Origin of the sequence: Pigmentiphaga sp. GD03639, assembly GCF_029845405.1 — a bacterium.
In the GTDB taxonomy this organism is placed as follows: domain Bacteria; phylum Pseudomonadota; class Gammaproteobacteria; order Burkholderiales; family Burkholderiaceae_B; genus Pigmentiphaga; species Pigmentiphaga daeguensis.
The window spans coordinates 1-92,544 of the sequence record NZ_JAOCLR010000025.1; the positions used below are offsets into that span (position 1 = coordinate 1).

At 69.1% G+C, this 92,544-nt stretch carries 92 protein-coding genes and 1 pseudogene; 50 read left to right on the top strand and 43 right to left on the bottom strand.

The features are described 5' to 3' along the window. Nucleotides 1–329: 329 nt before the first annotated feature. Genes N5K27_RS21680 through N5K27_RS21715 form a run of 8 tightly spaced genes read left to right on the top strand, consistent with a single transcriptional unit; the run spans nt 330 to nt 7,186 of the window. Nucleotides 330–1,190 (top strand): branched-chain amino acid ABC transporter permease, encoded by an 861-nt coding sequence (locus N5K27_RS21680; RefSeq protein WP_087838901.1) that lies wholly within the window; start codon nt 330–332, stop codon nt 1,188–1,190. Then, entirely contained in the window at nt 1,187–2,152 is a 966-nt protein-coding gene (locus N5K27_RS21685) for a branched-chain amino acid ABC transporter permease (RefSeq protein ID WP_087838902.1), read from the top strand. The genes N5K27_RS21680 and N5K27_RS21685 overlap by 4 nt, the downstream gene beginning before the upstream one ends. Beyond that, the gene (locus tag N5K27_RS21690; RefSeq protein ID WP_087838903.1) at nt 2,149–2,916 is read left to right on the top strand and encodes an ABC transporter ATP-binding protein; all 768 of its coding nucleotides are present in this window, start codon (nt 2,149–2,151) and stop codon (nt 2,914–2,916) included. The genes N5K27_RS21685 and N5K27_RS21690 overlap by 4 nt, the downstream gene beginning before the upstream one ends. Further along, nucleotides 2,909–3,628 (top strand): ABC transporter ATP-binding protein, encoded by a 720-nt coding sequence (locus N5K27_RS21695; protein ID WP_087838904.1) that lies wholly within the window; start codon nt 2,909–2,911, stop codon nt 3,626–3,628. The genes N5K27_RS21690 and N5K27_RS21695 overlap by 8 nt, the downstream gene beginning before the upstream one ends. Nucleotides 3,629–3,682: 54 nt before the next feature. Then, nucleotides 3,683–4,843, top strand: coding sequence for an ABC transporter substrate-binding protein (locus N5K27_RS21700; protein WP_087838905.1), 1,161 nt, complete (start codon nt 3,683–3,685; stop codon nt 4,841–4,843). Between the two features lie 11 nt (nt 4,844–4,854). Then, nucleotides 4,855–6,270, top strand: a complete 1,416-nt coding sequence (locus N5K27_RS21705; protein ID WP_279818714.1) for an amidase family protein — start codon at nt 4,855–4,857, stop codon at nt 6,268–6,270. Further along, nucleotides 6,263–6,667: a RidA family protein gene (locus N5K27_RS21710; RefSeq protein WP_132979697.1), complete on the top strand. Its 405-nt coding sequence runs from the start codon at nt 6,263–6,265 to the stop codon at nt 6,665–6,667. Before N5K27_RS21705 ends, N5K27_RS21710 begins: the two co-directional genes overlap by 8 nt. A gap of 9 nt (nt 6,668–6,676) precedes the next feature. Continuing rightward, the gene (locus N5K27_RS21715) at nt 6,677–7,186 is read left to right on the top strand and encodes a cupin domain-containing protein (protein WP_087838908.1); all 510 of its coding nucleotides are present in this window, start codon (nt 6,677–6,679) and stop codon (nt 7,184–7,186) included. A 74-nt stretch (nt 7,187–7,260) separates the two neighbouring features. On the opposite strand, the gene N5K27_RS21720 is transcribed toward N5K27_RS21715, so the two are convergent. The 6 genes from N5K27_RS21720 to N5K27_RS21745 all read right to left on the bottom strand — a co-directional run bounded on the left by N5K27_RS21720 (nt 7,261) and on the right by N5K27_RS21745 (nt 13,348). Further along, on the bottom strand, nt 7,261–8,241 hold the full coding sequence (locus N5K27_RS21720) for a tripartite tricarboxylate transporter substrate binding protein (protein WP_279818722.1): 981 nt from the start codon (nt 8,239–8,241) through the stop codon (nt 7,261–7,263). Nucleotides 8,242–8,259: 18 nt separating this feature from the next. Next, nucleotides 8,260–9,900, bottom strand: a complete 1,641-nt coding sequence (locus N5K27_RS21725; protein WP_279818726.1) for an FAD-dependent oxidoreductase — start codon at nt 9,898–9,900, stop codon at nt 8,260–8,262. Nucleotides 9,901–10,043: 143 nt separating this feature from the next. Then, nucleotides 10,044–10,535: a RidA family protein gene (locus N5K27_RS21730; RefSeq protein WP_279818729.1), complete on the bottom strand. Its 492-nt coding sequence runs from the start codon at nt 10,533–10,535 to the stop codon at nt 10,044–10,046. 8 nt (nt 10,536–10,543) lie between these two features. Then, the gene (locus N5K27_RS21735; RefSeq protein WP_279818733.1) at nt 10,544–11,179 is read right to left on the bottom strand and encodes a nuclear transport factor 2 family protein; all 636 of its coding nucleotides are present in this window, start codon (nt 11,177–11,179) and stop codon (nt 10,544–10,546) included. A gap of 58 nt (nt 11,180–11,237) precedes the next feature. Next, the gene (locus N5K27_RS21740; protein WP_279818737.1) at nt 11,238–12,341 is read right to left on the bottom strand and encodes an amidohydrolase family protein; all 1,104 of its coding nucleotides are present in this window, start codon (nt 12,339–12,341) and stop codon (nt 11,238–11,240) included. A gap of 173 nt (nt 12,342–12,514) precedes the next feature. Continuing rightward, complete coding sequence (locus tag N5K27_RS21745; protein ID WP_087838910.1) at nt 12,515–13,348, bottom strand: IclR family transcriptional regulator; 834 nt, start codon at nt 13,346–13,348, stop codon at nt 12,515–12,517. Between the two features lie 184 nt (nt 13,349–13,532). Here N5K27_RS21745 and N5K27_RS21750 point away from each other — a divergent pair, with 184 nt between their 5' ends. From N5K27_RS21750 to N5K27_RS21780, 7 genes are all read left to right on the top strand, one after another. Beyond that, complete coding sequence (locus tag N5K27_RS21750) at nt 13,533–14,507, top strand: tripartite tricarboxylate transporter substrate binding protein (protein WP_279818741.1); 975 nt, start codon at nt 13,533–13,535, stop codon at nt 14,505–14,507. A gap of 144 nt (nt 14,508–14,651) precedes the next feature. Beyond that, nucleotides 14,652–14,789, top strand: a complete 138-nt coding sequence (locus N5K27_RS21755; protein WP_279818744.1) for a hypothetical protein — start codon at nt 14,652–14,654, stop codon at nt 14,787–14,789. Nucleotides 14,790–14,824: 35 nt separating this feature from the next. Further along, entirely contained in the window at nt 14,825–15,580 is a 756-nt protein-coding gene (locus N5K27_RS21760; protein WP_087839104.1) for an Asp/Glu racemase, read from the top strand. A gap of 10 nt (nt 15,581–15,590) precedes the next feature. Then, nucleotides 15,591–16,226: an isochorismatase family protein gene (locus N5K27_RS21765; RefSeq protein WP_132979695.1), complete on the top strand. Its 636-nt coding sequence runs from the start codon at nt 15,591–15,593 to the stop codon at nt 16,224–16,226. After that, on the top strand, nt 16,217–17,269 hold the full coding sequence (locus tag N5K27_RS21770; RefSeq protein ID WP_087838913.1) for a 2,5-dihydroxypyridine 5,6-dioxygenase: 1,053 nt from the start codon (nt 16,217–16,219) through the stop codon (nt 17,267–17,269). The genes N5K27_RS21765 and N5K27_RS21770 overlap by 10 nt, the downstream gene beginning before the upstream one ends. Before the next feature lie 33 nt (nt 17,270–17,302). Beyond that, nucleotides 17,303–18,700 carry an amidase gene (locus tag N5K27_RS21775; protein ID WP_087838914.1) on the top strand — a complete coding sequence of 466 codons (1,398 nt, stop codon included), beginning with the start codon at nt 17,303–17,305 and terminating at the stop codon, nt 18,698–18,700. A 70-nt stretch (nt 18,701–18,770) separates the two neighbouring features. Next, complete coding sequence (locus tag N5K27_RS21780) at nt 18,771–19,298, top strand: AAA family ATPase (protein WP_087839105.1); 528 nt, start codon at nt 18,771–18,773, stop codon at nt 19,296–19,298. On the opposite strand, the gene N5K27_RS21785 is transcribed toward N5K27_RS21780, so the two are convergent. Both N5K27_RS21785 and N5K27_RS21790 read right to left on the bottom strand, forming a co-directional pair. Next, nucleotides 19,261–20,526 carry an FAD-dependent monooxygenase gene (locus tag N5K27_RS21785; protein WP_165963136.1) on the bottom strand — a complete coding sequence of 422 codons (1,266 nt, stop codon included), beginning with the start codon at nt 20,524–20,526 and terminating at the stop codon, nt 19,261–19,263. The two genes, N5K27_RS21780 and N5K27_RS21785, sit on opposite strands and share 38 nt — an antisense overlap. 212 nt (nt 20,527–20,738) lie before the next feature. Beyond that, nucleotides 20,739–22,172, bottom strand: coding sequence for a DEAD/DEAH box helicase (locus tag N5K27_RS21790; RefSeq protein WP_165963156.1), 1,434 nt, complete (start codon nt 22,170–22,172; stop codon nt 20,739–20,741). A gap of 425 nt (nt 22,173–22,597) precedes the next feature. Here N5K27_RS21790 and N5K27_RS21795 point away from each other — a divergent pair, with 425 nt between their 5' ends. The 5 genes from N5K27_RS21795 to N5K27_RS21815 all read left to right on the top strand — a co-directional run bounded on the left by N5K27_RS21795 (nt 22,598) and on the right by N5K27_RS21815 (nt 27,463). Then, nucleotides 22,598–23,134, top strand: coding sequence for a cupin domain-containing protein (locus tag N5K27_RS21795; protein ID WP_087838916.1), 537 nt, complete (start codon nt 22,598–22,600; stop codon nt 23,132–23,134). 340 nt (nt 23,135–23,474) lie between these two features. Then, nucleotides 23,475–24,368, top strand: coding sequence for an alpha/beta hydrolase (locus N5K27_RS21800; protein WP_279818750.1), 894 nt, complete (start codon nt 23,475–23,477; stop codon nt 24,366–24,368). A gap of 2 nt (nt 24,369–24,370) precedes the next feature. Continuing rightward, nucleotides 24,371–25,171: an IclR family transcriptional regulator gene (locus N5K27_RS21805; RefSeq protein WP_087838918.1), complete on the top strand. Its 801-nt coding sequence runs from the start codon at nt 24,371–24,373 to the stop codon at nt 25,169–25,171. 28 nt (nt 25,172–25,199) lie between these two features. Further along, nucleotides 25,200–26,006: an aspartate dehydrogenase gene (locus N5K27_RS21810; protein WP_132979694.1), complete on the top strand. Its 807-nt coding sequence runs from the start codon at nt 25,200–25,202 to the stop codon at nt 26,004–26,006. 452 nt (nt 26,007–26,458) lie between these two features. Next, a complete protein-coding gene (locus N5K27_RS21815) occupies nt 26,459–27,463 on the top strand; it encodes a tripartite tricarboxylate transporter substrate binding protein (protein ID WP_087838920.1) in 1,005 nt (334 codons plus the stop codon). On the opposite strand, the gene N5K27_RS21820 is transcribed toward N5K27_RS21815, so the two are convergent. Continuing rightward, nucleotides 27,450–28,715 (bottom strand): citrate synthase family protein, encoded by a 1,266-nt coding sequence (locus N5K27_RS21820; protein ID WP_279818758.1) that lies wholly within the window; start codon nt 28,713–28,715, stop codon nt 27,450–27,452. The genes N5K27_RS21815 and N5K27_RS21820 overlap by 14 nt on opposite strands. Before the next feature lie 83 nt (nt 28,716–28,798). Between N5K27_RS21820 and N5K27_RS21825 the strand changes: the two genes are divergently transcribed. After that, nucleotides 28,799–29,890 carry a citrate synthase/methylcitrate synthase gene (locus N5K27_RS21825; RefSeq protein WP_279818762.1) on the top strand — a complete coding sequence of 364 codons (1,092 nt, stop codon included), beginning with the start codon at nt 28,799–28,801 and terminating at the stop codon, nt 29,888–29,890. Between the two features lie 184 nt (nt 29,891–30,074). Further along, nucleotides 30,075–31,313 carry a polyamine aminopropyltransferase gene (gene speE, locus N5K27_RS21830; protein WP_132979693.1) on the top strand — a complete coding sequence of 413 codons (1,239 nt, stop codon included), beginning with the start codon at nt 30,075–30,077 and terminating at the stop codon, nt 31,311–31,313. Between the two features lie 18 nt (nt 31,314–31,331). Here the strand turns inward: speE and N5K27_RS21835 are convergent, their stop codons facing one another. The 4 genes from N5K27_RS21835 to N5K27_RS21850 form a co-directional block, all read right to left on the bottom strand. Then, nucleotides 31,332–32,306, bottom strand: coding sequence for a tripartite tricarboxylate transporter substrate-binding protein (locus N5K27_RS21835; RefSeq protein WP_279818765.1), 975 nt, complete (start codon nt 32,304–32,306; stop codon nt 31,332–31,334). Beyond that, nucleotides 32,303–33,073: a hypothetical protein gene (locus N5K27_RS21840; RefSeq protein ID WP_132979691.1), complete on the bottom strand. Its 771-nt coding sequence runs from the start codon at nt 33,071–33,073 to the stop codon at nt 32,303–32,305. Before N5K27_RS21840 ends, N5K27_RS21835 begins: the two co-directional genes overlap by 4 nt. Nucleotides 33,074–33,168: 95 nt before the next feature. After that, a complete protein-coding gene (locus N5K27_RS21845; protein ID WP_087838926.1) occupies nt 33,169–33,513 on the bottom strand; it encodes a MarR family winged helix-turn-helix transcriptional regulator in 345 nt (114 codons plus the stop codon). A gap of 151 nt (nt 33,514–33,664) precedes the next feature. Then, nucleotides 33,665–34,609: a LysR family transcriptional regulator gene (locus N5K27_RS21850; RefSeq protein WP_243724502.1), complete on the bottom strand. Its 945-nt coding sequence runs from the start codon at nt 34,607–34,609 to the stop codon at nt 33,665–33,667. Nucleotides 34,610–34,705: 96 nt separating this feature from the next. Here N5K27_RS21850 and N5K27_RS21855 point away from each other — a divergent pair, with 96 nt between their 5' ends. The 4 genes from N5K27_RS21855 to N5K27_RS21870 are packed head-to-tail and all read left to right on the top strand — an operon-like array spanning nt 34,706 to nt 37,903. Further along, nucleotides 34,706–35,344 carry an HAD-IA family hydrolase gene (locus N5K27_RS21855; protein ID WP_087838927.1) on the top strand — a complete coding sequence of 213 codons (639 nt, stop codon included), beginning with the start codon at nt 34,706–34,708 and terminating at the stop codon, nt 35,342–35,344. 42 nt (nt 35,345–35,386) lie between these two features. Next, nucleotides 35,387–36,364 (top strand): tripartite tricarboxylate transporter substrate-binding protein, encoded by a 978-nt coding sequence (locus tag N5K27_RS21860; RefSeq protein WP_279818772.1) that lies wholly within the window; start codon nt 35,387–35,389, stop codon nt 36,362–36,364. A gap of 13 nt (nt 36,365–36,377) precedes the next feature. Next, nucleotides 36,378–37,511: a DSD1 family PLP-dependent enzyme gene (locus N5K27_RS21865; protein ID WP_087838929.1), complete on the top strand. Its 1,134-nt coding sequence runs from the start codon at nt 36,378–36,380 to the stop codon at nt 37,509–37,511. Further along, nucleotides 37,511–37,903 (top strand): RidA family protein, encoded by a 393-nt coding sequence (locus tag N5K27_RS21870; protein ID WP_087838930.1) that lies wholly within the window; start codon nt 37,511–37,513, stop codon nt 37,901–37,903. Before N5K27_RS21865 ends, N5K27_RS21870 begins: the two co-directional genes overlap by 1 nt. Before the next feature lie 7 nt (nt 37,904–37,910). Here the strand turns inward: N5K27_RS21870 and N5K27_RS21875 are convergent, their stop codons facing one another. From N5K27_RS21875 to N5K27_RS21895, 5 genes are read right to left on the bottom strand one after another with little or no spacing between them, the layout of a single operon-like run. Next, nucleotides 37,911–38,900, bottom strand: a complete 990-nt coding sequence (locus N5K27_RS21875; RefSeq protein ID WP_279818775.1) for a tripartite tricarboxylate transporter substrate binding protein — start codon at nt 38,898–38,900, stop codon at nt 37,911–37,913. A 53-nt stretch (nt 38,901–38,953) separates the two neighbouring features. Continuing rightward, complete coding sequence (locus N5K27_RS21880) at nt 38,954–40,057, bottom strand: cupin domain-containing protein (protein WP_165963134.1); 1,104 nt, start codon at nt 40,055–40,057, stop codon at nt 38,954–38,956. A gap of 40 nt (nt 40,058–40,097) precedes the next feature. Continuing rightward, a complete protein-coding gene (locus tag N5K27_RS21885) occupies nt 40,098–40,829 on the bottom strand; it encodes a hypothetical protein (protein WP_279818777.1) in 732 nt (243 codons plus the stop codon). Nucleotides 40,830–40,885: 56 nt separating this feature from the next. Beyond that, nucleotides 40,886–41,836, bottom strand: coding sequence for a LysR family transcriptional regulator (locus tag N5K27_RS21890; RefSeq protein ID WP_132979685.1), 951 nt, complete (start codon nt 41,834–41,836; stop codon nt 40,886–40,888). A 40-nt stretch (nt 41,837–41,876) separates the two neighbouring features. After that, entirely contained in the window at nt 41,877–42,785 is a 909-nt protein-coding gene (locus N5K27_RS21895; RefSeq protein WP_279818780.1) for a LysR family transcriptional regulator, read from the bottom strand. 97 nt (nt 42,786–42,882) lie between these two features. On the opposite strand from N5K27_RS21895, the gene N5K27_RS21900 reads away from it, so the two are divergent. After that, a complete protein-coding gene (locus N5K27_RS21900; protein ID WP_279818784.1) occupies nt 42,883–44,097 on the top strand; it encodes an MFS transporter in 1,215 nt (404 codons plus the stop codon). Further along, nucleotides 44,094–44,840 carry an SDR family oxidoreductase gene (locus N5K27_RS21905; RefSeq protein ID WP_279818785.1) on the top strand — a complete coding sequence of 249 codons (747 nt, stop codon included), beginning with the start codon at nt 44,094–44,096 and terminating at the stop codon, nt 44,838–44,840. Before N5K27_RS21900 ends, N5K27_RS21905 begins: the two co-directional genes overlap by 4 nt. On the opposite strand, the gene N5K27_RS21910 is transcribed toward N5K27_RS21905, so the two are convergent. Further along, nucleotides 44,798–45,787, bottom strand: coding sequence for an alpha/beta fold hydrolase (locus N5K27_RS21910; RefSeq protein ID WP_279818787.1), 990 nt, complete (start codon nt 45,785–45,787; stop codon nt 44,798–44,800). The genes N5K27_RS21905 and N5K27_RS21910 overlap by 43 nt on opposite strands. 77 nt (nt 45,788–45,864) lie before the next feature. Then, a complete protein-coding gene (locus N5K27_RS21915; protein ID WP_279818791.1) occupies nt 45,865–47,133 on the bottom strand; it encodes an amidase in 1,269 nt (422 codons plus the stop codon). Between the two features lie 63 nt (nt 47,134–47,196). Here N5K27_RS21915 and N5K27_RS21920 point away from each other — a divergent pair, with 63 nt between their 5' ends. Further along, on the top strand, nt 47,197–48,111 hold the full coding sequence (locus N5K27_RS21920) for a LysR family transcriptional regulator (RefSeq protein WP_176400732.1): 915 nt from the start codon (nt 47,197–47,199) through the stop codon (nt 48,109–48,111). Nucleotides 48,112–48,123: 12 nt separating this feature from the next. Here N5K27_RS21920 and N5K27_RS21925 read toward each other — a convergent pair whose 3' ends face one another. Beyond that, entirely contained in the window at nt 48,124–49,107 is a 984-nt protein-coding gene (locus tag N5K27_RS21925) for a tripartite tricarboxylate transporter substrate binding protein (RefSeq protein WP_279818794.1), read from the bottom strand. Nucleotides 49,108–49,233: 126 nt separating this feature from the next. Continuing rightward, complete coding sequence (locus N5K27_RS21930) at nt 49,234–50,157, bottom strand: LysR family transcriptional regulator (protein WP_279818797.1); 924 nt, start codon at nt 50,155–50,157, stop codon at nt 49,234–49,236. Between the two features lie 131 nt (nt 50,158–50,288). On the opposite strand from N5K27_RS21930, the gene N5K27_RS21935 reads away from it, so the two are divergent. From N5K27_RS21935 to N5K27_RS21975, 9 genes are all read left to right on the top strand, one after another. Next, nucleotides 50,289–50,894 carry an NAD(P)H-dependent oxidoreductase gene (locus N5K27_RS21935; protein ID WP_087838943.1) on the top strand — a complete coding sequence of 202 codons (606 nt, stop codon included), beginning with the start codon at nt 50,289–50,291 and terminating at the stop codon, nt 50,892–50,894. 19 nt (nt 50,895–50,913) lie between these two features. After that, nucleotides 50,914–52,083 carry an ABC transporter substrate-binding protein gene (locus tag N5K27_RS21940; RefSeq protein ID WP_087838944.1) on the top strand — a complete coding sequence of 390 codons (1,170 nt, stop codon included), beginning with the start codon at nt 50,914–50,916 and terminating at the stop codon, nt 52,081–52,083. Between the two features lie 18 nt (nt 52,084–52,101). Beyond that, nucleotides 52,102–52,986 (top strand): branched-chain amino acid ABC transporter permease, encoded by an 885-nt coding sequence (locus tag N5K27_RS21945; protein WP_279818803.1) that lies wholly within the window; start codon nt 52,102–52,104, stop codon nt 52,984–52,986. Beyond that, a complete protein-coding gene (locus N5K27_RS21950; protein ID WP_279818806.1) occupies nt 52,983–53,978 on the top strand; it encodes a branched-chain amino acid ABC transporter permease in 996 nt (331 codons plus the stop codon). Before N5K27_RS21945 ends, N5K27_RS21950 begins: the two co-directional genes overlap by 4 nt. Continuing rightward, nucleotides 53,975–54,757, top strand: a complete 783-nt coding sequence (locus N5K27_RS21955; protein ID WP_279818809.1) for an ABC transporter ATP-binding protein — start codon at nt 53,975–53,977, stop codon at nt 54,755–54,757. Before N5K27_RS21950 ends, N5K27_RS21955 begins: the two co-directional genes overlap by 4 nt. Further along, nucleotides 54,750–55,475 (top strand): ABC transporter ATP-binding protein, encoded by a 726-nt coding sequence (locus N5K27_RS21960; protein WP_087838948.1) that lies wholly within the window; start codon nt 54,750–54,752, stop codon nt 55,473–55,475. Before N5K27_RS21955 ends, N5K27_RS21960 begins: the two co-directional genes overlap by 8 nt. A gap of 37 nt (nt 55,476–55,512) precedes the next feature. After that, nucleotides 55,513–56,040 (top strand): VOC family protein, encoded by a 528-nt coding sequence (locus N5K27_RS21965; protein WP_279818812.1) that lies wholly within the window; start codon nt 55,513–55,515, stop codon nt 56,038–56,040. 22 nt (nt 56,041–56,062) lie between these two features. Continuing rightward, on the top strand, nt 56,063–57,241 hold the full coding sequence (locus N5K27_RS21970; RefSeq protein WP_279818815.1) for an alpha/beta hydrolase: 1,179 nt from the start codon (nt 56,063–56,065) through the stop codon (nt 57,239–57,241). Between the two features lie 163 nt (nt 57,242–57,404). Beyond that, a complete protein-coding gene (locus N5K27_RS21975; RefSeq protein ID WP_279818819.1) occupies nt 57,405–58,532 on the top strand; it encodes a porin in 1,128 nt (375 codons plus the stop codon). A gap of 43 nt (nt 58,533–58,575) precedes the next feature. Here N5K27_RS21975 and N5K27_RS21980 read toward each other — a convergent pair whose 3' ends face one another. Both N5K27_RS21980 and N5K27_RS21985 read right to left on the bottom strand, forming a co-directional pair. Continuing rightward, on the bottom strand, nt 58,576–59,559 hold the full coding sequence (locus N5K27_RS21980; protein WP_279818820.1) for a tripartite tricarboxylate transporter substrate binding protein: 984 nt from the start codon (nt 59,557–59,559) through the stop codon (nt 58,576–58,578). Nucleotides 59,560–59,589: 30 nt separating this feature from the next. Further along, nucleotides 59,590–60,348 (bottom strand): alpha/beta hydrolase, encoded by a 759-nt coding sequence (locus N5K27_RS21985; RefSeq protein WP_279818823.1) that lies wholly within the window; start codon nt 60,346–60,348, stop codon nt 59,590–59,592. Nucleotides 60,349–60,423: 75 nt separating this feature from the next. On the opposite strand from N5K27_RS21985, the gene N5K27_RS21990 reads away from it, so the two are divergent. Next, complete coding sequence (locus N5K27_RS21990; protein ID WP_279818826.1) at nt 60,424–61,335, top strand: LysR family transcriptional regulator; 912 nt, start codon at nt 60,424–60,426, stop codon at nt 61,333–61,335. A gap of 6 nt (nt 61,336–61,341) precedes the next feature. On the opposite strand, the gene N5K27_RS21995 is transcribed toward N5K27_RS21990, so the two are convergent. From N5K27_RS21995 to N5K27_RS22020, 6 genes are all read right to left on the bottom strand, one after another. Then, complete coding sequence (locus N5K27_RS21995; RefSeq protein WP_279818829.1) at nt 61,342–62,385, bottom strand: LacI family DNA-binding transcriptional regulator; 1,044 nt, start codon at nt 62,383–62,385, stop codon at nt 61,342–61,344. An 82-nt stretch (nt 62,386–62,467) separates the two neighbouring features. Next, nucleotides 62,468–63,481: a tripartite tricarboxylate transporter substrate binding protein gene (locus tag N5K27_RS22000; protein ID WP_279818832.1), complete on the bottom strand. Its 1,014-nt coding sequence runs from the start codon at nt 63,479–63,481 to the stop codon at nt 62,468–62,470. 40 nt (nt 63,482–63,521) lie between these two features. Next, entirely contained in the window at nt 63,522–64,025 is a 504-nt protein-coding gene (locus N5K27_RS22005; RefSeq protein WP_176400733.1) for a 3-isopropylmalate dehydratase small subunit, read from the bottom strand. Next, complete coding sequence (locus N5K27_RS22010; RefSeq protein WP_279818837.1) at nt 64,022–65,281, bottom strand: 3-isopropylmalate dehydratase large subunit; 1,260 nt, start codon at nt 65,279–65,281, stop codon at nt 64,022–64,024. The genes N5K27_RS22005 and N5K27_RS22010 overlap by 4 nt, the downstream gene beginning before the upstream one ends. Before the next feature lie 19 nt (nt 65,282–65,300). Continuing rightward, nucleotides 65,301–66,221 carry a 2-dehydropantoate 2-reductase gene (locus tag N5K27_RS22015; RefSeq protein WP_279818839.1) on the bottom strand — a complete coding sequence of 307 codons (921 nt, stop codon included), beginning with the start codon at nt 66,219–66,221 and terminating at the stop codon, nt 65,301–65,303. A gap of 11 nt (nt 66,222–66,232) precedes the next feature. Continuing rightward, the gene (locus N5K27_RS22020) at nt 66,233–67,399 is read right to left on the bottom strand and encodes an enolase C-terminal domain-like protein (RefSeq protein ID WP_279818879.1); all 1,167 of its coding nucleotides are present in this window, start codon (nt 67,397–67,399) and stop codon (nt 66,233–66,235) included. 194 nt (nt 67,400–67,593) lie between these two features. Here N5K27_RS22020 and pcaB point away from each other — a divergent pair, with 194 nt between their 5' ends. Together pcaB and pcaD are read left to right on the top strand one after the other, a co-directional pair. Next, a complete protein-coding gene (gene pcaB / locus N5K27_RS22025) occupies nt 67,594–68,955 on the top strand; it encodes a 3-carboxy-cis,cis-muconate cycloisomerase (protein ID WP_279818842.1) in 1,362 nt (453 codons plus the stop codon). 3 nt (nt 68,956–68,958) lie between these two features. Next, on the top strand, nt 68,959–70,125 hold the full coding sequence (gene pcaD, locus N5K27_RS22030; RefSeq protein ID WP_087838956.1) for a 3-oxoadipate enol-lactonase: 1,167 nt from the start codon (nt 68,959–68,961) through the stop codon (nt 70,123–70,125). 170 nt (nt 70,126–70,295) lie between these two features. Here the strand turns inward: pcaD and N5K27_RS22035 are convergent, their stop codons facing one another. From N5K27_RS22035 to N5K27_RS22045, 3 genes are all read right to left on the bottom strand, one after another. Beyond that, nucleotides 70,296–72,155 (bottom strand): PhoX family phosphatase, encoded by a 1,860-nt coding sequence (locus N5K27_RS22035; protein ID WP_279818845.1) that lies wholly within the window; start codon nt 72,153–72,155, stop codon nt 70,296–70,298. A gap of 142 nt (nt 72,156–72,297) precedes the next feature. Beyond that, on the bottom strand, nt 72,298–73,071 hold the full coding sequence (locus N5K27_RS22040) for a citryl-CoA lyase (RefSeq protein ID WP_279818846.1): 774 nt from the start codon (nt 73,069–73,071) through the stop codon (nt 72,298–72,300). Nucleotides 73,072–73,129: 58 nt separating this feature from the next. Continuing rightward, a complete protein-coding gene (locus N5K27_RS22045) occupies nt 73,130–74,722 on the bottom strand; it encodes an AMP-binding protein (protein ID WP_279818849.1) in 1,593 nt (530 codons plus the stop codon). Between the two features lie 147 nt (nt 74,723–74,869). On the opposite strand from N5K27_RS22045, the gene N5K27_RS22050 reads away from it, so the two are divergent. The 4 genes and pseudogenes from N5K27_RS22050 (at nt 74,870) to N5K27_RS22065 (ending at nt 79,377) form a co-directional block, all read left to right on the top strand. Continuing rightward, the gene (locus N5K27_RS22050; protein ID WP_087838960.1) at nt 74,870–75,844 is read left to right on the top strand and encodes a tripartite tricarboxylate transporter substrate binding protein; all 975 of its coding nucleotides are present in this window, start codon (nt 74,870–74,872) and stop codon (nt 75,842–75,844) included. 38 nt (nt 75,845–75,882) lie between these two features. Next, the gene (locus N5K27_RS22055; RefSeq protein ID WP_243724499.1) at nt 75,883–76,611 is read left to right on the top strand and encodes a GntR family transcriptional regulator; all 729 of its coding nucleotides are present in this window, start codon (nt 75,883–75,885) and stop codon (nt 76,609–76,611) included. Between the two features lie 351 nt (nt 76,612–76,962). Beyond that, a pseudogene (locus tag N5K27_RS22060) lies at nt 76,963–78,219 on the top strand (malic enzyme-like NAD(P)-binding protein); the annotation flags it as partial. Nucleotides 78,220–78,411: 192 nt separating this feature from the next. Further along, nucleotides 78,412–79,377 (top strand): D-2-hydroxyacid dehydrogenase, encoded by a 966-nt coding sequence (locus tag N5K27_RS22065; protein ID WP_087838963.1) that lies wholly within the window; start codon nt 78,412–78,414, stop codon nt 79,375–79,377. Nucleotides 79,378–79,736: 359 nt separating this feature from the next. Here the strand turns inward: N5K27_RS22065 and queC are convergent, their stop codons facing one another. The 3 genes from queC to N5K27_RS22080 form a co-directional block, all read right to left on the bottom strand. Continuing rightward, nucleotides 79,737–80,447: a 7-cyano-7-deazaguanine synthase QueC gene (queC, locus tag N5K27_RS22070; RefSeq protein WP_087838965.1), complete on the bottom strand. Its 711-nt coding sequence runs from the start codon at nt 80,445–80,447 to the stop codon at nt 79,737–79,739. Continuing rightward, entirely contained in the window at nt 80,447–80,608 is a 162-nt protein-coding gene (locus tag N5K27_RS22075) for a DUF6726 family protein (RefSeq protein ID WP_165963132.1), read from the bottom strand. Before N5K27_RS22075 ends, queC begins: the two co-directional genes overlap by 1 nt. Nucleotides 80,609–80,705: 97 nt before the next feature. Further along, nucleotides 80,706–81,938, bottom strand: coding sequence for an MFS transporter (locus N5K27_RS22080; RefSeq protein WP_087838966.1), 1,233 nt, complete (start codon nt 81,936–81,938; stop codon nt 80,706–80,708). 107 nt (nt 81,939–82,045) lie between these two features. Here N5K27_RS22080 and N5K27_RS22085 point away from each other — a divergent pair, with 107 nt between their 5' ends. Further along, complete coding sequence (locus N5K27_RS22085) at nt 82,046–82,825, top strand: helix-turn-helix transcriptional regulator (protein WP_132979676.1); 780 nt, start codon at nt 82,046–82,048, stop codon at nt 82,823–82,825. Between the two features lie 12 nt (nt 82,826–82,837). Here the strand turns inward: N5K27_RS22085 and N5K27_RS22090 are convergent, their stop codons facing one another. Genes N5K27_RS22090 through N5K27_RS22100 form a run of 3 tightly spaced genes read right to left on the bottom strand, consistent with a single transcriptional unit; the run spans nt 82,838 to nt 85,502 of the window. After that, nucleotides 82,838–83,569, bottom strand: coding sequence for an alpha/beta fold hydrolase (locus tag N5K27_RS22090; RefSeq protein WP_279818861.1), 732 nt, complete (start codon nt 83,567–83,569; stop codon nt 82,838–82,840). A 2-nt stretch (nt 83,570–83,571) separates the two neighbouring features. Further along, the gene (locus tag N5K27_RS22095; protein ID WP_279818864.1) at nt 83,572–84,552 is read right to left on the bottom strand and encodes a tripartite tricarboxylate transporter substrate binding protein; all 981 of its coding nucleotides are present in this window, start codon (nt 84,550–84,552) and stop codon (nt 83,572–83,574) included. A gap of 56 nt (nt 84,553–84,608) precedes the next feature. Then, nucleotides 84,609–85,502 (bottom strand): MBL fold metallo-hydrolase, encoded by an 894-nt coding sequence (locus N5K27_RS22100; protein WP_087838969.1) that lies wholly within the window; start codon nt 85,500–85,502, stop codon nt 84,609–84,611. A 102-nt stretch (nt 85,503–85,604) separates the two neighbouring features. Here N5K27_RS22100 and N5K27_RS22105 point away from each other — a divergent pair, with 102 nt between their 5' ends. The 4 genes from N5K27_RS22105 to N5K27_RS22120 all read left to right on the top strand — a co-directional run bounded on the left by N5K27_RS22105 (nt 85,605) and on the right by N5K27_RS22120 (nt 88,904). Then, nucleotides 85,605–86,573 carry a LysR substrate-binding domain-containing protein gene (locus N5K27_RS22105; RefSeq protein WP_087838970.1) on the top strand — a complete coding sequence of 323 codons (969 nt, stop codon included), beginning with the start codon at nt 85,605–85,607 and terminating at the stop codon, nt 86,571–86,573. A 137-nt stretch (nt 86,574–86,710) separates the two neighbouring features. After that, entirely contained in the window at nt 86,711–87,520 is an 810-nt protein-coding gene (locus N5K27_RS22110) for a class III extradiol ring-cleavage dioxygenase (RefSeq protein WP_279818869.1), read from the top strand. A gap of 87 nt (nt 87,521–87,607) precedes the next feature. Further along, complete coding sequence (locus tag N5K27_RS22115) at nt 87,608–88,015, top strand: DoxX family protein (protein WP_132979673.1); 408 nt, start codon at nt 87,608–87,610, stop codon at nt 88,013–88,015. 4 nt (nt 88,016–88,019) lie between these two features. Then, on the top strand, nt 88,020–88,904 hold the full coding sequence (locus N5K27_RS22120) for a LysR family transcriptional regulator (RefSeq protein WP_087838973.1): 885 nt from the start codon (nt 88,020–88,022) through the stop codon (nt 88,902–88,904). An 8-nt stretch (nt 88,905–88,912) separates the two neighbouring features. On the opposite strand, the gene N5K27_RS22125 is transcribed toward N5K27_RS22120, so the two are convergent. The 4 genes from N5K27_RS22125 to N5K27_RS22140 form a co-directional block, all read right to left on the bottom strand. Next, nucleotides 88,913–90,022 (bottom strand): alcohol dehydrogenase catalytic domain-containing protein, encoded by a 1,110-nt coding sequence (locus N5K27_RS22125; protein WP_132979672.1) that lies wholly within the window; start codon nt 90,020–90,022, stop codon nt 88,913–88,915. 17 nt (nt 90,023–90,039) lie between these two features. Then, nucleotides 90,040–91,020 (bottom strand): hypothetical protein, encoded by a 981-nt coding sequence (locus N5K27_RS22130; RefSeq protein WP_279818874.1) that lies wholly within the window; start codon nt 91,018–91,020, stop codon nt 90,040–90,042. Between the two features lie 35 nt (nt 91,021–91,055). Then, nucleotides 91,056–92,024 carry a TAXI family TRAP transporter solute-binding subunit gene (locus N5K27_RS22135; protein ID WP_087838976.1) on the bottom strand — a complete coding sequence of 323 codons (969 nt, stop codon included), beginning with the start codon at nt 92,022–92,024 and terminating at the stop codon, nt 91,056–91,058. A gap of 10 nt (nt 92,025–92,034) precedes the next feature. Beyond that, the coding region (locus N5K27_RS22140) for a tripartite tricarboxylate transporter substrate-binding protein (protein ID WP_279818877.1) at nt 92,035–92,544 on the bottom strand (510 nt) is incomplete at its 5' end.

The following is a 92,544-nucleotide window of genomic DNA, read 5'->3' on the forward strand; positions in this document are numbered from 1 at the left end:
CTGTACAACGTCGAGTTCTCGCATCTCGACGCGGTCAAGGACCCCGGCAAGGCCAAGTAAACGCAGCACGCGCCCGGTCCGCCCGCTTCGGCGGGCCGGCATAAGTTTTTTAGACCGGTGAAAAAGCATACGCGGCTGGATCGGCCGCGGCCGGGCGCGGACAATAGCAACACCGCCCAGAAGGACCCTGCATGAAGCCGTCTTGCCGGTCTGCCATGGTCCCTGCGGCGGAGCGATCTGCAGGAGATCATGGACTGTCCTAACCGCATTCCGCGGCCCGCCTTCGTCCGGGCCGCCATCTTCCCCCCGCACGTCACCTGGAAGCACACATGGGCATCGTAATCTTCGACGGCCTGGCCTACGGCATGTTGCTGTTCCTGATCGGAGTCGGCCTGTCGATCACCATGGGGTTGATGAACTTCGTCAACCTCGCCCATGGCGCCTTCGCCATGGTGGGCGGCTACGTGGCCGCGCTGGCCATGAGCCGCCTGCAGGTACCGTTCGTCGCCAGCCTGGCACTGGCCTTCATCAGCGCGGCCGTGGTGGGCGCGCTGCTGGAGTTCGTCTTCTTCCGCCGGCTGTACCGCGCGCATCCGCTGGACCACGTGCTGCTGTCCATCGGCATCGTGTTCGTGTTCGTGGCGGGCGGCACCTACCTGTTCGGTCCCACCATGCAGCCCTTCACCGCGCCCGAATGGCTGCGCGGCCAGATCTCGCTGCTGGGCATGGACGTGGGCGCCTACCGGCTGTTCCTGATCGTCGTGGGTTTTGCCGTGCTGGCGGCGCTGCTGCTGCTCATCAACAAGACGCGCTACGGCGCCATGGTGCGCGCGGCGGTGGACAACCAGCGCGTGGCCGCGGGCCTGGGCGTGCGGGTGGACCGGCTGTTCTTCCTGACTTTCTCGTTCGGCTGCGGCCTGGCGGGGCTGGGCGGCGCGCTGGGCCTGGGCATGCTGGGGCTGGATCCGTCCTTCCCGCTGAAATACATGATCTATTTCCTGATCGTGGTCTGCGTGGGCGGGGCCGGCACCATCGTCGGTCCCTTCGTCGCAGCCGTGCTGGTGGGCATCGTCGACGTGGGCGGCAAATACTACATGCCCGAACTCGGCGCCTTCCTGATCTACGTGTTCATGGTGGTCGTATTACTCGTACGCCCCCACGGCCTGATCCCCAAGAAGGGGCTCGTATGACCAAACTCAATCTGAATCCGCGCCAGATCGTGGCGCTGGAAGTGGTGTTCTGGCTGGCGCTGGCCTCGACCTACTTTCTCTTGCCCGAGAAGCTGGTCCTGATCACGCAGATCATGATCACCGGCCTGTTCGCGATCGCGCTGGACATCGCCCTGGGCTACGCCGGCATCCTGACGGTGGGCCATGCGGCGTTCTTCGGCATCGGCGCGTACCTGGCGGGCCTGCTGGCCAAGTACGGCTGGGGCGAACCGTTCTCCGGGCTGCTGCTGGCGCTGGCGGTGTGCGCGGTGCTGGGCTATCTGCTCAGCTACCTGATCGTGCGCGGCAGCGACCTGACGCGGCTGATGATCACCATAGGCGTGTGCGTGCTGTTCTTCGAGCTGGCCAACCGCCTGACCCCCATCACCGGCGGCGCCGACGGCCTGCAGGGCGTGGACATGTGGCCGGTGCTGGGCCAGTTCCGCTTCGACCTCTGGGGCAAGACGGCCTTCATCTACACCTTCTGCATCGTGCTGCTGATGTTCCTGGCGGTGCGCCTGATGCTCAAATCGCCCTTCGGGCTGGTGCTGCGGGGCATCCACGACAACCGGCGGCGCATGCTGGCCATCGGCTCGCCGGTGGATTCGCGCCTGCGCCTGGCCTATTGCTTCTCGGCCGCCATCGCCGGCGTGGCCGGCGCGCTGCTGGCGCAGACCACGCAGTTCGTCGGGCTGGAGATGCTCAGCTTCAACCGCTCGGCCGAAATCCTCATCATCCTCATCCTGGGCGGCACCGGGCGTCTGTACGGCGGCCTGATCGGCGCCCTGCTGTACATGACCGTGCATGATTTCTTCTCCGACTTCGATCCGAAGTTCTGGATGTTCTGGCTGGGCATCTTCCTGATCCTAGTGGTCATGATCGGCCGTGGCGGCGTGCTGGGCGTGCTGTCCAAGGCCTTCAAGGTAAGGGAGCAACGCCCATGACGACCGCGACCCTCGCGACGCCCGCGCTGCGCACCCGGAACCTGACCAAGCGCTTCGGCGGCTTCACCGCCGTCAACGGCGTGACGCTGGACATCGCGCCCGGCTCGCGCCAGGCGCTGATCGGCCCGAACGGCGCCGGCAAGACCACGCTGATCAACCTGTTGACCGGCATCCTGCGCCCGACCGAAGGGCGCATCAGCCTGGACGATGACGACATCACCCACCTGCCGGCGGACAAGCGTGTGCACCGCGGGCTGGTGCGCACCTTCCAGATCAACACGCTGTTCCCGCGCCTGACGCCGCTGCAGGCGGCCTCGCTGGCCATCTCCGAGCGCGAGGCGCTGGGCAAGGTCTGGTGGCGCACGCTGCGCAGCTGCTCGTGGGTGGCCGACGAAGCGCACGCGCTGCTCAAGCAGTTCAACCTGGCCCAGTACGCCCACGTCGACACCGCCGAGCTGCCCTACGGCAAGCAGCGCCTGCTGGAGATCGTGCTGGCGCTGGCCGCCCAGCCTCGCATCCTGCTGCTGGACGAGCCGGCCGCCGGCGTGCCCGAGGACGAAAGCGGCGAGTTGTTCGAGGTGATCGCCGGGCTGCCCAGGGAAATGACGGTGCTCTTCATCGAGCACGACATGGACCTGGTGTTCCGCTTCGCCCAGCGCATCTCGGTGCTGGTGGCGGGCGCCGTCCTGGTGGAAGGCACGCCCGCGGAAATCGCCGCCGACCCGCAGGTGCGGGCGGCCTACCTGGGGAATTCGCGTGTCTGATTTCCTGCAAATCGAAAACCTCACGGCCGGCTACAACGACGCGGTCGTGCTCAGCGACCTGTCGGTCGCGATCGAACGCGGCCAGAGCCTGGCCATCCTCGGGCGCAACGGCGTGGGCAAGACCACGCTGCTCGAGACGCTGATGGGCAACACCACGGTCAAGCGCGGCCGCATACGGTGGCTGGGCGAGGACATCACCCGCCTGCGCCCGGCCGACCGCGCGCGCCGGGGCATAGGCTGGGTGCCGCAGGAGCGCGAGGTGTTCCCGTCGCTGACCGTGCGCGAGAACCTGGAAGTCATCGCGCGCGGCACGCACTGGACGCTCGAGCGCGTGTACGGGCTCTTTCCGCGCCTGCGCGAGCGCGCCGGCAACTACGGCGGGCAGCTCTCGGGCGGCGAACAGCAAATGCTGGCCATCGGCCGCGCGCTGATGACCAACCCGCAGTTGCTGCTGCTGGACGAGCCCATGGAGGGCCTGGCTCCCATCATCGTCGAGGAGCTGTCCGAGGCGGTGCGCCGCATGTGCGCCGACGAAGGCCTGACCGCCATCATCGTCGAGCAGCATCCGGTCCTTGCGCTGTCCATGTCGCAGCACGCCATCGTGCTCGAGCGCGGGGTGGTGGCCTATGCCGGCGGCAGCGCCGAGCTGGCCGCCGACACGCAACTGCTGGACCAACTGCTGGGTGTCGGCAAGCGCGCCGCGGTTTCCTGATTCGAATCTCCGGCGCAGTCGGTGCCGGCTCTCACGGCAAGGAGTCGTCTGATCATGAAAGGTAGACAAGCGGGATTGCGCTGCGGGCTGGCCGCGGGCGCGTTGATGGCGGCCGCCTGCGCGCAGGCGCAGGGCGTCGTGAAGGTGGGCTTCATCGGCGAAATGTCGGGTCCGTTCGCCGAGTTCGGAAAGCAGATGGAAACGGGCGTGCAGCTCTACCTGAAAGAGCATGGCGACACCGTGGCCGGCAAGAAGGTCGTGGTCATCGTCAAGGACGTGGGCGGCCCCAACCCCGAGCTGGCCAAGCGCCACGCGCAGGAACTGGTGGTGCGCGACAAGGTGGACTTCATCGCCGGCTTCGCGTTCTCGCCCAACGCGCTGGCGGTGGCGCCGCTGGCCACCGAGGCCAAGAAACCCATGGTCATCATGAACGCCGCCTCGGGCAGCCTGCCGTCCACCTCGCCCTACATCGTGCGCACCTCGTTCTCGCTGCCCGCCATCGTGCCTCCCATCTCGCAATGGATGATCAAGCAGGGCTACAAGACGACGTACTCGATGGTGGCCGACTACTCGCCCGGGCACGAGGTCGAGGCGGCCTTCATGGATTCGTACAAGAAGGCCGGCGGCACGGTGGTGGGTTCGGTGCGCACGCCGCTCAGCACCATGGACTTCTCGGCCTACATGCAGAAGATCAAGGACCTGAAGCCGTCCGCGGTCTTCGCCTTCGTGAACGGGGCCGACGTGGCGCAATCCTTCATGCGCGAGTACCGCGCCCGCAACCTGGCCGAGGGCGGCATCGCCATGGTAGGCACGGGCGACATCACCGACGAACCCACCATCGATTCGATGGGCGACACGCCGCTGGGCGTGGTCACCGGCTATCCGTATTCCATGGACCACGACTCGCCGCTGAACAAGAAGTTCGTGCAGGCCTTCAAGGCCGCGCGCGGGCAGCAGGCCCGCCCCAACATCATGGCGGTGGCCGGCTACGACGGCATGGCGCTGATCTACGAGGCCCTGCGCAAGACCCAGGGCAAGACCGACGGCGACGCGCTGATCGCCGCGATGAAGGGCGTGAAGCTGGAAAGCCCGCGCGGCCCGATCGAGATCGACGCGGCCACGCGCGACATCAAGCAGCGCGTCTACATGCGCAAGGTGCAAAGGGTCGACGGCCGGCTGGCCAACGTCGAATTCGAGACCATCGAACCCCGATAGGAGGCTCGCCCATGTCCGCAGCGGACTCCGCCTGGCTGTCGAAGACGGCGGCCGAACTGCACGAGGCCTATCGCGCCCGCGCGCTGTCGCCGCTCGACCTGGCCACGGCGCTGATGGACGCGGTGGCCGACGATGCGCGGGAGCTGAACGCCTTCTGCCTACTGGACCGCGACGCCGCGCTGCAAGCCGCCGAGGCCTCCGCCCGGCGCTGGCGTAGCGGCACGCCCATCGGCCCGCTGGACGGCGTGCCCGTGTCGATCAAGGACCTGGTCGACGTGGCCGGCTGGCCCACGCGGCGCGGTTCGGCCATCACGGCCGGCGCGCCGCCCGCCGCCGCGGACGCGCCCAGCGTGGCGCTGCTGCGCCAGGGCGGAGCGGTGCTGTTCGGCAAGACCACCACCACCGAGTTCGGCTGGCTGGCCGACTCCGAGTCGCCCTATACGGGCATCACGCGCAACCCGCTGGCGCCGGACCGCAGCGCCGGCGGCTCGAGCATGGGCGCGGCGGCGCACGTGGCCAAGGGCTGGGGGCCGCTGGCGCTGGGCAGCGACGCCGGGGGCTCGATCCGCATCCCCGCCTCGTACTGCGGACTGGTCGGGCTCAAGCCCACCTTCGGCGCCATTCCGTCGGGGCCGCGCCTGAGCGCCTTCGCCGAGTACGCGCACCTGGGCCCCATCGCCCGCACGGTGGCCGATTGCCGGCTGGCGCTGCAGGTCATGGGCCGGCCGCACCCGCTGGACCCCCATTCGCTGTATGCGCGCGCGCAAGAGCTGCCGCCGCGCCGGCCCGCCATCGGCTACCTGACCGACGCCGGCCCCGATACGGGGCTGGATCCCCGGGTCGAATCAGCCGTCGAGGAACTGGCGCAGCGGCTGGGCCGCAGGGGCCATTCCGTCGTGCGCCTGCGCATGGACTGGATGTCGCTGGCCGAGAACGCCTGGGCCCTGTGGGAGAACCGCCTCTACGAGTCCTTCGTCGATGCCGCCCCTGGCCAGCGCGCCCAGCTCGACCCGCGCCTGCAACAGCTGTGCGAACGCGGCGCCGCGCACGGCGCCGAACGCCTGGCCCGGGCGCGGACGCAGTTGCGCGACGTGGCAACCCAGCTCACGCTGGCCTTCGCCGACGTCGACCTGCTGCTGACCCCCGCCAGCCCGGCCGGCGCGCCGCGGGTGGGCGCGCTGTGCGCCGACGATCATCCGCTGCGCGACCACATCCGCCAGACCTTCAACTGGCAACTGGCGAACCCCTATACCTTCCCGTTCAACCTGAGCCAGCAGCCGGCCCTGTCCATGCCGCTGACCACCGACGCCGGCGGCCTGCCCGTCGGCTTGCAGATCGTCGGCCGCAAGTATCGCGACGACGATGTGCTCGACTTCGCGCAAATGCTGGAGTCCACTCATCTTTTCCAGGAGTCCGAACATGCCTAAGATAATCGTGCAGTCCGCGCAGGCCCCCGTCACCGGGTTCACCGACAAGAGCACCCCCTCGCCGCTGGCCCAGGGCATCCGGGCGGGCGACTTCCTCTACGTCTCGGGCCAGGGCCCGCTGGACCCGGTTACCAAGGAAGTCGTGTCCGACGACATCCGCGAGCAGACGCGGCGCACCTTGCAGAACCTGATGGCGGTGCTGGAGGCAGGCGGCGCCACCGCGGCCAACATCGTCAACATGCGGGTATGCCTGCGCGACGTGGCGGATTTCCCCGCGTTCAACGAGGAATTCCGCGCGTTCATGGGCGGCGAGAAGGTCACCCGCACCTGCATAGGCGGCACGCCGCACCGCCCGGGCGTACGCGTCGAGATCGACTGCGTCGCCTACTTCGGCTGAGGAGGTCCTATGTTCAAGATGCCCATCGTCGACCTGATGAAGCAGGGCGACGAGCTGGCCGCCAGCGGCAAGCGGGTGGCCGTGCTCTGGCAGGAACCCGAGTCCCTCGTGTTCCTGGCCCGCGGACGCGAGTACCGCAGCGAGTTCCACATCAACCCCAGCGACGAGATGATGTACATGGTCAAGGGGCAGATGAACCTGCACTACCGCACGCCCGACGGCAAGGAAGAGATCGCCGTGCTGCCGCAGGGATCGGTCATCTACACGCCGGCGGGCATCCCGCACTCGCCGCGCTTCCCGCCCGACGCCTACCTGCTGGTGCAGGAACGCAAGCGCAAGCCGGAGGAGATCGACCGCTTCCAGTGGTTCTGCCCCAGTTGCGACACGCTGCTGCACGAGGAATCCTGCCACGTCGCGGACTACAAGGCCGACCCCGTGTCCAAGGCCTACCAGCGCTTCTTCGACAGCGAGGAATTCCGCACCTGCAAGTCCTGCGGGACGGTGATGCCCAAGCCCTGAGCCGGACCTTTTTTATTGCCCCCCTGGGGTGCAGCGCCGCCGCGATGCGGCAAGCGTGGTGGCTTTTTCCACCGTCAGTCGGGCTTGACCCCCGCCGCCTTGATGATGTCGCGCCAGCGCGCGGTCTCGGCGGCGATGAAATCGCCGAACGCGCGCCCGGTCAGGGCCTTGCCTTCGCCGCCTATCCCGGCCATGCGCTCCTTGAACTCGGGCATCCGGGTCACCGCTTCCAGCTCGCGCTCCAGCCTGGCCACCGCCTCCGGCGGTGTGCCGGCGCGGGCCAGCACGCCGAACCAGCCGCCGGCGACGAAATCGGGCACGCCGGCCTCGGCCATGGTCGGCACTTCGGGCAGCATGGGCGAGCGCTCGGCGCTGGTCACCGCCAGCGCGCGCAGGGATCCGTCCTTGATCCGCGGCGCGACCGCCGCCACGGCCGAGGGCATCATCTCGATCTGCCCGCCCAGGAGATCGGTCACCGCCGGACTGCCGCCCTTGTAGGGCACGTGCACGATGTCCAGGCCGAACCGGGCCTTGAGCATCTCGCCGATCAGGTGGACGTTGGTGCCCGTGCCGGGCGAACCGAAGTGGTAGCGCCCGGGCTGGGACTTCGCCAGCTTCACGAACTCCATCAGGGTCCTGGCCTGCACCTGGGGGTTGACCACGAACACCGAGGGAATCCGCGTGACCAGCGCGATGGGGGTGAAATCGCGGACCGCGGGCGTGCTCTGGCCCGGCGTCAGGTTCTCGGCGATGCCGAAGGACTCGGCCGTCCCCAGCAGCAGGGTGTAGCCGTCCGGCGCGGCCTGCGCCGCGGCGGCCACGCCTATCGCGCCCCCGGCCCCGCCGCGGTTTTCCACCACCACGGTCTGCCCCAATTTCTGCCCCAGATACTGGGCCACCACCCGCCCCACCTGGTCGCTGGCGCCCCCGGGCGGGAACGGCACGATCAGCCGGACAGGGCGATCGGGATAGACGGCCCACGCCTGCGCGCCCGCCAGCACCCCGGCGGCGGCAAGCATCCACGGCGCAAGGCGCCGGATCGGCTTTGGACTCATGAATGTCTCCTTCCGCGCTTATCGGGACGCATCGGCACGCGGGGCGGCGCCGCGCACGACATCGATCACGGCATCCGCATCAGCCGGCGCGGCATCGCCGCGCCAGGCGCAGTGGCCATCGGGCCGCACCAGCACCAGCCGGCGCTCGTACAGTTCGGCCACCCGGGGCAAGGCAATGTCCACGACTTCCAGCGGCACCCCGCGCCGGCGGGCCGCCTCGACCAGCGGCGCGGGGTCGGGCGGCTCCGCCCCCAGGCGCACCAGCACGAAGCCCCGGCCGAACAGATCGAGCGTGGAACGGCCATCGTCCAGCCAGGCATGCGGCGCGCGATGCCCCGGCCGGGTGGTCGGCGTGTAGTAGCGGGGATGGTCAGGCGGCGCAGACGTGCCGTCCGACACGCAGATGGGCGAATCCTCGTAGCGGTAGCCCAGATGGATGCCCAGCGTCTCCCATTCGGTGTGCGTGGCCTCGGCGATGGCGGCGCCGACCTGCGCGCGCTGCGCCTCGCCGCGCGCGGAGTCTTCCAGCAGCTCCGAAGCGTCCTCGACCGACTTCAGCGCGAAGTAATTGTGCGCGGACGCGTTGACGTTGCGCTCGCCCACCGGCAGGCGCTCGACCTCGTAGCTGTCCAGCAGGCTGCCCCCGCCCCAGCCGCGCAGCATGGCCTCCAGCTTCCAGCCCAGGTCCACGACGTCGCCCATGCCGGTGTTCATGCCGAAGCCGCCCGTGGGCGACATGGTGTGCGCGGCATCGCCGGCGATCAGCACGCGGCGGTCGCCGTAGCGCGTCGCGGTCAACTGGCTGCGGCGCCACGGCAGGGCCGAGATCACCTCGAACGGCACGTCGTCGCGGCCGATGCCGCGGCGCACCCAGGCCTGGGCATCGCGGCAGACCTGCTCGACCTGCGCCTCGTTGCTGACCACCGTCATGCGCCACAGCTCGCGGCCGTCCATGGCGCTGATGTTGCCCCAGAAGCCCTCGGCGCCGAAGAACAGATAGCGTTCGGCCTCGCCCTTGTCATGGCTGCGGGTCAGGGCCGGCGAACGGAAGAACAGCGCCGCCGAATGATCCAGCGCCCGCGTGCCCGCCATTTCTATGCCCAGCGCGCGGCGCACGCTGCTGCCCGCGCCGTCGCACGCCACCAGGTAGCGCGCGCGCAGCGTCGTGCGCTGCCCGGTCTTCAGGTCCGTCACCTCGGCCCGGACGCCGTCGGCGTCCTGCTCGAAACCTTCCAGCCGGTGCCAGTAGCGCAGGTCCAGCGACGGATACTCGGTCGCGCAGCGGGTCAGCAGCGGGTCGAACCACAGCTGCGGACAGCGCCACTTCTTCTCGGGGCTCTCGCCGGGCGGCGCGTCGTCGCGCAGGCTGGGATACTCGTGGCGGGCCAGGAAGTGGCCCGTCATGCTGGTGCAGAACACCATGTCCAGCCGGTAGTCGGGATTGAACGGCGTCTCGCGCACGCGCTGCGCGATGCCCCAGCGGCGGCAGAACTCCATGGTCCTGACGCCCACGGCGCCCAGCTTGGGCGTGCTGATGGAGCCGTCGCGCTGTTCCAGCAGCGTGCACGGAATGCCGCGCCAGGATAGATCCAGCGCCAGTCCCAGCCCGACCGGGCCGGCGCCGACGATCAGCACCGGAATGTCGTCCGCCTGTGTCATCTCCAGATGTCCCCTCTATGGTGGTCGGCCGCTTCGTTCCGGAGAATGGAAGAAGCGATATGTGGGGGACTATATGCCTGGGGCCCCGGTCCGCAGCCGGGATTTCTGCCTGATGGAAACGACTTGGCGTCCGTCCCGGCCAGCTACTTCGGCAGGCAGGGCGAGGCCGGCGAGCATTTGTCGTCCAGCACCGCCACGGCCTGGATCTCGATCTGCATGCCCGGCACCGCCAGGGCCGAGACCGTGATCTGCGCGCTGGCCGGGAAGCGTCGATCAGGAAACATCTCGCTGCGCACCTTGGCGAAGGTGGCGCCATTGCGCACGTCGGTCATGTACACCGTCATGGTGACGATGTCCTTCAGGCTCCCGCCCGCGCGCTTCAAGGTCTGGTCGATCAGCGCGAACACCGTGCGCGCCTGCGCCTCGAAGTCGCCCTTGATGTCTCGGCCCTGCAGGTCGGTGGTGGCCGTTTCGCCCGCCAGCCAGACGATGCGCCCGCCCTCGGTCACGACCGCGGGGGAATACGAGCGGCCCTGCGTGCGTTCGCCCTGCGGCATGTGGTCGGCCGCCTGCGCGGCCCCCCAGGCCAACAGCGACAACGCGCATGCCGCCCCCAGCTTCGATACGGCATTCATGGATGCGCTCATTGGAAGTTGAACAACTTGTATGACGGATCGTCCTTGCCCAGGCGATCCCCCAGCGTGCTATAGCGGGTCTTCAGCTCGGACGCGGGGAAGACCTCGATACGCCGAAAGTCCGTGACCGACTGGCGGGAGTCGATGGCCCATCTGCCGTTGCGGCGCGACCAGCGATCCAGATAACGCGAATGCATCCAGCGCTCCTCGATCTGGTCTTTCTCGACGGCGACCACCAGGGTCGCGGTGCCGGTGGTTTCGCTGACCGCCTTGTCGCCCCGCACCTCGATCAGCATGTTGGTCATGCGGTGGTTGTTGGACAGCATGGATTTATGCGCATCGAGCAACCAATCGACGAACGCGGCCCAGGAATCGAAGCGCATCTTGCCGAACTGCACCGTGCCGTTGGCGTGCCCCAGCGACAGCAGGATGTCGCGGTCCAGCAGGTCCAGACCGCGCGGGTAGCGATACAGCACCTCGGCAATGGCCTGCTTGCTGAGCAGTTGCTCCAGGGCCTCGGACTGCGAAGGCGGCGTCGCGGCGCGAGCCGGCGCGCTGCCCATGGCGGCGCCGACCACGGCAGCCAGGCCCGCTCCGGCGGTAAGAAGCTGGCGCCGCAGCGGCGCGTTCGGTGCTTGCTGCATGAGTCTCTCCTGACAGATGGGAAGGGTGTCCCCGGCCCCGGCCGGGAACGGGGAAGCCTCAGCCCGCGGGCCTGCCGGCGGTCGCCAGACCGGGCACGATGCGCAGCGCGTTGCCGCGTTCGACGGCCTCGAGTTCGGCCTCGGTGAACATGCCGAGGTCGCGGATCTCCTTGACCGCGCGTCCCGCCGACCGGTAGGGGAAATCGCTGCCCATCAGGATCTGCGAGGCCGGCACCAGCTGGCGCAGCGCCGCCATCGCGGGCGGATTCAGGATGGCGGCCGTGTCGTAGTGCAGGCGCCGGAATTCGTCCATGGCGCGGGTCGGCCAGCGCGGCGCGGTGGGCGAGCCCGCGAACAGCGCGTCGATGCGGCTGGCGAAGCTGGGCAGCGACCCGCCGCCGTGCGACAGGATGAAGCGGATGTCCGGGCAGCGCGACAGCACACCGTTGATGTAGAGGCTGGCGGCACAGCGTGTCGTGTCGGTCGGGTACTCCAGCGACACCTTGGTCTCGGGCACCAGGTTGCCGCAGCAATTGGCGGCCGTGGGGTGGAAGTAGACCGTGGCCTTGCGCCGGTTCAATTCCTCGAACACCGGGAAGAACGCCGGATCGCCGGCCCAGCGGTCGCCGTAGCTGGTCAGCAGGCCCACGCCGTTGAGCTTGAGCTCGTCCAGCGCATGGGCGATCTCGCGCAGGCTGCCCTCCACGTCGGGCAGCGGCACGGCCGCGAACATGCCGAACCGGCCGGGATGATCGGCGATCATCTTCGCGCCGTATTCGTTGCACTCGCGCGCCAGGCGCCGGCCCTGCGCCACGTCGCCGAAGAACACGCCCGGCGTGGAAATCGACACGATGGCCGTGGCCACGCCCTGCCTGTCCATGTCGTCCAGCGACTTGCGCGGCGACCACTTGTCGAACATGTCCGTGGGCGCGCCGGGCGACGAATCGACCACGCCGTCGCGCGCGGCCGCCAGGTAGGCGGGCGGAAAGATGTGATGGTGCGTATCGATGCGATGAGGGGCGGCGCCCTGCGCACCGGCGCGGCCCGACAACGCCAGGCATCCGGCGCACAGCGAGGCGTAGCCCGCCAGTCCCTTCAGCGCGCGCCGGCGGCCCGGCTGCGCAAGCGTCGGCGCGGCGACTGCATGGTGGTCGGTCGGCATTGCCCGGTTCCTCGTTCGGTCATCGACGGGCGCATCTTATGCCGCGGCTCCACGCGTGTCGCATTGCAAATAATCATGGATCTATGAGCAAAAACGGGGGCGGAAAAACGCGGGCGCGAGCGCGTCCGGGCGTCGCGGACGAACGACGGCGACGCGTGGCGACAAGGGGGGAATCAGCCGCGGAACTTCAGGCCCTGGCGAATCTGCGCGGCCAGTTCGGCCAGCCGGGGGCCGACGTGTTCCACCAGGCGCTGGCGATCGACCACATAGGAAGAACCGCCCAGGATCAGGGCCATGGGCGGGTTGCCGTCGTTCAGTTCCAGCGGCACGCCCACGGCGTTGATTTCCTTTTCCCAGTCGCCCAGGGACAGCGTGAAACCACGCGCCTGGTAATCCTTCAGCCCTTCCTGGATGCCCTTCAGGATCCTGGGCCACTGCGCGCCGTAACGGACCTTCTCGGCGGCGAACAGCTTGTCGCGCTCGCCGCGGTCCATGACCGCGATCAAAGCGCGGCCCATGGCGGTCGTCACCAGGGGAGTACGCGATCCCGATTGCACGCTCATGATCAGCGCGCCGGAACCGCGCGTATGTTCCAGGTACACCGCGTCGGCCTCGTCCCGGTAGCCCAGGGCGCAGCACAGGTTCAATTCTTCGGACACCCGCTCCATCAACGGCTTGGCGACCTGCCGGATGTAGGATCCGGCCATCGCCCAATACCCGAGCGCCAACGCCGACGTGCCCAGTTCGTAGCGGCCGGTCTGCGGCGAACAGGCCAGGTAGCCCAGGCGGGTCAGGGTATAGGTCAGGCGCGACACCGTGGGCTTGGTCAGGCCCGTGCGCTCGGCCAGCTCCTGGTTGCCCAGCGACGTATCGCCCTGGGTGAAGGCCTTGAGGATGCTCAGCCCCCGGGCCAGCGCGGTCACGAATTGCCTGCCCGGATCCTCGTCGGCATCCGGCTCGGCAAATGGCACCGGGCTGATCGCCCTCGATTGGGAAGTTCCTCTCATCCGAGCTGCTCGCAAACTTCGTTGACACGCGCAAAAGTTGTTGGGTAGGATACCCCAAAAGTTTGCGAAACTTAGTTTCGCATTGCGAACCTCAAAGGAGACTAGGCCGCCCACGGCCTGGAATGCACAACCGTCCCGCGGGCAGGGGAGCCGCGGGCTTCGTCACGACAATGAAGGGTCGAGCATGAATGTCAAAGCTGTCTTGAAGGCCGCCATCGGGGCCATCGCGCTGGCAACCAGCCTGGGCGCCCACGCCGAATGGCCGGAACGCCCCATCACCCTGGTCGTGCCGTGGCCGCCGGGCGGCGGCGTGGATGCGGCCGCGCGCGTGGCCGGTCCCATGCTGGCCAAGCAGCTCGGCCAGCAGGTCGTCGTGGTCAACCGGCCCGGCGCCACCGGCAGCATAGGCGCGGAGTCCGTCGCCAAGGCCGAGCCCGACGGCTACACCTTGCTGTGGAGCTCCCTGACCAGCCATGCGATCTACGCCTCGCTGTACGAACGCTCCACGCCCTTCGACCTGGAGAAAAGCTTCACGCCGGTCTCGGTGTTCGGCAGCATTCCGTTCGTGATCGTGGTCAATCCCGGCGTCAAGGCGAACTCCGTCCAGGAACTCGTCGCGCTGGCCAAGGCCAGGCCGGGCGCGCTGACCTTCGCCTCCAGCGGCAATGGCTCGGTGCAGCATCTGGCCGGGGAAATGTTCAAGCGCGCGGCGGGCGTGGACCTGCTGCATGTCCCGTACAAGGGCATCTCGCCGTCGCTGCTCGACCTGGTGGGCGGCCAGGTGAACATGAGCATCGAAAGCCTGGCGGCCACGCTGCCCCACATCCGCAACCAGAAGCTGCGCGCGCTGGCTGTCGCCTCGCCCGAGCGCATCAGTCTCCTGCCCGACGTGCCGACCGCCGCCGAGGCCGGCCTCAAGGGCTACGACGTCAGCGCCAAGCTGTTCGCGCTGGCGCCCGCCGGCACGCCCGCATCCGTCATCGACAAGCTCGACCGCGCCTTCAAGCAGGTCTTCTCCGACAAGGCGGTGCAGGAACCGCTGCTGGCCCAGTCCATCATCACGCGCTATGCGTCGCCGGCTGAATCGGCCAAGCTCATCCACGATGAACTGGCCACCTTCAAGACCGTCATCCGCGAAGCCAACATCCGCCCCGAGTGACCGCCAAGATCCGCTACCTTCCCGAGCAGACCGATCCGGCGCGCCTGTACAAGCTGGTGGCCGGCCTGGTCGTGCCCCGGCCCATCGCGCCGCAGCTACACCCTGGTCCTGGGCGAGGCCGTCGCCATCCACGTGGATCCCGGCGTGGTCGCCCCGGAAGGCCGCATCGGCATGGCCGCATTGCGCGGCGTGGGGCGGCTGGCCGGCCGCGAATACTGCCGGCTGGGCGATGCCTTCCGCCTGGAACACGATTCGTTCAACCGCTACGGACGGCGGCCATGACCGCGTCCCAAGCCCACCATGGAAACTTCATCGACATGAGCAAGCCGGTGTACCGCATCGGACAGATCGTCCCCAGTTCCAACACCACCATGGAGACCGAGGTGCCGGCCATGTTCCGCGCGCGCGAGACCGTGGCCCCGGAACGCTTCACCTTCCATTCCAGCCGGATGAGAATGATGAAGGTCAACAAGGAGGAACTGGCCGCCATGGACGCGCAGGCCGACCGCTGTGCGGCCGAGCTCAGCGACGCCGCCGTCGACGTCATCGGCTATGCCTGCCTGGTCGCCATCATGTCCATGGGCAAGGGCTACCATCGGGTTTCCGAAGAAAAGCTGACGCGCATCGCCGCGGCGGGCCATCCCGATACGCGGGTCGTGACCAGCGCCGGCGCGCTGCTCAACGGCATCCGGGCGATCGGTGCCCGCAAGGTGTCCGTCGTCACGCCCTACATGAAGCCGCTGACCCAGCTCGTGGTGGACTACATCGAATCCGAAGGCATCGAGGTGCTGGACGCGATCTCGCTGGAGATCGACGACAACCGCGCCGTCGGCAACCGCGACCCGCTGGCCCTGGTGGAAATCGCCGACAGGCTCGATGTCCGGGGCGCCGATGCCATCGTACTGTCGGCTTGCGTGCAGATGCCGTCGCTGGCCGCGATCCCGGAGGTCGAGGCTCGCCGCGGCCTGCCGGTCCTGTCGGCCGCGGTGGCCACGACCTACACCATGCTGCAGCGCCTGGACCTGCCCCGACATGTCCCGCGGGCCGGCGCGCTGCTCAACGGCTCCTATTAGGGCGAGAACGATGAACGACACCGCCGCGGCGGTCTATCGCAAACAGGGCTTGGGCGCCCGCAGCGGCTGGGGCCGGAAGCCGGCCCTGGTCGTGGTCGATTTCGTCAACGGTTTCAACGATCCCGACGTGCTGGGCGGCGGCAATATCCCGGACGCCATCGCGGCCACGGTCACGCTGCTGGCCGCCGCCCGGCGCGCGAAGCTGCCCGTGGCATTCACCCGCATCGTCTACGCCCCGGGCGCCGACAGCGTCTTCTGCATGAAGATACCGGCCCTGGCCTCGCTGCACGAGGAGAACCCGCAAAGCCACGTCGTCCCGCAGCTGGCAGTCCGGCCCGAGGATGCCGTCATCCGCAAGACTCAGCCGTCGGCCTTCTTCGGCACCGACCTGGCGGGATGGCTGATCCGGCGCGGCGTGGACACCGTGCTGGTGGCCGGCAGCACCACTAGCGGCTGCGTGCGCGCCACCGTGGTGGATGCGATGAGCTTCAACTTCCGCCCCGTGGTGGTGGCCGACTGCGTCGGCGACCGCGCGCTGGCCCCGCACGACGCCAGTCTCTTCGACATCGGCCAGAAGTACGGCGAGGTGCAATCCCTGGCCGAGGTGCTGGCCACGCTCGACACCCTGGAGGCCCCATGCCACTGAGTCCTTCGCAACTGACCCGCTGCTGGACGGAAGTCCTGGAGCTCTCGAAACTGGCCCCCGGCGAGAACGTGCTGATCCTGACCTCGCAGAACTCCGACCCGCGCGTGGTCGATGCCGCCGCCCGGGCGGCCGCCGCGCTGCAGGCGCGGGTGGTCAAGCTGGACATCGCGCCCAACTGGGATACCTGCGAAGTGGGCGCCGATCCCACCGTGGTCAGCGGCGCCTCGCCCATCGACGACGACCCCATGGCGCTGGCCGCGATGAAGGCGGCCGACCTGGTCATCGACACCGTATTCCTGCTGTTCACGCCGGGCCAGCGCGCGGTGCTGGAGTCCGGCACCCGCATGCTGCTGGCCTACGAACCCCCGGAAGTCCTCGCGCGCGTGATGCCGTCGCCGGACGACCGGCGCCGCGTGCTGGCCGCGCGCGACGCCTATGCGCGGGGACGCCGGATCACCGTCACCTCCGCGGCGGGCACGCGGCTGACGGCGTCCATCGGCGCCTATCCGATCACGGCGGAGTACGGCTACGTGGATAGCCCCGGCCGCTGGGACCACTGGCCCAGCGGCTTCGTCGCCCGCCTGCCCGACGACGGCACGGCCGAGGGCGTGGTCGTGCTGGCGCCCGGCGACATCATCCTGCCGTTCAAGAACTACGTGCAGTCACCCATCACCCTCGAGATCGAGCGCGGAACCATCGTGCGCATCTCGGGCGGGCTGGATGCCGAATTCCTGGACACCTACCTGCGCGGCTTCGACGATCCCGACGCCTACGCCGTATCGCACCTGGGCTGGGGCCTGCAGCCCAAGGCCCGCTGGACCTCGCTCGGGCTGTACGACAAGGCGGCCACCATCGGCATGGAAGCCCGGTCGTTCTACGGCAACTTCCTGTTTTCCACCGGCCCCGGCGGCAGCCGCCGCACCAAGGCGCACCTGGACATTCCCATGCGCAAATGCTCGTTCCACGTCGATGGCCAACCCATGGTCGTGGACGGCGACGTCGTGGCCCCCGACCAGCGCGTCGACGGCGCGCGGCCGCAGTAGCGTGCCATCGACCAACCCAGGATTTCCCACAGCATGCCAGACCTGCCGTTCCTATCCCTAGCGCAACTTGCCCGCTCCTTCGAACGCAAGGAAATATCCCCGGTCGAGGCGCTCGAGGCGCAACTCGACCGCATCGCCGCGCTGAACGAACGCATCAACGCGTTCACGATCCTGGATGAAGACCGCGCCCGCGCGGCGGCACGCGCCAGCGAGGCGCGATGGCTGCGCGGGGCGCCGCTCGGGCCGCTGGACGGAGCACCCTTCACCGCCAAGGACAACCTGATGGTGGCCGGGCTGCCCCATCGGCGCGGCTCGCGCGCGATGCCCGCCGATCCCGTGCCGGACACCGCGCCCGCGGTACTGCGCTGCCAGGAAGGCGGCGCGGTGCTGCTGGGCCTGACCACCATGCCGGAACTGGGCGCGGGCCCCGTCACCATCAGCCCACTCACCGGCGCCACCACCAACCCCTGGGACACGAGCAAGCAGGCCGGCGGCTCCTCGGGCGGCGGCGCGGCCTCGGTGTCGGCCGGCTTCTGCCCCTTCGCGCTGGGTTCCGACGCGGGCGGATCGCTGCGCATCCCCGCGGCCCTGACCGGCGTGGTTGGCTTCAAGGCCACTGGCGGCCTGGTACCCATGTATCCGCCCAACGTGGCCGGCGGCCTGTCCTGCGTCGGCCCGCTGGCCCGCAACGTGCGGGACACCGCCACGGTGCTGGACATCATCGCCCGGCCCGACGCGCGGGACGCCATGGCGCTGCCTTGGCGGCCCGACAGCCTGGGCGGAAATCTCGAACAGGGCGTGCGCGGCAAGCGCGTCGCCCTCAGCCTGACCCTGGGCTACGCTCCCCGGGTCGATCCCGAGATCGCCGGGGCCTTCCGGCAGGCGGGGCAACGCCTGGCGGCGCTCGGCGCCATCGTCGAGGAAGCCGATCCTGACATCGACAACCCTATCGACGACTACCTGGTCCTGCTGCAGGCGGGATACCGGTACGCGCTGCAGCACATGCCGGCGGAGCGGCGCGCGCTGCTGTCGCCCGTCATGGCGGGCATCCTGGAGGACGGCGCCGGCCTGGCGCTGGAGGACTACATGGGCGCGCAAGCGCGCTGCCAGGACCTGGCACGGCGTCTGCACGCCTTTCACCAGCGCTTCGACCTGCTGCTGACGCCCACCGTCGCGGCCCCCGCCTTCGACGCGAACCTGAGCTATCCGAAGGAATTCGAGGAATTTCCCAACCGGCGCGCCTGGACGCCCTACACCTCGCTGTTCAACCTGACGCAGCAGCCCGCCATCAGCATCCCGATGGGACTGACCGCCGCCGGCCTGCCCATGGGCCTGCACATCGCCGCACCGCGGGGCCACGATGCCCAGGTATTGCAAGCGGCGCACGCGCTGGAGGCGGTGTTGGGATTCGAGGCACGCCCGCCGATCTGATCTCCGCCGGACTGGCCAGTGCGCACGCCATCGAATAAAAAGGTGCCTGGATGTGAAGGACACCTTTTTCATGAAGCTTGCGAGCCTGGGGCCGCGCATCTGCATCGTCGGGCCCTCCAACAGCGGGAAGTCCACGCTGGCCGAGGCGATCGCCCGCAAATGCGCCCTGGAGCCGGTCCACCTCGACCGGCTCTACCACCTGCCCCACACTGACTGGGAACCCCGCCCCACGCAGGAATTCACCGCCCTGCACGACGCGGCCATCGCAGGCGAGCGCTGGGTCATGGACGGCAACTATTCCAGCTGCATGCCGCAGCGCCTGCGGCGCGCCACCGGCGTGATCCTGCTGGACATCTCCACGCCGCTGAGCCTGCTGCGCTACCTGCGCCGGACCTGGTTCGAGCGCGACCGTCGCGGCGCCCTGGACGGCGGCCGCGACAGCGTCAAGTGGGCGATGATCCACCATATCGCCGTGGTCACGCCGCGCAACCGCCGACGCTATGTCGAGATGATCGAAGGGCTCGACCTGCCCACGGTGATGCTGCCGTCGGCGGCGGCGATCAGGCGATGCTATCGGCGGTGGGAGCTGGCACGCTAGCGGACACGGTGCCCAGCTTCGCGGCCACGGCCTCCCGACAATCGTAGCTGTACAGCCAGTCGACCCGGCGCCATTTCTCCTGGCTGTTGGTCAGAGCGGCCCAGCGGAACTTCAGGTTGCGCATGAACTTCTTCAGCGGATCGGTCTGGTGGAACATGCGACCCGCCTCGCGCGAGCCCAGTTGCACGCGCGCCGTGCGCGCGGTGCGCAGCTCCTCGTAGGCCTTGAGCGCGGCGGCCGGATCGTGCGGCAGCCCGGCCAGGCACAGCGCCAGCACAAGGCCGTCCTCGATACTTTGCGAACCGCCCTGCGACAGGAAAGGCACCATGGGATGGGCCGCGTCGCCCAGCAGCGTCACCCGGCCCCGGGTCCACACCGGCCAGGGATCGCGGTCGTACAGCGCCCACTTGAACACCTCGTCGGTCGCCTCGATCAGGCCACGCACGATGGGGTGCCAGCCTTCGAACTCCTTCAGCACCTCGGCCTTGTCGCCGCGCGCCGACCACGATTCGAGCCGCCATTCCCCCGCCGGCACGATACCTATCCAATTGATGCGCCGGCCCGCCGACACGTAGTAGTTCACGAAGTGCCGGTGCGGCCCCCACCAGGCGTTGACGTTCTTCTCGATGCCCAGGTGGCGGGCGCGGTCCGCATCCGCCATGCCCCGCCAGGCAAGCAGCCCGGTGAAGCGCGGATCCTGCCCTTCCAGCAACTGGCCGCGCACGACCGAGTGCACGCCGTCGGCCCCGACCAGCACGTCGCCTTCCACGGTCTCGCCCGACTCCAGCACCACGCGCACACCCGCCGCGTCCTGCGCATACGTCTTGACGCGCTGCGCCAGCCGCACGTTCTCGCGCCCGTACGCATCGATCAAGGCATTGTGCAGATCGGCGCGGTGCACATGGTAGTAGGGCGCGCCGTAGCGCTGCGCGCACTCCGGCCCCAGCGGGAAATCGCGGATGGTACGGCCGCTGGCCCAGTCGCGCGACCGGGTGGCAAGCGGCGCCACCGCCACGGCTTCCAGCGCCGGGGCGATGCCCAGGTCGTGCAGGACCTTGACGGCATTGGGGCCGAGCTGGATGCCCGCGCCGACCTCCTTCAGCACCGCTGTCTGTTCCAGCACCTCGACGTGGCGAAAGCCCAGTTTCCTGAGAGCCAGGGCCGTCGTCAGCCCTCCTATGCCCGCGCCGGCAATCAGGATGCGCGGTTGGTCGTATGAGGCTTTCATGCGTGCTGTTTCTCGCTGTAGGACATGGGGTGATGACCGGATATGATATGTTCGCATTGCGAAACTAAGTTTCGCAAATAGTGTACGAGCGTAGCCAAGCGGCGTCAACGCGGGAAGAGCCGATACGGAACGCGGACGAAATGAAAGCGGAGAGAAGAAAACGATGGCCCGCGCCGCCGAACCGCGCAGGCAGTCCGGCGGCGCGGGGAGACTCAGCCCTGGGGCTTGGGCGTGAAGAGGGCGGGGCGACGGGCGCCGCCGTTGCGGGCTTCGCCGGCGGGGCGCGCCGCGCCCTGGGAAGCCGGCGCGGCATGGCGCGGCTGGGCTGGCCGGGCCTGGCTGGGTTGGGACGCGGCCGGCCGGCTGGCCGGGCCTTGCCCGCGCGCGGCGCCCTGTCCACGGCCACTCCCGGACGGCTGGCGGCCGCCTGAACCATGTGCTGACTGTCCACGACCGCCGTCACGCGGCGCGCCCTGGCGTCCCTGGCCTTGGCGCGGCGCATGCGAGCGCGGCGGGCGTTCGGCGCGCTCGTCGCGATCGGGCGCCGACACGGTGAAGGCGGGCAGGGGCTCTCGATCGATCTTGCGCTTGATCAGCTTCTCGATGTCGGCCAGCAGCTTGCCTTCCTCGCCGTCGACCAGGGACACCGCCGCGCCCGTCGCACCCGCGCGGCCGGTGCGGCCGATGCGGTGCACGTAGTCCTCGGGCACGTTGGGCAGTTCGAAATTCACCACCTGCGGCAGTTGGTCGATGTCCAGGCCGCGCGCCGCGATGTCGGTCGCCACCAGCACTTCCACCGAGCCGTCCTTGAATCCGGCCAGCGCCTTGGTGCGGGCGGACTGGCTCTTGTTGCCATGGATGGCGGCGGCGGGAACGCCGTCCTTGACCAGTTTCTCGGCCAGGCGATTGGCGCCGTGCTTGGTGCGCGTGAACACCAGCACCTGCTTCCAGCCGTTGCTACGCACCAGGTGGCTGAGCAGGTCGCGCTTCTGTTCCTTCTGCACCAGCAGCACCGACTGACGCACCAGCTCGGACGCGGTGTTGCGCCGCGCGACCGAGACCTCGCCCGGATCGTTCAGCACGCCCTTGGCGAGCGCGCGGATGTCATCGGAGAAGGTGGCCGAGAACAACAGGTTCTGGCGCTTGGCCGGCAGCAGCGCGAGGATCTTGCGGATGTCGCGGATGAAGCCCATGTCCAGCATGCGGTCGGCTTCGTCCAGCACCAGGATCTCGACGCCGGACAGGTCCAGCGTCTTCTGGCCCACGTGGTCCAGCAGGCGGCCGGGGGTGGCGACCAGGATGTCCACCGGCTTCTTCAGCGCGCTGATCTGCGGATTGATGTTCACGCCGCCGAACATCACCATGGATTTAAGCGGCAGGTACTTGCCGTAGATCTGGACGGATTCCTCGACCTGCGCGGTCAGTTCGCGCGTGGGCGTCAGGATCAGGCAGCGCGGCCGGCCCGGGCGCATCTGCGCGGGCCGGTTCGACGACAGCAGGTGCAGCAGGGGCAGGGTGAAGCCCGCGGTCTTGCCGGTGCCGGTCTGCGCGGCGGCCAGCAGGTCGCCGCCCTTGAGCACCTGGGGAATGGCCTGGGCCTGGATGGGGGTGGGATGGGTATAGCCGGCATCGGCGATGGCGCGCATCAGCGGCTCGGCCAGGCCGAGGTCGGCAAACGAAATATCGGAAGTAATCAAGACAACTCCAGCGACGGCCCGTCGCTCAAGCTGAGTGACTCCAATCGAGGCTGACGTACGTATTAACTGGGGATAGGCCGGCCGGAAAACGGCTGTCCGGGTGGAGCCCGGAAGACATGGCGCGTGGCGCCTGGCCGGATGCACGCCTGGATTGGAGCCAGGCGCGAGCCGCGATTGTACCCGGTAATGGCGACCTAGTGTTTACCCTAGTGACGATTTCACCAAGAGGGCGTATATTTACCCTTGTTTCACTATTAAATCCGCGTTTTAAATATAAAACGCGTGGCAGTGACAGCGAACACACCGCGGCGGGCCCTCCCGGACCCGCCTCCACCCGCTCTCGCGGCGCCTAGCCGCCCATGCAGGAGTACACCATGACGGATATGTCCGAACAACAGCAAGTCGCCCGCAGCTGGGACCGCCCCGAAGGCGCTGACTTCGAGACCTGGATGAACTCGCGCGTCGCGCGGTTCTCGACCCGTAAGTACGACTGGGATGCCCTGAAGTTCCAGGCCGACTTCGATCCCAAGTACCGCCGTGCGCAAATGCGCTATGTCGGCACGGGCGGCACCGGCGTCGCCGCCGATTCGAACACCGTGCCTTCCGAGCACTTCACGTTCTCGACCATGGTGATCCCGGCCGGCCACGAAGGCCCCCCGCACCTGCACACCGACGTCGAGGAAATCTTCTTCGTCATCCGTGGCAAGCTCAAGGTGATCCTGGAGAAGGACGGCGAGCGCTTCGAAACCATCCTGACCGACCGCGACCTGGTGTCGGTTCCCCCGGGCGTGTACCGCGAGGAAATCAACATCGGCGACGAAGACGCCCTGATGTGTGTGATGCTGGGCGCCAAGAAGCCCATCACCCCGACCTACCCGCCCGAGCACCCGCTGGCGAAGATCAAACGGTAATAGGTCCCCCCCTACGCGCTTACGCGCGCCCCCCAAGGGGGCGATGCGGGTGGACCGGCGGAGCCGGATCCACCGCATCCTGGGTCTAGTACCCATTTCTTGGACTGTGGCACCGTTGCTATCGCTGGCTGCCAGCGGTAGCAACGATGTGGCGTACCAAGAAACAGGTACTAAACCCAGGGCGCCGCGGATCCGGCTTTGCCGGTCCGCCGGCGCCGCCCCTCGAGGGGAGCGGCAATAGGCCGCGTGGGGTGGGCGTTCCCTCCGGTCCGCCAGCGCCGCCCCCTTGAGGGGGCCCGCGTAAGCGGGTACGGGGTGGATTTTTTCTGGATTTAGGACGATGCAGACCGATACGTTGGCGCCGGAACCGTCGCCGGAAACGCTGGAGTTGCTCAATAGCCGTTTCGCCGAAAAATCGGTGCAAACGGCCGGGGGCGTGCAGTGTTATCGCGAGGCGGGCACGCCGGGCGCGGACGGCATGGCCATCGTGCTGTTGCATGGCATCGGCTCGGGCGCGGGCTCGTGGCTGCATGCGGCGCTGAAGTTGGCCGAACGCGCGCGCGTGGTCGCCTGGGACGCTCCGGGCTACGGCAATTCGGCGCGGCTGGCGCCGGCCTCGCCGGGCGCGGAAGACTATGCGGGTCAACTGGACCAGATGCTCGATGCGCTGGGCATCGATCGCTGCGTGCTGGTCGGCCATTCGCTCGGCACGCTCATGGCCACCGCCTATGCGCATGACCTGGGCAAGCAGCGGGTCGCGCGCCTGGTGCTGCTGAGCCCCACGCGCGGCTACGGCAATCCCGCGCTGGCCGAGCGCCAGGAAGCGGTGCGCGCCGAGCGGCTGCGCACGCTGGAACAGGTCGGCATCGCCGGCATGGCGCGCACGCGCCCGGCCAAGATGCTGTCGTCCGAACCCAGCGCCGAGGCCCTGGCCTGGGTCCGCTGGAACATGGAGCGCCTGGATACCGCCGGCTACCGCCAGGCGATCGAGATGCTGTGCAATGCCGACATGGCCGCCTACGCGCCGGCCGCGATGCCGGTCGAGGTCCATTCCGGCGACCAGGACACCGTCACGATCCCGGCCAACTGCCGCGCCATCGCCGAGATGTTCGGCGCGCCCTACGGCTCCATCGCCGTGGCCGGCCACGCCTGCCACATCGAGCGGCCGGAGGCCGTCGCGGCCATACTGGAAGGCGCGCACGCCGCGGCCATCGCCGACGCCACGCCCCGCTGACCATGAACGACGCCGCCATCAGCGAAGACATTCCCGAGCGCTACATCGTCCCGGGCCTGGAGCGAGGCCTGCGGCTGCTCAGCCACTTCAGCCGCCAGAACCGGACACTGTCGGCGCCCGAGTTCGCTCGAAAGATGGGGCTTCCACGCTCCACCGTGTTCCGGCTGCTGACCACGCTGGAAGCGCTGGGCTTCATCGAGCGCACCGAGGGCGGACGCAACTACCGCCTGGGCATGGCGGTGCTGAGCCTGGGCTTCGAATACCTGGCCTCGCTGGAGCTGACCGAACTGGGATCGCCGCTGCTGCAGCGCCTGCGTGACGAGATCGGCTATTCGTGCAACCTGGTGGTGCGCGACGGCCGTTCCATCGTCTACGTGGCGAAGGTCTCGGCGCCCACGCTGTTCCCCAGCGCGGTCAACCTGGGCACGCGCCTGCCCGCGCACGCCACCGTGCTCGGCCGCGTGATGCTGACCGACCTGGACCATCGGGAAATGAGCGAGCTCTATCCCGACGAGGAACTGGAAGTCTATTCGCCCAGCACCCCGTCCACCCTGACCGCGCTGCAGGGCCTGCTGGCGCAGGACCGGGCCAATGGCTACGCCATGGGCGCCGGCTTCTACGAACCCAGCATCACCAGCATCGCCACGCCGGTGCGCGACCACACCGGCCGCGTGGTCGCGGCGCTGGGCGCCGCCCTGCCGTCGTCGCGCGTCGAGCAAGCGCGCGTATCCGAGCTGATCGGCCGCGTGCGCGGCACCGCCGACGAGCTGTCGCGCCTGCTCAACTATTCACCGTCCCATTGACCGGGCAACGCATCGCCCAGGAGCCAACATGCTACGAATCACGATGATAGGGTCGGGGGCCATCGGCCTCTCCGTCCTGTCGCTGCTGAAGAACGATTCCGACGTGTCGATCGACAGCGTCATCGTCGCCCCCGACACGCTGGACCAGGCCCGCGAGCAGGTCGCCGCGATCGCTCCCAAGGCCCAGGTCGTGACCGGCCTGGCCGAGGTCGCCCAGCGCCCCGACCTGCTGGTCGAATGCGCCGGCCACGGCGCGCTGCGTGCCCACGTGCTGCCCGCGCTCGAACAAGGCATCCCCTGCGTGGTGGTGTCCATCGGCGCGCTGTCGGATGTCGAACTGGCGCGCCAGCTGGAAGATGCCGCCAAGCGCGGCAAGACCCAGGTGCAGCTGCTGTCGGGCGCCATCGGCGGCATCGACGCGCTGGCCGCGGCCAAGATCGGTGGCCTGGACTCGGTGGTGTACACCGGCCGCAAGCCGGCCCTGGCCTGGAAGGACACGCCGGCCGACGGCCAGTTCAAGCTCGAGGCGCTGACCGAGCCCACGGTGATCTTCGAAGGCCCCGCCGGCGAAGCCGCCCGGCTCTTCCCGAAGAACGCCAACGTCGCCGCCACGCTGTCGCTGGCCGGCCTCGGCCTGGACCGCACCCAGGTGCGCCTGATTGCCGACCCCTCCAGCAAGGAAAACGTGCACCACGTGGAAGCCAGCGGCGCCTTCGGCAGCTTCGAGATCACCATGCGGGGCAAGCCGCTCGCGGCCAACCCCAAGACTTCCGCCCTGACTGTCTATAGCGTCGTGCGCGCCATCGGCAATCAGGCGCATGCAGTGAGCATTTGATCCCCCCTACGCGCTTACGCGCGCCCCCCAGGGGGCGGCACTGGCGGACCGGCAGGGAAGCCCACCCCCACGCCCTTCGGGCGCCCCCTCAAGGGGGCGATGCGAGTGGACCGGCAAAGCCGGATCCACCACATCCTGGGTCTAGTACCGTTATCTTGGGGTGTAGCTCCGTTGCTATCGCTGGCTGCCAGCGGTAGCAACAGTGTGACGTGCCAAGAAACAGGTACTAGACCCAGGAAACCGCGGATCTGGCTTCGCCAGTCCGCCGGTTTCGCCCCCTTGAGGGGGCCCGCGTAAGCGGGTAGGGGGTGGGCTTCCCCTCGCGGAGGAATCGCCGACAACGGCGATGGGTGGACTGGAGGAAGGAGACAAGCGTAGGACCGCGCTATCCGTGGTCCTGTTCATCACGCGCCAAAAGCGCGAGACTTTCCGTCATGGAGTAGTAGTTCATTATGTTTAAGACTAGCACTCGCCTGGCTGCCGGCGCGCTGTTCGCGGCGGTCGCCACGGCTTCTTTCGCCCAGGCTCCCGCGGCCGACGACGCTGCCGCCAAGGCCTCGCTCAAGCACGGCCAGTTCCGCATCATCGCCCCGTTCCCGCCGGGCGGCCCCGTCGACGTGCTGGCCCGCCTGCTGGGCACCGGCCTGCAGAATGAATACGGCCAGAGCGCCGTCGTGGACAACCGTCCCGGCGCCAACGGCAACATCGGCATCGACGCCGTCAAGCGCGCCGCCGGCGACGGCCACACGCTGCTGGTCGTGCCGGCCGGCAACATGACCATCAACCCGACGCTGATGGCCAACCTGCCGTACAACGTGGACAAGGACTTCACCGCGGTTGCGATGATGGCCAAGGCGCCCAACGTGGTCGCCGTGTTCCCCTCAGTTCCCGCCAAGAACATCCAGGAACTGATCGCGCTGACCAAGTCCAAGCCCGGCACCATGGCCTACGGCTCGCCCGGCGTGGGCAGCGGCCTGCACCTGGCCGGCGAACTGTTCAAGGAAGCCACCGGCGCCGACCTGCTGCACGTTCCGTACAAGGGCACGACCCAGGCGCTGAATGACGCGCTGGGCGGCCAGATCCAGGTCATCTTCGGCGCGCTGCCGACCCTGATGCCCCAGATCAAGTCCGGCAAGCTGCGCGCGCTGGCCCTGACCGGCTCCGAGCGTTCGCCCATCATGCCCGAGATCCCCACCCTGGCCGAGACCGGCGTGAAGGGCGTGAACGTGGTGTCGTGGTATGGCCTGTACGTGCCCAGCTCGACGCCGGCCAACATCTCGGGCCAGCTCGCGCGCGACGTGACCAAGATCCTGAACGAACCCGCCACGCTGGAGACGTTGAAGGCCCAGGGCCTGGAGCTGTCGCCGCTGCGCCTGGAAGCCTTCCGCAAGTTCCAGGCCGACGAGACCAAGACCTGGGAAAAGGTGATCAAGTCGCAAGGCATCACCGCCGGCTGACGAGCGCTTCGGGGCTTGCGCCCCGCACATGCATCACCGACGCCCCCTCGCCCCGGCGAGGGGTTTTGTTTTTGCGCCGCGGCCCGGCGTGGCCCGCTTCGGGCGGGGGTCCGACATAGCGGGCCCGCGGCCGGATCAGGTGGCCGGACCCGGCCTGCTCCAGCGCGTGGGCCAGCCATCCCACGCAACGTCCCATGGCGAACAGCGCCAGGGGCGCGTGCGGCGGCAGGTCGTGCACGTCGGCCAGCACCGCCAGCGCGAAATCGATATTGGGCGATTCGCCCACCAGCCGCTCGACCTGGCGCGCAAGATGCCTGTAGGCGGCCGGCACGGCCAGGCTATCGAGCAGCGCGGCCGCGCGGGGATCGCCTTCGGGATACAGCGGATGCCCGAAGGCCGGGAATCCCTGTCCCAGCCGCAGTCGCTCGCGCACCTCGGTCTCCATGTCGCCGCCGGCCGCCGCATCCATCCACGCCTTCAGGGCCATGGGCGCGCGGCCATGCAAGGGGCCGGTCAGGGTGGCCAGTCCAGACAGCACGCCCGCCGCCAGGCTCGCGCCGGTCGAGATCGCGACGCGCGCGGCGAAGGTGGAAGCATTGAGTTCATGGTCCGCCATCAGGCACAGCGCCTGGCGGATGGCGGGCTCGGCGCGCGGCCGCTCCCACGCGGCGGCCACCTGCTCGCTGATGGTGCCGCCCGCGCGCAGTACCCGCGTGCCGAACATCGCCCCGGCCAGCGTTGCCAGCACGGCCGGCGCCTCGTCCTTCAAGGCCGCGGCCGCCCGGCCATGCGTAGGCAGGTCGGCGGCGGCGCGCGTGGCCATGGCAACCAGCCCCAGGTGCACGGCGCCGGCTTCGTCCCGTGCCGGCGCCGCGCGCGCACGCGTTCCGGCCATGCCAGGCGCCGCATCGGCGTCCCACAGCAGCCTGGCCACGTCTTCGAGCTGGCTGCCCCGCGCAAGCTCGACGGCGTCCAGGCCGCGGTACCACAACCGGCCATCCTGGACGGTGGAAACGGCGGAGGGCAGCACCGGCGCTCCCCATTCCAGCGTCTCGCCCGCGATGGCTTGCGCATTGCGCTGGCCACGCGGCCGCCCCGCCATGCGCACCACGTCGTCGCGATGATAGAGGCTGCGGCGCGGGTCCTTGCCGTCGCGCTTGCAGCGGACCTTGCCCCGGCTGACATAGGCATACAGCGTCTGCGCGCGCACCCCGGTCAGTTCGATCGCTTCCTGCGCCGTCATCCAGGCCATGGCTTGCCTTTATATTGACAAAATAAATCAAGATTGACGTCAATACTATTGCATACCAACATCCAGCCAGCAACAAGGAGAGCATGATGACGATTGGTCTGGATGATGTGATTGCGGCGGAAACGGTGCTGTCGGACGTGGACGGCCTACAGGGCAGGCTGGTCATGCGGGGCCGTTCGCTGGACGACCTTGCCGGGCACGCCGGTTATGAGGCGGTGATGGCGCTGCTGTTCGACGGATTCTTCGAGCGCGCCCCGGCCTCGTGGCAGGCGGCGCTGGGCGCGGCGCGCCGGGAAGTGTTCGAACATCTGTCCTTCGCCGATCCGGCGTTGGTCGCTCAGGAGCCCATCGACGCGATGCGCGCCCTGACCGCCAGGATCGCCGATGGCGACGAACCCGCGACCGCACTGCGGCTGGTGGCGGCACCGGCGGTGTTCACGACCGGCCTGGTCCGGCTGCGCAACGGCCTGCGTCCCATTGCTCCGGATGCCAGCCTCGGCCACGCCGCCGACATCCTGCGCATGGCCGGACTTCCCGCGGAGCCTCTGCAGGCCCGCGCGCTGGACACGTACCTGGTTACCGTGGCCGATCATGGCCTGAACGCATCCACGTTCGCGAGCCGGGTCGTCGCATCCACCCGCGCCGGGCTGGTGTCGTCGGTGCTGGCGGCCATCAGCGCCCTGAAGGGCCCCTTGCACGGCGGCGCGCCCGGACCCGTGCTGGACATGCTCGACGCCATCGGACGAGCGGACCATGCGCGCGCATGGCTGGAGGCCGCGCTTGACCGCGGGGACAGGCTGATGGGCTTCGGACACCGGGTCTATCGGGTCCGCGATCCGCGCGCCGACGCGCTCAAGGCCGCCTTGGGCCCGCTGCTCCGGGACGGCCGCGCCGACCGCGAACGCGCCGCGCTCGCGCAGGCGATCGAAGCGGCGGCCCTGGATACGCTGCGCCGGCGCAAGCCCGGCCGCACCCTGGAGACGAACGTGGAGTTCTACACCGCGCTGCTGCTGGATGCGCTGGGATTCCAACGCGATACCTTCACCTGCGTCTTCGCGATGGGGCGCGCCGCCGGATGGATCGCGCATGCGCGCGAGCAGGCCTCGACGGGACGCTTGATCCGCCCGCAGTCCCGCTACGTGGGCCCGCCGGTGGGCGAGGCGCAAGAACGCTGACGCATGGACGTCGCGGCTCCTCGTCTCGCGCATCCTGGTGGGTTGGGGTAGACTCGGCCATTTTGCCCAGCCGTTCCGCAAGGAACGGGCCGTTGTCACTCGAATCGGAGGCCGTTGGTCTTCCGGGCTTTCGTTGTGCCCATCCCCTTGGTCGCAAGACTCTTTTCCAAGGAGCATCGACACCATGCAAGGCCTGCACCTTACCGCAGATCTTTATCACTGCGCCTGCGAGTCCGCCCTGATGACGGACGCCGACACGCTGGCGCGCCTTTGCCGCCGCCACACGCTCGAAGCCGGCCTTACGCTGGTCGACGAAAAGTGGCACACCTTCCCCGACTTCCAGGGCCAGCCCGGCGGCGTGACGGGCATGCTGCTGCTGGCCGAATCGCACCTGGCCGTCCATACCTGGCCGGAACGAAACGGCGTGACGCTGGACGTCTATGTCTGCAACTTCCAGGAAGACAATTCGCGCAAGGCCGAGGCCCTCATGAAGGCCATCGTGGAAGCCTTCCGGCCGAGCGACATGCAGCGCCAGCATCTGAACCGCGGCGACGTCGACGGGCCCGCGGACGCGGGCGAACTGGTGCTCGAGGACGTGGCCGGCCAGGCGTACTTCGGCTTCCGGTTCGAGCGCCGCATCCTCAACCGTCAGACCGCGTACCAAAGACTGGAACTGCTGGAGTCGGCAACGCTGGGCCGCACCCTGCGACTGGACGGACGCTACATGACGTCCGAGGCCGAGGAATTCTTCTATCACGAAGCCCTGGTGCATCCGGCCGCCACGGCGCATCCCGCGCCCCGGAACGCCCTGATCATAGGCGGAGGCGACGGCGGCGCGCTGGAGGAATTGCTCAAGCACCGCGGCATCGAACGCGTCACGCTGGTCGACCTGGACGGCGAGGTCATCGACGCGGCACGCCGCTACCTCGAGAAGATCCATCGGGGCGCCCTGGACGATCCACGCGCCACGGTACTGGTCGAGGACGGCGTTGCCTTTCTCGCACGCACGTCCGACCGCTACGACCTGATCCTGCTGGACCTGACCGATCCGGACACGCCGGCCGGCCCGCTCTACACGCCCGGATTCTTCCGCCGTTGCAAGCACGCCCTCGCGCCCGGGGGGGCGCTGGTGCTGCACATGGGCTCGCCCTTCCACCAGCCCGAGCAGGTTCGCGAGCTTTGCGGCACGCTGCGCGGCCAGTTCGCGCACGTGCGGCCCTACGGCGTGCACATCCCGTTGTACGGCACGTACTGGGGCCTGGCGGTGGCGTCGGATGCGCTGGACCCGGACACGGTGCCGGGCGAGACGATCCACGCCCGCCTGGAGGAACGCCGGATCGGCGACCTGGAGTACTACAACGCGAGGGTGCACGGCGCGCTGTTCGCGCTGCCGAACTTCTACCGCCGGCTTACCGCGAACTGAGCCGCGCGCTGGCGCCCGTCATTGCTTGACCCACCCCGAGGCGGCAATGATGGGCTCCCATTGCTCCAGCTCCGCCGCAATGCGCTGCCGCAAGGCCGACGGCGAGCCCGGCCGGGGATCGAACACCACCGCCGCCATGCGCTCGCGCACCTTGGGCACGTCCAGAGCCTTGTTCAACGCGGCGTTGTAGCGGGCGATCAGCGGTTGCGGCGTTCCGGCCGGCGCGAACAGGCCGACCCAGAAATCCAGCCGCAGCGGATAGCCCGACTCGGCGGCCGTGGGGATCTCGGGCAGCAACCCGGAGCGGCGCTCGCCCGTCACGGCGATCACGTGCAGCTTGCCGGCGCGATGGAACTCCAGGAAATCGCCCAGCGCCGTGATACCCGCCGCGATGTGCCCGCCGGCCAGGTCCTGGACCATGGGCACCGAACCGCGATAGGGCACCGCGGACAGCGGCAGTTTCTGCGACCTCGCCAGCGCGTCCAGCTGGAATTGCGGCTTGCTGCCGGGCGCGGACACGCCCACGCCGCCCGACGCCGGATGGGCCTGCACGTAGCGCATCAGGCCGGGCAAGTCCTTGATGCCGCTGGCCTGGCTGACGGCCAGCGCGCCCGCGTAGTCGGCCACCATGCCGACCGGCGCGAAATCCGTCCGGCTGTCGAAGCCGGGCCTGGCCACGGTCAGTGGCACGATGACGGCGGTGTGGTCGGGCGCGACCATCAGCGTGCGGCCATCCGGCGCGGCACGCTTGAGCGCCTGGGCCGCCAGTTGTCCGCCGGCGCCGGCCAGGGTCTCGACCACCACGGGCACTCCCAGGTCGCCCTGCATCTGCTCGGCCACCAGCCGCGCGACCACGTCTATGGTGCCGCCGGCGGGAAAGCCGACCAGTATCCTGACCGGCCCCGGCACCTCGGGGCCGGCGGCCGCGACGGCGCAAGGCAGCGCCAGCAGGGTCGTGGCAAGCAGGTGACGCAATGCGCGCAGCGATTTCATGAGGCACTCCGGGTGGATGACAGCAGCACCTGGCGCGACACGCGCCGGGCATCGACTTCTATCTCGATGTCGCGCACCGGCGGCCGTACCCAGTGCCATTCCAGCCCGCCCGCCAGCAGGCCGCGGCGCGCGAACTCCGACGCGATGGCCGGATACAGGTCATGGACGGTGTACAGGTTCATGCCCGTGACATCGTGCGCCGACACCCCCAGCGCGTCGAATCGCGATTGCAGGTCACCCAGCGCGAAGCGCAGCTTGTCGAGCAACGCGTCGGGCGAGGTTTCCCCCAGCCGCACGATGCTTGCGCGGTAGTTGGGCCGGTCCGGGCATTCGGCCGCGCCCGAGGTCACGAAGTCGGGCGGACCCTCCGTTTGCGCGGGCACGGTATAGCTGAACGCGTAGAAACCCGGTTCGGCGGGCGCGTCGACCTCCGGTATCAGGTTGCAGCGCGCGACGGGATTGGCCTCGTCCTTGAAAAGCCCCCATTCGGCCAGCGGCTGCACGTAGCGGCGATTGAAGGCGATGAACTCGGGCTCGCTCATGGGCGCGGGCGAGCGCAGTTCGCAGGCGCAGAGCGCGGCAGGCGGCCGGCCCACGGCGGCCAGGTGGTCGCGGATGCGGGCGAAGCCCTCGGCCAGCGGCACCGGCCGGGCAAAGCGCGCGCGCTCGATGACATGGCCCGCGTCGGCGATGACGGCGGCGCTGTACTGGAATCCCCCTGGCAGGTAGCGATAGTTGCCGGGAGCGAATGCAATGAGTTCCGCCATGGATGCGAGCCCTTCGTCGAAGACATGCGATGCCGCATTTAATACGAACACGTAGTTTCTTGCGATCAGGAAAATCCCGGAAACGCTGGCGGCTGCTAGTCGTCGAAACCCAGCATCTTGCGCAGCAGGGCGGTAAGCTGTTCGCGTTCGTCCTTGTCCAGCCGCTGGGCCAGCCGGGCCTGGTAGCGGGGTGCGACCGCGACCGAGGCCGCCATGACCTCGCGGCCGGTTTCCGTCAGGTCCAGGCAGAAGGTTCGCCGGTCGGTTTCCGAGCGGCGGCGGACCAGGTAGCCCTTGGCGGCGGTGCGCGCCACGAGATCGCTGCACGTGTTCAAGTCCAGCCCGATGGCCTGCGCGACCTGGCTTTGCGAGGCGCCGGGCATCTGGTGGACGGCCACCAGCAGCGCCATCTGGCGTGACGTCGCGCCCTCGTCGGACATGCTGGCGAACAGCGCCTCGGCCTCGAAATGGGCGCGGCGCAGCAGATGGGGGAGATGACGGCGCAGGTCGAAATGCTTGGGGGATTTCAGGGCGGGCCTCCGGGTGGCAATGCGCAGGCATTGTAGAGGACGGGTCCGGGCGTTCGCGCCGTCATGCCGCGCGCCATGGCGGCCGGGGCCGGAAGGCCTTCTTCAGCATGTCGACGAACAAGCGGGCCCGTGCCGAGGCGATGCGCGACTGCGGCACCAGCGCCGTCACGTCGGCGTCAGGCAGCCGATGACGCGGCAGCAATGCCACCAGCGATCCGTCGGCCACCGCGGAGGCGACGTCCCATTCCGAGCGCACCATGATGCCCCGCCCGGCCAGGCACCACTGGCGGATGACTTCGCCGTCGTTGCTTTCCATGGCCGGATGCACGCGCACCGTGTGCAGGCGGGGTTCGCCCCTGCCTTCGCGCTGGGTGAAGCGCCACAACGTCACGTCCTCGTCGTTCTCGCGCAGCACCAGGCAGGCGTGGCGCGCCAGGTCGGCGGGACTGTCGATGGGGGGCGCGCCGCGCAGATAGGCCGGCGCGGCGCACAGGATGCGCCGGTTGGGCGCGAGGCGGTGCGCCACCCAGCGCGAATCGGGCATCTCGCCGATGCTGACCAGCACATCGAAGGCATCGCGTCCGTGCACGGGCTGGCTGGGCAGCATGAGGTTGTCGGACAGAAAGAGCTGGACCTCGACCTGCGGATGGCTGGCTCGAAACGCATCCAGCAGCGGCGCGAGATGCCGGCGGCCGAAACCGAACGGCCCATGCACCTTCAGCTTGCCCGCCACCACCTGGCTGCGCTGCTGCAAGGCTTCCTCGATGGCCTGCATGCGTTCGATGACTCCGGTGGCATGCTGGGCCAGCAGGTGTCCCTCGTGCGTCAGCTGCAGGCGGCGCGTGGTGCGCATTGCCAGCCGCACGCCCAGCCGCGCCTCGAGCTGGCCGAGGCGCTTGGTGACGGCGGGCGGAGTGACGTTCTCCTCGCGCGCCAGGGCGGCCAGGCTGCCTACCCGGTCCAGCGCCAGGACGAAGCGCAGGTCGTCGATGTCCAGCTTCATCATTAACCTTTTGGTGAATGAAGAAATTCTATTCCATTAACCACAGATGACCTTGGGGCTCCTACACTGGCCATCACTCACCGACCTTGCCCGACTGCCATGACCCGCCAATACGACTTCGTCCTGTTCGACCTGCTGACCGCGCTGCTGGACTCCTGGACGCTGTGGAACAGCGCCGCCGGCGGCGAGGAAGCGGGCCGCGCCTGGCGCGCCGCCTACCTGAAGCGAACCTATGCCTGCGGCGCCTACCGTCCCTACGAAACCCTGGTGCGGGAAGCCGCGGCCGAGACCGGCCTGCCGCTGGCCGTCGCCGACGCACTGGAGGAACGCTGGTCCGAACTCGCCCCCTGGGACGGCGTGGCGACGGTGCTGGAAAGCCTGCGCGGCACGCACCGCCTGGGCGTGGTGACCAATTGTTCGGAGAGGCTGGGCCACCTGGCCGCCGGCCTCCTGAACGTTCCCATGGACGTGGTCGTGACCTCGGAACGGGCCGGCTACTACAAGCCCGATCCCCGCCCCTACCGCATGGCGTTGCAGGAACTGGGCGCCCGGCCCGGCAACACGCTATTCGTGGCCGGGTCGGGCTACGACCTCTTCGGCACCTCGGCTGTCGGCATGGACACCTTCTGGCACAACCGCGTAGGCCTGGCGCTGCCCGACGGCGCGCCGGCCGCGCGCCAGGAAGCGCACGGCATCCTGCCGGTGCTGGAACTCGCCAACAGCCCCCGGCGCGGCTGACAACCCCAACGCCGCCGGACCTTTCCCCTTCCAGGAGTCCCCATGAGAATCGCCGCCATCGCCGCGGGGGCGCTGTTCGCGCTCGCCGCCACCTCTTCCGCCCGCGCCCAGGCCTGGCCCGAGAAGCCCATCACCCTGATCATGCCCTTCCCCGCGGGCGGTCCCAGCGACGCGCTGGGGCGGGCCGTGGCGGCCAGGCTGGGGCCTCGGCTGGGCGTCTCGGTCGTGGTCGAGAACGTCGGCGGCGCAGGCGGCTCGATCGGCATGCAGAAGCTGGCGCGCGCCGCCGCCGACGGCTATACCATAGGCTTCGGCACCATAGGCACGCATGCGGCCAACATGATCATGTATCGCAAGCCGCTGTACGACGCACGCAAGGATTTCGAACCCCTGGGCCAGGTCGGGTCGGCCCCGCTGTTGCTGCTGGTCAAGCAGAGCCTGCCGGTCAACGACTTCCCGCAGTTCGCCGACTACCTCCAGGCCCACAAGACCACGATGTCGTACGGCAGCGCGGGCGTAGGCTCGATCGCGCACCTGGCCTGCCTGCTGCTGCTGAGCGACATGAAGGCCGAAGTCATGCACGTGCCCTACAAGGGCGTGGCGCCCGCCATGACCGGACTGATGGGTGGCGAGACCGACTTCATGTGCGACCAGACCACCACCTCGCTGGCTCAAGCGGCCAGCGGACGCGTGCGCGCCGTGGCCGTGCTGACGCGCGAACCCTTCCCCGGCCTGCCCAAGGTCGCCACGGCGCAAAGCAGCGGCAGGACCACCATCGACTTCCGCTCGTGGAACGCGCTGTTCGCGCCCCGCGGCACGCCACCCGCCATCGTGGACAAGCTCAACGCCGCCATCAACGACGCCCTGGCCGACCCCGCGCTGGTCAGGCAGATGCGCGACGTGGGCGTGGAATTCCCCGCCCGCGCCGACAATACGCCCGGCCACCTCGCCCGGCTGGTGGACAGCGAGATCGCCCGCCTGCGCCCCATACTCGAGGCCAAGAACGTCTATATCGATTGAACCCAGGCACATCATGCAACTGAACGAACTCGAAACCCCGGTCCTGGTGCTGGACCGGAACAGGATGGACCGCAACATCGCGCGGCTGCGCGAGCGGCTGGCTCCCTTCGGCGTCGCGCTGCGGCCGCACGTCAAGACCAACAAGTCCGCCGACGTCGCTCGGCGCCTGGGTCCGCCCGGCACACCCATCACCGTCTCCACGCTGAAGGAAGCCGAATACTTCCTGGACCACGGCTGGACCGACATCCTCTATGCCGTCGGCATAGCCCCTTCCAAGCTGCCCCACGTGGAGCGCCTGGCGCGGCGGGGAGCCAGGCTGACGCTCATCCTGGACAACGCCGAGGCGGCGGTGGCCACCAGCGCCTACGCGCGCGACCACGGGCTGGAACTACCCGTGCTGGTCGAGATCGATACCGACGGACACCGGTCCGGCGTCAAACCCGAGGACCCGGCGCTGCTGGAGATCGCCGCCCGCCTGTCCGCGCGCGAAGGCGAGGGCGCCTGGGTCGCGGGCGTGCTGGCCCATGCCGGCGATTCCTACAACTGCCGCTCCACCGAGGCCATCGTCGCCATGGCCGAGCAGGAGCGCGCGGGGGCGGTCCGGGCCGCGCAGCGCCTGCGCGAGGCCGGCCACGCGGCGCCGGTGGTCAGCGTGGGCAGCACCCCCACCGCGCATTTCGCGCGCTCGCTGGACGGCATCACCGAAGTGCGGGCCGGCGTGTTCGTGTTCTTCGACCTGGTCATGAACGGCCTGGGCGTCTGCCGGACCGACGACATCGCCCTGTCCGTGCTGTGCACCGTGATCGGCCATCAAGAGGAAAAGGGCTGGCTGATCACCGACGCGGGCTGGATGGCCATGTCGCGCGACCGCGGCACGGCCCGGCAACCGGTGGACCAGGGCTATGGCCTGGTGTGCGACCTGGATGGCAAGCCGCTGCAGGACCTGATCATGATCGATGCGAACCAGGAACACGGCATCGTCCGCCACCGCGCCGACCCCGCCGCCACGCCCATGCTGCCGGTGGGCACCCTGCTGCGCATCCTGCCCAACCACGCCTGCGCCACCGCCGCCCAGCACGGCGCCTACGCCGTGGTGGCGGGAGACACCCGCGTCGAGGCCCGCTGGCCGCGCTTCGGAGGATGGTGATGGGCGAGGTCGCGTCACCGGCCGTGGCGGGTCTTGCCGCGCCGCGCGGCCATTACTCGCACGTGGCCACGGGCGGTGGCCTGGCCTTCGTATCGGGACAACTGCCGCTGGACGCCTCGGGCGAACCGCGCGCCGACCTGCCGCTGGACGAGCAGGCCGCCCTGGCCCTGTGCAACGTCGAAGCCGCGCTGGCCGCGGCGGGCTGCGGCTGGCGCGACGTGATGAAGGTCACCGTCTACCTGGCCGGGGTGGAACATTGGCCGGCCTTCGACCAGGCCTATCGCCGGATGCTGGGCGATGCGCGGCCGGCGCGGGCGGTCGTGCCCGTGCCGGCGCTGCACTATGGCGTGCTGGTGGAGGTCGAGGCCGTGGCGCTGCGGCCCGCGCCATAGCCGTCCTTCAATCCAGCACGATATTGGCCTCGGCCGCGATCCGGCGGAACTTCGCGATGTCCTGCACGACCTGCCTGGCCAGGACATCGGCCGGTTCATACTGCACGTTCAGCCCGATGTCGTAGGCCTTGGCGCGGAAGGCCTCGTCCCTGGCCAGGGCCTGCGTGGCGCGCGCCAGCCGCTCCACCACGGCGGGCGGCGTGCCGGCCGGCGCCATCAAACCTTGCCACCAGGTCATGTCGTAACCCTTCAGGCCCGCCTCGTCCACCGTGGGGACGCCGGGCAGGCGCGGATCGCGCGCGATCCCGGTGGTGGCGATGGCCTTGACCTTGCCCGCATCGACGTAGGGCTTGGCCGCGCCGTCGTGGGTACAGCTGACCTGCCCGGCGATCACGTCCTGCAGCGCCGGGCCGCTGCCGCGATAGGGCACGTGCACGATCTTCACGCCGGCCATCACGTTGAACAGCTCGCTGGAGAAATGATTGCCCGTGCCCGGACCGGCGCTGGCATAGCTCAGCTTGCCCGGATGGCCCTTGGCGTAGGCCACGAGCTCGGCCACGGTATTGGCCGGCACCGAAGGGTGGCAGACGATGGTGCTGGCATACCAGAACAGCTTGGCGATGGGCGTGAAGTCCTTGACCGGATCGAACGGCAGCGAGACGGCCGTGGCCGGCAGGGTGCCATGCGTGATGGAATTGGCGTACAGCAGGGTATAGCCGTCGGGCGCGGCGCGCGCCGCTTCCGACGCCCCGATGCGCGTGCCGCCGCCGCCCTTGTTCTCCACGTACACCGTCTGGCCGAGCAGCTCGCCCAGCTTCTGCGCGACCAGCCGCGCGGAAACGTCGGTCACGCCGCCCGGTGCATAGGGCACGATCAGCTTGATGGGCTTGGCCGGATACGGCTGGGCATCCGCCCGCCCGGCGGCCAGCGCCAGGCCCGCCGCGAACAACGTGGCCAGGTGCCGCCTGCGTCCCGGCACGACAAGTCCTTGCTTCATCTCCACTCCTCCTTTGCCGCGCGGCCTCTCTGCGGAGGCTGGCGGATCATGGTTCAGGCGCGTTCGGCGTCGAACGTGATGTTGACCTTGCGGAAGGCCTCGACCACCTCGGGGCCGAAGCGCCGGCTCACCTCTTTCCCCACCTCGGGGGAATAGACGACGGTATCGCTCATCCGCTCCTGCCCCTGGATGATGACGAACAGCCGCGCGGTCTCCTTGCCCGTGTTGCGAAAGGACCGCATCGCGCCGGTGGGCACGCCGACCAGGTCGAAAGCGCGCACCGGCAGGCGATACTCGTCCTCGAAGCCCCAGGTGATGTCCCATTCGCCGTCCAGCACGAAGAACGATTCCTGCGTGTCGAAATGCGCATGCGGCAACGGCCCGTCGTCCGGTACGCATTCGGCGATCGCCACGTACAGGCCGGGGCCGCCCTTGAGCGGCGCATCCTGCGAGCGGCCGACGTGTCCCTCCGGCACCAGCAGCGGGAACACCGAACTGGCGGTCAGCCATTCGGTGGCCTCGGCGGGGATGGCGCTGCGCGCGTTCAGGGCGCGCTTGTACGGCACCAGCGTGGCGAAGCGCGTCACGCGCTGCGCCATCATGTCCGGATCGACCTCTCGTCCCCGCCCCGGCTCGACGCGCGCATTCAGCGCGGCCAGTTCCCGCGCATCGACCGCCGTGGGCAACGGCCCGGGGAATACCGCGGGATAGGCGCAATCGGGTTCGCCGTTGAGCAGCAGCAGCGCTTTGGCGCCGTCCGCGCCATGGCAGGAAACCTCGTGCAGCACGTCGGCGGGTATCGACAGCATGTCGAAGCGTCCCAGGCGGATCTCGTGCGTCAGGTCGGGTCCGAAGCGCACGCGCAGCGTGCCCGCCAGGCACAGGATGTTCTCCATGGCGTCGGGGTTGCGATAGGGCAGCGAGCCGCGGCCCGCCTCCCACGCCGCATAGCCTGTGCAGGCTCGGGCGGGGCTGGGCACGCGGGGCTCGGCGAAGCGGCCGTGCGTGTTGCGGGCCCCCATCAAGGCCACCAGTTGCCCGCCCCACAGCGCCCGCACGGCGTCGGCACGCGCGCCTTCGCGCTCCGCGCCGGCATAGTCGTCGAACCGCGCCGTGCGGGCGCCCATGGCTTCGTACGAGACATCCAGGGTTTTCATCCAGGCTCCATCGAAAGGGAATAGGGCCGGCCACGGCCGGCTAACAGGCGGCGCGCAGCCGCGAGACGAGAAAGGCGGCGGCATCGTCCAGCCTCTCTCCGGAAAGTTCCAGGTGGGGGCCCGGGTAGGCCACCAGCCGCTTGTCCTGGCTGCCCAGCGCGTCGAACAATTCGGCCACGCCCGCGCGGTCGAAGACCTCGTCGTCCCACTGCTGGGTGAACCAGACCGGGATGCGCAGTCGCCGCGCGGCGGGTGCCAGGTGCTCGCTGGCGGGATACGAAGCGCCCCACAACCCCAGCACGGCAGCGCGCACCCGTCCGTCCGCGGCCAGGTAGGGCAATCCGTAGGCCGTGCCCATGGAAACGCCGATGTAGCCCACGGGCCGGCCCGCCAGCGCCGGCCACGCCAGCAGGGCATCCAGGAAGGCGCGCCAGTCGGCCGTCATGCCGTCGCGCGCGAAACCCTCGCGCCACGCGGCGCGGAAATCGGCCTTCGCCTTGCCCGGATCGCGCGAGCCGTCGGCGCGGCGCTCGCCATGCACCGGGCCGTCGATGGCGGCGACCGCATAGCCCTCGGGCAACAGGCGGTCGCGAATGGCGAGCACGGCCGCCGATTCCTTATGGCCACTGCCGCCATGACAGGCCAGGACCAGCCCGGCACAGGAGGTCTCGGGCAGCCAGGCGATGCCCGGCACGGCGCGGCCCTGGACGGCAAGCCGCAGCCGCTCTTCCCGCCACGGACGGTCCACAGGAGAAATCAGGTGATCTTGCATGCCGGCGATTACAGCAAGCCGGCCCCGCGCGGCACAATCGCGCGCCGCCGATACCGCTATTGAGGACCGTCGATCGCCGCGTCCTGCCGCAGCTGCGCGGCCACGTCGCGCATCACGCCTCGCAGCCAGATATGCGCGGGCTCGCGGTGCACGCGCTCGTGCCACAGCATGCTCAGGTCGGCGCGATCGGTGTCGAAGGGCAGGGGCAGTATCTGCAGCGGCAGGGTGCGCGCCGCGTCGCAGGCGATGCGCTGGGGCACGATGGCCAGCATGTCGGTCACCGCCACGACATCGGCCGACAGCAGCACGTTGGGCACCCGCAGTCCCACGTCGCGGGCCAGGCCGCGCCGCTCCAGGATGTCGTCCACCATGACCTCGATGGTCGGATAGGGCACCGGCCCCGTCCCCCACACCACGTGCGGATAGGCCAGGAACTGCTCGAGCGTGAGCGAGCCCCGGATGCCGGCGTGGCCGGCCGCGGCGATGCAGACGATGCTCTGCGGATACAGTACGGTCTGGTGCAGGTCCTGCGGCACCTGGCGGACATAGCCGATGACGAGATCGCCTTCGGCGTCGCGCAGGTACTCGTGGGTACGGCGGATGTCCACCGGCCGCGAGGTGAAGCGCAGCCGCGGCGCCTCGCGCCGGGCGCGGGCCATCAGGCCCGGCAGGAACTGGCGCGCCACGCCCTCGGACGCCAGGATGCGGAAATGCCCCTCGGCCACCGCGGGCACGAACTCGTCGGTGCCGCGCGTGGCCGCATCGATCAGCTCCAGCGCCTCGTGCACCTTGCGCGCGAGCTCCATGCCTCGCGCGGTGGGCTCCATGCCCGACGAGGTCTTGACCAGCAGCGGGTCGTGGAAGATCTCGCGCAGCCGGGCCAGCGCGCTCGACATGGCCGACTGGCCGATGCCCACCCGCTCGGCCGCGCGCGTCACGTGCCGCTCGCGCATCAGGGCGTCGAGATAGGTCAGCAGCTGGAGGTTGATTCGCTTGTGGTCGGACATGCGGCTGGGGTGTTCCGGATCCGGGAACCGGCGATGCCTGTCATTGTAGCCATCGGGCCTCCTTGCGGCCGCGCAATCCCAGGACCGCTTCGCTGACCAAGCCCAGGGCGCGGTTGAGCGGCTTGTCGCGCCGCATCACCCAGGCCAGCGTGCGTTCCAGGCCGGGCGCGAGGCGGATCACGTCCAGTCCGCCGCGTCGGCCGGGCGGCGCCACCGCAAGCCCGGGCAGGATGGACCATCCCAGGCCGGCGGCGACCATTTCCTTGATCGCCTCGACGCTGCCCAGTTCCATGACCGGCTTCACGCGGCAGCCCGCGCGCGCGAACCACTCATCGATCAGCCGCCGGGTGTTGGCGCCCGTCTCGAACAGCACCAGCGGCCGACGCGCCAGCGCCTGGGGCGAGATTCGCCGTACCGGCGCCTCGCCCTTCGGGGCGATGGCAACGAAGGCGTCCTGGACGACCGGCGTGATGTCCAGGCTGCGTCCGGTGGCGGGCAAGGTCACCAGCGCGGCATCCAGCGCATTGTCCTCCACCCGCCTCAGGATCTCGGGCGTGTTCCCGGTACTGACCACGATATCGATGGCCGGCATCCTGCGCTTGAGCTGGCGCAGCACTGGCGGAAGCAGATGGATGCACGCCGTGGCGCCGGTACCCACGCGCACCAGCCCGCCCGGCGTGCTGGCATGGCGCTGCATGGCCGCCTCGGCATCGTCCAGCGCCAGCTTGATGCGCGCCGCATGCTCCAGCAGCAGTGCGCCGGCCTGCGTCGGCGCCACCCGGCGTCCCACCCGCTCGACCAGTCGCAATTGCAGGCGTCGTTCCAGTTCGCGGATCTGGTGGCTGACGGCGGGTTGGGTCATGCCCGCCCGTTCGGCGGCGGCGGTGAAGCTGCCCAGTTCCATCGCGCTGCTGAAAGTCAGCAGATAGGCGGGATTCAGCGATTTCATAAAAATCGTTTATGCATTGCATAAAGGGATGTCGATTCATTTATGTAACGCCTGACGCTAGAGTTCGGCAACGACCTGCCTCATTTCCTCCGCCACGATGTCCGATCCCGCCGCCAGGCCCCTTCGCCCGTCCGCCACCGGCGGCATCACGGCCACCCTGGTCGTGTGCCTGGGATGCGCACAGATCGTTTCCTGGGGAACCATGCATTACCTGGTGTCCGTGTTCGGGCCGGCGATACAGGCGGAACTGGGCTGGAGCGCCGGTTTCGTCCACGGCGGCTTCTCGTGCGCGCTGGCCGTCATGGGCCTGTCCTCGGTCTGGGTAGGCCGCAGGATCGACAGACATGGCGGCCGCGCCCCGATGATGGCCGGCTGCGCGCTAGGCGCCGCCGGCTGCGTCACGCTGGCCGCCGCCCACCATGGCGCCGTCTACTACATGGGCTGGGTGCTGCTGGGGCTCGGCATGCGGCTCGCCCTGTACGACGCCGCCTTTGCCGCGCTCGCCCACCTGGGCGGCCCGGCGTCGCGCCAGGCCATGTCCCAGGTCACGCTGTTCGGCGGACTGTCTTCCACCATCTTCTGGCCATTGGGCCAGTGGCTGGGACAGGAATGGGGCTGGCGCAGCGCGCTGGCCGTCTACGCCTTGCTGCTGCTGGCCTCGTCGCTGTTGTACCTGGCCCTGCCGCGCGGCCACGGGCCGGATACCGCCGGCACCGCACCGGGCCGGGACGCACCGGATCGGCCGGCGGTCCGCGCGGACGTGCTGTTGTACGGCTGCATCGCCACCCTGGCCCTGTTCATCCAGACCGGCATGTCGGCGCACCTGCCCGGCATCCTGCGCGGGCTGGGCTGGACGCCCGGCATGGCGGTCTCGCTGTCCGCGCTGTTCGGCATCGGCCAGGTCGCGGGCCGGGTGGGCATCGCCGCGACGGGACGCCGCGCCCGGACGCTGACGGTCAACCTGCTGCCATGCCTGTTGTTGTGCCTGTGCTTCGCCGCCGCCCTGGCGGCGGGCGCGACGCTGCCGGGCGCACTGGCCTTCACGCTGCTGTATGGCGCCGGCAACGGCATGGCCACCATCATGCGCGGCGCCATTCCGCTCGCCCTGTTCGACGCGCGCAATTATGGACGTATCGTGGGGGGCGTGCTGCGCCCCGCGTTCATGCTGAGCGCCGCCGCGCCGGTATGCTTCGCCCTCGTCATCGGGCATGTCGGCCACGCCGGGCTGCTGGCCGCGGCGCTGGCCATGGCCGCGGCGCAGCTCGCGGCAGCCCTCCTCCTTCGTCACCGCCACCAGGATTCCCCATCATGACTCATCCCGGCACCCTCATCGTCACCGGCGGCAGCCGAGGCATCGGCGCGGCCATCGTGCGGCTCGCCGCGGCCTCGGGCTACGACGTCTGCTTGACCTACCGCGAACAGGCCGACGCGGCCCGCGCTCTGGTCCAGGACATCCGGGCCATGGGGCGGCAGGCGTGCTGCGTCCAGGCCGATGTCGGGGACGAGGCGGCGCCCGGACTGGCCTTCGACGCGGCGGCCGCGCTGCCCCATCCGGTGACCGCTCTCGTGAACAACGCCGGCACGACCGGCCCCATCGGAGCGTTTTCCGCCGTCGAGACGTCGGTGTTGCGGCGCGTACTCGACGTCAACGTCCTTGGCACCATGCTGTTCAGCCGACAGGCCGTGCGGTACTGGGCGGGCAGGAGCATGGGCGGAAGCATCGTCAACATTTCCTCCGTCGCGGCCACGCTGGGCGCGCCTCACGAATACGTCCACTATGCCGCGTCGAAGGCGGCGGTGGAGGGCTTCACGGCCGGGCTCGCGCGCGAGACGGCAGGCCTGGGCATACGGGTCAACGCCGTGTCCCCGGGTACCACGCTGACGGACATCCATGCGGCCGCGGGCGAACCGGACCGGCCTTCGCGCATCGCCGCCCGGGTGCCCATGGGAAGGGTGGCGCGGCCGGAGGAAATCGCCGAGGCGGTCGTCTGGCTGCTGTCTGAAAAGGCCGGCTACGTCTCCGGCGAGATCCTCAAGGTGGCCGGCGGCCTGTAGACACCGACGGGCAGAGGCCGTGCTGCGTGATCGCCGCCGGCGCGCAGCCACTCCAGGGCCAGCGGCCACAACAGGTCCTGGTAGTCGCTGTGGAAGAACGCGAAATGCCCGATCGCCTTGCTGCCCACGTCCTCGGGCGCGATGCGCAGGTGCGTGCGTTCGCTGCGCGTGAAGTAATCCAGGGTGCGCTCGATGGCCGCCACCGTGCCGAAGGGATCGTCGGTCAGGCTGATCGCCAGGATGCCGGCCCGCGCGGAGGCGGCAGGCAGCGCGGCGCCGCCGAAGGCCCGGCGGGCGCTGGGCCGGTCTTCGTAGCGTGGCGTAGGCGTGCTCCAGTCCAGCGCGACACCTGTGGGCGTATCTTCCAGCCAGCCCAGCCTGCGGCCGGGGAAATAGCCACATGCCCGGGCCAGCAGCGGCATGGCCAGATGCCACTTGGCCACCATGCGCCAGCGTACCGAGGCATCATAGTCCCGCCAGTACGCGAACTGGGCGCCCACGGTAACCATCCTGCCGATCCGCGAACAGGACGCGGCCAGCGCGGGAGCCCAGCCGCCGAAGCTGTGCCCCACGAGATGGATATCGCGGCCCGGCCACATGGCCGCGGCATAGCCCAGCACGGCCTCGCAGTCCTTCGCGCCCCAGTCGGTCCAGCTTGCCTGGAAACCGCGCAGGCGGTCCGGACGCGACTCGCCTATGCCGCGGTAGTCATAGGCGACGACGTCCATGCCGTTGTCATGCAGGTACTGGGCGAAGCGGAAGTAATAGCGGCACTTGACCGAGGTGGCCGCGTTGATGATCACCACCGGCCTCGTCACCGCGCCCACGTCGATCCCGCGCCAGACAAAGCCGCCCAACGGATAGCCGTCGGCGGCATGAATGACGACGGGCAGCGCGGCGGCGGGCCGGTCGAAGCCGGCGGGCGGGGGCTTGGGCAGGGCGCTCATGGTGGCTTTGAATCGAACAACGCCCTACGATACCCCGCTCGCCCGGACCGCACCAGCCCGCAAGGCGTGCGGTCCGCTCAATCCGCGGCGGCGCATCCTTCGGCGAACGCCGCCGCGGCCAGCAGCTCGAGATCGCGGCCAGGCGCGCCTATCAGTTGCGCCCCCAGCGGCAGACCCGCCGGCCCACGCCCCATCGGTAGGGACAAGGCGGGCAGGTGAAGGAAGGTCCACAGCCCGCCGTAGCGCGGCGAGCCGGTCTCCGTGCCGACCTCGGCTTCGCCGTCGGCCGCCGGATACAGCAGGACGTCGGCGTCGTCGAACAGGCTGGCGGCCTCCTGCTGCGCGGCGCGCATCGACTCCCGCAGTCCGGCATACCCGGCCATGGACAGGTCCGCCTCGGCCTCGACCCGCTGTTGCAGGCGCGGGCTGAGCCGATCGTGGTGCCACCGGCGTTCGTGCGCCAGCGAATGCCGCAACTCGAACGCCGACAACCGTGCCTGGAGCGCGACGGCGGCTTCCAGTCCCGGCGGCAGATGCACGGTCCGCAGCCGGGCGCCCCCACGCTCGAGCCGACGGGCGAAAGCCAGCAGCGCCTCGACGGTTTCGGGCCGGGCGGCCGCCCACAGGCTCGATGCGCATATTGCGACCCGGGGCAGCCCGGGCTCGCGCGCAGGCGCGGGGCCGAATACGGCATGTCGCGCATCGGCCACCGTCCTCGCCAACACGCCTATCGTGTCCAGGCTGGGGCTCGCGTGCTTGAGGCCGGACGTGTTGATCAAGCCGTAGGACGGCTTGTAGCCGACGACGCCGCAGTAGGCCGCGGGGCGGATGATCGACGCGCTGGTCTGGGTCCCGAATGCCAGCGGCACCATGCCGTCTGCCACGGCGGCGGCCGAACCGCTGGACGAGCCGCCCGGGGTGCGCGACGGATCCAGCGGATGGCGCGTGGCGCACGGTGTCAGCGTGGCGAACTCGCAGGTCTCGGTCTTGCCGAGCAGGATGCCGCCCGCCTGGCGGGCCGCCGCGATGCAGGCGGCATCGGCCGCCGGACGATGGCCGGCATAGATGGGCGAACCGTAGGCGGTTGGTAGATCGGCGGAATCCAGGATATCTTTGGCGGCGAACGGCAAGCCGCGCAGGGGCCCGGCCGCGGCGCCACGATCGGCCTGCCGGGCGTGGGCGATCGCCCGCTCCCGGTCGATGTGCGCGAACGCGCGCACCGTGGCCTCCCGCTCGTCGATGCGGTCCAGGCAGGCCCGCACCAGGGCCTCGCTGGTGAGACTGCCTTCCTCGATTGCCCGCAGGGCGGACAGCGCGCTAAGAAAATTGGGGGCTGGGGTCTTCATGCCGGGTCAACCATGTCAATAGAACGAACGGCCTTCGGGGCCGCTCCATACATCGGGAAAAAAGTGCCACTGCTTTCCATGCGCCTGCTCCACACGTTCTCGGTCGTCGCGGAAGAGCTGCATTTCGGCCGGGCCGCCGAGCGGCTCCACATGACCCAGCCGCCGCTCAGCCAGCAGATCCGCCAGTTGGAGCAGCTGATCGGAGCCGAGCTTTTCCATCGCACGACGCGCTCGGTCAGCCTGACGCCCGCCGGCCGCATCCTGCATGACCGCGCGAAAAAGATCCTGCAGGACGCCGAAGCGGCGGCGGACGCGGCCCGGCGCGCCGCCAGCGGATCGGCCGGCAGCGTCGCCGTCGGCTTCACCGCCAGCTCCATCTACCGCACGCTGCCGCGCCTGGTCTCGGCCTTCCGCCGCCAGTACCCCGAGGTCGAATTGCGGCTGGAGGAAATGCGGCCCGAGCCCATGCTCGATGCGCTGCACGCCGACAAGCTGGACGTCGCGCTGCTGCGGCCGCCGGAAAAGTCCCTCGCCGACCCGCGCCTGGCGCACAGCGTCATCGCGCGGGAGCGGCTGGTGCTGGCACTGCCCGCCGATCATGCCCTGGCGCATCTCGAACAAGTGCCGGTCAGCAACCTGGACGGGCTGCACCTGATTGGATTTTCTCCCGATCAGGCACCGTACTCGTATGAACTGTGCCAACGGCTCTTCCATGCGGCGCAAGTCGTGCCGCACGTGGTCCAGGCGAGCATCCTGCCGACCATGCTGGCGCTGGTCGAGGCGGGCATGGGCGCGGCGCTGGTGCCGGCCTCGGCCCAGGCTACCTGGAGCGGCGCCTTGCACTACCGGCCACTGGCGGACACGCAGGAAAACATCACCACGCTGTACGCGGTCCGCAGGCAGGACATGCGCAACCCGGCGGCCGAGAAATTCGTCGACCTGGCCGCAATGCAGGGCGGCGTGCCGCGCGAACCGTAGCACGCGTCCGGCCTATTGGGCCGTGATCTTGGCGGCGCGGATCACCTTCTCCCACTTGGTGTTCTCGTTGGCGATGAATTTGCCGAACGCCTCCGGCGAATCGCCCACCACGCGCGCGCCCATGTCCTCGAGCTTGCGCCGGATATCGGGTTGCCCCAGCACCTGGCGCACGGCACCGTTCAACTTTTCGACCACCGGCTGCGGCGTGCCTGCCGGCGCGACCAGCCCGTACCAGTTGGTGAACTCATAGCCCGGCACGCCGGCTTCGGCCACGGTGGGCACGTCCGGCAGCAGCGGCGAGCGTTCGCTGCCCAGTATCGCCAGCGCGCGCAGCCGTCCGTCCCGCACGTAGGGCAGCGCCTGGAGCAGGCTGTCGAACGACGCCGACACCTGCCCGCCTATCAGGTCCGACAGGCTCTGCCCGCTACCCTTGTAGGGCACGTGCGTCAGCTTGGTACCAGCCAGGCTGTCGAACAACTCGCCGGCCAGGTGCGGTCCGCCGCCTATGCCCGACGACGAATAGGTCAGATGGCCGGGGCGCGCCTTGGCCAGGTCGATGAATTCGCGCAGAGTCTTGGCCGGCACCGACGGATGCACCAACAGCGCGAACTGCACTTCCACCACCTTGCTGACCGGCTTCAGGTCGCGCTGGACGTCGACGCGCATCGAATACAGGTACGGATTGACCGCCAGGTTGCCCATCGTCGCCATCAGGGTGGTGTAGCCATCGGGCGCGGCCTTCGCCACGTTCTCGGTGCCGATCACGCCGCCTGCGCCGGCCCGGTTCTCGACCACGACCGATTGGCCCAGCAATTCGGCCATGCGGGGAGCCACCAGCCGGGCGACGATGTCCGTTCCGCCCGCCGGGGCGAATGCGACGACCATGCGGACCGGCTTGTCGGGATAGGTCTGCGCGCTGGCCGGACCGGCCGCGGCGGCCGCGGCCATGGCCCACGCGGCGTGGCGGAAGGGGGAAGAAGAAAGGGTCTTGCGCATGGCGTGCTGTCCTGGACGGAATGATGAGACCGGGAAACAGCCGTTCCCGGAGCGACGCCGCACTCTAGCCCTGGCCGGCGGCACCGTCCAATTCGAAAACACGCATCGATTGAGTCGCCCCGGCACTCAATCGGCGCGGCGCGCCACGGTCAGCCCGGAGGTCTTGTCGTAGACGATCTGCCGCAGCCAGCGGTACGCCGGTTCGGCATGCAGGCGCTCGTGCCAGTACTGGTGTATCTGGAAATTGGCCAGTTCCAGCGGCGGCGTGAAGATCCTCACGTCCAGCAGCCGCGAGAACAGCGTGCCCAGGTCCTCGGGCACGGTCGCGATCAGGTCGGCCTGCGCCACGAGGAAGGGCAGGGCCGAGAAGCGCGGCACGTGCAGGATGACGTCGCGCGTCAGGCCCCGCTCGGCCAGGGCCTGTTCCATGGCGTAGTACTGCGAGCCGCTGTTCACGTACATGGCATGGCGGCAACGCAGGAATTGCTCCAGCGACAGCGAGTCCCGGATCTCGGGATGATGGCCGGCGACCATGCAGACGTAGCGCGTGGTGCGCAGGTTCTGCTGGCGCGCCCAGTTGGGCATGCCCAGGAAGTAGCCGATGGCCAGGTCGATGTTGCCGCTGTCCAGGGCGTCGACCACCTCGTCGGGACGCAGGTCCACGATGGTCAGGCGCGCGTGGGGCGCGTGCTTGCGCAGATGCGCGAGCACCTGGGGCATCGCGACGATCATGCCGACGTCGTTGATGTAGACGCGGAAATTGATGGTGGTGCTGGCGGGCGTGAATTCCGACGAAAGGTCCACCCCCTTGAGCACTTCCAGCACCTGCGCGATCTTGGGCGCGATGCCGTCCGAGAACGGCGTGGGCCGCCTGCCGCGCGAGGTGCGCACGAACAGCGGATTGTCGAAATGGGCGCGCAGGCGCTTGAGCGCGGCGCTGACCGCCGGCTGGGTGAGATTGAGTTCGTCGGCCGCGGCCGACAGGCGCTGGTGCCGGTAGATAGCGTCGAAGCACAGCAGCAGATTCAGGTCGAAGCGCAGCAGGTCCATGCCAGAGTGATATCAACGCCGTTGATATTGAAGATAAACCATTTTGCTAGGAATTGATATCGCTCGGTCATAGACTGGCTTCGCCATCACGAAAAACAGGCGCCCACGAAGGCGCCACGGGAGACAGACGCTTGGACGCTCATACGACGCCTGGCGCGCATCAGGCCGGCCGCCTCCAGATACTGGGGATATGCGGCAGCCTGCGGCGCCGTTCCTACAACCGCATGGCGCTGCTCGCCGCGCACGACCTGATGCCGGTCGAGTTGTCGCTGGAACTGGCCGAACTCGACGGCATTCCCATCTACAACGGCGACATGGAGGCCGAAGGCATTCCCGGGCCGGTGCGGCAACTGGCCGATCGCCTGCGCGCCGCGGACGGACTGCTCATCGCCAGTCCCGAATACAACTTCTCGGTCAGCGGCGCGCTCAAGAACGCCATCGACTGGCTCTCGCGGCTGGATCCCCAGCCCTTCCGCCACAAGCCGGTGGCCCTGCTGTCCGCCACCCAGGGGCCGGTGGGAGGGGCGCGCAACCAGTACGACCTGCGCAAGATCCTCGGCTGCCTGGAGGCGCAGGTGCTGCTGCGGCCCGAGGTATTCATCGGTTCCTGCCACACCAAGTTCGACGCCAAGGGCCGGCTGGCCGACGAAGCCACGCGCAAGGTGCTGGGCGACCAGATGACGGCCTTCGCCCATTGGGTCCGGCGCCTGCGCGCGCTGGACCAGGCGCGCGCCTAGAACAACAGGAGGAGACACCATGAAAATCGCATCCCCCCGGTCCGGCCGCATGGCCGGATTCGCCCTGTGCGCGGCCCTGGCCGCCGCCGCCCTGGCCATGGCCCCCGCCATGGCCCAGCCCATCAAGATAGGCATCATCACCGACAAGGTCGGTCCCGCCAAGCCCTATGCCGAACCGGTAACGGCCGGCGCCGTCTTCGCCGCCAAGGAGCTCAACGCCAAGGGCGGCATACTGGGCCGCCAGGTCGAGCTGCTGATCGAGGACGACCAGGCCCGACCCGACATCTCGGCCACGGCCGCGCGCAAGCTGGTGGAGGCCGGCGCCACCTTCATCCTGTCGCTGTCGCTGACACCGTCGACCCAGCAGGTGCAGACCGTCACGCTGGAAACCAAGACGCCGCAGCTCACGCCGTCCAACAGCGGCGACACCCTGACCACGCAGATCGACAATCCCTATTTCTGGCAGACCGGCCCCCTGGGCTCGACCCAGATCGCCACCCTGCTGGCCTACGCCGCCAACCGCAACTTCAAGCGCGTGGCGCTGGTGGGGGAAAACTCCGACCTGGGCCAGCTGACCAACCGCTCGTTCAAGGCCGGACTGGAGAAATCCGGCGCGCAGATCGTGGCCGAGGAAGTGGTCCCGCGCGGCTCGACCACCGCCGACCCGCAGATGCAGAAGGTGCGCGCGGCCAAGCCGGACGCCATCTTCCTGACCGGCGTCACCACGCCCGAGAACGTGCTCATCCTGCGTTCATACCGCCAGCTCGGCCTGAAGATGCCGGTGCTGGGCAATTTCAACCTGTCGGTACCGCAGACCGCGGTGGTGGCCAAGGGACTGCTGGACGGCGTGGTGTTCGTCGACGCCTTCGACCCGGCCAAGCCGGAAGCGCGCCGCTTCATCGAGGCCTACAAGAAAGAGAACGGCGTCGAACCCTACAACCTGAATGGCTACGGCTACGACGGGCTGATGCTGGTGGCCGACGCCATCAAGCGCGCCGGCGGCACCGACAAGGAAAAGGTGCGCGCGGCCATGCAGGCCACGCAGGGCTACGTGGGCGTGCTCGGCGCGGTGGGGTCTTCCTATGGGTTCTCCGGGGGCAAGCGCACGGGCTTCGACCGCAACGGCATGGTGGTGCGGGTGTACGAGGGCGACAAGCAGGGCAAGGTCGTCTTCTCGGGCGCGCAGTGACGCGGGTGCAGGGGCCTCATGACCGATCTACTCGAACTTCTCGTCAGCGCCACCGCCAGCGGCTGTATCTACGGACTGGTGGCGCTGGCCTACCTGCTGATCACGCGCCCGACCGGCATCATCAACTTCGGCGTGGGTGAATGGGCCATGGTGGCGGCCTTCGGCGCCTATGTGGCGCTGTCCCGCGTGGAGCTGCCCTATGCCGTGTCGATTGCGCTGGTGGCCGCGCTGATGGTGGCCGTGGGCTGGCTGACCGAACGGCTGGCCGTGCGGCCGCTGGTGGTCAGGGGCGCGCCGCCGCTGGCGCCCGTGCTCGCGCTGCTGGGCATGCTGGTGGTGTTCCGCGAACTGGTATCGCTGGGCTTCGGCCCCGATCCGCAACCCGTGCCGCCGGCCTTCGGCTTCGGCCGGCTGGAACTCGGGTTGCTTGCCGGCTCGTACCAGAGCTTCTTCATCATCGCGGTGGCCCTGGCGGTGTTCGCGGGCGCCTGGTACTTCTTCGAACGTACCCTGACCGGCCGGTCGTTCGAGGCGGTCGCGCTGGACCGCCGCGCCGCCGCGCTGATGGGCATCAACCTGTCTCGCGTGACGGCCCTGTCCTTCTCGGCCGGGGCGGTGGTGGCCGGACTGGCCGGCATGCTGGTGGCGCCCAACGTCTCGGCCCACTACCTGATGGGCATGCCGCTGGCCATACAGGGCTTCACCGCGCTGGTCATAGGCGGGGCGACACGGGTCGAGGGCGCCCTGCTGGGCGGCCTGATCCTGGCCTTCGCCGAGCAGTTCACGGTGCGCTACGCGCCGGTGCCGCCGGGCCTTGCCATGGGCGTGCCGCTGGTACTGCTGATCGCCTTCCTGCTGGTGCGCCCGGCGGGCCTGCTGCGTCCCCGGGAGGCCCGCGCATGAAGTCCTTTCTTTCCTACGCCGTGGCGGCCGTGGTGCTGTCGGCCATCGCCTTCGCGCTGGGGGCCTACCAGACCGACATCTACCGCAAGATGCTGCTGTGGATCGCGCTGGCCATCAGCTACAACTTCCTGTTCGGCATCTCGGGCCAGATCGCCTTCTCCCATTTCAGCTTCTATGGCATCGGCGCCTACACCATCGTCATCCTCGTCACGCAGGCGGGCCTGCCCCTGCCGCTGGCGGTGCTGGCCACGGTGGCGGTCTGCGTGGCGCTGGCGCTGGTGGTGGCCATACCCGCCACCCGCCTCGAAGGCTTCTACCTGGCCCTGGCCACGCTAGCCTTCGCCCAGCTCTTCATCGTCGTGCTGAACGAGGGCGGCGCGATCACCGGCGGCACCGGCGGGCTCGCCAGCTACCGGCTGCCGGACATCTTCGGCGTGCATGTCACGGGCCCCTGGTACACGGTGGTGATCGTGGTGCTGATGCTGGCGACCATGGCCATCATCGGCCGGCTGGACCGTTCATGGTTCGGCCGCGCCTGCCGCGCGGTGCGCGACAACCCCGAAGCCGCCGCGGCCATGGGCGTGGACGTGCGGCGCACCAAGGTCATCGCCTATGCCGTCACCAGCGCGCTGGCGGGCGTGGCCGGCATGGTCTACGCCTTCGTCGACAACACCGTGAACCCGCACATCTTCGGTCTGGAGAACGCCTTCCTGCTGCTGTTCATGGTGATCGTCGGCGGCAGCGGCCGCATGGCGGGCGCCATCCTGGGCGCGGTGCTGCTCTACCTGATGCCGCTGGTGCTCTCGCCCATCATCGGGCACCACCATGCCCTGGTGTTCGGCGTGTTCATGGTACTGGCGGTGCTGTTCCAGCCGCGTGGCCTGATCGGGCTGTGGGACCGGCTGCAAGCCCGTCGCCACCCGTCTCCCTCGGCCCTGCCTCGCGTGCCGGCGGTCGAGCCCAAGGCGGTGAAACGGGAGGGCCTGGCATGAATTCCCCCCTGTTGCAGGCACGCGGCCTGTGCAAGCGTTTCGGCGGCCTGCACGCCGTTTCGGACCTGGACCTGGACGTGCGCGCGGGTGAAGTGGTGGGCGTGATCGGCCCCAACGGCGCCGGCAAGACCACCACCTTCAACATGATCGCCGGCGCTTTCGCGCCCACCAGCGGGACGCTGGCCTTCGACGGCCGGTCCCTGGCGGGCGTGCCCACGCACGGCTTCGCGCCACGCGGCATCGTGCGCACCTTCCAGCACAACAAGTCTTTCGACAGCCTGTCGGTGCGCGAGAACGTCATGGTCGGCATGCACACGCGCATGCCGGCGTCGCTGTGGCGCGTGCTGGCCGGAACCCCCGACTCCTATCGCGCCGAGCGCGAGGCACGGCGGCGGGCGGACGAACTGGTGGACTTCGTCGGCCTGGGCGAGTTCGCGCAGGCCGAGGTCTCGACGCTGTCGTTCGGCCAGGGGCGCCTGCTGGAAATCGCCCGCGGACTGGCGGCCGGCCCGCGCCTGATGCTGTTCGACGAACCGGCCGCCGGATTGGCACCGGGCGAATGCGCGCGACTGGAGGAGATCATCCTGGGCATCGCCCGCCAGGGCATCGCGGTCCTGCTGATCGAGCACGACATGCGCTTCCTGATGGCCCTGGCCGACCGGGTGGCGGTCCTGAACTTCGGCCGCAAGATCGCCGACGGCACGCCCGACGCGGTGCGCGCCGACCCGGCGGTGATCGAGGCCTACCTCGGCAACGTGGAGAACCTGGCCCATGCTTGAACTACGCAATGTCAGCGGCGGCTATGGCCACGCACCCGTGGTGCGCAATGTCGACCTGCGGGTCGAACGGGGCGAGACCGTCGCGCTGCTGGGGCCCAACGGCGCGGGCAAGACCACGCTCCTGGCGGCGCTGTCGGGCATCCTCGTGCAGCGCTCGGGCACGGTGAAGCTGGCCGGCGCCGACATAGGCGGACTGCCCAGCCACCGCATCGTCGAATGCGGGCTGGTCCAGGTTCCCGAGGGCCGGCATGTGTTCGCGCCGCTGTCGGTGGAAGACAACCTGCGCCTGGGCTCGGTCACGCTGGTCCGGCGCGACCGTTCGCGTGCCGAGGAACGCTTCGATTTCGTCTACCGGCTGTTTCCCCGGCTGGCCGAGCGGCGCCGGCAGCTTGCCGGCACCCTGTCGGGCGGCGAGCAGCAGATGGTGGCGATCGGCCGGGCGCTGATGTCCGCGCCGCGCGTGCTGCTGCTGGACGAACCCTTCCTGGGCCTGGCGCCGCGCGTGGTGGACGAGATCCTGGCGGTGCTGGACCGGCTGCGGGCCGATGGCCTGACCATGCTGCTGGTCGAGCAGAAGCTGGACATCGCGCTGCCCTTCACGCGCCGCGCCTATGTCCTGATGAAGGGCGGTATCGCGCTCGCCGCCGACAGCGCCGAGCTGGCCCGCCGCGACGACCTCGCCCAACTCTATTTCGATCTGGCGCGGCAGGCGGCATGAGCCCGACGCGACCCCACGTTTCATCCGGAGCAACACCATGACATCTTTCGTACCCATCCGCGGCCTGCACCACTTCGCCTACCGATGCCGCGACGCCGAGGAAACCCGCCGTTTCTACGAGGACATCCTGGGCCTGCCGCTCACGCACCTGGTCCGAGCCGAGACCATCCCCAGCACCGGCGAACACTGCCCCTACGTCCATCTGTTCTTCGAGATGACCGACGGCAGCAACGTCGCCTTCTTCGACTTGGGCGACAACCAGGCGGCCGACCCCTCGCCCAACACGCCGCGCTGGGCCAACCACCTGGCGCTGCGCGTGGACTCGGTACAGGCGGTGGAAGAAGCGCGTGCCCGCCTGCTGGCCGCCGGCGTGGAAGTCCTGGGTCCCGTCGATCACGAGGGCTTCGTGCAATCCATCTACTTCTTCGATCCCAACGGCGTGCGGCTGGAGCTGACCACCACCGTGGCCAGCGACGAGGAAATGGCCGGCTACCGGGCCACGGCGCGCGCCCAGTGCGATGCCTGGACCCGCGAGAAGGCCGCTCGCCTGGCCGCCGCGCGCTGACCACAGGGAGATCTCGCACAGCATGAGCAAGGACAGCCCCCTCCACGACACCCAGGCCGAATGGGTGCACGTCGAATTCCCCGAACAGGCCGCCTTCAAGTCGGTATACGGTTTCGCAGGCTCGCTCGGCACCATCCACCTCGAAGGCGTCCGCTACGTCCCCAAGGGCGTGAAATCGCGGACCCTGCTGGTCTTCATGCATCCGGCCACCACGCTGCAGCTGCTGCCCATGCCGCGCGCCCTGGCCGCCCGCGGCCTGCACGTGCTGTGCGCCGGCAGCCGGTATGCGCGCAACGACAGCGCCCTCATCATGGAGAACGTGGCGGTGGACCTGGGCGCCTACATCCGCCATGCCCGCGAAACATGGGGCTACGAGAAGATCGTGCTGATGGGCTGGTCGGGCGGCGGCTCGCTGTCGCTGTTCTACCAGTCGCAGGCCGAACGGCCCACCATCACCCACACGCCGGCGGGCGATCCCTGCGCCATCACCACCGCCGGATTGATACCGGCCGACGCGATGATCTTCCAGGCGGCGCACGTCTCGCGCGCCGTCACCTTCGCCGACTGGATCGACCCCAGCGTCGTCGACGAGAACGATCCCGATCGCCGGGACCCGGAGCTCGACCTCTACCACCCCGATCGCAAGCCGCCCTATTCGGCCGAATTCCTCGCGCGCTTCCGCGCCGCGCAGCTGGCCCGCATCCGCCGCCGCACGGCATGGGTGAAGGAAACGCTGGAGACCTTGAAGAAGCGCGGCGGCAAGGAAATGGAGCGCGGTTTCGTCACCCACAGGACGATGGCCGAACCCCGATTCCTGGATGGCGCCATCGACCCCAACGACCGCCCCATCGGCACCTGCTTCATGGGCGTGCCCGAGACCGCCAACAACGGCCCCATCGGGCTGGCGCGATTTTCCACGCTGCGCTCGTGGCTGTCGCAATGGTCGCCGGACGACACCAACGCGCACGGCGAGAAATGCGCCGCCGGCATCCACGTGCCGCTGCTGGCGATCGAGCATTCGGCCGACGACGCCGTGCCGCAGCCTCACACCCGCCGCATCTTCGACGCGGCGGCAAGCGCCGACAAGAGCATGGCCGTGATCCGGGGTGCCAACCACTATTTCGTCGGCCAACCCGAACATCTGCAACAGGCGGGGGACCTATGCATGGACTGGCTTAGGCAGCGCGGACTGCTTGACTGACCGGCGCGCCCTCCGCCGGTCGCAGGCCCGGGGCACGGGCCTGTCCTGACCGTCCGGCGCGCCACCACACCTGACGACGGGTTTCGCATCCGGACGCCCCCGCGCGCCTGGAGGACCCTGCTTTGCCCATCGCCAGGCCATCACCAACAAGAGGGGAGACACCATGAAGACACGCATCGCGGCCTCCGCCGCGGCAGGCTGCGGACTGCTGGCAGCGGCCCTGGCCGGCACCGCCCAGGCCCAGACCAGCGTCACGCTGTACGGCATCATTTCCGAGGGCCTGTCCTACACCAATAACATCGGCGGCAAGAGCCTGACCGAACTCAAGGCCAACGTCATGCAGGTCTCGCGCTGGGGGCTGCGCGGCACCGAGGACCTGGGCGGCGGCACGCGCGCGCTGTTCAACCTGGAAAGCGGCTTCTCGCCCGACACCGGCACCTGGACCCAGGGCCGCCTGTTCGGCCGCACCGCGATCGTCGGCCTGGCCAACGACACCTGGGGCCAGGTCACCATCGGCCGGCAGATGGACGCCATGTCGCAGACCCTGGTGGGCTACGAATCGGCCATCCAGTTCGCGTCGATCGGCACCCACATCGGCGACAACGACAACCTGTTCCCGGTGGCCCGCATCAGCAACTCCGTGCAGTACATGAACAAATTCGGCGGCCTGCAGTTCATCGGCGTCTACGGCGCCGCCGAGAAGCCGGGCGACTCCACCGACAACCGCAGCATCAGCGCCGGGCTGGGCTACACCCAGGGCCCCTGGTCGGTGGGCGTGGCCTATCACGACATGCGCCGGCCCAACAGCGCCACCAACCCCAACGGCGCGATCTACGGCGACTGGGGCATCACCTCGCCCTTCGTCACCAGCCCCGGCGGCGCGGGCGTGAACCGCCAGTCCATGTACGGCGCGGGCGGATCCTACTCCATCACGCCGGCGCTGAAGGTCTCGGCCCTGTACACGCACAGCAAGTTCGACTACTTCGACAACAGCGACCTGAAGCTGTCGAACTACGAGGGCACGATCACCTACTTCATCAATCCCAGCACCCTGGTGGGCGCCGGCTATATCTTCACCGACGGCAAGTACAGCAGCAACGGCAACAAGCCCAAGTGGCACCAGCTGAACCTGGGCGTGGACTACTTCCTGTCCAAGCGCACCGACGTCTTCCTGGTGGGCATCTACCAGAAGGCCGCCGGCGACGCCCGCTACGCGCAGATCTTCAGCAACCTGCCGTCGGACTCGAAGACGCAGATGTCCGTCATCGCCGGCATACGGCACAAGTTCTGACGCGGCTCCCGCGCCGGTGCGGCACGCCGGCGCGGGTCCCGTCTCAGTTGGGCGGGATATTGGCCATGCGCACCCAGTCGCGCCAGCGCACGATGTCCGCCGCGATGAAGGCGCCCATGTCGCGGGCAGGCAGGAAGCCCGCCTGCATGCCCTTGGCCTCCAGCGACTGCCTGACCTCGGGGTCCGCCATGGCCTTGCCCATCAGCGCACTCACGGTTTCCACGATGGCGGGCGGCGTCCCGGCCGGGGCGGTCAGCCCCAGCCAGCCCTGCATTTCGTAGCCGGGAATGGCCTCGGCAATGGCGGGCACGTCGGGCAGTTGCGGCAGCCGGCGCGGGGTCGTGACCCCGATTGGTTTGAGCCGGTCGTTCTGCAGAGCAGGGGCGGCCGACAGCGCATCCAGGAACGCGAAATCGAATTGCTTGCCGATCAGGTCGGTGATGATCTGCGTCACGTTCTTGTAGGCGGCGCCTTCATACACCACGCCCGCGGCGGCCTTCAGCATTTCCGCCGGCACCTGCGACGACGAGCTGTAGTAGCCGAAGCTCATGCGCCCGGGGTGCGACTTCGCCTGGGCGATGAGATCCTGCACCGTCCGGAACGGGCTTTCCTTGGGCACCATCAACACCGAGCCGAAGGTGCCGAACCGGCCCACCGGCACGAAATCCTTGACCGGGTCGTAGCGCAGGTCCTTGTACAGGCTCAGGTTGGCGGCATGGGTCGAGTTGGTGGACAACAGGAACGTGTAGCCGTCGGGCTTGGCCTCCTTGGCGGCCATGGTGCCGATCACGCCGCCGGCTCCCGGGCGGTCGTCGACCACGACGGTCGCCTTGGGATGGACCTTGGCGATATAGCCCGCAAACACGCGCGCGGAAAAGTCGGCCGCGCCGCCCGCCGCCGACGGTACGATGATGGTGACCGGCCGGCTTGGCCAGTCGGATGCCTGGGCGTGCGCGATGCCGGTCCAGGCTGCCGCGCACGCCAGCAGACCCGCAGGCGCCAGGCGCCGAATGCTTCCGATGTTCATGCTTGTCTCCTCGTTCTTTGTCGTTTCCCGTCAGGGTTGGGTTGCGCGAAGGTGCCGCGCCAGAAACGTGTCCAGCGCCTCGTTGTAGGCGCCGGCGCAGTCCACCATGGGGGTATGGCCGCCCGGCAGCAGGACCAGTTCGGCGCCCGGAATCAGCTCCGCCAGCCGCTGCGCGTCGGCCACGCCGCGACGCCGGTCCAGTTCCCCGTGCGCGACCAGCACCGGGCAGCGGAGCGCGCCCAGGCCGTGGCTCAGGTCTATCCGGCGCAGTCCCTCGACGGCTTCGAGCAGCGCTTCGGCCGGCAGCTCGCCCAGGTAGCGTTCGAGCTCCCGCATCAAGGCGGCCGGAGGCTCGTGCGCGAAGCAGGCTTGCAGGAAGGCGCGCCGCGTCTGCGGGGTCCATTGGTGGCGTATCCGTTCGGGCAGCGAGTTGTCGCCGTGGTCCCGCGTGTGCGGACCCGTGTTGGAGATGACCAGCGCCTGTACGGCGGACGGACGGGCCAGGGCCGCCAGCAGCGCGATCACGCCGCCCAGCGAATGTCCCAGCAAGACCGTCGGCGCGGTACGCTGCGAGAGCGCGCCGGCCAGCCGCCGCGCGACCGCCGGCGGCGTGAACGGTCCCACCCCCCGCATCCAGTCCACTTCATGCAGCGCGCGGCCGGGGGCCGCGACCTGGCCGTAGATCCTTGGACTGCATCCGCCCCCGGCCAGGGCAAGGACGATCGGGCCGGGGTGCTGGACGACGTGCGGCGCAATAAGCGGTTCGTCGGGTCGATCTGCATGATTCATCCGGCGATCATAGGCTCGTCCGCGTCATCCAAAAATTGAATAATATTGATCAGACAATAACCATATGGAATCGACATGCTGGCAGAGATCCCCATCGCCCAGTTGCGCGTTTTCCTGCACGTGCTGGATGCGAAGAGTTATCGCGTCGCCGCCGACAAGGTCCTGCGCAGCCAGCCTGCCGTCTCCAAGATCATCCAGCTGCTGGAGGAAAAACTGGGCGCGCCGCTGTTCGAGGCCGACCGCCGCACAACACTCACGCCCTTCGGCAAGGTGTGCGAGCCCCTGGCCAGGGAACTGGTCAAGCACCACGACCGCATCGTCGAGACGCTGCTGTCGCAGTCGCGCCAGCACGCGGGCACGCTCACGCTGGCCTCCATCGGCAGCTTCGCCACCAACTGGGTGCCGGCGCTGATCAAGGGCTTCATCGGTCGGCATCCCGGCGCGGCGGTCCGGCTGATCGACGACAATTCCGAGAACATCCACCGCATGGTGCTGTCGGGGGAAGTCGACTTCGGCCTGTCCAGCGAGATCTCGATCACCCCCGGCCTGGAATTCATCCCGCTCATGAGCGATGCCTTCGGGCTGGTCTGCCACGCCAGCCATCCGTTGGCCCGGCGCAGCCGGCTGGACTGGTCCGTGCTGGCCGACCTGCCCTTGATCGGCACCACCGCCCACCGCGAGCTGAACGGCACTCCCGAGGCGAAGTGGCTGGACAGCTGCTGGTTCCACGTCTCCAACATGATGACGCTGTCGGCCATGCTGTCCAGCCAGGTGGGCGTCACCATCCTGCCCCGGCTGGCGGTGCCGGCCTTCGCGAAGGACCTGTGCTTCGTGCCGCTGGTCCGCCCCGGCCGCCATCGGCGGATCGGCATCGTGAAGGTGAAGTCGCAATCCCTGCCGCCGCTGGCCCAGGCGATGGAGAAGGAACTGACGGCCTATGCCGCCCTGCACGGCAACGTCCGGCCGAAGGCGGCGCGCCGGCGCTAGGCGTCTTCATCTGCGCGGAACTGCGGAACCTCGCGCGATCAGTTCGGGCCGGATGCGAAGCTTGCGCGGCGCGGACGCGGGTTCTCCGGGCCGCGCCTGGGCTGCGATGCGCGCAAAAACCAGTTCGGCCGTGGATGCCGCCAGTGCCTCGATGGGCAGGCGCACCGCCGTGAGCGGCGGGGTCGTCAGTTCGTACCACTTGGGATCGCCATAGCCCACCACCGAGATGTCCGACGGGGTGGACAGGCCATGCTCGCGTATGACCGCCAGCGCGACGATGGTCAGCTCGGAACTGCCGATGACCACCGCCGTGGGCCGCTGCCGCGCGGCCAGCAGCCGGCGCATGGCATCGGCGCCGTACTCCTGGCGCGGTGGCACCTGCACGATGAGTTCCCGGTCCGCTTCCAGCCCCGCCTCGGCATGCGCCTTCACGAAGCCGCGCAGGCGGTCGCGCCCCGGCTTGATGCGCGCGTATCCGCCCACGTAGCCGATGCGCCGGTGGCCCAGCGCCAGCAGGTGGGCCGCCGCGTCATGCGCCGCCGCGGCATCGTCCATCGCCACCACGTCGGTGGCCAGCGCCGCGACGCTGCGTATCAGTTGCACCGTGGGCGTGCCGGCCAGCAGTTCGACCGTGCGGGGCAGGGGCGCCGGTGAAGGCGTGATGACGATCCCGGCGGCGCGGGCCTGGATCAGCGCCTGGACTTCGCCGCACTCGGCGTCGGGATCGTCCTCGGTGATCGCCAGCACCATCTGGAAGCCGGCGTCCCGGCAGCGTTCGGCCAGGCGCTTGGCGATGGCGCTGTAGAAATCGTTCTGGATGTCGGGGATGACCAGTCCCACCAGCGGGCTGGCGCCGCCCCGCAGGATGCGCCCGGAGGCGTTCAGCACGTAGCCCAGTTCCCGCGCCGCCTGCCGCACCCGCGCCTTGGTGTCGTCGCTGAGCTTGGGGTGATCGTTCAGCGCGCGCGAGACGGTGGTGTGCGAAATGCCCAGCGCGGCGGCGATGTCCTTGATGGTGACGGGACCGTGGGCGGGCTTGGAACTGGCCATGGGCTTCCTGGGGGCATCCGGTGTCCAGAGTGTACCCGTCCGCCTGTCCGCGCGTGGGCAGGCGGCCACCCCAGGCGCGCGGCTATTGCACGCTGATGCCGGCGTCCTTGACGATGCGCGCCCACTTGGCGAGATCCTCCTTGATCACGCCGGCGAAGGCCTGCGGCGTGTCGCCGATGGGTTCGCCGCCCAGCTCCTGGAAACGGCGCCGCACGTCGTCGGCCTGCAGGATGCGCGCCAGTTCGGCATGCAGCTTATCGATGACGGGCGCGGGCGTGCGGGCCGGCGCCAGGATGCCGTACCACGACGAGACATCGAAGCCCGGCACGCCGCCCTCGGCGACGGTGGGAATGTCGGGCGCCCCGGCCGCGCGCTTGCCCGAGGTCATCGCGATGGCCTTGAGCTTGCCGCTCTTGATGAAGGGGTCCGCGGTGGCCAGCGCCGTCACCAGCAGCGGCACCTGTCCGCCCACCACGTCCGTGACCGCCTGCCCGCCGCCCTTGTAGGCCACGTGCGACATGCGTATGCCCGTGCGCGACTTCAGCAGTTCGCCCGCCAGGTGGCCGGTGCTGCCCAATCCCGCGGACGAGAAATCCAGGTCGGCGTCGGCGCGCCTGCCCAGGGCCACGAGCTCGGGCAGCGTGGAGGCCTTCAGCTGCGGATTGGCGACGATGATCAGCGGCACCAGCACCACCCGCGACACTGGCGCGAGGTCGCGCTCGACGTTGAACGGCAGCTTCTCGTACAGGCTGGGATTGATCACCATGGTGCCGTCGGCGGCGAACAGCAGCGTGTAGCCGTCCGGCTCGGCCTTGGCGACGATGTCCGTGCCGATGTTGCCGTTGGCGCCGGGCCGGTTCTCGACCACGACCTGCTGGCCGAAGGCGGTGGAGAGTTTCTGGCCCACCAGCCGCGCGAACACGTCGCTGGTGCCGCCCACCGCGAACGGCACGATCAGGCGGATGGGCTTGTCGGGATAGCGGGCGGCGGGCTGGGCGGACGCCGGTCCGGGATTTGCCAGCAGCAGGGCGGAAAGCAGGCTGGCGGCAAGCGCGAGGCGCCGCCCGCGGCCGCATCGTCGGGTATCGGGGTCCATATGCAGGTCTCCTCTGGCGTCTGTGCGCCTCGATGGTGAGTCAGTCCGGACCGGTCTCGGCCAGTCGCCGCCTGACGTATTCCACCAGCCCGCCCTGCCGGATCATGTCGGCCAGGAAGGGCGGATGGACGGGAAACGGGTAGGCGCGCGCCCCCAGCCAGACCTGTCCGCCGTCCAGGTCCACCCGAATCGCGTCGCCTTCGCGGGCATCGCGGACCGCGTCCGGGCAGGCCACCAGCGGCAGCCCGTTGTTGAGCGCGTTGCGAAAAAAGATGCGGGCGAAGCTCTCGGCCACGATGCACGAGATGCCTGCCGCCTGCAGCGCCAGCACCGCATGCTCGCGCGAGGAACCACAGCCGAAGTTGCGGCCCGCGACCAGCACGTCGCCGGGCCGGACCCGTGCGGCGAATCCGGGGTCCAGCGGTTCCATGCAATGGCGGGCCAGCACTTCCGGACGATGCGAGGTCAGGTAGATGGCGGGAATGATCACGTCGGTGTCGATGTCGTCGCCGAAACGGCGCACCGTTGCGCTGGCTTGCGTCACAGCGCCTCCGGATGGATGAGTTCGCCCGCCACGGCGCTGGCCGCCGCGACGTGGGCGTTGGCCAGGTAGACCTGGGAACCCGGATCGCCCATGCGGCCGCGGTAGTTGCGGTTGGTAGTCGCCACGCAGACCTGGCCTTCGGCCAGCACGCCCGTGCTCAGCCCGGCGCAGGCGCCGCAGGTCGAGGGCGACACCAGCGCGCCGGCCTCGGCGAAGATATCGATCAACCCCTCGGCCAATGCCTGCCGGTAGATGTCCCGCGTGGCCGGCACGACCACGCAGCGCACGCCGCGCGCCACCTTGCGTCCGCGCAGGATGGCCGCGGCCTGGCGCAGGTCGGTCAGGGTACCGTTGGCGCAGTTGCCGATGTAGGCCTGGTCCACCCGCACGCCGCGCACCTCGGCCACGGGCGCCACGTTGCCTGGCGAGTAGGGCCTGGCGCACAGGACCGGCAGCGTCTCCAGCGCCACCTGCAGGCGGCCGGCATAGTCGGCGTCCGCGTCCCCGTGCTCGATCATGCCTGCGCCGCCGGTTGTGCGCCGTGCCCATGCCCGCGTCGTGTCGTCGGGCGGCACGATGCAGGTCTTGGCGCCGGCTTCCACCGCCATGTTGCACAAGGCCATGCGCTCGTCCATGGTCACTCCGCCCATGCCGGGGCCGCCGAACTCCATGCTTTGGTAAGCCGCCCCGTCCACGCCCAGGCGCTGGAGCAGGTGCAGGATCAGGTCCTTGCCGGTCACATAGGGCTGCCGCTCGCCGCGGAACTCGATGCGCAACGTGGCCGGAACGGTGAACCACAGCTCGCCCATCGCCAGCGCCGCCGCGATGTCGGTGGAACCCATGCCTATGCCGATCGCCCCGAAGGCGCCATAGGTGCAGGTATGGGAATCGCCGCCGACGATCAGGTCGCCGGGCCGCACCAGCCCCAGCTCGGGAAGCAGGGTGTGCTCGATCCCGCCCGTGCCGATGTCGTAGTGGTGCCGCACGCCGTGCTCGTCGGCGAAACGCTGGAGCGACCGCAGCGCGCGCGCCGAGGCCACGTCCTTGGGCGGCGCGAAATGATCGCCCACCAGCACCGCCAGGTCCGGTTCGCGCAGCCGCGCCACGCCCATCTGCGCCAGCCGCTCGAAGGCGATCGGCCCGCTGACGTCGTTCAACAGCGCGCGGTCGATCCGGGCCGTGACGATCTCGCCGGGGCGCACCCGGTCGCGCCCGGCGTGGCGGGCGAAGATCTTCTCGGTGGCGGTCATGCCCATGGGCGGCTCCCGGATGCCATCAGCGCGCCGCCCGGCGCTCGCGCTGGCGGACCAGCGCCGTCAACGTCGCGTTGACCGGGGCCTGCATGCCCGCCAGCGCCGCTTCCCGGGGCACGGCGCCGTTGATGACATCGATCTCGCTGGGCCTGCCATTCTCGAGATCCTGCAGCAGCGACGGCTTAGCATTGGGGATCTTGGCACCGAACGCGCGCACATGGGCCACCGGATCCTGCACCGCCAACGCAACGCCGCGCGCCCGCGCGACTTCCCAGGCCTCGACCGCCGCGGCCCGGCTGACCGGCCCCATGTCGGCATCGTCCATGACCTCGCCCACCGTCATGCCGGTCAGCGCGCACGGCGCGCTATAGGCCACGTTGCAGATCAGCTTCTCCCACTGCATGGCGGCGATGTTGTCCACGGCCTCGGCCTTGAAGCCGGCCGCCCGCCACAGGGCCGCGATGGCGTCCACCTGCTCGCGCGCCAGCGTCGAGTAGGCGCCCATGCGGATGATCTCCATCCCGTTGTGGAAAGTGTGGCCGGGACCGCGCATCTGCGCGCCGAAGCCGCCGGCGATACCGACCGCGACCCGCTCCGCGCCCACCGCCCGCGCCACCAGGTCCGCGCTGCCCATGCCGTTCTGGATGGTCAGTACGCGGGTGTCCGGCCCCACGGCCGGAACCAGCCGGCCCGCCGCCTCGGCCACGTGCGCGGCCTTGACCGCCACCACGACCAGGTCCATGGCTTCGTCCGGCACCTGTTCCAGCGCGCGTACCTTCACCACCCGGTCGCCGCTCGCGCCTTCCACCCGCAAGCCACGGTCGCGCATGGCTGCAACGTGCTCGCGCCAGGTGTCCACCGCCACCACTTCGTTGCCGCCCGCCGCCAGCAGGCCGGCATAGATGGAGCCCATGGCCCCGCAGCCCATCACCAGGATCTTCATGCGCGTCTCCTTCACGCCAGCAGTTGTCCGATCGCCTCGCGCAGCTCCGGCTTGCGCTCCAGCCCGAAGCCGGGCGCGCTCGACGGCGCGATGCGGCCGTCGCCCGCCACGCAATCGTCGCAGTAGCCGCCGAAGGGCTGGAACACGCCGGGATAGGCCTCGCAGCCGCCCAGTTGCAGTCCCACGGCGATATGCAGGTTGATCAGGTGGCCGCCATGGGGATAGAGCTGCGCCCGCCGGTAGCCATGCGCGTCCATCTCGGCCAGGATGCGGCCATATTCCGTCAGGCCGTAGCTCAGCCCCGCGTCCATCTGGAAGATGTCACGGTCCGCCCGCATGCCGCCGAAGCGCAGCAGGTTGCGCACGTCGGCGGCCGAGAACAGGTTCTCGCCCGTGGCCACCGCACCCGGATAGCCTTCGATGAAACGACGGTTGGCATCGAAATCCAGCGGATCGCAGGCTTCCTCGAACCAGCGCAGCCCGTACTGCGCCATGGCCTTCCCATAGGCCGCCGCCTCGTCCACCGAGAAGCGGCCGTTGGCATCGACCGCCAGCCTGGACCCGTCGCCGGCCACCTCCAGCGCCGCCTCGACCCGCGCGACGTCGGTGGCCAGGTCCGCGCCGCCTATCTTCATCTTGAAGGCCGAGAAGCCCATGTCACGGTAGCGCAGCAATTCGTCGCGCAGGATGGCGCACGGATCGCCGGGATAGTAGTAGCCCCCCGCGGCATAGACGTCCACATCGTCGCGCAGGCGCGAGACCCCATGGGCGCGGCTTATGGTCTGGAACGCCGGTTCGTCGTCCAGCTTGGCGTTCAGGTCCCAGAACGCCAGCTCCAGCGCGCCCACCGCAGCGGCCCGGTCGCCGTGGCCGCCGGGTTTTTCGTTGCGCATCGCGCAGGCGTGCACCTTGGCGGGATCGAAGCGGCGGCCCGATGCGTCCAGCAGGGATTCCGGGCGGGCGGCCAGCAGGCGCGGGAAGAAGCGCTCGCGCAGCAGTCCGCCCTGGGCGTAGCGGCCGATGGAGTCGAAGGCGATGCCGGTGACCGGCTTGCCGTTGCGCACCACGTCGGTGACGACCGCCACCAGCGAGACGGTGTGCTCCGAGAAATTGACCAGGGCGTTGGAGATGTTGCCGCGCAGCGGGACCGTGAGTTCCCGCAGCTCCTTGATGATCATGGTGCCTGTTTCCTGTGGATGGCCCTTGTCGCCCGGCGACGCCGGCCGCTTCTTTTTCATACCGGCCGCCAGCATAAATGCACACGTGTGCATTCGTCAAGGGAGCGCATGGCCGGGGGAAAACCCGTGGCCCGCCATGCTATCGTCATGCCCAGTCCGGCCGCCGCCGCGGCCCCTCCGATACGGCCTTCCCCATGGACGCTCTCAACGCCTTCTTCTCGACCCCGGCCATCCGGGCCATCTGGACCGACCAGGCGGTGATCGCCGCCATGATCCGCTTCGAGTCCGAACTGGCCGCCGCGCAGCGCGACTGCGGCGTCATCCCGGCCGACGCAGCCGCAGCCATCATCGATACCTGCTCGTCCTTTTCGATCGACGCCGGCAAGCTGGCGGCCGATGCCCGCGTGGCCGGCACCCTGGCCATCCCGCTGGTCAAGATGCTCAAGGCCGCGGTGGCCGGGCGCAACGAAGGCGCCGCCGCGTACGTGCACTACGGCTCGACCAGCCAGGACCTGGCCGACACCGCGATGGTCACGCTGGTCCGGCAGTCGCTGGACCTGCTGCGGACCGAGCTGGTCCGGCTGGGCGATGCGCTGGCCGGGCAGGTCGAGGCCCATCGGCGCACGCCGCTGCTGGGCCGCACGCTGATCCAGCCCGCCGCGCCCGTCACCTTCGGCTGGAAGGTCGCCGGCTGGCTCGACGCTGCGGGCCGCAGCAGCGTGGCCCTGAAACGCGCGGGCGACGAAGCCTGCACGCTGCAGTTCGGCGGCGCCAACGGCACGCTGGCCACCCACTACGGCGAAGGCCAGCGCGTCGCGCGGGCGCTGGCCGACCGGCTGGGCCTGCGCGTGCCCGCCATCTCGTGGCAGGGCGGACGCGACCGGCTGGCGCGGCTGGGCAGCGAGCTGGCCATCCTGTGCGGCGCACTGGGCAAGATCGGCCGCGACATCTCCCTGCTCATGCAGGCCGAAGTGGCCGAGGCCTTCGAACCCACCGGCGAAGGACGCGGCGGCTCGTCGGCCATGCCGCACAAGCGCAACCCCGTCTCCAGCATGTACCTGATGGATGCCGCGTATCGCGCCCCGGCGCTCGCATCCATCCTGGCCGGAGAGCTCGCTTCCGAGCACGAACGCGGCCTGGGCACCTGGCCCAATTCGCTGCCGGTGCTGGCCGACCTGTTCAGCCTTGCCGCCAGCAGCATCGCCGCGGCGGTCGACATCGCCGAGGGCGTGCGCGTCGATGCGCAGGCCATGCAGGCCAACATCGACCGCCTGTACGGCGTCGTCTATTCGGAAGGCATTTCGCTGCGGTTGTCGGCTCTGCTGGGCCCGGCGCAGGCGCAGCGCATCATCGGCCAGGTGTGCGAACAGGCCATTTCGCAGCGCACGCCGGTGGCCGAACTGCTCAAGCAGATTCCCGAAGTCACCGCCGTGCTCGGCGCGCAGGACATCGATACCCTGGCCGGCCCGCAGCCGCAGATCGCCGCGTGCCAGCCCATGTGCAGCGCCGTGCTGTACCAATGGCAGGAACAGAAGACCCTTATCCAGGAGGACTAGAACATGCCCCACGTTGTCAGCGGCGACGCCCGCATCTACTGGCGCAGCGACGGCGACGAAAACCTGCCGCCGCTGGTGCTGGGCAATTCCATCGGCACCGACTTCGCGGTCTGGGACGACGTGCTGCCGCGCCTGATGCGCCATTTCCGCGTGATCCGCTTCGATGCGCGCGGCCATGGCGCCTCGGACGCGCCGGCCGGCGACTACACGCTGGAGCAGCTGGGCAACGACCTGGACGCCGTCGCCACGGCTGCCGGCGCCGAAAGCTTCGACTACGCCGGCGTCTCGCTGGGCGGCATGGTGGGCATGTGGTACGGCATCAACAAGCCGGGGCGCCTGCGCCGCCTGGTGTTGTGCAACACCTCGTGCCAGATGGACCCCAAGGCCTGGCAGACCCGCATCGACACCGTGCGCGCCAACGGCATGCAAAGCATCGTCGACATGGCCATGGGCCGCTTCTTCACGCCGGAATACGTCGAACGCAACGGCATCCCCTACCAGCGCGTGCGCACTACCTTCCTGCAGACGTCGGCGACCGGCTACACCGGCTGCTGCGCGGCCATCCGCGACATGCAGGTGGCCGACGATCTGCACCGCATCACCGTCCCCACGCTGGTCGTCACCGGCGAGCGCGATGTCTCGACGCCGCCGGCCGCAGGCGAATTCATCGCCGGCCGGATCCCGGGCGCCACGGCCCGCATGCTGCCCGCCGCCCATATCGCGGCCAGCGAGGTGCCGCTGCAGTTCTGCGACACGCTGATCGAGTTCCTGACCGATCCGCCGGTCGAGACCGAGCAGGACCGCTACGATTACGGCATGGCGCGCCGTCGCCAGGTGCTCAGCCCGGCCTACGTCGATGCCCGCAACGCCGCGATCACGCCCTTCAACCGCCGCTTCCAGGCCTTCATCACGCGCTACGCCTGGGGCGAGGTCTGGACTTCCAGCCGCTTCGAGGACACCACCCGGCGCATCGCCGTGCTATCCATGATGCTGGCGCTGGGCCGCTGGGAAGAGTTCGAGATGCACGTGGCCGCCGCACTGCGCGCCGGCATCGAGCCCGCCGTCATCGAGGAAACCCTGGTGCAGGCCGCCATCTATGCCGGCGTACCCGCGGCCAACACCGGCTTCCACCTGGCCGGCAAGGTGATCGAGAAGCACAAGCAGGGCTAGCGCCTGCTCCCGTCCGGGGCTCCGGGGGGGCGAAATTCCCCACGCCCCCCGCCTGGACCACGTATCGGCGCGGGACGCAGGAAAATGCCAAAAAAAACCCGGATGGCCAGGCCATCCGGGCTGTAAATGGGGGTGCGCCCGTACCGCGGCAACGCCCCCTCCTTGGTCGTTCAGGCGCCCACGGGCTTGCCGTCCTTCCGGCTGACCACGATCGTGGCGGACCGCGCGTCGCCGCCGCCGGCGCGCTTGGTATTCCACACGCCGTTCGGGTGCTGGATGTTGATGAAGAAGGTCGCAAGGTCGGGCGTATAGGCGATGCCCGTGATCTCGCAGCCCTTGGGGCCTACCAGGAAGCGCTTGGACTCGCCCGTTTCCTGATCGATGTAGTACATCGAGTTGTTGCCGAAGATGTCGGTGATGTTCGAGCCCGTGCCCGAATCGGTCTGCACCCACAGGCGGCCCTGCGGATCGACGCGGATGCCGTCGGGGCTGGAAAACTCGTCGCCCTTGATGTTGCCGGTCACGTTGGCCGCGGCGCCGTCCGCCGGGTCCTGGCCGGCCAGCAGCAGCAGTTCCCATTCGAACGTCGTGGCCAGCGGCGAATCGCCGCGTTCCTTCCAGCGCACGATGTGGCCGTGCGAGTTGCTGATGCGCGGATTGGCGGCGCTGGTGCGCTTGCGGCTGCCGTTGTTGGTCAGCGTGCAATAGACGGTCTTGTCCACGCCCACCGTGATCCACTCGGGACGGTCCATCAGCGTGGCGCCGGCCACGCGCGCGGCGACCTTGGTATTGATCAGCACGTCGGCCTGGCTGGCGAAATTGACGATGACGGGCGTGGGCGGCTGGTCCGGCGCGGTCTGCGTGTAGTTGCCCGGGTCGATGGCGTTCAGGGTGAGGTTGTTCTTGCCGTGCGTCAGCTCGACCCAGTTGCCGGTGCCGTCGTCGTTGAAGCGGGCGGCGTACAGCGTGCCTTCGTCCAGCAGGTTCAGGTTGGCCGCGCGGTTCTTGGGGTCGTAGGCCTTGCTGGGAATGAACTTGTAGATGCAGCCCGGCGTGCCGTCGTCGCCCATGTAGAACGCGACGCGGTTGGCCTCGTCCGTCATGTACGCGGTGTTCTCGTGGTCGAAGCGGCCCATGGCGGTGCGCTTGACCGCGGTCGAGGTCGGCGTGTAGGGATCGATCTCGACCACCCAGCCGTAGCCCTTCTCGTCCTGCGTGGGATCCAGGTAGTTGTCCGTCGTCTCTTCGCAGGTCAGGTACGTGCCCCAGGGCGTCGGGCCGCTGGCGCAGTTGTTCAGCGTGCCCACCACCTTGCGGGTGCTGCTGACGGCCGAGGCGGCCGGGCCGCCGACGTTGTAGACGGTGTTGCCGGTATAGCGCTTGTTGTAGCGGGAGTTGGCCTTGACCGCCCACGTGCCGTCATCGCCGCGCGCGACCTCGACGACCGAGACGCCGACGTTCGACAGACGCGTCTTGGTGCCTTCCACGGCCAGGTTCAGCGTGGCGTTGTCGGTGCTTTCATGGTTGATGGCCAGCAGGCCGCCCTTGTTGGGGTCGACGCCGTCCAGCGGATAGAAGTGCATGCCGTCGTGCTGGCCGCCGGCCTGCGTCTCGGTGTCCGGCCACGACTGGGGCGTACCGGCGTACCCGGCGGAACCCGTCTCGCACTTGTCGCCGGCCGAGTACAGGATCTGCACCTGGTAGTCCTTGGGCACGGTCACGGTGTCGGCCGTGATCTTGTCGGCCAGCCGTTCGAACTTCACCGAGTAGTCGGGGCCGACCGGATCGGTGCCACCACCACCGCCACCTCCGCCGCCGCCCGGCGCGGGCGCGGAATCGCCGTCGCTGCCACAGGCGGCCAGCGTCGTGGCACCGAAGACCGACAGGATAGACAGGCCGAAGCTGTTCCTGAGCAGCGTGCGGCGAGCGGGGTTGGCGGCGACGATCTCGTCGAACATCTGGCCGGGGACGGTGACTTCTCCCTGCGCCTCGCGAGACGGAGCGCGCAATTTATCTGTCAGGTAGGACATTCAAACCTCGTGGTGTGAAAAGACGGTATTAAGCTGCTTGTCAGCTTGACCGAGCGCGAGGTTAAAAGACCCAGATGACAGCCGGGTTACGGACGAAAAAAAGTCCGCCCCGCGAGGCGGACCCGGAAGCGGCGGATAGACATCAGCGCAGGTGCGCGGTGGCTTCCTCCTCGACCATGGCCTTGATCTCGCGCGCCATCGGCTCGCGCAATTCTTCCAGCACGTGCGCCACCAGCCCGATGGCCCGCGACATGACGCCTATGCCCCGGACCACGCGCCAGGGAATGCCCAGTTCGCTGGCCACCGCGGCGATGGCGCCGGTGGCGTTGACCGGCAGGCTCTTGCCCAGGCGCGACTGCGCCGCCTCGGCCACCGCCTGCATCAGCGCCACGTAGGGTCCGTCGAAGCCGTTGTCACGGGCGATCTCGAACAGGCGCGGGGCACGCGGGTCGACCGGCTTGTGGATGTGGTGGCCGATGCCCGGCACCGTGCGGGCGCGCGCCGCGTGTTCGTCGACGATGCGGACCGCCAGGGCGGCGATGTCCCCGGGCCGGGCCGGATCCGGCAACGCCTCCTGCAGCATGCGGGCGGCATTCTCCATGCTGCCCACGAACACGCTGCCCAGGCCGCTGAGTCCGGCCGCCACCGCGGCCTGCATGGCTTCGGGCGCACCCGCCAGCGTCATGCGGGTCACGATGGCGCTGGGCGTCATCCCGTGCTCGACCAGGATCACCGCCAGCGCGTTGAACACGCGTGACTCGCGCTCATTGGGCAGGCGGTCCATCATTTCCAGGAAGGCCATGTCGCCCAGCGACACCTTGCCCATGATGTCCTGGCACAGGTCCAGCCCCTTGATGGTGATCTTGTCTTCGGTGCTCCAGCAGATGTCGGTCCTGAGTTGCTTGCGCTTGGCCATGGGTCGTGTCTCCTTCGATGTCAGATTCGCATTGTGCCCGCGACGGCGGGGGATGGGTTCAGGCCTGCAGGTCCACGATCCGTTCCCTGACGGCGGGATCGTCGCGCAGCAGGTTCTTGGCGATCTTGTGCGTGGGCGTGTGCGGCAGCTCGGGCAGCAGCGCCACGTAGCGCGGCACCTTGATGGCGGCCAACCGGCCGCGGCACCACTCGGCCACCTCGGCTTCGGCCAGCGTGGCGCCCGGGCGCGGCGCCACCACCACCAGGATCTCGTCCTCGCCCAGTTCGGACGGCACGGCCAGGGCCGCCGCCTCGAACACGGCGGGGTGCTCGTTGATGACCATTTCGAGTTCGGCGGCGGCGATGTTTTCGCCGCGGCGGCGGATGATGTCCTTCTTGCGCGAGACGTGGAAGAAGAAGCCGTCGGCATCGCACCGCACCAGGTCGCCGGTCTTGAGCCACTCGCCTTCGAAGGCCTGGCGGGTCTGTTCGGGATCGCGGAAGTACCCCTGCATGACGATGGGCGTGGCCACCCAGAGCTCGCCGACCTCGTCCACGCCCACGTCCCGGCCGGCATCGTCGACCACGCGGCATCGCGCCCAGGGCCGGGCCGGATCCGGATGCGCGGCCACCACGCCCATGCTGCCCGGCTTGTCGGGCCCGTCGTAGGGATTGCAGGTAACGCCGGGAATCTCGGTCATGCCGAAGCCCGAGAACAGGTGCGGCACTCCGAATTCGTCGCGGAATGCGGGTGCCGACTTCCTGCGCACGCCGTATACCGCGCGCAGGCGGTGATCGGGCCGGTATTCACGCCGGTCGCGGGAGGCGAGGATGGTGCCGATGGCCTCGATGATGTTGACCACCGTGGCGCCGTTGTCGGCCGCCACCTGCCAGAACGTCGAGGCGGAAAAGCGCGGCACCAGGATCATCGCCGCGCCGCAAGCCAGCGCGCCGCCCACCGAGTAGAACAACGCATTCATGTGGAAGAACGGCAGGATGATCATCAGCCTGTCGTCGGGCTGCAGGTGCACGCGCGCGACGTTGGCCTCGCCAGCGGTCACGAGGTTGTACTGGCTGTGCATGACGCCCTTGGGAAATCCCGTGGTGCCGGACGTGTAGATGATGACGCAGGTATCGGTGGCCGCCGGGACGGGTAGCGGCGCCTGCCCCACCGGCTGTGCCAGCGCGGCGGCCAGCGACCCGGCATCGTCCTGCGGGCCGTCCATGGTCATCAGCCAGGGGGGGACCTGGAACCCGGCGGCGATCGGCCGCACCAGGTCGAGCAGGCGCGTTTCGGCCAGGATGCCCTGCACCTCCGCGTGCCGCAGCGCATAGTCCATCTCGCGCGGACCGAAATCGGGATTGACCGGCACCATGGTGGCGCCCAGCCGGGCCAGCGCGAACAGCGCCAGCACGTGCGCCTTGTCGTTGCGCCCGGCCACCGCCACGCGGGCGCCGGGCCCGATTCCCCGCGCGGCCAGCGCCCGCGCCAGGCGTTCGTAGCGCCGGCCGAACTCGGCCCAGGTCCAGCATTCGCCGTCCTGGATCAGGAAAGGCCGGGACGCTTGCTCGGCGCACCGGCTCAGGAAGGCGTCGTGCAGGGTTCCGTCGTGGGGGCGATAGCGGTTCAGGACTTCGAGCGGACTTTGCATGGTCGAGCGGCTCGGAACAGGATTCGACCTTGCCAGTTTACTTCCTGGATACGTGCGTGCACAATTGTATTCAAACGAATACCGAAAGAGCCCGGCCACCGCCTGCGGCGGCGCCACGGGCCCGGATCCGGCCCCTCAGGAGGAGACATGAAGCACGCATTCGGCGCAGCGGTCTGCCTGGCCGCTTTCGCCCTGCCCGGCCATGCCGCGCCGGCCGACCACTATCCCGAAAAACCCGTCCGCATCGTGGTGCCGTTCGCCGCGGGCGGCGGCGGCGATTTCATCGCCCGTGCCTTCGCCGAGAAGCTGTCGGCCACCCTCAAGCAGCCCGTCATCATCGACAACCGCGGCGGCGGCAATACCGTGACGGGCACCGAGGCGGTGGCCAAGGCCGAACCCGACGGCTATACGCTGCTGATCGTCAGCCCCAGCTTCGCCACCAACCCCACGCTGCTGCCCAAGCTGCCCTACCGGACGCCCGACGATTTCGCGCCCATCGGCCTGGTCATCACCTACGCGATGGGACTGGCCGCGCGCGCCAACCTGCCCGCCAACGACATCCCACAGTTGCTGGAACTGGCTGCCAGGCAACCGGGCAAGCTGACCATCGCCACCTCGGGCGAGGGATCCGCCTCGCACATGGCCACCGAACTCTTCAAGGCCGCCACCCACGCCAACATCCTGGACGTGCCGTATCGCGGCGCCGGTCCGGCCATGCTCGACGTCGCCAGCGGCCACGTGGATCTGGCGTTCACCGGCCTGTCGCAGATCAAGCCCCACCTGGACAGCAAGCGGGCCAAGCTCCTGGCCACCAGCGGACTGCGGCGCCTGCAGTCGGCGCCCGACGTCAAGACCATCGCCGAACAGGGCGTCAAGGATTTCGAGGCCGTGGTGTGGTGGGGCATGTTCGCGCCAGCCGGCACGCCCAAGCCCATCATCGACAAGATCAACGGCGCGCTGCGCACCAGTCTCGCGGACCCGGAGGTCGCCAAGCGATTCGACGTCATCGACGGCGAGGTACGCGTGTCGTCCCCGGAGGAATTCGGCCGTTTCGTGCGCGAGGAAATCACGCGCTGGAGCAAGCTGCTCAAGCCTTCCAAGGCGGCGACAGCCTCGCCTTGAACCAGGGCGGCACGCGGGAGCAAGGCACGGACTTGGTTATGATCCTTGCTTTGCCACCCGCCATTCCGCCGTCCATGCCCAGAAAGAAAGCGGCGCCCGCCGTGCCCAGCGCGAAGAACCTGGGACAGACCTCGTGCTCGCGCGGCGAGCAGGCCTACCAGTATGTGCGCACCGCCATCCGCACCGGCGAACTCGCTCCCGGCACGCGCCTGCGCGAGATCGAGCTGGCCGAATTGCTGGGCCTGAGCCGCACGCCCGTACGCGAGGCCCTGAGCCGCCTGGAAAGCGAGGGGCTGGTGGCAAACGAGTCCGGACGCGGGCTCATCGTGACCGAGCTCGACCAGAGCATGGTCAACGAACTGTATGTCATGCGCGAGGTGCTGGAAGGCACGGCCGCGCGGCTGGCCGCGCGCCATGCTTCCGACGTGGAGATCTCGGCCCTGAGGGAGATCGCCGACCGCGACGCACAACTGGTCGGCCAGCACGAACAGCTCGCGATCAACAATCGCTTCTTCCATGAGACGCTGTACCGCTGCGCCCACAACCGCTATCTGCTGAAGACGCTCAATTCGCTGCAGGAGTCGATGGCGCTGCTGGGCCCCACCACGCTGGCCATACCCGAGCGTGCCGACGTCAGTTCGCGCGAGCACCAGGAAATGGTGGCGGCGCTGGAACAGCGCGATCCCGATCTTGCCGAGCGCATCACGCGGGAACACATCCGCGCCGCCTACAAGGTGAGGCTGACACGCATGCTCCGCGCGCTGTAAGGCGCCTGGCCCGATCCTAGTTGCCTCCCCGCAACTATCGTCCGGGCCGCCAGACGCGGCCCGGTATCGGCGTATCGGCCGCGCTTGTTGTTGTAACGCAGCATCCTCCGGCGCGTGCGCGAACGGCGCGCGTCATGGCGCGCGCAAACCCTCTTCTCCATACCACGCCCATACGGTGCGATGCTGCGTCGCATGATCGTTGCGATGCGCATCGACCCTTGCCGCGCCTTGCCCGCGCGGTCGCGAATGCGCCGCCCCGCGCGGCCCTCCGGGCCACGCCGAGCGCCGTGCCGTGCTCAACCGGGCATACAATGTTCGTTCACGTGCCGCTACTGTTCTATATATAAAACAATGGATTCTTCGCTTACCGATAAGGCGCTCGCCTATCATCAGTTCCCCATCGCCGGAAAGATCTCCGTCGTCCCCACCAAGCCGCTCGACAACCAGCACGACCTGTCGCTGGCCTATTCGCCGGGTGTCGCCGCCGCGTGCGAAGCCATCGCCAACGACCAGCAGGCCACGCGCTACTACACGTCGCGCTCGAACCTGGTGGCGGTCATCTCGAACGGCACCGCCGTGCTCGGCCTGGGCAACATCGGGCCGTACGCCGCCAAGCCGGTCATGGAAGGCAAGGCCTGCCTGTTCCAGAAGTTCGCAGGCATCAACGTCTTCGACATCGAGCTGGCCGAGACGGATCCCGACAAGCTGGTCGACGCCATCGCGATGATGGAGCCCACGTTCGGCGGCATCAATCTCGAGGACATCAAGGCGCCCGAGTGCTTCTACATCGAGCGCCGGCTGACCGAGCGCATGTCGATCCCGGTCTTCCACGACGACCAGCACGGCACGGCCATCGTCGCCTCCGCCGGCATCGTCAATGGCCTGAAGCTGGCCGAGAAGTCGCTGGACCAGGTCAAGCTGGTCTGCTCGGGCGCCGGCGCCGCGGCCATCGCCTGCCTGGACCTGCTGGTGCGCCAGGGGCTGAAGAAGGAAAACATCCTGCTGGTGGACTCCAAGGGCGTGGTCTACGAAGGCCGCGACGCGTCCATGGAGTTCAACAAGTCGCGCTATGCCACCACCAGCACCGCGCGCACGCTGGCCGATGCGGTCAAGGACGCCGACGTCTTCCTGGGATGCTCCGCCGCCGGACTGCTGACCCCGGAGATGGTCTCGACCATGGCGCTGCGCCCCCTGATCCTGGCGCTGGCCAATCCCGAACCCGAGATCCGTCCGGAAGTGGCCCGCGCCGTCCGCTCGGACTGCCTGATCGCGACGGGTCGTTCGGACTACCCGAACCAGGTCAACAACGTCCTCTGCTTCCCCTTCCTGTTCCGCGGTGCGCTGGACGTGGACGCCATGCGCATCACCGACGAGATGAAGCTCGCCTGCGTGAACGCCATCGCCAATCTCGCGCAGCAGCCCATCCCGCCCGAAGTCGCCAAGGCCTATCCCAACCACAAGCTGGAATTCGGCCCCGACTACTTCATTCCCACGCCGTTCGATCCCCGCCTGATCAGCGAAGTCGCGTCCGCCGTCGCACTGGCCGCGATGGATTCGGGCGTCGCGCGCCGTCCCATCGGCGACATCGACGCCTATCGCCAGTCGCTGCTGAAGTAGTCTTCCCACACGCTGGCGCAGGAGCGGAACGGCAATTTGCCTTCCGCTCTGGCGGCGAGCGGATCATCACCTGCTGGATACCCATCCGGGGCACAGCGGATCCGGCTCCAGCGGTCCGCCAGTGCCGCCCCTTGGGGGACGCGCGAAGCGCGTAGGGGGGGATCCATCCATAGAGGGCTTCTCATGTCGTCGTTCACGCACAAGATCGTCTTCCTGGACCGGGCCAGCCTGCAGGCCACCATCCGGCCGCCCGCCTTCTCCCACGCCTGGGTCGATCACGAGATCACTTCCCGCGATGAGGTCGTGGCGCGATTGAAGGATGCGTCCATCGCCGTCACCAACAAGGTGCCGCTGCGCCGCGCCGAGCTGGACCAGTTGCCCGCGCTGAAGATGATCGCCGTGGCGGCGACGGGCACGGACATCATCGACCTGGCCGCCTGCCAGGAACGCGGCATCGTCGTGTCGAACATCCGCAACTACGCCACCGCCTCGCTGCCCGAGCATACCTTCGCGCTCATCCTGGCGTTGCGCCGCAACCTGCGCGCCTATGCCGCCGACGTCGAAGCCGGCAAGTGGCAGCGGTCGCAGCAGTTCTGCTTCCTCGACTATCCCATACGCGACCTGTCCGGCAGCCGGCTGGGCATCGTCGGCTACGGCGCGCTGGGCCGGTCGGTGGCCGCGCTGGGCCGCGCCTTCGGCATGGAGATCTGCGTCGCCAGCCGCTCGCCGGTGGACGAGCCGGGCATCGTGAACCTGCCCCTGCCGGAGCTGCTGCGCACCTCGGACGTCGTCACGCTGCACCTGCCGCTCAGCGCCGCCACGCGCAACATGATCGGCCGCGCCGAACTGGCATCCATGAAACCCACCGCGCTGCTCATCAACACCGCCCGCGGCGGGCTGGTGGACGAAGCGGCGCTGGCCGAGGCCCTGCGCGCCGGCACCATCGCCGGCGCCGGCTTCGACGTGGCCGACGGCGAACCGCCCGCCGACGCCAATCCGCTGCTGCACGTCAGGCAACCCAATTTCATCCTGACCCCGCACGTGGCCTGGGCCAGCCAGGAAGCCATGCAGACGCTGGCCGATCAACTGGTGGACAACCTGGAAGCGTTCGTCGCGGGCAAGCCGCGCAACGTGGTCCTGCCGAAGTAATACTCGCGAATACGCGCAATTCCTCATGGACGATCGGTGGCCACCGATCGTCCGGGAGCACGGGACGGGGGCTAGGGTAGAGGGGTCTTCCAAGGAACTCCAACTGCATATAATCGAGCTAACCAAGGCGGAGCGCCTGGGGTGCCTGCCGGCGGCGCTGTCGGCCTGGGTCGCGTGCCCAAGGTCGCCGGCAAGGCGAATCCGCCCTGCTCGAACGCCTCCTGGCCCGCCGCTTCGGCCCCCTGCCCGATGCCACGATCCAGCGCCTGCGCGACGCGTCGGACGCCGACTTGGAAACCTGGTCCGTCAGCGTACTGGATGCCGCGACGCTGGCCGAAGTGTTCGGCGACTAGGCGACGCTACACGCCGCTCGACTCCTGCCGCCAGCGTCCATACCCCGCCGCCCGCAGTTCACAGGCAGGGCAAGTCCCGCATCCGTAGCCCCAGTCGAATCTCTTGCTGCGATCGCCCAGGTAGCAGGTATGGCTGTGCTCGGCCACGACCTCGACCAGCGCGTCGCCGCCCAGGTCCTGGGCCAGTTGCCAGGTCCGGGCCTTGTCCAGCCACATCAGCGGCGTCTCGAAGGTGAACCGCTGCCCCATGCCCAGCGACACCGCGACCTGCAAGGCCTTGACGGTATCGTCGCGGCAATCGGGATAGCCGGAGAAATCGGTTTCGCACATGCCGCCGACCACGACCTCCAGCCCGCGGCGATAGGCCAGCGCCGCGGCCATGGTCAGGAAGACCAGGTTGCGTCCTGGCACGAAGGTATTGGGCAGTCCGGCATCGGTCAGCCTGATCTCGGTATCGCGCGTGAGCGCGGTGTCGCTCAGGGCGCCCAGCACCGACAGGTCGATGGCGTGGTCCTCGCCCAGCCGGGGCGACCAGGACGGGAAGCGGGCGTGGATCTCGCGCAGCACGTTGCGGCGGGCATCGAGTTCCACGCGATGGCGCTGGCCGTAGTCGAAGCCCACGGTCTCGACCCTGGCGTAGCGGTCGAGCGCCCAGGCCAGGCAGGTGGTGGAGTCCTGGCCACCGGAGAACAGGACGAGTGCCTTGCGCGCGTCCATCAGTCGATCACCGCGGCGCAGGCGTCGGTGGGCGCGGCGGCGATATCACCCACCACGGGGACGATCTTGAGACCGGCGGAGGCGATGCGGCAAGGCGCGGCCACCACGCCGCAACCATTCAGCGCGGTCGCGCAGGCGAAGGCAAGCAGAAGACTTTTCATGTAACCCTGGCAGGAGTGTCGTGCGTGTCGCCACCAGGGTAGCACTATGGGATGGCATGTCGTGCACCGGGAGCCCGCGGCCCCCGGAACGCCCCCGTCAGGCCTTGGCCAGGACCGGCTTGGCACGCGGCCGGCCGAGATCCGGCAGGAAGGCGGTCAAGAGACCCAGCAGCGGCAGGAACGAGCACAGGTGGTAGACGTATTCGATGCTGGTCACGTCGGCCACCTTGCCCAGCACCGCGGCACCCAGGCCGCCCATGCCGAAGGCGAAGCCGAAGAACAGGCCCGAGACGGTGCCTACCTTGCCCGGCATCAGCTCCTGGGCGAACACCAGGATCGCGGAGAAGGCCGACGCCAGGATCAGGCCGATGACGAAGCTCAGGACGCCGGTCCATGCCAGTCCCACATAGGGCAGCACGAGCGCAAACGGCGCCACGCCCAGGATGGAGCCCCAGATCACCTTCTTGCGGCCGATGCGGTCGCCGATGGGGCCGCCCAGTATCGTGCCCAGGGCCACCGCGATCAGGAAGGCGAACAGGTGCATCTGCGCGGCCTGCACCGACACGTCGAAGCGGTGCATCAGGTAGAAGGTGTAGTAGCTCGTGAAGCTGGCCATGTAGAAATACTTGGAGAACAGCAGCGTGAGCAGGATGGCCATCGAGCCCGTGACGGTCCCGCGGCTGAGCGTGGGCGCGGGCGCCGCCGGCCGGGCCTTGCGCGGGCCGGACAGGTGCTGCCGCTTGTACCAGGCACCCACCTGATAAAGCACGACCATGGCCAGCAGCGCGGCCAGCGCGAACCACGCCAGGCTGTCCTGGCCGCGCGGAATGATGAACCAGGCGGCCAGCAGCGGTCCCATGGCGCTGCCGGCGTTGCCGCCCACCTGGAAAATGGACTGCGCCAGGCCGTGGCGGCCGCCCGACACCAGGCGCGCGACGCGCGAGGATTCGGGATGGAAGATGGACGATCCGGTGCCCAGCAGCGCCGCGGCCACCAGCAGCATGGCGTAGTTGGGCGCGAAGGCCAGCAGCACGATGCCGGCCATGCTGCACGCCATGCCCATGGGCAGCGAATAGGGCTTGGGATTGCGGTCGGTGTACAGGCCGACCAGCGGCTGCAGCAGCGAGGCGGTCAACTGGTAGAGCAGCGTGATCAGGCCGATCTGGGTGAACGACAGCGAAAACTCGCTTTTCAACAGCGGATACACCGCCAGAATCAGCGACTGCAGCATGTCGTTCAGGAAGTGCGAGAAGCTGATCGCGCCCAGTATCTTGAAACCGGTGCGTTCAGCCTGGGCGGGCGGAACTTGGGCAGGGTTGACGCTTTGCATGGAGTCTCTGGAGATGCCCGATGGGCTCAGGGTTTTTACGTATTTTCGTAAGCGTACCTGTCCAGATTGCGCCTGTCTTGCGAAAATAAGGCACACGCCTTCTAGAAATGGACAAAAGCTCCCTTTTTCCCGACTACCACGACTACGACCGCCGCGAGCGGCCGGTCACGGCCATGGCCAAGGACTTCCCGCCGGACTACCGCACCGGGCCGCACCAGCACCCTTCGGGTCAACTGGTCTACGCCCTGTACGGCGTGGTGGTCGCGCATACCGAGATGGGCCGGTGGGTGGTGCCGCCCACCCGGGCCCTATGGATGCCGCCCGCCGTGCGCCACGAGTTGCGCATGGTGGGCGCGGTGCGGATGCGCACCGCCTACATCCACGCGGAAGCCGCCCGGCAATTGCCGCCCCACTGCTCAGTCATGGCGATCTCGCCGCTGCTGCGCGAACTGATCCTGGCGGCGATCGACATCCAGGGCCCCTACGACGAAGATACCCGCGACGGCCGGGTAATGCGGCTGCTGCTGGATGAACTGCGGCAACTGCCCACGCTGCCGCTGCGCCTGCCCCGGCCCGCAGACCCGCGCCTGCAGGCGGTGTGCGAAGCCATCGTCGCCGCTCCCGACGACAAGACCACCGCCCAGGGCTGGGCGGCCCGGCTGGGCGTGGACGCCAAGACCGTGCACCGTCTTTTCGTGCGCGAGACCGGCATGACCTTCGGCCAGTGGCGCCAGCAGGCCCGGCTGCTGGAGGCGCTGGAGCGCCTGGCCGAAGGGGCGAAGATCCTGGATGTGTCGCTGGAGCTGGGCTATGCCAGCCCCAGCGCGTTCTCGACCATGTTCAAGCGGCAGTTCGGCGTGGCGCCGAGCGCCTTCTTCGACCAATAGACGGCCATTCGGTCAGGGTTGATCCAGGAAATCCGCGACGACGGCGTTGAACCAGTCCTCGCGCTCCAGATGCGCGGCGTGGCCGCAGCCCGGCAGTACGCACAGGCTGGCGCCTGGAATGGCCTGGCGCAGCGCCAGCGCGGCGTCGGGCGGATGCGAATGATCGTGCTCGCCCAGAACGACCAGCACCCGCGCCGTCACGCCATCGAGCCGCCCGGTGAAATCGGCACGCTGCATGGCCTCGATCGCCGCGCTGCCCGCCTGCTCCGACATGCGCGCCCCGTCTTCGACGCAAGCCGCATGACGCGGGTCGTCCTCCCCGCGCGCGAACCACGTCGCCGTCACGCGGCGCACGCAGGACGCCACGCCGTCCTCGCGCAGCCGGGCGATGGTGCGCTCGGCCGGCTCGAAGCGCCGGCGCGGATCGATGCGCAGCCCCGCGCCGTACAGGACCGCGCGGCGCACGCGCTGCGGATGCGTGCGCAGCAGTTCCTGCACGACGAAGCCGGCCATCGAATGGCCCAGCGCGTCGAAACGCGCGAGCCCGTGCGCATCGGCCTGCCGCAAGGCCTCGGCGGCGAAGCCCGCGAGATCGAGGCAGGGCGGCTCGCCGCCGCGCGCACCGAACCCCGGCCAGTCGAAGGCCACGCAGCGGCGGTCCGCCAGCGCCGCCACGGTCGGCCGCCAGATGGCCGACGAAGCGCCGAAGCCGTGCAGCAACAGCAGGGGCGTGCCGTGCGCCATCGTCAGTTGTCCAGCATCACGCCGGACTTGCGCACGATGTCCTGCCAGCGACGCGCTTCGCTGCGCAGCGCGGCCTCGAACTCGGCGGGCGAGCCCTTGCCCGGCACGAAACCGCCCTGGGCATAGGACTCGCGCACCTGGGGCATGGCCAGCACCTCGTTCAGCGCCTGCGACAGGACGGCGATGACGGCCGGATCGGTGCCCTTGGGCGCCGCCAGTCCCCACCAGTTGCTGAGCACGACATCGGGCATGCCGGCCTCGGCCGCGGTGGGCACCTCCTTCAGGCCCGGATAGCGGGTGGGTGAGGCGACGGCCAGCGCGCGCACGCGGCCCTGCGGCATGTACGAGGCGGCGATGCTGTAGCCGCCTATGTAGAGCTGGATCTCGTTGGCCAGCAGGGCCTGCACGCCCAGCGACGACCCGCGGTACGGAATGTGGGTCATGCTGGCGTGCATCGCCTCGCTCAGCATGTAGGCCGACAGGTGGGGCGTGGTCCCGGCCCCCGGGGAACCGTAGTTCAGCTTGCCCGCATGCTGCCTGGCGTACTGCGCGAAGGCGGCGTAGTCCTGCGCCGGCACCGCGGCGCTGATGTAGATGAAGGCCGGCACGTCGGCCAGCTTGCCCACCATCGCCAGGTCCTCCAGCGGATCGAAACCCAGCTTGCGATACAGGTACTGGTTGATGACGAAGTTGTTGGTCGCGCCCAGCACCAGCGTGTAGCCGTCGGGCTTGGCGCGCACCACGTCCTGCACGCCGATGTTGCCGCCCGCGCCGGTGCGGTAGTCGATGACCAGGGGCTGGCCCAGCCGCTTCTCCAGCAGCGGCTGCACCTGGCGGATGGCGATGTCGCCCGCCGCTCCCGGCGCGTAGGGCAGCACGACGCGTATGGGCCGGTCGGGATAGCCGGCTCGTGCGCCGGCGGCAAGGCAACAGAGGAGGCCGGCGGCGAACAGCGCGGCGCGGCGGCTAACGGTATCGGTCACGGCATGCCCTCCTTCAAGCGATGCGCCGGATCTGCCGCCGGCGCGGCGGCGTGGCGCTACAGGTCGATGCGCATCAGGTCGTGCGCCAGGCGCAGCGGACCGTCGTAGTTCTTGCGTATGTCGGCCACGATCTCGTCCATCAGGTGCGGCCCCATCAGCTCCACCGGCAGGTGCTTGGCGGCGGCGCGCCGGAGCACCGGGCTGGTGGAATCGAAATGGCCAAAATGCGTGGCCACCAGGCTCTTCACGTTGGCCCGGCGGGCGATCTTGCCCAGGTCCGTGGGACTCGTGTGGGCATAGGTCCCCACGCCGGTCTTGGCGCGGTGGGCGATGAAGGACTCGGGGAAGGTGCACTCGTGGATCAGCAGGTCGGCGTCCTGGGCCAGCCGCACCATGGCCTCGCAAGGCGCCGTGTCGCCGCTGAAGGCAATGACCTTGCCCTCGGCCTCGACGCGCACCCCGAAACATTCGCAGATGTCGCGCGGGATGTGCTCGACCCAGTCCACCGAGATCTTCACCTTGTCGTCCTCGAACACCACGCCGGGCTGGACCTCGCGCACCTCGGGCCGCGCCGCCTCGATGTTCTGCTGGCGCACGGGGTAGGCGCTGCGGGCGCGGAAATCGGCCTGGAACGCGCCGTGCTCGAACAGGTGGTCGACGAAATGCCGGGTGCCCTTGGGGCCCAGCACCAGCGGCGCGCCGGTCTTGTTCAGCATCCAGCTGGAGATGACGAAGTAGGGATAGTCGCAGATGTGGTCGTGGTGCAGGTGGGTCAGGAAGACGAATCCCACCGTGGCCGGGTCCACGTTGGCGCGCACCATCTGCCGCGTGGCGCCTTCGCCGCAGTCGAACAGGTAGTGCCGGTGGTCGTCCAGCGTCAGGAGGATGGCCGACTGGCCTCGGTCGGGGTCGGGCAAGGCGGCGCCGGTGCCCAGCATCGTGATCTTCATCGGGGTCTCGCGGGTAGGGGGAAAACGGGCCCAGTGTAGGCACGCAGTGACTACCAATGCATAAATTCTTAGAATCAAGTGAAAACCAATAGGAATCACTCTTTGGACACCGCCTACCGTATCCCCACCGTCCGTCAGATACGTTCCAGGCTGCGGCTGCGCCACCTGGACCTGCTCGAGGCGCTGCACGCCACCGGCAGCGTGCACAAGGCCGCCGCGCGCCTGGGCATGACCCAGCCCGCGGCCAGCAAGCTGCTGGTGGAACTGGAAGAAGCCTTCGGCGTGCCGCTGTTCGTGCGCTCGCGCCGCGGCATCTCGCCCACGCCGTATGGCGAGACGCTGGTGCAGAAGGCCGGCGTGCTGCTGGCGGACCTGGACGGGGCCCGCAACGAAATCGAGGCGCTGACCCGGGGCGCCACCGGCCGGGTGCGCGCCGGCGTGCTGCAGGTGGTGCTCCCGGTGCTGGTGCCGCGCGCGCTGGCGCGCATGCACGCGGCCCACGCGGGCATCACCGTGATGATCCAGGAAGGCACCAACGACCTGCTGCTGGCGGCGTTGGCGCGGGGCGAGCTGGACTGCATCATCGGGCGCCTGATGCAGGGCGCCTCGCAGGCCATGTTCCGCACCGAAGTGCTGTACGACGAACCCATCTACGTCGTCGCGCGGGTGGGGCATCCGCTGGCGCGCTCGAACCGCGTGACGCCCGCCACGCTGGCGCGGCAGGCGTGGATCCTGCCCCCGCCCGACGCGCCGCTGCGCCAGCGCATCGATGCCTATTTCGCCGAACAGGGCCTGACGCTGGGCGTGCCGCTGGCCGAATCCGTCTCGCTGCTGGCCAACGAGGTCCTGCTGCGCAACACCGACGTGCTGGCCGCCATGCCCCGCGGCGTCGCGCGGCACTATGCGCGGCTGGGGATATTGACCATCTTGAACTTCCGGCCGTCGTGGGCCTTGCCTTCGGTGGGGGTCGTGCTACGCTCGGACGTGGCGCCGTCGCCCGCGTTGGAATTTTTCCTGCGGGCGGTCCGCGAGGAAGCCGCCGGACTGCGCCACCAGGCGGAACAGGAGTAAATCCTGGCGCCTGGAATCGCCTCATCCCGCACCGTGGATCATCAACGGACAGGAAACGAACTCTTCCGTTTTGCACGATTGATTGCCTGACAGTACGCGCCTATATTGCCGACAAAGGCCACGCCACAGGAGCTGCCATGTCCGCCTCGAGCGCCCACCGTCTGCCCACGTTCTTCATCCCCCATGGAGGCGGCCCCTGCTTCTTCATGGAATGGCCCGGCGATCCCCACATGTGGGACCGCATGGCCGCCTTCCTGAAAGGACTCGCCGCGTCGGCGGGCGCCCGTCCCGACGCGGTGCTGGTGATCTCGGGCCACTGGGAAGAGGACGACTTCACCGTCAACGCCAGTCCCAACCCGCCCCTGCTGTTCGATTACTACGGCTTTCCCGAGCACACCTACCGGCTGCAATACCCGGCGCCGGGTTCGCCCGCGCTGGCCGGCCGCGTGCGCGAGCTGCTGGGGCAGGCGGGTATCGCTTCGGGCTCGAACACCGAGCGGGGGCTGGACCACGGCGTGTTCGTGCCGTTCAAGCTGATCTTTCCCGACGCCGACATTCCTGTCGTCCAGTTGTCCATGAAGACCGGCCTGGACCCCGAGGCCCATTTGGCGGCGGGCCGCGCGCTGGCGCCGCTGCGCGACGAAGGCGTGCTGATCGTGGGCAGCGGCATGAGCTTCCACAACATGCGGGGCTTCGCGCCGGCGTTCAAGCCGGCCTCGCAGCGCTTCGACGACTGGCTGGCCGAGACCGTGGCGCTGCCGCGCGAGGCGCGCGAACAGGCCTTGGCGAACTGGACCTCGGCGCCCGACGCGCGCGTCTCGCAGCCCCGGCCCGATCACCTGCTACCGTTGATGGTGGCGGCGGGCGCGGCCCGCGACGACCCCGGCAGCCGCATTTTCCAGGATGAAGTCATGAACGTCATCGTCTCGGCTACCCGGTTCGGGTAGGGAAACCCACCCCCTACGCCCTTCGGGCGCCGTGGTCCTGGACACAGTCTTTTTCACCCGCGTGTCACTCTTGAAGGAAAATAGCCAATGCAGACCTCCACCAACGACACCCTCACCGTCTGGGCCCCCCGCGCGCAAGCCGTCATGCGCATCGTCATCGCCTACGTGTTCCTGCAGCACGGCACGGCCAAGTTCTTCGACATCCCGTCGCTGGGCATGCAAGGCATCCAGCTGTTCTCGCTGATGGGCCTGGCCGGCGTGCTGGAGATTGGCGGCGGCCTGCTGATGATCCTGGGCCTGTTCACCCGGCCGGTGGCGTTCATCCTGTGCGGCTTCATGGCCGTGGCCTACTTCATGGCGCATGCGCCCAAGGCCTTCCTGAGCCCGCTGCAGAACGGCGGCGAGCCGGCGGTGCTGTACTGCTTCGTGTTCCTGTTCTTCGCCGTGGCCGGCGCGGGCGCCTTCAGCATCGACGCGTCGCGCGGCAAGGCCTGAACGCTTGGACACGCTGGTCAGCATGAAGGTGTTCCGCCTCGTGGTCGAGGCGGGCAGCTTCGCGCGGGCGGCCGGACAACTGGGGATTTCGCCGGCCATGGCCAGCAAGCACCTGGCCCACCTGGAACGCAGCCTGGGCGCCCGCCTGCTCAACCGCACCAGCCGGCACGTCAGCCCGACCGAGGCGGGGCAGGTCTACTTCGAGCAGTGCTGCGAAGCGCTGGACCTGCTGGACAACGCCGAGGCCACCCTGCAGGACAGCCATGCCGAGCCGCGCGGCCAGTTGAAGATCACCGCGCCGGTCTGGTGCGCCAACGGCCGCTTCGCCGGCATGCTGGCGTGCTACCGCGAACGCTACCCGCGCGTGGTCATCGACCTGCGCCTGAGCAACTACAAGGTGGACCTGGCCGAGGAAGGCTTCGACCTGGCCCTGCGCGCCACCACCACGCAGAACGCGCCATCGCTGATCGTGCGGCCGCTGTGCGAGGTCCGCTTCGTGCTGGCGGCCTCGCGCGACTACGTGGAACGGCACGGCCCCTTCGAGTCGCCCGCCCGGCTGGCCGACCGTCCGGCCGTCCTGCCCGCCTACATCAAGCGATCCGAGGAAATCCCCCTGCTGGGACCCGGGGGACCCTCGACGCTGCGCGTGCCCACGGCGCTGAAGACGGACGACTCGTCCCTGGCGCGACACAGCCTGTTGGCGGGCATCGGACCCGGCTACCTGCCGGAATGGCTGATCGCCGACGACCTGGACAGCGGCGCGCTGGTGCGCCTGCTGCCGCAGTACCGGCCCCCTTCGGTGACCCTGTACGCCGCCTATACCAGCCGCAAATTCATGGCGCCCAAGGTGCGGACCTTCATCGACTTCTTCAGCGAGGCATTCGCCTAGGGGCCTGTTCAGCCCTGCCCCGGGTGCACCACGGCCATCCAGATCGGTTCGCTGCGATCGAGCATGACCCGCAGGGCCCGGTTCACCTCGGCCAGCGGGAAATGATGGGTGATCAGCGCATCGGCGTTCAGCCGGCCCGATGCCAGCAGTTCCAGCACGGCGTCGGTATCCGATCGCGTGCAGGCCCGGGTGCCGACGATCGTCCAGCACATCTGCATGGCTTCGGCCACCGTCAGCGACAGCGGCACGGCGTTGCCGCCCATGTGCACCAGCGTGCCGCCCAGCGCCAGCGCGCGCAGTGCCTGCATCGTGCCCGGGCCGCCCGGGAAATAGTCCAGCACGGCATCCGCGCCTCCCGGCAGCACCTCCCGCAGCCGGCGGGTCAGGCCCTGGCTCTCGGCCCAGTCGGGCGCCAGTTCGTCCAGCGCGACCAGCTCCACGGGCAGGTCGCCCGCCAGCGGCCGCAGCGCCTCCAGGCGTTCGCGCGACCGCGCCACCAGCACCAGGCTGCGCGCGCCGTAGAACCGCGCCAGCAGGATGCTGGCCGTTCCCATGGTGCCGGTGGCCGCGGTGATGACCAGGCGCCCCGGCTCGGGAATGGCCGCGCACTTGAGCGCGCGCACGGCATTGGCCAGGTCGTGCACCTTGGCGCCGACGTCGAAGCCGACGTTGTCGGGCAGGGGGTCGACCAGCCAGTCCGGGGCGCGCGCATACTCGGCCAGGCCGCCGTCGTGATAGCGCGCGTAGAGCTCCAGCTTGCCGGTGCCGAACGCGGCGTGCCCGATCATGGCGGTCTCCGCGCACAGTTGCTGGCGGTCGGTGCGGCAATAGACGCAGTCGCCGCAGGACAGCATGGGATGCACCCGCACCCGCCGGCCGACCAGCGAGGCGTCGGCCTCGCGTCCCGCCGCGACGACCACGCCGGCGATCTCGTGGCCGGGCGTGGACGGCAGGTGCTTGAAGCGGCCGCGCTCGAGCAGCTTCATCATGCCGGGCGCGATGCCGGCGGACGCGACCTTGATCAGCACGTCCCGTGCGCCGGGCTCGGGCACCGGCACCCGCTCCAGCCGCAATTCGGTCGCGCCCTGGTGGGCGCGCGCGGCAAGCATGTCGCTCATATTGCTGTCCTTGTGTGTCAAGTCGGTTTTCCAGGGCGCAGCGCGTCGATTTCCGACGGCGTCATTCGCTCGGCCTGGCGGGCGCCTTGCGCCACCTGCGGGATGGGTTGGGTCGAGACCAGCGACAGATGCGTGCTGGGCTCCGCGTGGATGCTGGCGAAGGCCACGGCGCGGGGAATGCGGACGAAGTCCCCGGGCGCCAGGCGCAGCACGCCCCGCTGGGTCACCAGCGTACGCGTACCCGAGACCTGATACTGGATCTCCTCGGCGTTGCGCAGCCGGCGATAGACGTGTCCGGTCGAGGCGGCGGCCGTGGTTCCGATCATGGCCGTGGGGCCGCGATACAGCCATTCGCTGCCCGATCCGATGCGCAGGACCTCCAGCCGCTCCTGTGTTTCATCGGCATGGGACAGCAGCAGCCGTTCGTCGATGGGAGACAGCGCCACGTCCTGGCCCGGGCCGGCCACGCCTTCGGTGACGAGCTCGTTCAGGGGCGCGGGCGACCAACCCGGAAACGGCGGGATCCTGGCCTCGGAGCGACGGTCCACCGCGCCCAGGCGCTCGACCGGACCTGGCACGTAGAACAGCAGGTGGATGTCGCGGCGGCCGTAGTTGTCGTGGGCCACGCCGTCGGGCAGCCGGGCGAACTCGCCCGGCGCCACGTCCACGCTGCCCAGTTCCGTCATGATGGTGCGGTCGCCGCACACCTGGAACGAGATCTCGTCCACGCCGCAGTTGCGGTGGTAGAAAGGCTGGCGGGCATTCATCGTCTGCCACTCTATCCGCATGGCCGCGCTTTCGTAGACCCCGCGCGGGGGCACGAAGGGCTGGTCCACGTACCCGGGGGGAAAATGCACCGCCTCGACGGGCGGGTACGCGCGGGGAGGGCGGCCGCCGCCCGGCAGGGGTTCGGCCAGCAGCAGTTCCTCGCGACGGCGCAGCACGCGGGGCGGCGCGTCGAAAGGAAATGCCTCCAGGTATTCAAGGACTTCGGGCACGGCGGTCTCCTTCGGGGCGGGCGGGAACGAGCGGCTCAGGCCAGCAGCCCCGCCTCGCGGTAATAGCGTTGCGCGCCCGCATGCAGCGCGATGGACGGCCGGGCCATCCTGGCGGGATCGATGGGATAGGACAGCGGACTGCGCTGCGGCGGCAGGTGGCGGTACTGGCGCTCGATGGCCTCGCGCGTCTCCACCAGGCACCAGGTCAGCAGATGCGCCACCTCCTCGTCCATGTCGTCGCGCACCAGCACCAGGAAGTCCGAGAAGTCCAGGGCCTCCACCGGCGTCTCGAGATTCTTCCAGTAGCCTGCGGGCAGCGCGTTGGCCGGGAAGCCGTGATCGGCGCGCAGCCGGGCCAGGGCGGAAGGTTCCGCGGACAGCGGCACCGCCAGTCCGGACTCGACGATCCGCGCCCACCACGGCGTCATGATCGCTTCCTGCAGCACGCCGTCCACCTCTCCCGCCTCCATGCGCGCCAGGCTGTCGCGAGGATTGGTGTCCTCGACGTAGGATCCGCCCCAGGCCGCCAGCGTGGCCTCGTCGATGCCGTGGGCCGCCATGAACAGGCGGCTTATATAGCCGATGAAGTTGGTCCCGTCGTTGCGCGACGTGGCGATGCGCAGGGCCGGCCGGCGGCTGCGCAGTTCCTCGAAAGAACGGATGCCCAGGTCCGGGCGCAGCGCCAGCACCATGCGGTCGTTCTGCGGCAGCACCGCCAGCGAGCGCAGGTTGGGCGCGGCGCGTCCCTGGAAGATGGACTGGCCCGTCAGCGCGGCCGGCATCAGCATCGCCGGCGTCACCAGGCACAGGTCCACCTCGCCTTCCTGCACCAGGTCGATGGCCTCGATACCGCCGGCGCGTATGCTCCATATGGCCACGCGGCTGCGCGGGCCGGCGCGCTTGCAGAACTCCTCGCACAGCCAGGAGCAGATGCGGTGGAAGTTCGCCTGGCCCCAGTCGCCGACGAAGCGCAGGTGGTACGAGCGGGAAAGTGCGGGTTGCATGAAGGAACTCCTATTCGACCTTGACGTGGGCGTCCTGGATCACCTTCGCCCAGAATGCATTCTGCTCGCGCACCAGTGCCCCGAAGGCCTGCTGGTTGCTGTCCACCGGCTCGAAGCCCAGTTCCAGCAGGCGGCTGCGGATCTCGGGACGCGCCAGCACCTTCTGCACCGAGGCGGCCATCTTCGCCGTCAGCGCGGCGGGCGTGCCGGCCGGCACCAGCAGGCCGCCGAAGCCGACCACTTCGAACCCGCCGTAGCCCGACTCCTTCATGGTCGGAATGTCGGGACTGATGGGCGAGCGCGTCGAACCGGTGCTGGCAAGAATGCGCAGGGTGCCCGCCTGCACGTGCGGCAGCAGGTCGGAGTAGGACGCGAACACGCTGGAGATGCGCCCGGCCGCCACGTCCATCACCGCGGGCGGGATGCCGGTGTAGGGCACGTGCAGCATGTCGATGCCGGCCTGCTGCATCAGGATGACCATGTTCAGGTGCGGGGTGGAACCCTGGCCCGGGCTGGAGAA

What these genes read in the sequence shown, in the direction of transcription:
- N5K27_RS21970 (WP_279818815.1), top strand. Translation starts at nt 56,063, where the DNA reads ATGAGCAAGGACAGCCCCCTCCACGACACCCAGGCCGAATGGGTGCAC.
- N5K27_RS21825 (WP_279818762.1), top strand. Translation starts at nt 28,799, where the DNA reads ATGATGACGATTGGTCTGGATGATGTGATTGCGGCGGAAACGGTGCTG.
- N5K27_RS21955 (WP_279818809.1), top strand. Translation starts at nt 53,975, where the DNA reads ATGAATTCCCCCCTGTTGCAGGCACGCGGCCTGTGCAAGCGTTTCGGC.
- N5K27_RS21765 (WP_132979695.1), top strand. Translation starts at nt 15,591, where the DNA reads ATGAACGACACCGCCGCGGCGGTCTATCGCAAACAGGGCTTGGGCGCC.
- N5K27_RS21745 (WP_087838910.1), bottom strand. Translation starts at nt 13,348, where the DNA reads ATGAGAGGAACTTCCCAATCGAGGGCGATCAGCCCGGTGCCATTTGCC.
- N5K27_RS21975 (WP_279818819.1), top strand. Translation starts at nt 57,405, where the DNA reads ATGAAGACACGCATCGCGGCCTCCGCCGCGGCAGGCTGCGGACTGCTG.
- N5K27_RS21960 (WP_087838948.1), top strand. Translation starts at nt 54,750, where the DNA reads ATGCTTGAACTACGCAATGTCAGCGGCGGCTATGGCCACGCACCCGTG.
- queC (WP_087838965.1), bottom strand. Translation starts at nt 80,447, where the DNA reads ATGGACGCGCGCAAGGCACTCGTCCTGTTCTCCGGTGGCCAGGACTCC.
- N5K27_RS22135 (WP_087838976.1), bottom strand. Translation starts at nt 92,024, where the DNA reads ATGCAACCCGCACTTTCCCGCTCGTACCACCTGCGCTTCGTCGGCGAC.
- N5K27_RS21980 (WP_279818820.1), bottom strand. Translation starts at nt 59,559, where the DNA reads ATGAACATCGGAAGCATTCGGCGCCTGGCGCCTGCGGGTCTGCTGGCG.
- N5K27_RS21780 (WP_087839105.1), top strand. Translation starts at nt 18,771, where the DNA reads ATGAAGCTTGCGAGCCTGGGGCCGCGCATCTGCATCGTCGGGCCCTCC.
- N5K27_RS22065 (WP_087838963.1), top strand. Translation starts at nt 78,412, where the DNA reads ATGTCGTCGTTCACGCACAAGATCGTCTTCCTGGACCGGGCCAGCCTG.
- N5K27_RS21915 (WP_279818791.1), bottom strand. Translation starts at nt 47,133, where the DNA reads ATGAAGACCCCAGCCCCCAATTTTCTTAGCGCGCTGTCCGCCCTGCGG.
- N5K27_RS22020 (WP_279818879.1), bottom strand. Translation starts at nt 67,399, where the DNA reads ATGATCATCAAGGAGCTGCGGGAACTCACGGTCCCGCTGCGCGGCAAC.
- N5K27_RS22000 (WP_279818832.1), bottom strand. Translation starts at nt 63,481, where the DNA reads ATGGACCCCGATACCCGACGATGCGGCCGCGGGCGGCGCCTCGCGCTT.
- speE (WP_132979693.1), top strand. Translation starts at nt 30,075, where the DNA reads ATGCAAGGCCTGCACCTTACCGCAGATCTTTATCACTGCGCCTGCGAG.
- N5K27_RS21685 (WP_087838902.1), top strand. Translation starts at nt 1,187, where the DNA reads ATGACCAAACTCAATCTGAATCCGCGCCAGATCGTGGCGCTGGAAGTG.
- N5K27_RS22090 (WP_279818861.1), bottom strand. Translation starts at nt 83,569, where the DNA reads ATGGCGCACGGCACGCCCCTGCTGTTGCTGCACGGCTTCGGCGCTTCG.
- N5K27_RS22110 (WP_279818869.1), top strand. Translation starts at nt 86,711, where the DNA reads ATGTCCGCCTCGAGCGCCCACCGTCTGCCCACGTTCTTCATCCCCCAT.
- N5K27_RS22075 (WP_165963132.1), bottom strand. Translation starts at nt 80,608, where the DNA reads ATGAAAAGTCTTCTGCTTGCCTTCGCCTGCGCGACCGCGCTGAATGGT.
- N5K27_RS21895 (WP_279818780.1), bottom strand. Translation starts at nt 42,785, where the DNA reads ATGAAATCGCTGAATCCCGCCTATCTGCTGACTTTCAGCAGCGCGATG.
- N5K27_RS21770 (WP_087838913.1), top strand. Translation starts at nt 16,217, where the DNA reads ATGCCACTGAGTCCTTCGCAACTGACCCGCTGCTGGACGGAAGTCCTG.
- N5K27_RS21870 (WP_087838930.1), top strand. Translation starts at nt 37,511, where the DNA reads ATGGGCGAGGTCGCGTCACCGGCCGTGGCGGGTCTTGCCGCGCCGCGC.
- N5K27_RS21990 (WP_279818826.1), top strand. Translation starts at nt 60,424, where the DNA reads ATGCTGGCAGAGATCCCCATCGCCCAGTTGCGCGTTTTCCTGCACGTG.
- N5K27_RS21900 (WP_279818784.1), top strand. Translation starts at nt 42,883, where the DNA reads ATGTCCGATCCCGCCGCCAGGCCCCTTCGCCCGTCCGCCACCGGCGGC.
- N5K27_RS21945 (WP_279818803.1), top strand. Translation starts at nt 52,102, where the DNA reads ATGACCGATCTACTCGAACTTCTCGTCAGCGCCACCGCCAGCGGCTGT.
- N5K27_RS21950 (WP_279818806.1), top strand. Translation starts at nt 52,983, where the DNA reads ATGAAGTCCTTTCTTTCCTACGCCGTGGCGGCCGTGGTGCTGTCGGCC.
- N5K27_RS21905 (WP_279818785.1), top strand. Translation starts at nt 44,094, where the DNA reads ATGACTCATCCCGGCACCCTCATCGTCACCGGCGGCAGCCGAGGCATC.
- N5K27_RS21940 (WP_087838944.1), top strand. Translation starts at nt 50,914, where the DNA reads ATGAAAATCGCATCCCCCCGGTCCGGCCGCATGGCCGGATTCGCCCTG.
- N5K27_RS22100 (WP_087838969.1), bottom strand. Translation starts at nt 85,502, where the DNA reads ATGAAGATCACGATGCTGGGCACCGGCGCCGCCTTGCCCGACCCCGAC.
- N5K27_RS21805 (WP_087838918.1), top strand. Translation starts at nt 24,371, where the DNA reads ATGAACGACGCCGCCATCAGCGAAGACATTCCCGAGCGCTACATCGTC.
- N5K27_RS21925 (WP_279818794.1), bottom strand. Translation starts at nt 49,107, where the DNA reads ATGCGCAAGACCCTTTCTTCTTCCCCCTTCCGCCACGCCGCGTGGGCC.
- N5K27_RS21725 (WP_279818726.1), bottom strand. Translation starts at nt 9,900, where the DNA reads ATGACACAGGCGGACGACATTCCGGTGCTGATCGTCGGCGCCGGCCCG.
- N5K27_RS21715 (WP_087838908.1), top strand. Translation starts at nt 6,677, where the DNA reads ATGTTCAAGATGCCCATCGTCGACCTGATGAAGCAGGGCGACGAGCTG.
- N5K27_RS21985 (WP_279818823.1), bottom strand. Translation starts at nt 60,348, where the DNA reads ATGAATCATGCAGATCGACCCGACGAACCGCTTATTGCGCCGCACGTC.
- N5K27_RS22125 (WP_132979672.1), bottom strand. Translation starts at nt 90,022, where the DNA reads ATGAGCGACATGCTTGCCGCGCGCGCCCACCAGGGCGCGACCGAATTG.
- N5K27_RS21880 (WP_165963134.1), bottom strand. Translation starts at nt 40,057, where the DNA reads ATGAAAACCCTGGATGTCTCGTACGAAGCCATGGGCGCCCGCACGGCG.
- N5K27_RS21800 (WP_279818750.1), top strand. Translation starts at nt 23,475, where the DNA reads ATGCAGACCGATACGTTGGCGCCGGAACCGTCGCCGGAAACGCTGGAG.
- N5K27_RS21860 (WP_279818772.1), top strand. Translation starts at nt 35,387, where the DNA reads ATGAGAATCGCCGCCATCGCCGCGGGGGCGCTGTTCGCGCTCGCCGCC.
- N5K27_RS21855 (WP_087838927.1), top strand. Translation starts at nt 34,706, where the DNA reads ATGACCCGCCAATACGACTTCGTCCTGTTCGACCTGCTGACCGCGCTG.
- N5K27_RS22035 (WP_279818845.1), bottom strand. Translation starts at nt 72,155, where the DNA reads ATGTCCTACCTGACAGATAAATTGCGCGCTCCGTCTCGCGAGGCGCAG.
- N5K27_RS21690 (WP_087838903.1), top strand. Translation starts at nt 2,149, where the DNA reads ATGACGACCGCGACCCTCGCGACGCCCGCGCTGCGCACCCGGAACCTG.
- N5K27_RS22050 (WP_087838960.1), top strand. Translation starts at nt 74,870, where the DNA reads ATGAAGCACGCATTCGGCGCAGCGGTCTGCCTGGCCGCTTTCGCCCTG.
- N5K27_RS21730 (WP_279818729.1), bottom strand. Translation starts at nt 10,535, where the DNA reads ATGAATGCCGTATCGAAGCTGGGGGCGGCATGCGCGTTGTCGCTGTTG.
- N5K27_RS21965 (WP_279818812.1), top strand. Translation starts at nt 55,513, where the DNA reads ATGACATCTTTCGTACCCATCCGCGGCCTGCACCACTTCGCCTACCGA.
- N5K27_RS21750 (WP_279818741.1), top strand. Translation starts at nt 13,533, where the DNA reads ATGAATGTCAAAGCTGTCTTGAAGGCCGCCATCGGGGCCATCGCGCTG.
- N5K27_RS22115 (WP_132979673.1), top strand. Translation starts at nt 87,608, where the DNA reads ATGCAGACCTCCACCAACGACACCCTCACCGTCTGGGCCCCCCGCGCG.
- N5K27_RS21890 (WP_132979685.1), bottom strand. Translation starts at nt 41,836, where the DNA reads ATGTCCGACCACAAGCGAATCAACCTCCAGCTGCTGACCTATCTCGAC.
- N5K27_RS21820 (WP_279818758.1), bottom strand. Translation starts at nt 28,715, where the DNA reads ATGGCCTGGATGACGGCGCAGGAAGCGATCGAACTGACCGGGGTGCGC.
- N5K27_RS21875 (WP_279818775.1), bottom strand. Translation starts at nt 38,900, where the DNA reads ATGAAGCAAGGACTTGTCGTGCCGGGACGCAGGCGGCACCTGGCCACG.
- N5K27_RS21835 (WP_279818765.1), bottom strand. Translation starts at nt 32,306, where the DNA reads ATGAAATCGCTGCGCGCATTGCGTCACCTGCTTGCCACGACCCTGCTG.
- N5K27_RS21790 (WP_165963156.1), bottom strand. Translation starts at nt 22,172, where the DNA reads ATGCGCGCCATCGCCGATGCCGGCTATACCCATCCCACCCCCATCCAG.
- N5K27_RS21680 (WP_087838901.1), top strand. Translation starts at nt 330, where the DNA reads ATGGGCATCGTAATCTTCGACGGCCTGGCCTACGGCATGTTGCTGTTC.
- N5K27_RS22085 (WP_132979676.1), top strand. Translation starts at nt 82,046, where the DNA reads ATGGACAAAAGCTCCCTTTTTCCCGACTACCACGACTACGACCGCCGC.
- N5K27_RS21910 (WP_279818787.1), bottom strand. Translation starts at nt 45,787, where the DNA reads ATGAGCGCCCTGCCCAAGCCCCCGCCCGCCGGCTTCGACCGGCCCGCC.
- N5K27_RS22015 (WP_279818839.1), bottom strand. Translation starts at nt 66,221, where the DNA reads ATGAAGATCCTGGTGATGGGCTGCGGGGCCATGGGCTCCATCTATGCC.
- N5K27_RS21785 (WP_165963136.1), bottom strand. Translation starts at nt 20,526, where the DNA reads ATGAAAGCCTCATACGACCAACCGCGCATCCTGATTGCCGGCGCGGGC.
- N5K27_RS21930 (WP_279818797.1), bottom strand. Translation starts at nt 50,157, where the DNA reads ATGGACCTGCTGCGCTTCGACCTGAATCTGCTGCTGTGCTTCGACGCT.
- N5K27_RS21810 (WP_132979694.1), top strand. Translation starts at nt 25,200, where the DNA reads ATGCTACGAATCACGATGATAGGGTCGGGGGCCATCGGCCTCTCCGTC.
- N5K27_RS21845 (WP_087838926.1), bottom strand. Translation starts at nt 33,513, where the DNA reads ATGTCCGACGAGGGCGCGACGTCACGCCAGATGGCGCTGCTGGTGGCC.
- N5K27_RS21775 (WP_087838914.1), top strand. Translation starts at nt 17,303, where the DNA reads ATGCCAGACCTGCCGTTCCTATCCCTAGCGCAACTTGCCCGCTCCTTC.
- N5K27_RS21795 (WP_087838916.1), top strand. Translation starts at nt 22,598, where the DNA reads ATGACGGATATGTCCGAACAACAGCAAGTCGCCCGCAGCTGGGACCGC.
- N5K27_RS21760 (WP_087839104.1), top strand. Translation starts at nt 14,825, where the DNA reads ATGAGCAAGCCGGTGTACCGCATCGGACAGATCGTCCCCAGTTCCAAC.
- N5K27_RS21720 (WP_279818722.1), bottom strand. Translation starts at nt 8,241, where the DNA reads ATGAGTCCAAAGCCGATCCGGCGCCTTGCGCCGTGGATGCTTGCCGCC.
- N5K27_RS21710 (WP_132979697.1), top strand. Translation starts at nt 6,263, where the DNA reads ATGCCTAAGATAATCGTGCAGTCCGCGCAGGCCCCCGTCACCGGGTTC.
- pcaD (WP_087838956.1), top strand. Translation starts at nt 68,959, where the DNA reads ATGCCCCACGTTGTCAGCGGCGACGCCCGCATCTACTGGCGCAGCGAC.
- N5K27_RS21705 (WP_279818714.1), top strand. Translation starts at nt 4,855, where the DNA reads ATGTCCGCAGCGGACTCCGCCTGGCTGTCGAAGACGGCGGCCGAACTG.
- N5K27_RS21840 (WP_132979691.1), bottom strand. Translation starts at nt 33,073, where the DNA reads ATGGCGGAACTCATTGCATTCGCTCCCGGCAACTATCGCTACCTGCCA.
- N5K27_RS21850 (WP_243724502.1), bottom strand. Translation starts at nt 34,609, where the DNA reads ATGATGAAGCTGGACATCGACGACCTGCGCTTCGTCCTGGCGCTGGAC.
- N5K27_RS22010 (WP_279818837.1), bottom strand. Translation starts at nt 65,281, where the DNA reads ATGGGCATGACCGCCACCGAGAAGATCTTCGCCCGCCACGCCGGGCGC.
- N5K27_RS21700 (WP_087838905.1), top strand. Translation starts at nt 3,683, where the DNA reads ATGAAAGGTAGACAAGCGGGATTGCGCTGCGGGCTGGCCGCGGGCGCG.
- N5K27_RS21740 (WP_279818737.1), bottom strand. Translation starts at nt 12,341, where the DNA reads ATGCCGACCGACCACCATGCAGTCGCCGCGCCGACGCTTGCGCAGCCG.
- pcaB (WP_279818842.1), top strand. Translation starts at nt 67,594, where the DNA reads ATGGACGCTCTCAACGCCTTCTTCTCGACCCCGGCCATCCGGGCCATC.
- N5K27_RS22055 (WP_243724499.1), top strand. Translation starts at nt 75,883, where the DNA reads ATGATCCTTGCTTTGCCACCCGCCATTCCGCCGTCCATGCCCAGAAAG.
- N5K27_RS21865 (WP_087838929.1), top strand. Translation starts at nt 36,378, where the DNA reads ATGCAACTGAACGAACTCGAAACCCCGGTCCTGGTGCTGGACCGGAAC.
- N5K27_RS21995 (WP_279818829.1), bottom strand. Translation starts at nt 62,385, where the DNA reads ATGGCCAGTTCCAAGCCCGCCCACGGTCCCGTCACCATCAAGGACATC.
- N5K27_RS21885 (WP_279818777.1), bottom strand. Translation starts at nt 40,829, where the DNA reads ATGCAAGATCACCTGATTTCTCCTGTGGACCGTCCGTGGCGGGAAGAG.
- N5K27_RS21815 (WP_087838920.1), top strand. Translation starts at nt 26,459, where the DNA reads ATGTTTAAGACTAGCACTCGCCTGGCTGCCGGCGCGCTGTTCGCGGCG.
- N5K27_RS22040 (WP_279818846.1), bottom strand. Translation starts at nt 73,071, where the DNA reads ATGGCCAAGCGCAAGCAACTCAGGACCGACATCTGCTGGAGCACCGAA.
- N5K27_RS22080 (WP_087838966.1), bottom strand. Translation starts at nt 81,938, where the DNA reads ATGCAAAGCGTCAACCCTGCCCAAGTTCCGCCCGCCCAGGCTGAACGC.
- N5K27_RS21735 (WP_279818733.1), bottom strand. Translation starts at nt 11,179, where the DNA reads ATGCAGCAAGCACCGAACGCGCCGCTGCGGCGCCAGCTTCTTACCGCC.
- N5K27_RS22045 (WP_279818849.1), bottom strand. Translation starts at nt 74,722, where the DNA reads ATGCAAAGTCCGCTCGAAGTCCTGAACCGCTATCGCCCCCACGACGGA.